At 39.3% G+C, this 115,343-nt stretch carries 97 protein-coding genes and 1 tRNA gene (1 of these 98 only partly in view); 62 read left to right on the forward strand and 36 right to left on the reverse strand.

Going from position 1 to position 115,343, the window contains the following annotated elements; translation table 11 throughout:
- The first annotated feature begins 197 nt into the window (after positions 1-197).
- Entirely contained in the window at positions 198-3,476 is a 3,279-nt protein-coding gene (locus A7967_RS01490; protein ID WP_064435296.1) for an ImpA family metalloprotease, read from the forward strand.
- A 349-nt stretch (positions 3,477-3,825) separates the two neighbouring features.
- Here A7967_RS01490 and A7967_RS01495 read toward each other — a convergent pair whose 3' ends face one another.
- Together A7967_RS01495 and A7967_RS01500 are read right to left on the reverse strand one after the other, a co-directional pair.
- Entirely contained in the window at positions 3,826-4,299 is a 474-nt protein-coding gene (locus tag A7967_RS01495; RefSeq protein WP_054203463.1) for a YqhA family protein, read from the reverse strand.
- Between the two features lie 154 nt (positions 4,300-4,453).
- Complete coding sequence (locus tag A7967_RS01500) at positions 4,454-5,602, reverse strand: PA0049 C-terminal domain-containing protein (RefSeq protein ID WP_054203462.1); 1,149 nt, start codon at positions 5,600-5,602, stop codon at positions 4,454-4,456.
- A gap of 680 nt (positions 5,603-6,282) precedes the next feature.
- On the opposite strand from A7967_RS01500, the gene A7967_RS01505 reads away from it, so the two are divergent.
- On the forward strand, positions 6,283-7,596 hold the full coding sequence (locus tag A7967_RS01505; RefSeq protein ID WP_054203461.1) for a hypothetical protein: 1,314 nt from the start codon (positions 6,283-6,285) through the stop codon (positions 7,594-7,596).
- 145 nt (positions 7,597-7,741) lie between these two features.
- On the opposite strand, the gene A7967_RS01510 is transcribed toward A7967_RS01505, so the two are convergent.
- Entirely contained in the window at positions 7,742-9,250 is a 1,509-nt protein-coding gene (locus A7967_RS01510; RefSeq protein ID WP_054203460.1) for an NYN domain-containing protein, read from the reverse strand.
- A gap of 300 nt (positions 9,251-9,550) precedes the next feature.
- On the opposite strand from A7967_RS01510, the gene A7967_RS01515 reads away from it, so the two are divergent.
- Together A7967_RS01515 and A7967_RS01520 are read left to right on the forward strand one after the other, a co-directional pair.
- Positions 9,551-9,799: a hypothetical protein gene (locus tag A7967_RS01515; protein ID WP_064435297.1), complete on the forward strand. Its 249-nt coding sequence runs from the start codon at positions 9,551-9,553 to the stop codon at positions 9,797-9,799.
- A 189-nt stretch (positions 9,800-9,988) separates the two neighbouring features.
- Positions 9,989-10,852 carry a delta-class carbonic anhydrase gene (locus A7967_RS01520; RefSeq protein ID WP_064435385.1) on the forward strand — a complete coding sequence of 288 codons (864 nt, stop codon included), beginning with the start codon at positions 9,989-9,991 and terminating at the stop codon, positions 10,850-10,852.
- A gap of 30 nt (positions 10,853-10,882) precedes the next feature.
- On the opposite strand, the gene A7967_RS01525 is transcribed toward A7967_RS01520, so the two are convergent.
- Together A7967_RS01525 and A7967_RS01530 are read right to left on the reverse strand one after the other, a co-directional pair.
- Positions 10,883-11,560, reverse strand: coding sequence for a response regulator transcription factor (locus tag A7967_RS01525; RefSeq protein ID WP_054203458.1), 678 nt, complete (start codon positions 11,558-11,560; stop codon positions 10,883-10,885).
- Positions 11,560-13,116 (reverse strand): HAMP domain-containing sensor histidine kinase, encoded by a 1,557-nt coding sequence (locus tag A7967_RS01530; RefSeq protein ID WP_054203457.1) that lies wholly within the window; start codon positions 13,114-13,116, stop codon positions 11,560-11,562. The genes A7967_RS01525 and A7967_RS01530 overlap by 1 nt, the downstream gene beginning before the upstream one ends.
- 303 nt (positions 13,117-13,419) lie before the next feature.
- On the opposite strand from A7967_RS01530, the gene A7967_RS01535 reads away from it, so the two are divergent.
- The gene (locus A7967_RS01535) at positions 13,420-13,755 is read left to right on the forward strand and encodes a zinc ribbon domain-containing protein YjdM (protein WP_054203488.1); all 336 of its coding nucleotides are present in this window, start codon (positions 13,420-13,422) and stop codon (positions 13,753-13,755) included.
- Between the two features lie 300 nt (positions 13,756-14,055).
- The gene (locus tag A7967_RS01540; protein WP_054203487.1) at positions 14,056-16,113 is read left to right on the forward strand and encodes a prolyl oligopeptidase family serine peptidase; all 2,058 of its coding nucleotides are present in this window, start codon (positions 14,056-14,058) and stop codon (positions 16,111-16,113) included.
- Between the two features lie 93 nt (positions 16,114-16,206).
- On the opposite strand, the gene A7967_RS01545 is transcribed toward A7967_RS01540, so the two are convergent.
- Positions 16,207-16,440 (reverse strand): hypothetical protein, encoded by a 234-nt coding sequence (locus A7967_RS01545; protein WP_064435298.1) that lies wholly within the window; start codon positions 16,438-16,440, stop codon positions 16,207-16,209.
- Between the two features lie 281 nt (positions 16,441-16,721).
- Entirely contained in the window at positions 16,722-18,452 is a 1,731-nt protein-coding gene (locus A7967_RS01550) for a SulP family inorganic anion transporter (protein ID WP_064435386.1), read from the reverse strand.
- A 205-nt stretch (positions 18,453-18,657) separates the two neighbouring features.
- On the opposite strand from A7967_RS01550, the gene A7967_RS01555 reads away from it, so the two are divergent.
- Positions 18,658-20,097: a DKNYY domain-containing protein gene (locus tag A7967_RS01555; RefSeq protein ID WP_064435299.1), complete on the forward strand. Its 1,440-nt coding sequence runs from the start codon at positions 18,658-18,660 to the stop codon at positions 20,095-20,097.
- A 49-nt stretch (positions 20,098-20,146) separates the two neighbouring features.
- Here A7967_RS01555 and dps read toward each other — a convergent pair whose 3' ends face one another.
- From dps to A7967_RS01590, 7 genes are all read right to left on the reverse strand, one after another.
- On the reverse strand, positions 20,147-20,662 hold the full coding sequence (gene dps / locus A7967_RS01560; RefSeq protein ID WP_064435300.1) for a DNA starvation/stationary phase protection protein Dps: 516 nt from the start codon (positions 20,660-20,662) through the stop codon (positions 20,147-20,149).
- A gap of 204 nt (positions 20,663-20,866) precedes the next feature.
- Positions 20,867-22,222, reverse strand: coding sequence for a sensor histidine kinase (locus A7967_RS01565; RefSeq protein ID WP_064435301.1), 1,356 nt, complete (start codon positions 22,220-22,222; stop codon positions 20,867-20,869).
- Entirely contained in the window at positions 22,209-23,597 is a 1,389-nt protein-coding gene (locus A7967_RS01570) for a sigma-54-dependent transcriptional regulator (protein WP_064435302.1), read from the reverse strand. Before A7967_RS01570 ends, A7967_RS01565 begins: the two co-directional genes overlap by 14 nt.
- Before the next feature lie 64 nt (positions 23,598-23,661).
- Positions 23,662-26,169 (reverse strand): FtsX-like permease family protein, encoded by a 2,508-nt coding sequence (locus A7967_RS01575; protein WP_231658956.1) that lies wholly within the window; start codon positions 26,167-26,169, stop codon positions 23,662-23,664.
- Positions 26,170-26,178: 9 nt separating this feature from the next.
- Positions 26,179-26,907, reverse strand: a complete 729-nt coding sequence (locus A7967_RS01580) for an ABC transporter ATP-binding protein (protein ID WP_064435303.1) — start codon at positions 26,905-26,907, stop codon at positions 26,179-26,181.
- Between the two features lie 8 nt (positions 26,908-26,915).
- The gene (locus tag A7967_RS01585) at positions 26,916-28,169 is read right to left on the reverse strand and encodes an HlyD family secretion protein (protein WP_054203449.1); all 1,254 of its coding nucleotides are present in this window, start codon (positions 28,167-28,169) and stop codon (positions 26,916-26,918) included.
- Between the two features lie 181 nt (positions 28,170-28,350).
- Complete coding sequence (locus A7967_RS01590) at positions 28,351-28,944, reverse strand: LysE family translocator (protein WP_064435304.1); 594 nt, start codon at positions 28,942-28,944, stop codon at positions 28,351-28,353.
- 103 nt (positions 28,945-29,047) lie between these two features.
- Between A7967_RS01590 and A7967_RS01595 the strand changes: the two genes are divergently transcribed.
- Complete coding sequence (locus tag A7967_RS01595) at positions 29,048-29,497, forward strand: Lrp/AsnC family transcriptional regulator (protein ID WP_054203447.1); 450 nt, start codon at positions 29,048-29,050, stop codon at positions 29,495-29,497.
- A gap of 117 nt (positions 29,498-29,614) precedes the next feature.
- Here the strand turns inward: A7967_RS01595 and A7967_RS01600 are convergent, their stop codons facing one another.
- The gene (locus A7967_RS01600) at positions 29,615-30,340 is read right to left on the reverse strand and encodes a HugZ family pyridoxamine 5'-phosphate oxidase (protein WP_064435305.1); all 726 of its coding nucleotides are present in this window, start codon (positions 30,338-30,340) and stop codon (positions 29,615-29,617) included.
- A 228-nt stretch (positions 30,341-30,568) separates the two neighbouring features.
- Here A7967_RS01600 and A7967_RS01605 point away from each other — a divergent pair, with 228 nt between their 5' ends.
- From A7967_RS01605 to A7967_RS01625, 5 genes are all read left to right on the forward strand, one after another.
- Positions 30,569-31,633, forward strand: a complete 1,065-nt coding sequence (locus tag A7967_RS01605; protein ID WP_244507083.1) for an efflux RND transporter periplasmic adaptor subunit — start codon at positions 30,569-30,571, stop codon at positions 31,631-31,633.
- On the forward strand, positions 31,633-34,728 hold the full coding sequence (locus tag A7967_RS01610) for an efflux RND transporter permease subunit (protein ID WP_054203445.1): 3,096 nt from the start codon (positions 31,633-31,635) through the stop codon (positions 34,726-34,728). Before A7967_RS01605 ends, A7967_RS01610 begins: the two co-directional genes overlap by 1 nt.
- A gap of 190 nt (positions 34,729-34,918) precedes the next feature.
- Positions 34,919-36,073 carry a saccharopine dehydrogenase family protein gene (locus A7967_RS01615; protein ID WP_064435306.1) on the forward strand — a complete coding sequence of 385 codons (1,155 nt, stop codon included), beginning with the start codon at positions 34,919-34,921 and terminating at the stop codon, positions 36,071-36,073.
- Between the two features lie 11 nt (positions 36,074-36,084).
- On the forward strand, positions 36,085-36,546 hold the full coding sequence (locus A7967_RS01620; RefSeq protein WP_235575736.1) for a DUF2269 family protein: 462 nt from the start codon (positions 36,085-36,087) through the stop codon (positions 36,544-36,546).
- 12 nt (positions 36,547-36,558) lie between these two features.
- The gene (locus A7967_RS01625; RefSeq protein ID WP_054203442.1) at positions 36,559-36,954 is read left to right on the forward strand and encodes a DoxX-like family protein; all 396 of its coding nucleotides are present in this window, start codon (positions 36,559-36,561) and stop codon (positions 36,952-36,954) included.
- A 32-nt stretch (positions 36,955-36,986) separates the two neighbouring features.
- Here the strand turns inward: A7967_RS01625 and A7967_RS01630 are convergent, their stop codons facing one another.
- Complete coding sequence (locus A7967_RS01630) at positions 36,987-37,766, reverse strand: DUF2189 domain-containing protein (RefSeq protein WP_054453771.1); 780 nt, start codon at positions 37,764-37,766, stop codon at positions 36,987-36,989.
- A gap of 483 nt (positions 37,767-38,249) precedes the next feature.
- Between A7967_RS01630 and A7967_RS01635 the strand changes: the two genes are divergently transcribed.
- The 6 genes from A7967_RS01635 (at position 38,250) to A7967_RS01660 (ending at position 45,676) form a co-directional block, all read left to right on the forward strand.
- A complete protein-coding gene (locus tag A7967_RS01635; protein ID WP_054203440.1) occupies positions 38,250-38,630 on the forward strand; it encodes a BlaI/MecI/CopY family transcriptional regulator in 381 nt (126 codons plus the stop codon).
- A gap of 26 nt (positions 38,631-38,656) precedes the next feature.
- Positions 38,657-40,201 (forward strand): M56 family metallopeptidase, encoded by a 1,545-nt coding sequence (locus A7967_RS01640; protein ID WP_064435307.1) that lies wholly within the window; start codon positions 38,657-38,659, stop codon positions 40,199-40,201.
- Between the two features lie 227 nt (positions 40,202-40,428).
- Entirely contained in the window at positions 40,429-41,841 is a 1,413-nt protein-coding gene (locus A7967_RS01645; protein ID WP_064435308.1) for an MBOAT family O-acyltransferase, read from the forward strand.
- Positions 41,816-43,036 (forward strand): hypothetical protein, encoded by a 1,221-nt coding sequence (locus A7967_RS01650; RefSeq protein ID WP_064435309.1) that lies wholly within the window; start codon positions 41,816-41,818, stop codon positions 43,034-43,036. The genes A7967_RS01645 and A7967_RS01650 overlap by 26 nt, the downstream gene beginning before the upstream one ends.
- Before the next feature lie 214 nt (positions 43,037-43,250).
- The gene (locus tag A7967_RS01655; RefSeq protein WP_054453778.1) at positions 43,251-44,156 is read left to right on the forward strand and encodes an ABC transporter ATP-binding protein; all 906 of its coding nucleotides are present in this window, start codon (positions 43,251-43,253) and stop codon (positions 44,154-44,156) included.
- Positions 44,156-45,676 (forward strand): hypothetical protein, encoded by a 1,521-nt coding sequence (locus A7967_RS01660; RefSeq protein WP_064435310.1) that lies wholly within the window; start codon positions 44,156-44,158, stop codon positions 45,674-45,676. The genes A7967_RS01655 and A7967_RS01660 overlap by 1 nt, the downstream gene beginning before the upstream one ends.
- Positions 45,677-45,745: 69 nt before the next feature.
- On the opposite strand, the gene gss is transcribed toward A7967_RS01660, so the two are convergent.
- On the reverse strand, positions 45,746-47,641 hold the full coding sequence (gene gss, locus A7967_RS01665) for a bifunctional glutathionylspermidine amidase/synthase (protein ID WP_064435311.1): 1,896 nt from the start codon (positions 47,639-47,641) through the stop codon (positions 45,746-45,748).
- 359 nt (positions 47,642-48,000) lie between these two features.
- On the opposite strand from gss, the gene A7967_RS01670 reads away from it, so the two are divergent.
- Both A7967_RS01670 and A7967_RS01675 read left to right on the forward strand, forming a co-directional pair.
- On the forward strand, positions 48,001-48,768 hold the full coding sequence (locus tag A7967_RS01670) for a substrate-binding periplasmic protein (RefSeq protein ID WP_244507084.1): 768 nt from the start codon (positions 48,001-48,003) through the stop codon (positions 48,766-48,768).
- A gap of 65 nt (positions 48,769-48,833) precedes the next feature.
- A complete protein-coding gene (locus A7967_RS01675) occupies positions 48,834-49,829 on the forward strand; it encodes a GGDEF domain-containing protein (protein ID WP_064435312.1) in 996 nt (331 codons plus the stop codon).
- 408 nt (positions 49,830-50,237) lie between these two features.
- Here the strand turns inward: A7967_RS01675 and A7967_RS01680 are convergent, their stop codons facing one another.
- Positions 50,238-51,359 carry a linear amide C-N hydrolase gene (locus A7967_RS01680; RefSeq protein WP_054453785.1) on the reverse strand — a complete coding sequence of 374 codons (1,122 nt, stop codon included), beginning with the start codon at positions 51,357-51,359 and terminating at the stop codon, positions 50,238-50,240.
- A gap of 87 nt (positions 51,360-51,446) precedes the next feature.
- Between A7967_RS01680 and A7967_RS01685 the strand changes: the two genes are divergently transcribed.
- On the forward strand, positions 51,447-52,442 hold the full coding sequence (locus tag A7967_RS01685) for a GGDEF domain-containing protein (RefSeq protein ID WP_054203430.1): 996 nt from the start codon (positions 51,447-51,449) through the stop codon (positions 52,440-52,442).
- Positions 52,443-52,511: 69 nt separating this feature from the next.
- On the opposite strand, the gene A7967_RS01690 is transcribed toward A7967_RS01685, so the two are convergent.
- Positions 52,512-53,534 carry a substrate-binding domain-containing protein gene (locus tag A7967_RS01690; RefSeq protein WP_064435314.1) on the reverse strand — a complete coding sequence of 341 codons (1,023 nt, stop codon included), beginning with the start codon at positions 53,532-53,534 and terminating at the stop codon, positions 52,512-52,514.
- 338 nt (positions 53,535-53,872) lie between these two features.
- Here A7967_RS01690 and A7967_RS01695 point away from each other — a divergent pair, with 338 nt between their 5' ends.
- The 6 genes from A7967_RS01695 to A7967_RS01720 all read left to right on the forward strand — a co-directional run bounded on the left by A7967_RS01695 (position 53,873) and on the right by A7967_RS01720 (position 61,249).
- Positions 53,873-54,397 carry a hypothetical protein gene (locus tag A7967_RS01695; RefSeq protein WP_054203428.1) on the forward strand — a complete coding sequence of 175 codons (525 nt, stop codon included), beginning with the start codon at positions 53,873-53,875 and terminating at the stop codon, positions 54,395-54,397.
- A gap of 745 nt (positions 54,398-55,142) precedes the next feature.
- Complete coding sequence (gene betI / locus A7967_RS01700; RefSeq protein ID WP_054203427.1) at positions 55,143-55,733, forward strand: transcriptional regulator BetI; 591 nt, start codon at positions 55,143-55,145, stop codon at positions 55,731-55,733.
- A gap of 1 nt (position 55,734) precedes the next feature.
- Positions 55,735-57,198 (forward strand): betaine-aldehyde dehydrogenase, encoded by a 1,464-nt coding sequence (gene betB / locus A7967_RS01705; protein WP_064435315.1) that lies wholly within the window; start codon positions 55,735-55,737, stop codon positions 57,196-57,198.
- Complete coding sequence (betA, locus tag A7967_RS01710; protein ID WP_054453791.1) at positions 57,198-58,868, forward strand: choline dehydrogenase; 1,671 nt, start codon at positions 57,198-57,200, stop codon at positions 58,866-58,868. The genes betB and betA overlap by 1 nt, the downstream gene beginning before the upstream one ends.
- 413 nt (positions 58,869-59,281) lie before the next feature.
- A complete protein-coding gene (locus tag A7967_RS01715) occupies positions 59,282-60,499 on the forward strand; it encodes a BCCT family transporter (RefSeq protein ID WP_064435316.1) in 1,218 nt (405 codons plus the stop codon).
- A 42-nt stretch (positions 60,500-60,541) separates the two neighbouring features.
- Positions 60,542-61,249, forward strand: coding sequence for a TorF family putative porin (locus A7967_RS01720; RefSeq protein WP_054203424.1), 708 nt, complete (start codon positions 60,542-60,544; stop codon positions 61,247-61,249).
- A gap of 87 nt (positions 61,250-61,336) precedes the next feature.
- Here A7967_RS01720 and A7967_RS01725 read toward each other — a convergent pair whose 3' ends face one another.
- A complete protein-coding gene (locus A7967_RS01725; protein WP_054203423.1) occupies positions 61,337-62,050 on the reverse strand; it encodes a LytR/AlgR family response regulator transcription factor in 714 nt (237 codons plus the stop codon).
- Positions 62,047-63,822, reverse strand: a complete 1,776-nt coding sequence (locus A7967_RS01730; RefSeq protein ID WP_064435317.1) for a histidine kinase — start codon at positions 63,820-63,822, stop codon at positions 62,047-62,049. The genes A7967_RS01725 and A7967_RS01730 overlap by 4 nt, the downstream gene beginning before the upstream one ends.
- A 152-nt stretch (positions 63,823-63,974) precedes the next feature.
- Between A7967_RS01730 and A7967_RS01735 the strand changes: the two genes are divergently transcribed.
- Positions 63,975-65,828 carry a serine hydrolase domain-containing protein gene (locus A7967_RS01735; protein WP_064435318.1) on the forward strand — a complete coding sequence of 618 codons (1,854 nt, stop codon included), beginning with the start codon at positions 63,975-63,977 and terminating at the stop codon, positions 65,826-65,828.
- A 100-nt stretch (positions 65,829-65,928) separates the two neighbouring features.
- On the opposite strand, the gene A7967_RS01740 is transcribed toward A7967_RS01735, so the two are convergent.
- The 3 genes from A7967_RS01740 to A7967_RS01750 are packed head-to-tail and all read right to left on the reverse strand — an operon-like array spanning position 65,929 to position 68,383.
- Positions 65,929-67,173, reverse strand: coding sequence for a hypothetical protein (locus A7967_RS01740; protein WP_064435319.1), 1,245 nt, complete (start codon positions 67,171-67,173; stop codon positions 65,929-65,931).
- Positions 67,170-68,006: an ABC transporter ATP-binding protein gene (locus A7967_RS01745; protein WP_054203419.1), complete on the reverse strand. Its 837-nt coding sequence runs from the start codon at positions 68,004-68,006 to the stop codon at positions 67,170-67,172. The genes A7967_RS01740 and A7967_RS01745 overlap by 4 nt, the downstream gene beginning before the upstream one ends.
- 2 nt (positions 68,007-68,008) lie before the next feature.
- Positions 68,009-68,383 (reverse strand): GntR family transcriptional regulator, encoded by a 375-nt coding sequence (locus A7967_RS01750; protein WP_008167164.1) that lies wholly within the window; start codon positions 68,381-68,383, stop codon positions 68,009-68,011.
- Between the two features lie 92 nt (positions 68,384-68,475).
- On the opposite strand from A7967_RS01750, the gene A7967_RS01755 reads away from it, so the two are divergent.
- From A7967_RS01755 to A7967_RS01765, 3 genes are read left to right on the forward strand one after another with little or no spacing between them, the layout of a single operon-like run.
- On the forward strand, positions 68,476-70,002 hold the full coding sequence (locus tag A7967_RS01755) for an alpha/beta fold hydrolase (protein ID WP_064435320.1): 1,527 nt from the start codon (positions 68,476-68,478) through the stop codon (positions 70,000-70,002).
- Between the two features lie 3 nt (positions 70,003-70,005).
- Positions 70,006-70,740, forward strand: a complete 735-nt coding sequence (locus tag A7967_RS01760) for an ABC transporter ATP-binding protein (RefSeq protein ID WP_054453805.1) — start codon at positions 70,006-70,008, stop codon at positions 70,738-70,740.
- Entirely contained in the window at positions 70,737-71,882 is a 1,146-nt protein-coding gene (locus tag A7967_RS01765) for an ABC transporter permease (RefSeq protein WP_054453808.1), read from the forward strand. The genes A7967_RS01760 and A7967_RS01765 overlap by 4 nt, the downstream gene beginning before the upstream one ends.
- Positions 71,883-71,944: 62 nt before the next feature.
- On the opposite strand, the gene A7967_RS01770 is transcribed toward A7967_RS01765, so the two are convergent.
- Positions 71,945-72,574 carry an SDR family oxidoreductase gene (locus A7967_RS01770; RefSeq protein WP_064435321.1) on the reverse strand — a complete coding sequence of 210 codons (630 nt, stop codon included), beginning with the start codon at positions 72,572-72,574 and terminating at the stop codon, positions 71,945-71,947.
- 321 nt (positions 72,575-72,895) lie between these two features.
- On the opposite strand from A7967_RS01770, the gene A7967_RS01775 reads away from it, so the two are divergent.
- From A7967_RS01775 to A7967_RS01790, 4 genes are all read left to right on the forward strand, one after another.
- Positions 72,896-73,318: a hypothetical protein gene (locus A7967_RS01775; RefSeq protein ID WP_054203414.1), complete on the forward strand. Its 423-nt coding sequence runs from the start codon at positions 72,896-72,898 to the stop codon at positions 73,316-73,318.
- Positions 73,319-73,731: 413 nt separating this feature from the next.
- Entirely contained in the window at positions 73,732-73,941 is a 210-nt protein-coding gene (locus A7967_RS01780) for a cold-shock protein (RefSeq protein WP_054203413.1), read from the forward strand.
- Between the two features lie 181 nt (positions 73,942-74,122).
- Positions 74,123-74,332: a cold-shock protein gene (locus A7967_RS01785; protein WP_016706518.1), complete on the forward strand. Its 210-nt coding sequence runs from the start codon at positions 74,123-74,125 to the stop codon at positions 74,330-74,332.
- A gap of 186 nt (positions 74,333-74,518) precedes the next feature.
- A complete protein-coding gene (locus A7967_RS01790; protein WP_054203412.1) occupies positions 74,519-74,728 on the forward strand; it encodes a cold-shock protein in 210 nt (69 codons plus the stop codon).
- 90 nt (positions 74,729-74,818) lie between these two features.
- Here the strand turns inward: A7967_RS01790 and A7967_RS01795 are convergent, their stop codons facing one another.
- Positions 74,819-75,214, reverse strand: a complete 396-nt coding sequence (locus A7967_RS01795; RefSeq protein ID WP_054203411.1) for a hypothetical protein — start codon at positions 75,212-75,214, stop codon at positions 74,819-74,821.
- Between the two features lie 104 nt (positions 75,215-75,318).
- Between A7967_RS01795 and A7967_RS01800 the strand changes: the two genes are divergently transcribed.
- The 7 genes from A7967_RS01800 to csrA all read left to right on the forward strand — a co-directional run bounded on the left by A7967_RS01800 (position 75,319) and on the right by csrA (position 82,439).
- Entirely contained in the window at positions 75,319-76,143 is an 825-nt protein-coding gene (locus A7967_RS01800; RefSeq protein WP_054453810.1) for a LysR family transcriptional regulator, read from the forward strand.
- A 215-nt stretch (positions 76,144-76,358) separates the two neighbouring features.
- On the forward strand, positions 76,359-76,982 hold the full coding sequence (locus A7967_RS01805) for a GTP cyclohydrolase II (RefSeq protein WP_054203409.1): 624 nt from the start codon (positions 76,359-76,361) through the stop codon (positions 76,980-76,982).
- Between the two features lie 78 nt (positions 76,983-77,060).
- Positions 77,061-77,849 (forward strand): BPSS1780 family membrane protein, encoded by a 789-nt coding sequence (locus A7967_RS01810; RefSeq protein WP_054203408.1) that lies wholly within the window; start codon positions 77,061-77,063, stop codon positions 77,847-77,849.
- 11 nt (positions 77,850-77,860) lie between these two features.
- Complete coding sequence (locus A7967_RS01815; RefSeq protein WP_054203484.1) at positions 77,861-78,313, forward strand: regulatory protein RecX; 453 nt, start codon at positions 77,861-77,863, stop codon at positions 78,311-78,313.
- 19 nt (positions 78,314-78,332) lie between these two features.
- Complete coding sequence (alaS, locus tag A7967_RS01820; protein WP_054203407.1) at positions 78,333-80,933, forward strand: alanine--tRNA ligase; 2,601 nt, start codon at positions 78,333-78,335, stop codon at positions 80,931-80,933.
- Positions 80,934-80,939: 6 nt separating this feature from the next.
- Positions 80,940-82,163, forward strand: coding sequence for an aspartate kinase (locus A7967_RS01825; RefSeq protein ID WP_054203406.1), 1,224 nt, complete (start codon positions 80,940-80,942; stop codon positions 82,161-82,163).
- Positions 82,164-82,247: 84 nt separating this feature from the next.
- A complete protein-coding gene (gene csrA / locus A7967_RS01830) occupies positions 82,248-82,439 on the forward strand; it encodes a carbon storage regulator CsrA (protein ID WP_054203405.1) in 192 nt (63 codons plus the stop codon).
- A gap of 34 nt (positions 82,440-82,473) precedes the next feature.
- On the opposite strand, the gene A7967_RS01835 is transcribed toward csrA, so the two are convergent.
- Positions 82,474-82,938: a YcxB family protein gene (locus A7967_RS01835; protein WP_054203404.1), complete on the reverse strand. Its 465-nt coding sequence runs from the start codon at positions 82,936-82,938 to the stop codon at positions 82,474-82,476.
- A gap of 107 nt (positions 82,939-83,045) precedes the next feature.
- On the opposite strand from A7967_RS01835, the gene A7967_RS01840 reads away from it, so the two are divergent.
- Positions 83,046-84,035 carry a hypothetical protein gene (locus tag A7967_RS01840; protein WP_064435322.1) on the forward strand — a complete coding sequence of 330 codons (990 nt, stop codon included), beginning with the start codon at positions 83,046-83,048 and terminating at the stop codon, positions 84,033-84,035.
- Between the two features lie 16 nt (positions 84,036-84,051).
- Here A7967_RS01840 and A7967_RS01845 read toward each other — a convergent pair whose 3' ends face one another.
- Together A7967_RS01845 and A7967_RS01850 are read right to left on the reverse strand one after the other, a co-directional pair.
- Positions 84,052-85,221 (reverse strand): ATP-binding protein, encoded by a 1,170-nt coding sequence (locus tag A7967_RS01845; RefSeq protein WP_054453812.1) that lies wholly within the window; start codon positions 85,219-85,221, stop codon positions 84,052-84,054.
- Positions 85,214-85,882, reverse strand: coding sequence for a response regulator transcription factor (locus tag A7967_RS01850; RefSeq protein WP_064435323.1), 669 nt, complete (start codon positions 85,880-85,882; stop codon positions 85,214-85,216). The genes A7967_RS01845 and A7967_RS01850 overlap by 8 nt, the downstream gene beginning before the upstream one ends.
- A 275-nt stretch (positions 85,883-86,157) precedes the next feature.
- Between A7967_RS01850 and A7967_RS01855 the strand changes: the two genes are divergently transcribed.
- Positions 86,158-87,879: an amidohydrolase gene (locus A7967_RS01855; RefSeq protein WP_054453816.1), complete on the forward strand. Its 1,722-nt coding sequence runs from the start codon at positions 86,158-86,160 to the stop codon at positions 87,877-87,879.
- 78 nt (positions 87,880-87,957) lie between these two features.
- Here A7967_RS01855 and barA read toward each other — a convergent pair whose 3' ends face one another.
- The gene (barA, locus tag A7967_RS01860; protein WP_054453818.1) at positions 87,958-90,723 is read right to left on the reverse strand and encodes a two-component sensor histidine kinase BarA; all 2,766 of its coding nucleotides are present in this window, start codon (positions 90,721-90,723) and stop codon (positions 87,958-87,960) included.
- A 98-nt stretch (positions 90,724-90,821) separates the two neighbouring features.
- Between barA and rlmD the strand changes: the two genes are divergently transcribed.
- The 5 genes from rlmD (at position 90,822) to eno (ending at position 98,351) form a co-directional block, all read left to right on the forward strand.
- Entirely contained in the window at positions 90,822-92,147 is a 1,326-nt protein-coding gene (gene rlmD, locus A7967_RS01865) for a 23S rRNA (uracil(1939)-C(5))-methyltransferase RlmD (protein ID WP_054203399.1), read from the forward strand.
- An 8-nt stretch (positions 92,148-92,155) separates the two neighbouring features.
- Positions 92,156-94,312, forward strand: a complete 2,157-nt coding sequence (gene relA / locus A7967_RS01870) for a GTP diphosphokinase (protein ID WP_054203398.1) — start codon at positions 92,156-92,158, stop codon at positions 94,310-94,312.
- Positions 94,313-94,332: 20 nt separating this feature from the next.
- Entirely contained in the window at positions 94,333-95,145 is an 813-nt protein-coding gene (mazG, locus tag A7967_RS01875; RefSeq protein WP_064435324.1) for a nucleoside triphosphate pyrophosphohydrolase, read from the forward strand.
- Positions 95,146-95,306: 161 nt separating this feature from the next.
- On the forward strand, positions 95,307-96,941 hold the full coding sequence (gene pyrG, locus A7967_RS01880; RefSeq protein ID WP_054203396.1) for a CTP synthase: 1,635 nt from the start codon (positions 95,307-95,309) through the stop codon (positions 96,939-96,941).
- 111 nt (positions 96,942-97,052) lie between these two features.
- Positions 97,053-98,351 (forward strand): phosphopyruvate hydratase, encoded by a 1,299-nt coding sequence (gene eno / locus A7967_RS01885; protein ID WP_054453824.1) that lies wholly within the window; start codon positions 97,053-97,055, stop codon positions 98,349-98,351.
- A 223-nt stretch (positions 98,352-98,574) separates the two neighbouring features.
- Here eno and mutH read toward each other — a convergent pair whose 3' ends face one another.
- Entirely contained in the window at positions 98,575-99,246 is a 672-nt protein-coding gene (gene mutH, locus A7967_RS01890) for a DNA mismatch repair endonuclease MutH (RefSeq protein WP_064435325.1), read from the reverse strand.
- 752 nt (positions 99,247-99,998) lie between these two features.
- On the opposite strand from mutH, the gene rppH reads away from it, so the two are divergent.
- The 10 genes from rppH (at position 99,999) to A7967_RS01940 (ending at position 109,176) form a co-directional block, all read left to right on the forward strand.
- Positions 99,999-100,517 (forward strand): RNA pyrophosphohydrolase, encoded by a 519-nt coding sequence (gene rppH / locus A7967_RS01895; RefSeq protein ID WP_054203393.1) that lies wholly within the window; start codon positions 99,999-100,001, stop codon positions 100,515-100,517.
- Positions 100,518-100,537: 20 nt separating this feature from the next.
- Positions 100,538-102,808, forward strand: a complete 2,271-nt coding sequence (gene ptsP / locus A7967_RS01900) for a phosphoenolpyruvate--protein phosphotransferase (RefSeq protein WP_054453828.1) — start codon at positions 100,538-100,540, stop codon at positions 102,806-102,808.
- An 83-nt stretch (positions 102,809-102,891) separates the two neighbouring features.
- On the forward strand, positions 102,892-103,701 hold the full coding sequence (locus A7967_RS01905; protein WP_054453831.1) for a sulfite exporter TauE/SafE family protein: 810 nt from the start codon (positions 102,892-102,894) through the stop codon (positions 103,699-103,701).
- Between the two features lie 12 nt (positions 103,702-103,713).
- Positions 103,714-104,517, forward strand: coding sequence for a prolipoprotein diacylglyceryl transferase (gene lgt, locus A7967_RS01910; protein ID WP_054203390.1), 804 nt, complete (start codon positions 103,714-103,716; stop codon positions 104,515-104,517).
- Between the two features lie 319 nt (positions 104,518-104,836).
- A complete protein-coding gene (locus tag A7967_RS01915; RefSeq protein ID WP_054203389.1) occupies positions 104,837-105,688 on the forward strand; it encodes a thymidylate synthase in 852 nt (283 codons plus the stop codon).
- Positions 105,689-106,359: 671 nt separating this feature from the next.
- Positions 106,360-106,947, forward strand: coding sequence for an SPOR domain-containing protein (locus tag A7967_RS01920; protein ID WP_064435326.1), 588 nt, complete (start codon positions 106,360-106,362; stop codon positions 106,945-106,947).
- Positions 106,948-107,021: 74 nt separating this feature from the next.
- On the forward strand, positions 107,022-107,615 hold the full coding sequence (locus A7967_RS01925; protein ID WP_054203387.1) for a FlgO family outer membrane protein: 594 nt from the start codon (positions 107,022-107,024) through the stop codon (positions 107,613-107,615).
- A 13-nt stretch (positions 107,616-107,628) separates the two neighbouring features.
- Entirely contained in the window at positions 107,629-108,306 is a 678-nt protein-coding gene (locus tag A7967_RS01930; RefSeq protein WP_064435327.1) for a FlgO family outer membrane protein, read from the forward strand.
- A 7-nt stretch (positions 108,307-108,313) separates the two neighbouring features.
- Complete coding sequence (locus A7967_RS01935; RefSeq protein WP_054203385.1) at positions 108,314-108,967, forward strand: FlgO family outer membrane protein; 654 nt, start codon at positions 108,314-108,316, stop codon at positions 108,965-108,967.
- Between the two features lie 134 nt (positions 108,968-109,101).
- Positions 109,102-109,176, forward strand: a tRNA-Arg gene (locus A7967_RS01940).
- 199 nt (positions 109,177-109,375) lie between these two features.
- Here A7967_RS01940 and A7967_RS01945 read toward each other — a convergent pair.
- The 3 genes from A7967_RS01945 to A7967_RS01955 all read right to left on the reverse strand — a co-directional run bounded on the left by A7967_RS01945 (position 109,376) and on the right by A7967_RS01955 (position 111,615).
- A complete protein-coding gene (locus tag A7967_RS01945) occupies positions 109,376-109,927 on the reverse strand; it encodes an ADP-ribosyltransferase (protein WP_064435328.1) in 552 nt (183 codons plus the stop codon).
- Positions 109,928-110,054: 127 nt separating this feature from the next.
- The gene (locus tag A7967_RS01950) at positions 110,055-110,861 is read right to left on the reverse strand and encodes a hypothetical protein (protein ID WP_064435329.1); all 807 of its coding nucleotides are present in this window, start codon (positions 110,859-110,861) and stop codon (positions 110,055-110,057) included.
- A 433-nt stretch (positions 110,862-111,294) separates the two neighbouring features.
- A complete protein-coding gene (locus A7967_RS01955; RefSeq protein WP_064435330.1) occupies positions 111,295-111,615 on the reverse strand; it encodes a hypothetical protein in 321 nt (106 codons plus the stop codon).
- A gap of 48 nt (positions 111,616-111,663) precedes the next feature.
- On the opposite strand from A7967_RS01955, the gene A7967_RS01960 reads away from it, so the two are divergent.
- Positions 111,664-112,668 carry a transposase gene (locus A7967_RS01960; protein ID WP_235575753.1) on the forward strand — a complete coding sequence of 335 codons (1,005 nt, stop codon included), beginning with the start codon at positions 111,664-111,666 and terminating at the stop codon, positions 112,666-112,668.
- A 437-nt stretch (positions 112,669-113,105) separates the two neighbouring features.
- The gene (locus A7967_RS01965; protein WP_064435331.1) at positions 113,106-113,570 is read left to right on the forward strand and encodes a hypothetical protein; all 465 of its coding nucleotides are present in this window, start codon (positions 113,106-113,108) and stop codon (positions 113,568-113,570) included.
- Positions 113,571-113,663: 93 nt separating this feature from the next.
- Here the strand turns inward: A7967_RS01965 and A7967_RS01970 are convergent, their stop codons facing one another.
- Positions 113,664-114,344, reverse strand: coding sequence for a Fe2+-dependent dioxygenase (locus tag A7967_RS01970; protein WP_064435332.1), 681 nt, complete (start codon positions 114,342-114,344; stop codon positions 113,664-113,666).
- Positions 114,345-114,405: 61 nt separating this feature from the next.
- Positions 114,406-115,343, reverse strand: the 3' end of a protein-coding gene (locus A7967_RS01975; protein ID WP_064435333.1) for a TonB-dependent receptor. The gene runs 1,315 nt beyond the window's last position; 938 of the gene's 2,253 nt are visible here — the last part of the coding sequence; its start codon lies beyond the right edge, outside the window; its stop codon occupies positions 114,406-114,408.

The following is a 115,343-nucleotide window of genomic DNA, read 5'->3' on the forward strand; positions in this document are numbered from 1 at the left end:
TTCAATATAAAGTGAGTGCTGGCTTGCCTTTACTGCGCTTTATTATTGGTGTTATTTAGCTTTATTGAATTTATCAGTGGCAAAAAGATCTGGTTTGATTGGGGTGAATATAAGTGTTTATTGCTAGTTATTAGTTTTGCATATGAGATTATAATACCAGTAATGATCGTCTGTAACTTTAGTTGATAATGATAAAAATGTGCCCCAACCTCAAGTCATCGCTTATAACTGCTTTTTTACTTTCCTTTTTGAGCGGATGTGGGGGGAGTGATGAGCATAAGTCTCCTATTATTGATCCGCCAATCACAGAAGTAATAAATCAAACGCCAATTTTATTGTCAGCGCCTTTGGATGCGCATGAAGGGCTGATGTATCGTTATTCATTAACTTTTAAAGATCCTGAAAACGACCTAGTTACTGTTACACCTAGTTTGCAGCCAGACTGGTTAGTATTTGATGCTACGACGCAAACATTCTCAGGAATACCTGCTTATAAAGATGTGGGTGAGCACATTATTACGTTTCAGTTTAGTGATAGTGAAAACCAGCAAACAAAACAGCAAGTTTTTAAAGTACAAGAACGAGCAAATACACCACCAATTTTAATAACGACAAAGGCTGCCGCCAGAGCGGGTGAAGCATTTTCATTAACTCTGCAAGTAAGTGATGTAAACTCAGATCCAGTTAGTGTATCTATTGCTGAACTGCCTAATTGGCTGTCTTTTAATAGCCGTTCTTTTGAGCTAACAGGGATAGCAACAGACGCTGATGTTGCTGAGTTAACGTTAAATGTGTCTTTATCAGATGCTCGCGTGACAACAGTTAAACAATTAATTATCACCATTTCACCTAGTTATGTTGAAACGGCTTTGGTTTCTGGTAATGCGTTAGATGTACCAAACAGTGAGCTATTATTAGACGCAGCGTTAGCTGAAGTTGATGCACATAGTTTGCGCTTTCAAACCATCAAACAAGCATTGTTTCAATATGATTCACAGAGCCCATTAACGGCACTAAGTTGGAACCCAACATGGGATGCAACCTTATTAAAAGCAAAGTATCCGTTTAATCAAACTGTGCTCTATACAAACAATAGTTGGCAACAAGGGTATGAAAGCAAAGAGCAGCCTTTGGCTATTGCAGGCAATAATAAAGATAACAGCGGACGTTATTTAGTTTTTGGTAGTAACCCATTTCGCACTGAAATTAACCAACAAATGCAGACGTTTTTGGGTAATAGCTCTACATGGTTAGCAGGGCGCAACATTAATTTGGCTGAGCCGCTTAAATTAGTTATGGCGCAACTTGATGAGAGTTATTACTTTAAAGATCAAAGTCAAACACGTTTATGGTTCGATACCCACTTTGCCGACAACGTGAGTTATAACGAAGCTGGCGCATGTGATAATACTGCGCTAACAGGCTGCTTAACTGACGACATTGATGTATTAATTATTTCGCAGCACCTGCGTACAGAACATAACACTGAGATAATAGCAGCAGCGGTAAAACAAGCTCTAGCGCGAGATATAGCGGTACTTTATATTCAACGAGATGGTAGTCAAACACCGTTAGGACAAGCCTTGTTTGAGCTTATGAATATAAATGTTATTGCAGATAATTACTGGCATCGACTAGAGCTGAAAGATTGGGATTCAAACGTACTTAACAATACTTTACCCGCAGCGGCTCAAGTAGTTAAAGATCTACTGTTACGATTTAAAAACGATAGCTTCACTGTCGACCTTTCGAGCTGTGATAGACGCAGTTGCCCAGATCAAAGCCAGTACCAACAACAGTTTGCTGATGCCGCAGAAATTATCAAAAATGACTTAAGAGAGTTTGATCTTAATAAGCGTATGATATTTGAAAGTGAGGGGCATCGTTTTCATAAGTTACTAGCGTTATTAGGCGATCACTATCGCCAAACAGTCACATTTCCGATGGATAAACTAAGTAGTGATACGAATGCTTTTTTTAAATCATTATTTGCTGATCATTCGGTTGTGAATCTACGAAAAGTGAACCCAAAGCAAACCGACATGGGAAATTTTAGCCGCAGCGATTTTAGCCATGTAACGCCTAAAGTGGTAACCGTGACTATGGTAAGCAAACCCAAATTTCGCTCTGCTGGGGTATATGCTTTACCTGGGCAAACGTTTTCTATTACTCGCACTGATAATCAAGCTGTATCTACCAAAATATTTGTTAATTCACTACGCGATGGTGCCACTCATTTTATGAGCGAAAATGGTTATAACCGACCGTCTAAATTACAATCGATTCATGTTCCAGTTGCTAGCAATGAAACGGTATATTTTACGTCACCTTATGGTGGGCCTATCCAAGTTGAGTTTGATAAAAATAATATATCGGTCAGTTTTAAGTTTGAAAGTGTAGGGCAGCATCCATATTGGCGAAGCCCAGTTGATGATGTGCTTTTTGCAGAGCAACTAGAAAAAGGCGATTTCGATTGGGCTGAAGTGGCAACGGATGGCTTTGAAATACATTCAAAACTTGAGAAAATGCGACAATCGATTAATGAAGGTTACTGGCCAGTCGCTTCTGACTTTGCTAATGCGGTTGTGCGTTATACGCATAATTACCCTCATGTGTTAGCGGGCTTTAAAGGTCCTGGTATTTCTGTGGTTAATGAGAACCATGACTTTGCCACTAGCCGTAATCTTGAAGTGCAAACAATTGATATTGTAAAGCACATGAATGCAGATCAACCTACATGCGGTTGGGGGTGTTCTGGTAATCCATATGATGCAGGTTGGAATTTTAACCCTGTTGGTCATGGTGATATTCATGAGCTTGGCCATGGGTTAGAAAAAGGGCGTTTTCGTATAGATGGGTTTGGCGGTCATTCAAATACAAACTTTTATTCTTATTACACTAAATCGCTTTTTGAAGATGAGACAGGTAATTCAGCAAACTGCCAAAGTTTACCGTTTGAAAGTTTATTTAACCATTTACAACATAGTAAAAAGCAGCCTGATCCATTTGCTTACATGCAAGGGTTGGCTATGTCCGAATGGTCACAAAGTCATGCCATTTACCTACAAATTATGATGGCGGCACAAGCATATAACAAACTTGAAAATGGTTGGCATTTATATCCACGACTACACATTATAGAACGTGCTTTTAGCCAAGCCGATAACAATGAGAGTAATTGGCAAGCGCAAAAAAATGCATTGGGCTTTAATTACTACACACTCGCAGAGGCAAAGTTGATAACTAATAATGATTGGTTACTGATTGCATTGTCAGAGGTGACGTCGCTTAATTTAAGCAATTATTTTACTCTGTGGGGAATGGCAACTTCGGCTAAAGCGCAGCAGCAAGTTAATAGTAAAAATTATCCCGTATTAGGCGATGTGTATTTTGCTGCGAGTGAAAAAGGTTATTGCAGTTCGTTAAATCACACTCAAGTTGAAGTGGATGGTGCGCAAATATGGCCAAACAATTAATAACCTGTCTATAAAAAGAGCAGGCCGAAAGTGTTGTTTCGACCTGTTTTATGTCGTTAATTTGATATTACATACCCAAGCCACCTCAAAATGCAGAATTCAGCGTTTCACAGTGGCTTAATATCAGCGTTACTTTGCAACAATGGCAATCCCTTTTAAGAAGTAACAATGATGAGAGTAAGTCCCAGTTAAACGCCCCGCGGGTTGATTTTAAAGCGATTTATACTAGGTTACTTTTATAAGGGATCGATTTTAACAATAGAACCATTATTACTAGCAATCAATGCCTTGCCTAAATCGCTTTAAATTCCAACGACGCTCGCACCTTTAGGTGGTTTGGGTATATGAGCTACTTCATTGAGCGCCATGCAAATGTAGAAGCGGCGATTACAACGGCGGTAGCAATACCTAAATAAAGAGTCTCTAAGGCGCCGCCAAATTCAACAGCATGCTCTAAAAATACGATAACCAGTACGACAGAAGTGACTTGCACGAGTGTTATTTTTAAGTCATGAAAGTCCTTAATGTGGAATGCGGCTAAAAATTGAATCTCATTTGACTTAGGGGGCGCTATAAATAGACGATACAAACTGATGGCGATAACTTGTAATGTGATCCCGATTAAGAGTAAATCGAGAATTTTAAGTAACTCTACTATAAGTTCTTTTCCACCTTTAGCCGAGTCAGGCAAATTGAATATAGTTATTTTTACTATATTAAACACAATATTAATGCATGACACGTAAACCAGCAGTGCTGATAATGCTGCGGTGATTACGGCTATGATGACTAAAAATCGACTATTTTGAAAAATCTTTTCCATGTTATCCAACTTATAACTTTGCTAATGCCTATACGAATTTTAGTTTAACAAAGTTTACTTAATAGGTATTTTTATTTATTCGTTTTGGGGGGCGTGGGGAATTTGATTGAACCACTACCAGCTTGGTAAAGCTAATAGTGGTTTATGATTCTCGTTATAATGCTTTTAAGCTTTTTTCTAACATTGCTTGAATTTGTTTAACTATCTTTGCTTCTGTTTCTGGTTCAAATTGTGCAATGCGTGGAGTATGGATATGCCCTGTGGGAATGCTTGAATTTAACTCGTTACGCAGGCGAATACTGCGATACGAAATTTCATTCGATAGGTAGCCACCACCACCGCCTTTTACTGCAATGGCATTTTTTAGTTTATTCAAACTGTTGGGTTCAAATGCTTTTTCAAGTGTAATGACTTTGTGGTTATCATTTATGGTAAATGGCCCTTTAGCTTGTTGTATTTGTGTAACGGGTAGGCTGAATTCTACAAATTCGTTACCCGGTAGCGGGCGCTCGTTTAAGCTTGGTATTTTAGGGGCTGTTGCTGTGCCACCATAAACAATATTGGCGTTGTCTGGAGCGGTGACGCTGCGGCGTTTGCCCGGAAAGCGCTCAAGGTCAAAGTCTTTACCCCCCATACTTACAGTTACTATCATATCGACATTATTTAGTGCGTAGTAAGGTGCAAGTAGTGCTTCAATAATGCCTTGATCAAAATCTTCGTAGCGCACAGGCACCATCACGGTATTTATTTCTGCGCTAATGCCTTTATAAGTGATCACTTGTCCGTCTAATAATAATGCGGCTACGCCAGATGGATTACTTTGGTTGATGTTTCGATCAAGTAAGAATGGGTCAAAACCAGTCAGTAAAATCTTTTTTGCGGTGCTTTTAGAGTAGGCAAGATCGGTGCGGCCACGACTGCCGTTTTCTAACATAGTTAACAGAGTACTCTGCTGTGCTGGAGTTAAGGGGAATTCGGTTTTTGTGGTACGAATTACTTTGCTCGAAAGTAAGCGAGCCCAGTATAGTTCGCGATCATCGTAACTTTTACTGGTTACAATACGGGTTTTAGCGTCTTGCCAAAGTTGGCTTGAGTAATCATGTATTAAGTCTGTTGCTTGCTTGAAGTTTTTTAGGCTTTTCCAGCTGTGTTCAAATTGCGTTAAATCATCAGAAAATGCAGCTAAAACCTGTGGCATTGCTGTTGCGGCTTTTTCAAGGCGTAACTCTTCAACTGTTAAGTTAGCGCTCAAGGTAGAAAAAGAAGATAGCATTAAGCTAGTGGCTAATAGTTGTTTGATCATGGAGGTCCTATGCGGTTAGCGCTATTTATTAGACTTACTATCTTATTAATGCGTTGCTGGTGCAAATAAAATCGCTGAGTGCCGGTTAATATACCCAAACCACCTCAAGATGCGAGCGTCGTTGGAATTAAAAACGATTTAGGCAAGGCATTGATTGCACATAATAGTGGTTCTATTGTTAAAATCAATAACGCTGTATAAATCGCTTTTAAGCCAACCCGTTGGGCGTTTCACCGGTGCTCACTCTCATCGTTGTTACTTCTTAAAAGGGACTGCCATTGTTGCAAAGTAACGCCTTGATATTAAACACCTGTGAAACGCTGAATTCTGCATCTTGAGGTGGCTTGGGTATAAATCAAGAAGGAATAGGTTGGTGTGTAAAAGGTAAAGTTTTAAGTAGCTAAAACTAAAAAGCTATTGGTGCTTAATGGTGGGGTTGGTGGGGTTAATCAAACGAGCTGCGATGAAAATAATATGCACAGATTGCTTTTTGACTGATCTAATAATTAAGTGAAGGCGTATTATGCTGCGTATAGGTTAAGGTCAGTAATGGGTAAGTTTCTGAGTAACTTTATTTTCGCTTTTGTTTACAATTTATTGCAATTCTTTAACTTTCAACCTGTTATAGCACGCTCTTAGCTGAGATAATAAAAATAGCATAAAAACTGAATGGATTAATAATGAATAAATATATACTTACGCCGCTTGTAGCTGCACTTTCAGTAGCATTAACAGCATGTGGTGGGTCATCATCTAATAGTGATAATACGACCCCTACAACACCTGGTTCTAATGGTGGGAATTCTAATCAAGCACAGACTATTTCACTACAAGCGCTTTCTTATCAATGCGAGATTGATACGCCTTACCAAGCTGACATCGTTTTTCATAATCAAGATGGTAACTCAATAGGTTCAGCAAAAACGGATGAACAAGGCCTATTTTCTGGTGAATTACCCACTGGCACTAAGCATCTTTCAGTATTAGGTGATGTGACGGATTATCAGCAAGAAGAATACACACAGATATTAACAGAGCTTGATATTGAAAATAGAAACAATCTAGGTAAGTTTTATTTCGAAAACTACAATCAAAATTGTGGTTGTGAGGAATATAGGGTGGATACAATAAACCTAGGTGATATTGCAGCTTACTATAAAGTATACAAAGCAGGGAATGAGCTTACAGATACAGTATATATTTGCCCAGGTGAAGAAAAACTCTATTTAACGGCAATTACTGAATCTGCTGTTGAAGCTAAAGCAGCCGTAATAGCAATACCTCAAGATTCCAAAGTTATCAAATTGACAGAAGCTGATTTTAGCCATGAAGGCGTAGAAGTGGCCGTACAGCAAACTCAAGAAAATGGCTATTCTAGCACAAGAGGTTATATCGAAGAGGCGAGTAAATATCAGTTTGTACAGTTCGTATCTTTTAGTGGTGATGATTCTTTATTCGTATTCCCAACAGTTACTGAGCATAACTTTTATGTTCAAGTTAACTCACAAAAAAGTAATGCGAATAATGTAGAAGTGAGCTTCAACAGCTACGCTCGAAGCAGTGTCAATGCTGATGGCAGTTATATACCTACAGATTTACCAGAGATATCATCGGGGTTGGGCTTCGATTTAATGCAGTTTGCAAACGATTCGCAGTTAAACTTTGATTTTAGTAATGTCGATGAGAGGTTTGCTAGAGCGCGCTGGGGCTATAGCTTTTTGGTGAGTGATGCAGCTGAAACTCGATTTGATTGGGATATCAGTGGCGGTGTTTCAGGGCAAATCCCTAACTTGTCTTTTGGCAGTGTTTTTCCTGAACCTGTAGACCAAGTGGTGTTGGAAGAGTTAACTTTATTGCTATATGGTTACGGTGGCAATGCGACTGATGCTCAAAGCTATGCCAAATTATTAGATACGATAGCTGAAGGTGGGCATATAACTAAGCCTGAGTTTAGTAATTATGTGTATTTATTTATGAGTGCACAGCTAGACTAATATAAATATAAATATAAATATAAAAATAACAAAGGCCGTTCTCGTGACCTTTGTTATTTTTGCAACTGAAATGAAAGATAGAACAGCCATATCGTTTTTTTGAAAATAAGTTCGTCTTTTTATACGCCTGTATTTACCTCTCTAATTACAGCTTATCCGCTATAAAAAAGCTTTTTACTTGTACTTGCTCTTTGATGGTGAGTGGAATATTTAAAGCTCGGCATTGTTCGCGTAAATATTTTAAAAACGCATTTGTGAGTGTTTTAGTACAGTCATTATCAGAAAAATAATGACCCGAATTCTGCAAGTGGGTAATGATATTTTCAATGTGTTTCGTTTTTACAGTATTACCTGACTTAACGACTTCCTCAGTGACAAAATTTGACAGTGCTTTTGGGCAATAAAGGCTTAACGCAATACCTTTAGACAAAACAGAAAAAATGCGCGTAAACACGTTATTATTAAATAAAGGAATTTCTAATCTATCAAGTACTTTTTGTAATTTATCGTTTAACGAAGTCACAGGTTGCTCATTTAAAGCTTGTGAATTTGATGTCTCATCATGAGGCAAATTAATAATCACACAGTTGGGGTGAGCACCCGTGATGAGATGTTTTTTTGGATGAAAAATATAACCGCTATGATAGCGTAATTCATCTAGTTTCAAGCTAGCAATAAGCAAAGATATTGTCTTAAAGCCATATTGTTTTCTTGCTGCAATAAACTCAGATAATGGGGTGTTATGTATGCAATTAGATACATGAATAGGCTTATTCGTTAGTGTAATCTGAGTGTTTAACCAATCAGCCATATTGGATTTATCAGTGTCACACAAGACTAGTTTGGTTGTATTATTTGATTTATTAGATGGTGTTAGCGCAATAATTTGCGCATCTGGATAGTTACCTTTTATAGCATGATAAGCAGGGTCATATAGATAGGAGGAATCAGATTTATAAGGGTGCAAATTAAGGTGTTTGAGCAACTGCGTAAAATTTTTAAACCCCCAGCGATGTTTTGGAATTTCGATATCCTCTAGTGCACCATTAGTTGTAATATTACCTATGTAAATCGGTTTTTTAATTGTTGCTAAGTAGGACACTAACTTACTTTCTAATTTATGCTTTACTGATTTGGGAAGCGGTGGAGTGTGTGTTAGCTCTAAATGTAGATCATTTTGTGTATAGCCAATAAGCTCATTGAGTTTATAAACGGAGTCTGCGACTGATAGGTAGCACTTACTAGCTTTTCCTGCAAAGCTGATCCCGGTTTGTTTACCAAGTGCACGGGCATTACGTAAAACCGGTGTGAAATCGGCATCGGCACTCATGATAAAGTATTCCTCTATATGGGGTTGCGTTATCAAGCACATAGTTGCATCGACCGCAATTTCTTGATCCGTTGCTGTTTTACCAAGTGTAGTGACGGGTGGGCAGTCGATTACTTTAAATCCATGCTCTAAAAATGGCTGTCGATATTGAGAGAATGAGATAGGGTTCATGTAGACTTGTTTAACATTAAAATGTCGGGTTTGACTGAGCTCTTTGAGCCATGAGGATATTTTATCAATAAACAAATGTCCGATCTCTTCATAGCTAGCGCAAATGAATATATTATCGAAATCAATGAACAGCGCACTATTTAGTTTAGACATGTTTTACCCTATTTATTTTGCTATTACCCTTCAAACATCCTCTAGTTGATTACGCTGATCAAGTTATTTTGTATTAATAATTTTCAGGTGAAATTTTGGACCTTTAATTGAAAATTATGACAGTTCTGCTAGTCGATATAGTATATGGGTAAATTTGTATAATTAATTTAAAAATTGATTATTCGGAAGTCTTTTTTGATTAATTAATGTTCTTCTTTGCAGGCGTTAAAGCTTGTTATTATTTATCCTCTTTCCCATAACTGTTATTCTATGTCCATTAATTAGTAATGAGCAATGAACATGATTAACGATAATGATGTGATAGATACACTTGAGGAACTTGAAGCCTTTTTATTTTTAATTGATAACGGCGGCTTGGGTTTAAAAAATGTAACAGGTGTGGCATTGGCCACTAATAATACAAATGGTCGCCCGTTTGTCGCTGTGCTTGATGATCAGCATAAGTTGTTATTAGGTCGCTGGGTAACACAGGATGTATTTGAAAATGGGAAAGATTTGGTTCGCCGAGGGCCTAAAAAATCACATTAATGGGCCGAACTGTTTTTTCAGGTAGCTTGAATATCAAGTCAGGTTACCATTTCATTTTCAATTATTAATCGCTGCGATTACCTTCTTAGTTTTAATCTAATTTTAATGTTCCCTATAAGTTTTTTTTAGATACTTTCAATAACATGAGTTTATGAACTTTAACAAAAGGCATAAATGAAAGTGAAAAAAATGAAAAAAACAATGATTGCAAAATGTGCATGTATTATTAGCTTGTCGGCATTTACTTTAACGAGTGCTATGGCTGGTGCAAAAACAGTGAGTGATAGTGTGATTGCAGAGCAGCGCGTAGCACTTGAAAAAAACACGAATGGCAAAGGCTTTGGGCCACAATCACCACGTGATATAGATCAAGGTTACGGAACTAATTTACGTAGCTTTGGTACTGCGCCTAGCCGTAGCGATCTTAATTTATGTAATATTCATTTTCATAAAAATGCAGAGCATAAAGGTGGCGAGTTCACCTCTTTTGCAGGCAACGGTGATGGGAAAGGTCATCACACCGGTTATATCTATGATGGTAAATTATCAGCAGCCCAGTTAAAACCCGTTAATAGTAATATTTGTTCTGCAAAGGGGGATTCATTAAACGTAGGTGATACGCTAGAAGTGCACTTTGTTTATTCATCTGCACAAGTTACACCAGGGCCAACATTAGGCGCGTGTTTAGCTGAAAGTACGATGAATCCGGGCTTGAGAGTTGAAGGGCAGGTGATTGTTTTAGCGAATGATAAAAATGCGCTTAACTTTTCACAACTTGCTGATATTGAAAAAGTAAATGGCTATTATCAAGCGCCTAATATACCAACTAATATGGGGGTGCCTGTTGAATACCTAGGATCGACTACTGGCCCATCATATAATGAAAAAGCGTCACCGTTACAGGTGAGCTGGAGCGTCCGACCTAATGTTGCAATGGTTGATATTAACAGTGTTGGTAAGTGGTGTAATGATAATGTATTTAAAGAAGATCATGCCCACGCTGTGCGAAACTTAGTGCAAAACCCTAAGTTGTTATCGCCTATTTCACTTTAATATAATTAAAGCGCGAGTGACCCGCTCGCGCTATTTTAGACTCATTCTATAACCATTTCCGCGCAATGTTTGGATAGTTAAATCAGGTTCGCTTTCTATTTTTTTTCTTAATTTACTAACATAAACATCAACAATATTAGTATTTGGCTCATTATAGGTTTGCCATACACGGCTCAATATTCGCTCTCGAGATAGTACTTTGTCTTGGTTTTCAACAAAATAAAGCAATAACTCAAACTCAATTTTTGTCAGCGGTAACTCTTCATCATTGAGTAACGCTATGCGTTGTTGGATCAGTAAAGCGAGTGAACCGATGTTTTGTGTTGTTTGATTATGCTGCTGCGGTGTATTCATGCGTCGTTTTAATGCGAGTACACGGGCTAATAGCTCATCAAAATCAAAAGGTTTACATAGGTAGTCATCAGCGCCCATTTCGAGTCCTTTAACGCGTTCAGATACTTCATCCAGTGCAGTTAACATCAAAATCATGGGGGGGGTTGGTAAGGCTTTTATAGCTTCGAGTATTGATAAACTATCTTGTGAACCAAATAGCCTATCGAGGATCACTAGTTGAGGGGAGTGCTTTTTAATAAACGGGAGCACTTCGTGTAGTTCATTTAGGTTTGTACATTCATAGCCTTCAGCCCGTAAACCTCGCGATAAAAAATTTAATAGAGGTAATTCATCGTCTGCGAGTAATATATTCATCATACATGTCCTAAAGGTAAAGAGATTGAAAATACAGATCCCTGTCCTTGGGTAGATATAACGCTAATGCTGCCATCGTGAGCTTCAATAATGGCTTTTGCGATTGGTAGCCCTAAACCTAAGCCTTCACTGTGTTTACTAAAGCGCACAAAACGTTCAAAAATATTATCAACTTCAGCAGCAGAGATCCCTTCTCCATGATCTTTTATGGTAATCGTAATAAGTGACTCTGTTTTATGTAGACTGATGTCGATGGGTTGATCTGATTTTGAGTATTTAATGGCGTTGTCGAATAAAATTGCTAGCACTTGCTGTATTCTTTGGGTGTCTATTGTTACGACTAAATCGTCTAGATCTGAGTGAGTTACGCATGCAATGCTGCGACTTAGGTTCAGTTTTTGCCATTTAGCAACTTCAGTTCTTATTAATGGCATTATTTGGGTTGGTAAAACCTCTAAGCCTATTTGGTTCATCTCTGCGCGCGTTAACAATAGTAGGTCGTCAACTAAACGGCTTAGACCCACGGCTTGTCCGAGTATTGAGGTTAGTGTTTGGTTAAAGTCATCAACCGATACAGACTGCATTCTCAGTGTTACTTGTGCTTCACCTCTGATTATCGTTAATGGTGTGCGTAATTCATGTGAAACATCGGCAATAAATTGACGACGCCTTGAGTCAATTTTAGTTAATAAAAGGTTGGCTTCAGTGAGTTCACTGGTACGTTGTTTTACTTCTTGTTCTAATTGTTTTCTAGATTGTATTGCATTGTTTTCATGATCTTGAAGGCGCAGAGCGAGTTGATTTATCGAGGTGGCAAGTTCTTCAAACTCATCATCTAGTTTTACAGATATAGGTTTTTGGTAATGGCCCAGCGCAATAGAATTTGTTGCGTTAGCAATTAGTATAAGAGGTTGATAAAGCTGGTTAAAAAGCCAATAGCAGCCATATAATATTAGTGGAATAGAAAGAGCGCCTAGGCCAATAGCAAACCATAATATAGTGGTGTTGAGCATATCCATTTTGGCATTAATTGCTGTAACAACACGGGTTTGGCGAGCCACGGCTGAATTGATAGCCTCTCTAAACTGATCATCAATGGTTACTTCTAATAAGCGTTTTAGTTGTGCCTGTTGATTTAACGGTGCTTTATTTCCGCTGCTCACAACCGCTCTAAATTCAATGGTGATTTCATCAATCATCCGTACAAGCTCATCTGTATCTTCGATGCTTCCTTTGGTAAAAGATATACCAAGTGCTTTTCGTTGTTCAATTTCGAGCTTTTTAATTTGATTGAGTGACTGCTGAATTAAATTTTGTTTTTTACGTACGTAAGCTTGGTTGGCATTTTGGCCAAAAATTATTTCATCGGTCAGTTGTTTAAAAAGTCGGTATGAAATACTTGATAGCTTTTCATGCTCTACAAGTAATGAGTGCGCTATATTACTTTGTAATAAATTTTCACGTGTTAAATGCGACGATATTGCGGTGCTAAGCAGGGCCAAAAATAAAAAGAAGGCGGTTGTTAGGCCAAAATAAAAAAGTTTACGCTTATACATAATAGTTACTTATTCTAAAAGTCAGGTAAGGGTACATGTAAGGCTTTTACGACGCAATAAAAGCTACTTAGGGTTGTATTGTAATTAACCAAAAATCTGGATAATAAACCTCTCTACAATGGCTATTTTCAACGCTAACAGCCTACTCAAAAGGTGAATATGCCATTTTTCCCAGGTAAAGAGCAAAGTAAGTGGTGAGTAAGCAAAAGTGTTTTCCAAGAGTTTTGCACGTAATGTCTACAAATAGACAAATTCAGTGTGAGTGATTATTATAATCGAAAATTTATTTACGCGTGCTTACTTATGTCTTTACCCCTTTGCCCAAAATGCCAATCTGAATATGTATACCAAGATCACACTTTATTGATTTGCCCTGAGTGTTCACATGAATGGGATCCTGTCAGTGATGCCTTAGAAGATGCAGTTAACGTTAAAGATGCCAATGGCACTTTATTAGCCGAGGGCGATAAAGTAACTGTGGTTAAAGATCTAAAAATTAAAGCCAGCTCGCTCGTTATTAAAATTGGCACCAAAGCGGTGATCCGTTGGATTAAAGATACGAAAGACCATCAGCTCGATTGTAAGGTCGATGGGGTAGGCGAAATGATGATAACGGCTAAGTTTGTGAAAAAAGCGTAGGGCCTGTTTATCTTTCGAGGTTGAGTTTGCAGCAGCATGTTAGGTTTTTAGACAAGGCAGAGCCTATGATATGTGATTATTAAAGTAATTATATTATCCCTTGCTGTGTAATTTTTACAGCTAAGCGATTTCGAAATAGTTGTTTTATGTTCCTAATGCCACCGATGTTCGCATTTTGAGGTGACTTGGGTGTATAGGCCAAAGTATGATATTTGGCATTCGCAATTGTGTTGATTGCAGGTACTGGTTGCTATAAAGTGGTTTTTTTAATCAGAAGGAAATGACGTGAAAAGAAAAAATATATTGCGTACTGCACTGATCGCTTCTTCGTTAATAATAACTAATACTTTTGCCACAGAAGACCCCTTTCTATGGCTTGAAGAGGTTGAAAGTAAACAAGCTCTTGACTGGGTTAAAAAACAAAACGATGAATCTTTAACGCACCTTAAATCCCAGAAAAGCTATCAAGCAACATTTGATAATACGTTAGCGATTTTAAATGACAAAGAGCGGATACCATATGCCGCAGAACGTGCGGGTTATTATTATAATTTTTGGCGTGATGAAACACATGTTCGTGGTGTTTATCGCCGTACTACATTTGCTGAATATCAAAAAGATTCACCAAAGTGGGAAACGGTTTTAAATCTAGATGAATTAGCTGAGCAAGAAAATGAAAACTGGGTATATAAAGGTATGAATTGCCATTACCCTCGCTATCAGCGCTGTTTATTATCATTATCTCGTGGCGGTGCGGATGCAACCGTTGTAAGAGAGTTTGATATTAGCACTAAGTCATTTGTTAAAGATGGTTTTAGTTTACCAGAAGCAAAATCATCTATTTCTTGGTATGACGAAAATACAGTATTTGTTGGTACTAATTTTGGCGAAGGTTCAATGACTGACTCTGGTTATCCAGGGGTAGTAAAGTTGTGGAAGCGAGGCACCAAATTAGAGTCCGCAAAAACAGTATTTACTGCGAGTAAAAGTTCTGTATCAGCAGGGGGGTATACGGCTTATGACGGCGATAAAACGCATCATTTGATTTATGATGGTACAAGTTTTTATACGCGTGACATGTATGTTTTAGCAAAAGATAAACTCGTTAAGCTTAATCTTCCTAATGATGCGTCTGTAGTCGGATTAAATAACGATAAAGTGTTTGTACAGCTAAAATCGCCATGGAAAAAATTTGTGCAAGCGGAGGTTATTTATACTGACGTCAACTCTTTAATTGCCGACAAAGCTGAGTTTATCAGTTTTATTAAACCTACTGAGCGCGTTTCAATTGAAAGCCTTCGTTTTACAAAGTCAGCTATTTTAGTCACTGTAATGGAAGATGTAAAAAACAAACTCTATCATTATACCCCAGCTAAAAATGATGAATGGAAAATAGAGCAAGTCGATTTTCCTACGACGGGAAGTATCTCGGTCTTCAATACAGATCCAGATAAAGATGATTTCTTCGTAAACTACACTGACTTTTTAACACCTTCAAGTTTGTATTTAGTTGATGGTAAAAGCCTCAGTCCGAAAGTAATAAAAAGTGCAAAGTCTCACTTTGATGCAAGTAAGTATGAATCGAAACAACATTTTGCAACGTCAAAAGATGGTACTAAAGTTCCTTACTTTATTGTTCATAGCAAAAATCTAAAGCTCGATGGTAAAAATCCTACCTTGTTATACGGCTATGGCGGTTTTGAGGTATCAATGCAGCCTTATTATTCAGCAAGTTTAGGAAAGAACTGGTTGGCTAATGATGGTGTATATGTATTGTCGAATATTCGCGGTGGCGGAGAGTATGGACCAAGCTGGCACCAAAGTGCACAAAAAGAGAATCGTCATAAAGCTTTTGAAGATTTTGAAGCTATTGCAGAGGATTTGATTGCTCGAAAAATAACGTCACCAAAACACTTAGGAATTCAAGGTGGTAGCAACGGTGGTTTATTAGTTGGGGCTGCATTTACACGTCGACCTGATTTATATAATGCGGTTATTTGCCAAGTCCCATTACTTGATATGAAACGTTTCAATAAGTTATTAGCTGGTGCTAGTTGGATGGGGGAGTACGGAAACCCTGATGTTGCAAGTGAATGGAATTATATTAAAACGTATTCGCCTTACCATAATTTGAAAAAGGAAACAGACTATCCAAAAGTGTTTTTTACTACTTCTACACGTGATGACCGTGTACACCCTGCACATGCACGTAAAATGGTAGCAAAAATGCAAGGCATGGGTCTTGAAGTTCTTTACTTTGAAAATATGGAAGGTGGTCATGCTGGCGCTGCTAATAATGAGCAAAGCGCGATGGTGAGTAGTTTAAGCTATGTTTATCTTATGGAAAGATTAAAGTAGAGCATACTTCCAAATAAATAAAAGGTCAGGCTAATATCTGACCTTTTATTTTATAATCAATATATTATCTTTTTTTGAATTCAAGAATTAAGTTTAGTTGTTATGCACTTGTGATACTAACCTATGATAACCCTCGCCTGTTGTTAAGTTTGCAGGGCATTGAACATGACCTGAAAAATATTTGGTTCTTGTATTTGGCTCGTGAGGGGCACCGGCAACTTTTTGATATTTACACGTTGTATATTTATTCGCGGCTTCACTATCAAAGCTAGTTGTAGTAACTAGTGTCACTGCAAAAGCGAGGTTCAATGTTATAAATCTCTTCATTATTATTTCCTATTGATTGTTTACCCTGTTGGGTAATAAAAACTTAGCACTGTGAGTTTGGCTTTAATATTGAATAGTTTTCATATCGTCGAATGAAAATCATACAATTTAAGGTGTTGACTTGATTGGTTTGTTTTACTCAATAAAGATAAAAGACCACCGTTGGCAAAAACTATTATTTAATGTTGATATAGCGCTATACCCACCACTCAAATAATTTTATTGTTGAGTTTAATGGGATGAGTATTTTTCATCCATTAAGCAGTGTGTTTTTATTATTACTAAGGCGCTATTTGATTTTCTTCAAATAAGTCGACTTGTTTAATAGGCTGACTGACGCTGTTTTTTCGCAGGGCAACATATAGGTCTGAGTGGATGTAGATCCCTTCTTTGCCAGTTGTCATGCCTGCGATTTCAAACCACGTAAGTAGCTGGCGCTTTCTGCCTGCAAGCTCTAAACGAATATCGCGTTTTTTAAAAATCATATCTAAATCGGCTAGCATTGCCATGACACTTAAATCTAAGTGCGTAAAACAGGGCACAGCATCAATAATCACGCATTGTGTCTGTGTGTCGTCTTTTTGTCGTGCGTATTGCTCAAGAAGCCTGCGTTTAAAATAGCCTGCATTAAAGTAGGTTAGAGGAGAATTAAACCGATAAATAAATACACCTTGTACGGCTTTTGCTTTATCTGTGGTGTCTAAACTTCTTACTACGCCTTTTACATCAACGCCGAGCACATTGTCTGTTGGGCGCATTACAGTTCGAATAAATTGAAATAAACCTAATAGTACAGCAAGTGTGATCCCCGGTATTACACCAATAAAGAGCACGGCGAACAAGGTTGCTAAGGCAAGGTAAAATGCGTGTTTGTCTTTGCGTTTTAATTGCCATACAGCTTTTAAATCTAATAAATGAATAGAGGCAATAATAAGCACCACACCTAAAGCTGCGCTGGGAATAAACTCAAGGGGGGCTGTTAAAAACAGTGCAATGATAGCGATTATGCCAGCTGCAATGATTGACACTAACTGTGTTTTACCGCCAGAGTCGTCGTTAACAGCAGTGCGTGAGTCTGCGCCACTTACAGCAAAGCCTTGTGATAAAGCTGAGCCAATATTAGCAATACCCAGTGCTCTAAATTCTTTATCAGCATCTATGTCGTAACCATTTTTTGCGGCAAAACTGCGCGCAGTAAGCATCATACTTACAAAGCTAACAATAGCTAAATTAAGTGCAGGCACCACCAGCTCACGAATAATCCCAAAATCATATACCGGGAGGTGAAATACCGGTAATCCACCTGTAACAGTACCAATAGTGTTTATATCAAACTGTTTTAAATTAAACAGCCATACGAGTATTGCGCCAAATGCTATGGCGAACATAGATGCAGGCCAGGTGGGCTTTAGGCGTTTCATTGTAAAATAAACAGCAATTGTAAAGAAGGTCATTAAAAGAGTTGGAATATGAGTATGGGATAAGTATGTTGGTATTGCGGCTAAACGCTCCAATAAATACTTTTCATCAAAAGTGAAGCCAAGTATTTTTGAAAATTGACCAACAATAATAGTAATCGCGACACCATTTAATAAACCCATAAGAATCGGCTTAGATAAAAAGTCAGCTAATACTCCCAACTTAAAGCGGCTTGCAATAAAGCACCAAAAGCCGGTCATTGCAGTCATGGTGACAACAAGTTGCCAATGCTTGAAACTATCACCAGCTGCCAGTGGTGTAACGACTGCTGCAATAACAGCGCAAGTTGCTGCGTCAGGTCCGACGATGAGCTGTCTTGAAGTGCCAAATAATGCGTAAAGGATCATCGGTAAAATACAAGAGTATAAACCTACCGCAGCGTTAACACCGGTGAGTTGTGCATAGGCAATCGCAACTGGTAATGCCACCGCTGCGACAGAGAGTGCAGCTCTTACATCATCAGCAAACCATTTTCGTTCATAGTGAAGTAACGTATTTAAGCCGGGCATAAAATTATATAAACGAGAGAGCAGCATAGCTTCCTTTTTACACTTTGGTAGTAAATTTAATCTAATCAGTATAGCGCAGAGTCTGTTTTTTTACTTAATAGCAATAACTTAGGTTATATAAAATAACCTATTTTTATGTAAGCAGAAAATGATTGATTGGCTAACGAAAGTTTAGCTTAAATATAATTTGAGTTAAGATGCTTACTCCCCTATGGATAGAGATATTAAAATGGATTTTTGGACCTGTATTTTTGTATTGTTTGCTTTTTTTGCCGTGCTACAACTTTTGAACTCACTATTTCCTACGCTTAAAAATAAGAGTACGTTGTTTAATTTTTTAGTAAGCCCTTCAATGGTTTTTTCAGGGCCTGTTGATAGTGAACGCTCGGATTCATATTATTACTCGGTCAATAAAAAGCAGATCCGTTTTTCTCCAATGGGAAACTGGTTTTCACTCGGTAATAGCTTAGTTGAAGGCGCTGATATTGATTCATTTGAAGTCATCGCGCGTAACTTTGCAAAAGATAAGTATCTGCTTTATTACGGTTGCCATGTTATTTCAGGTCAAGTGGATTACGATAGCTTTGAAATTATAGAGCACGATGTTATTCGCGATAAATACCATGTTTTTATTCATAAGCGCAGCGTGTCTTTTGCCATGGCGAGTCAATTAAGACCAGAACAACAGTTCATCATTCTAGATGGTGCAGATCCTGCCACATTTGTATTAATGAATGATTTTTGGGCAAAAGACTGCAACCACCATTATTATAACTTTGTACGCCAGAATATCGGTTACGACACGTTTTCACATTTAACTGAGTCTATAGTGAAAGATCAACATAGCGTGTTTATTAAATGCGATGATACGTTTAATAGAACGGCTGTCAGTGGCGTTGGAGTAAAAGCATTTGATGAGCGCTACATATACGACGATAACCACTTATATTGGCATCAAGGCAAATATGAGCAGGATATTGATGGTTCTTTTAATACAACAACATGGCTTGAATGCGTGCCATACAAAGATATTAATACACTAAAAGTGCTCGACGACGATTACTTTATTATTGATAGTAAAGTGTATTTAGGGGCTGAGGAATTACCCAATGCCAAAGCTAATGAGTTTGAGCTATTAAGTAACTTTGCATTTGGGTGTGACTCACAGCAGGTTTTTTACTTAGCTAAACCACTAGAAAAAGTAGTGCCTGAACATTTTGCATTATTATCTCCATCCGGAAATTACTCCAGCGATAAAAATCACCTATATTTTAAACAACAGCTTATTGGTCCTTATAGCGACGAGCGAGTAGAGCTAAGCAACAATGATTTTTTAAAAACGACTGATGCAGTTTACTATCAAGGCACGCAATTGGAATCTGTTGATGTACAGGAGTTCGCGCTATTAGAGCGGTTTGCTATGTATGGCTGTGACGGAAAAACAGTGTATTTTGGTCACCATAAAATACATGGGGTAGATCTTGATAGCATGGAAGTTGTTAATCGAGATAAGCTGCTAAAAGATGCTGATGCCGTGTATTGGCACGAGAAAAAAGTACTTGGAGCTGACCCTAAAACGTTTACTATAAGTCATCGAGACTATGATAAATATGACTGCGAAGACGATTATTATTTTTATAAAGAAGCTGAGCGCGTAGGTAAAAAATAGCGACAAAAAACCCTGCACTACGGGCAGGGTTGTCTGGGTATTATGGGGGTTATTTGGTTTTTAGTTCCCCAGTTGACGACTCTAAGTGCGCACGAACAAACCATTGAAACTGCTCAAGGTCAGCAAGTTGTGCGATGATCATGTCTTCAGACACAGGATCTAATTCAGATAATTTTTCAAGAGTTTTGCGGTGATCACCATTAATGCCGTTATATACTTTATCAAGTGCTACTAGGTGATCTTTTACCAAGCCTTTGCCAATTGAATAATCTTCCCATGAGCGGCGATCGACAATGGATTTAGGAGTACCGATTGGCACACCACCTAGCGTGGCAATTCGCTCAGCGATGGTGTCGGTCATTTCTCGAACTACCTCCACTTGCGGATCAAGCATTTCATGTACGCCAATAAAGTTAGGACCTACTACATTCCAATGAATATGCTTTAAAGTCAGTTGTAAATCAATCAGGGCCACCATGCGGTTATCGAGTAGATCAATGGTGCGTGTTGCAGATTCGCTAGTCATACCGGGAGCTGTAAATTCAGCAACTTTACTATTACTCATAATTTCTCCTGCTTAAATAAATTGATGCTTTAAATAATCTATAGGATATGAAGCAATGATCATGCCGAGGGTGAGTTTAAATTAAATCTCTTTAAATACAATTAGTTGGGTTTTTTACTTGTCACTGTGATTGTTTTTATATAATTTTTTTATGAAAAGTTTGCAGGCATTTGTAAAATCTGCAAACTTCACAAGATAATTATATTAACGTGCAGGTAGAACAATCGTGGCTTGTACGCCGCGCTGAGTATCACGATTTTCTATGTGTAGATCGCCATCATGGTTCATGGCTATTTGCCGACTGAGTACTAACCCTATACCACTACCTTGGGTTTTAGTGGTGTAAAATGGCACAAATAAGTTATCAATATTCGCTATTCCAACGCCTGAATCCAGTAGTTGTATTAATAGCTTTCCCTCACTAATTTTCCATTGCAACGTTAAGCTAATCGGTTCTTTATTGCTGGCTGATTGGTTTGTGTTTGAAGCTTCAATTGCATTAGTGATCAAGTTTACCAACGCTTGTTGTAATTGTTGGCAGTCAACAAAAAAGGAGATGTCTGGGCTTTTAGGTAACTGCCAGTTTATTTGCGGGTAAAGAGCCGTGGTGCTGTGGATAAAATCAGCGACAGACATAAGAGACTTTACTGGTGGTGGAAGGGTAGATAATTGCTGATAGCTTTTAATAAATGTATTGAGCGAATGCGCGCGCTCTGAAATAACGCATAAGCCTTGATGTAAATCTGCTTTATTGTCTGCTTGGGTTAAATCGGCCCTCGTGAGCTTTGCTAAAGACTCGCTTATTGAGGCTATCGGCGCTAATGAATTATTAATTTCATGGCTTAATACTCTCACTAAGCGTTGCCATGCAATTCGCTCTTCTTCGCGCAGCAGTTGCTGAATATCCGTGATAAATATCAAATTATGTGTTTGGGTATTAACTAAATACTTATCAACGTGCAGATACACTTTTTTACGGTGCTGCTTTAATTGAAATTCAACCACCTTTTGACCACCCACGTTTAACGCATCTTGCAAACCTAACTGATTAATTGGCCCACCGATAACGGCTTCAAAACGACAGGCAAAAAGCTTTTCAGCGCTGGGGTTCATTAAAACAATCGCGTTATTATGATCAGTGGTAATAATGGCAACATCGATTTGATTGATGATTTTTGTTAATAGTAGCTGTTGTTCTTTCAGCTCTTGTTTGTGTGTACTAATCGCCGACGATAAACCTGTAAGGGTGTGGTTAAACTCAGCAAGCGCACCTTGTTTGTATCGACTAACAGGGCGCGTCGTGCCATCGCCAAAAATAACGGATTCGATAATGTTTATAGATGTGCGTAATTGGTAAGTTATTTTTTGCCAGATACTGAAGCCGCTATAGCCGGTAACAATAACTACAAAAAGTATAATCAGTATTTTTAAGTAAATTGATATACCTGCTGATATGACAAAATAAAATAACAAAGCACTTGGTAAAGCAGTTGCTAGTAACACTAAACGTATAATATCGCCTTCGTAGCTCTTTACTATTTTGCGTTTAATTTTCGTCATATAGTAACTTATATTTATCTAAACGTCGGTAGTATGCGCTGCGACTTAAACCTAAAGATAGCGCTGTTTCGTGGGCTTTATTATCAAACAAAGCAAGGCGCTTTTTAATTACATGTGATTCGATATCGTCTAATGTTGCTTCATCAAACGCGAATGCTTCGGGCTTATCTTGTGTTGCTAGGCCTAAATCACTGACTTGTATCTCATCGTGCTGGGCTAAAAATAATGCGCGTTCAATAATATGGCTTAATTCTCTGATATTGCCGGGCCAATGATAGCTATGCAATGCTTTAATGGCACCTTTTGAAAACGGTTTGCACGATAAGCGGTATTTTTCACAAAACTGTGTTTGAAAATAATGGGCTAAAGGAAGTATATCAGCAGTGCGATCACGCAGTGCAGGAATGCGTATTTCGGCAGTATTGAGTCGGTATAGCAAATCTTGCCTAAATTGTCCTTGTTCAATCAAACTAGGTAAATCAGCGTTGGTTGCTGAGACTAGGCGAACATTAATTTTTTGGGTTTTAGAGCTCCCCACTTTTTCAAATTGTCGCTCTTCAAGCACCCTTAATAATTTTGCTTGCTGCGATAATGGAATGTTGGCTATTTCATCTAAGAAAATAGTGCCGTTATCAGCCATTTCAAAACGGCCAATACGGGTTTCTTTGGAGTCAGTAAAGGCGCCTTTTATATGACCAAACATTTCACTTTCAAATAAGTTTTCGCTAATAGCCCCCATATTGACGGACAAAAATGCTTGTTGGGCACGGGCAGAACATTGATGTAAATAATTAGCGAGCATACTTTTACCTGTACCATTTTCGCCAGTAAAAATAATATTCATATCACTGAGAGCTAAGCGTTCAAGCTGGTTGATGATCGACTGCATTGCAGAAGATTGGCTTATTATTTGGCTTTTTGGTAGTTGTGATTCTTGTTTAAGTAAGGCGTTTTCTTGGGTTAAACGTTGTCCTTGGCGGGTTAAAGTACTGAGTTTGATTTGTGCGTTAACCTTGGTAATTAGGTCGTTATTTTTCCACGGTTTCTGTATGAAATCGACAGCCCCTAATTGCATTGATGCAACGGCAATATCAATGCTACTAAACCCGGTCATAACGATGACTGGGACTTGTTCGTCAAGCTCTCTAATTGCAGTAAGTAGCTCAAATCCTTCGTGTCCGGATGTGGTATCGCGGTGATAATTTAAATCCATTAATACACAGGCAAAGTCTTTTCGTTTTAATAGCTGTAATACATCAAACGGCTTTTCAACGGTGGTTACTTCAAAACCTTCTGATTTAAGTAGCATTTTTAAAGCGATGAGTACGTTAGCATCGTCATCAGCGACGAGTATCGATGGGGTATTTGGTGTCATTAGTTTACCATTTTAACAGCGAACAACTTATTTAGAGCTGTTCGCATAAAAGAAATATTAAGCATTAATCGTGATGTAATGCGTCACTGGGCTCCATTTTGATCACTTTTTTAGCGGGTATAAAGGTAGCTAATAAGACCATTGCTGTTATTAATAATGGGACACAAATTAGACTTAATACATAACTGGTGTTACTTATCACTAATGTATTAGTCATGGTACTGACTAATAATAGCGACAGACAAACACCGATTGCAAGGCCGATAGCTAACTGCTTAATGGCTTGATTCATAAATAATCTAATAATGTCATTATCAGGTGAGCCTAGGGCTCTGCGAATACCAATTTCTTGAGTGCGCTGAGTAATGCTATTTGCAGCCATTGCGTAAATGCCACTGGCTGCCAAAAATGCAGCGATTACCCCGCACAGTAAAAATATTTTACTCACTGACAGCACCAGTAACATTGGTTGATTAATTAGATCGTCATAATTTTGTATATGATAAATACCAAGATCAGGGTCAACAGTATTTACAGCATCCATTAGGGCTTGCTTGATAGCTGCTTCATTGCCTTGATAATGTAATGCGACATATAGCCGCCATGGACCAATGTTATCCATTGAATGATAGGAGTTATAAGAGGCACTAGAGGATCGCATAGTTGAACCATGAAAGGTATCAGATACAACGCCAACAATTGTATACCAATCGTCAGATGCGCCCCTTGCATTAACACGCCTTACACGCTGGCCAATGGCATCATTTTCTGGAAAAAACTGCTTGGCGATGGTTTGATTAATCATAATGCTAAGCGCACCGTCTTCTCGGTCTCGGTAATCAAAAGCACGACCTTGAATTATTTCCATGCCAATGGCTCGCCATGAATCATGGGCAACGAGCTCATTATTACTGTAAGGGTTTTCATTCCAAACTTGTGCGGCGCGTCCTTCAATTTCAAAATAACTGGTGCCTTCCCCTCGACCAGGTAGTTGTGACATGAAAGAGACGGCTTCTATGCTTGGCATGGCTTCAAGTGTTTCCTTTAATTTATAGTACATATCAGAACGATTTATACGGTCTTGGTATTCAAACTCAGTATCGTATCTTACAGGGTATTTTTCAGGTGACAGTTGTACTTGTGCTGTAAGGCGCTTGTCGGTATCAACACCGTAATCAGCGGTGCCTGCAGAGTAACCTGTGACAAGTAAAATAGTGGCAATGACTAATACAACACAGGACAGTAAAATCTCAGAAATGACTAACACTCTGCCAGCTTTAGCTGCTTTTTTACTTAAAGCACCTCGTGTGCCATCTCGTATTACTGCATTAAAATCATTTGATAACGAGCGAATCGCAGGGAGCAGGCCAGTGATTGCAATCATTAACACCACTGAGACGATTAATAGCACTATAGCGCTTGGCTCAAGTGATAGATCCCACCAAAATGGCTTTTTATTTTCGACAGTAAAATTGGCGTTAAGTATTTCGTTACTGACTTCTAATCCGTAAGCGGCAAATAACAATGCAAACAGTCCACCAGTACAGCATATAAAGACGCTTTCCCACAGCATTTGTAAAATTAAACGTTTTCTAGGAATACCGAGAGCAACACGGATCGCGACCTCTTTTAGACGTTCGTTTACACGTGCAAGGAGTAAGTTACTTACATTGATGCAGGCAAGCGCTAATATAAGAAATACCACAACAAACAAAGCAACAAAAATAGTGTAATACTGCACAATACTGGCGTGTTTGTAGGGTTTTGCAATTAGGTATTCGCCGTTATCGCTGAGTCTCCAACGAAAATCCTTCATTAACTCAGGCTCAATTTGCGTATTGAAAGAGGCAACCCCGGCTTCGACTTGTGCGAATGTGGCATCTGGTTTTAGGCGAGCAATACCAAAAGCGCTGTTTCTGGTTGCTTCAATTGGGTTTAAGTAATCAGGACCCAAAGGTTGCCATATTTGTGCATATTGTGGAAATGAAAAGCCTTCAGGCATAACACCAATTACACGTGAGGGCATGGCATCAAGTGATACTGTTTGGCCAACTATTTTTGCGTCGCTATTAAAGTCTCGTTGCCATATTTCGTAACTGAGTACAAATACAGACTCCGCACCGTCATAAAAATCCTCAGGTGCGAACCCTCGCCCCAGTATGGGTTGTACACCGGCAATTTCAAAAATATTCCAACTGGTGTAAGTTGCATTATATTTTTTTGCTTGTTGGAGCTTACTATTGGTTGATTTTGCGCCTCCTGCAATAGTCGTTCCTTCATAATAATAGGCAACATCTGTAAATAACCCTAGTTGTTGGTCTAATTGCAGTAAATGAAAAGGATCTGCTTGCATTCGGTATTGATGGTTATAATTATATTTAGCTTCAATGGCGACAAGTGGCGTGTCGCCATTCATGGTCATGGGTTTAAACACCAAATTATTTAAAATTGAATAGGCGTAAAGTGTTAAACCAAGGCCAATTGAGACAATCAAGATGGTTAAAGCAGTAAACATTGGCTTTTTTAGTAACATTCGTGCGGTATATTTTAACTCGATAGCTAATGACATCATTTTGTCCTTTTATACCGTAATTGCAGCTGACTGCTGATTGTTTTCGTGATCGGCAACAATCTTGCCATCGAATATTTCAATTGTGCGTTTTGCACGACTCGCGCCACGCGGATCATGAGTAACCATGCAAATAGTCGCGCCTTCTTGGTGAAGTTGGTCGAGTAAGTTCATCACCGCTTGCGCATTTTTTGAATCAAGGTTACCAGTGGGCTCATCGGCTAAAATAATCGACGGGTTGCCTGCTATCGCTCTGGCTACGGCAACGCGTTGCTGCTGCCCACCTGATAACTGAGAAGGAAAGTGATTAACTCGGTGAGCCATGTCAACTTTGGCTAAAGCATCAGCAACCATGGTTTTACGTTGCTCTTTGCTAATGTCTTTACGATAGGTTAATGGCAGCTCAACATTTTCGGCAACGGTTAAATCACTAATTAAGTTAAAGGCCTGAAATATAAAACCAATTTTTTCATTGCGAATATGTGCGCGCTCATCACGATCAAGGTTTGACACGTCGTGATTAGCTAATAAATAATGTCCTTGCGAAAGGTTATCTAATAAACCCAATAAAGAAAGTAACGTAGATTTTCCACAGCCTGACGGGCCTGTTATTGCAATGTATTCACCTTGGTTAATCAACAGGTTTATGTCATTTAAGGCATGGGTTTCAATGTCATCAGCAACAAAAACTTTTTTCAGTTGTTTGAGTTCGACTAGTACAGGGTTTGAGTGCGTTTTCATAGTGCTTCCTAATTAATTTTTATTTGTTGATGACCATCCCACGCGGAGACATCTGAGACGACAATGTTGTTGCCTGTCGCTAATCCTTGTTTTATTTCAATATGGGTTGCTGACATTTGTCCAAATTCGACTGTTGTTGATTGGGCATATTCGTTGGCTGTATCTAATGCGTAAATGGTGCCTGTGCTGTTTGCTTTAGCAAACATGGGACGTTTTACAAATAACACATCATCGAGTTTTGCTATTTCAATAATGCCGTCAACAGACAGTTCAGGGCGTGCTTCTTTTGGAATGTCACCGACTAATTCAACATCGACTTGTACAGAGCCATTGATCACCGCAGGATCAATGCGTTTGACAATGCCTGTTGTGATATTTGCGCGGGTGTCGATGGTGACGTGTTGACCTAGAGCAACATGGCTGACTTGTTTTTCGGGAACGCGTAGTTCAGCTAAAAATTCGCCACTTTTGGCAAGGCGGGCTAGATTAGTGCCTGCATTTACACGTTGGCCAAGCTCCAGCGGCATTTCTTGTACAATACTATCAATCGTTGCTTTAACCGTTAAGCCGTCCACTTGGCTTTGCATTCTGCTGACTATATGCTGCATGCGTTTTGATCGCGCTGAAAATGCTTTTATTTGTGCTTGCATGTTTTCGCGGCTTTTTAGTAAACGCTTTTGTTCTAGTAGCCAACGCTGCTTAAATTGGTTTACATCAATTTTTACTTCTTCATGAGCTATTTTTGATACCGCGACGATATCTTGTGCAATTAAAGATTCTTGCGCATTAAGTGTTAGTAGGGCACGTTCATAATTTAATTGGCTATTGATCACTAAAGCTTCTTGATCAAATACTTGTGACTCAAGGGCAATTTTTTGAGCATGAAGTTGCGCCTTCATTTCTTCTAATTCCCACTGGCTTTCTTCAAGTTGTTGCTCAAGCTCCGGGTTACTTAAAACCATTAAGATATCGTCAACTTTTACGCTGGCACCGGCTTTAGCATAAATAGCTTCAACACGACCACTGATATTGGTGGCTACCCAGCGAATATCTTTGGGTACAAGCACTCCGATACCACGAACGGTCACCTCAAATTGCCCCCGTTTTACGGTATCGATTAACAAGGTGTCTTTAGTGGCAATTATATTACTGACATTTGAGCGTGATATTTGCCAAATCACCATCACTAATACTAAGCATATCCCAGCAATAATATAAGGTTTCTTGTTTGCTGCTTTTTGTTTTTTTCGGATTATATCCATTTAAAGTAACTTAAAAATGCTGATCATAACTAGATATAGCAGTTTCAATGCCAATAAAAATAACCTTTAATTATCAATTGACTAATTTTTATTTTGCACAGAGTAAAGTCACAGTGTGTCGATAATGGGACTGATAAAAAGGCGCGGTGTGTCGTTATTGGGATCGCTTTAATTAAAAAATTTAGAGCATACTAAAAAGTACAGAAGCGACGAGCAGTATCGCCATAAAAATATTGAACGCTTGTAGACGTTCAGGGCGGTTTAGGCATATTTGTAATTTTTGCCCAAGTAATGTCCACGCGCTGACACAAGGCAAATTTACCAAGCCAAAAATAACACCGACAATCACGACCGCCCCGATGCCTTTAGAAGGCGCATATACACTCACTGCGCTTAATGCCATGGTCCACGCTTTCGGGTTTACCCATTGAAATAAAGCCGCTTGGACAAAGGTAAAGGGTTTAGTATCGCCATTTTCAGCGCCAACAGGTGTTTTATTACTGGCAATTTTATAAGCAAGATAAAGTAAATAAGCAATACAAAGCACTTTTAATAGTTGATAACTTAACGGAAAAACATCAAATAATTGCATTACTCCTAAACCAACCAGCACGAGCATTATCACAAAGCCAATTGTTACGCCCAATAAGTGTGGCAAAGTGCGCCTAAAACCAAAGTTAGCGCCAGAGTTCATCAGCATTAAGTTATTAGGCCCAGGCGTGACAGAAGAAACAAGCGCAAATAGCGCCAATGCTGATAATAATTCAATATTCATATTTAATGCTCACTTAGTTGCTTGTATTTATGCAATTATATGTTTATTACCTCGCAATTTTTTCGCTTATTAATGCAACTAAAATTATTTTTGACAATTTAAAATGAAAAAAGATCGAATAAACGACAGAATATTGCAAGAGCTAAAGCTCAATGGCCGAATTGCAAATGCTGAGCTTGCAGAGCGAGTTGGTTTATCGCCATCAGCTTGTTTGCGCCGTGTGCAAGAATTAGAAAAAATAGGTGTGATCACGGGGTATCGTGCAGTGATAAATAATCATGCGTTTGGGCTGGGGTTTGTTGCATATGTTGGTGTGGGCTTAAATGAGCATTCTACTAAATCACAACGTACTTTTGAGCAAGCGCTGGAGTTTATTGATGAAGTAAAAGAATGTCACAATGTGACCGGTGCATTTGAGTATTTATTACGAATAGAAACCGCAGATATTAAATCTTATAAAGCGTTTCATGCGGATGTGCTAGGGTCAATACCACAAGTGCGTACAATAACCTCTCATGTTGTGATGGATTCACCTAAAGATGAGCGGGCGTAGAAGCTAATTTATCTGCGATTAATTTAGCCATTAAAGTACCTGCGTTAATTTTTGAACGAAGGTACTTTTTTGATAAAGCGACAGCTTAAGCGTTTATAAATCCGACTTTTGAGCTAACTACTCACTTTCTCCACGGGCAGCTTTTGTTAATTTAACTAATGCCTTACGCACAGCCATTGGGCTGTCACAAAGCACATTAAATGCAATGTAATAGTTACGTTGTTGGCTTTGCAGGTAAAACCCCTGTGGTAATAGGCCGCTCATAATGGGTGATGGGTCATTTACATTGCAGTGTTGTTTTAAAATTAAGCTCATGGCATCTAGATGATCGCCGTTCATATGCTCAATCATATGTTGTTCTTGTTCTTCATCCCACGGCTTAGAGGGTTGTAGCCACTCATCTTGTTCTAACCAAAATATTTTTCCAAAGCCCCCGATATAACGCACGCGTATTGCATCTAATTGCCAAAGATTAAAATCATGAGCGTTACGATAGCTTTGTGCTTCTGGGTAAAGGACTATGTATTTGTCGATTAACGATTCAGCTTTATCGGTGTCAACTAAACGGCCATCACCCACAATTGTTACACGGCCATGCTCATTTTGATCGCCTTGCTCGGCGGCATCAAATACCGTTAAACTCATGCGGCTATCATGTTGTAGGTTTTTGGTATGCTGGGCGATATTGCTAATAAAAAAGTAAATACGGCCTTGCTCGTCGCACATATAAGGGGCGACGGAGCCAAAAGGGTATCCTCTTAAGTTATGAGAAAGGGTCGACATAACCCCACTACTTTTTGTGAATACTAACGTTTTTGCATCGTGAAGGGCTTGCTGCCTCATAAAAATTCCTGGCGTTGAAAGTCGCAAAATCTAGATTTGTTTATTGTTACACGTAATTCTGCTGTTAAAATGACTATTTTGCAAATGATTCTTGTTTACGGTGGAGTGATTGCTTTATATTAGGCACATTCTTATCAAGTTGCTCATGCATGTTGTTACTTGTTGGCGTTAATCGAAATTTTATCCAAGCACTCATGCGGTGTTAATAGGATAGAAAAGGGAGTTATTTTGAATATTTATAAGTATTATTGGTATGTATGCTTGATGCTTTTTAGTGCATTTAGCTCTGCGGCTGAGACCGTTAATGTTGTTACCCAGCAAGTTGAGCAGCAGCAACTTGCTCCTAAAGTGACGCTTACGGGGTCATTAAAAGCGCAGCGTCATGCGCAACTTTCGGTACTTGCTGAAGGGGTAGTCACCGATATTTATGCTGAGGCAGGTCAATACCTAAAACAAGGCGAACCTTTACTCGCGTTAGATTCCGCATTAATTAAAGCACAATTACAAGCCAATAAAGCGGCTGTAGCTCGTGCGCAAGTAACCGTTGATGATGCTAAGCGTCGTTATACTGAAGCGCAATCTTTATCCAAACAAAAATTATTTGCAGAGACCGAACTTGCGCAGCGCTACGCAGCCGTTAAAGGTGCTCAAGCAAGTTTACTTGAAGCCCAAGCGAACGAAACTTACCAACAACAGCTTTTAGTGCGTCATCAGCTAGTTGCTCCTTTTAGTGGCATTATTGCTAAGCGTATGGTGAATGTAGGGGAGTGGGTTACCCGTGGTCAAAGCGCCTTTGAATTAGTGAACAATGACAAGCTGTGGCTTGATTTATATATGCCTCAAGAGCACTTTGCAGCAATAGATATTGAAACCATAGTTGAAGTGTATTTAGCTTCACGGCCAAATGAAGCATTTACAGCAACAGTCATTGCGAAAGTACCTGTGATAAATATCACTCATCGTAGTTTTTTATTGCGTTTACAACTTAATAATACGGGTGACTTACAAGTTGGTTTATCGGCAAGTGCAGCAGTGTCATTAAAGCCAACGGCTAAAGCCAGTGTTGTTATCGATAGAGATGCGCTGTTACGCCACCCTGATGGAGGCTTTAGTGTTTTTACTGTGCTTGAAGGAGTCGCTGTAAGGCAAAGTGTTCAAGTAGGCGCGCGTATGAATAGCCAAGTAGAAGTAATTGAAGGTCTAAAAGCTGGGCAATGGGTGGTAACTCAAGGCAATGAATTATTACAAGATGGTCAAGCAGTTAAGACGATATCGCCAACGGGGATTCAATAATGCTCGAAGGCGCAGTTAAACATGCAACATTGGTGACGGTTGCGGTACTTATTGCATGTATTTTAGGATTAGTAGCCGCGTTTAAAATTCCTGTTCAGATGATCCCTGATTTAGATGTTCGCACTATCACTGTGGTGACCCAATGGCCAGGTGCTACACCACAAGATGTTGAAAAAGAAATACTCATAGAGCAAGAACGCTATTTACGCTCGCTCCCAAATTTAAAGCGTATGTCGAGTTATGCAAATACCGGCGAAGCTGAGGTTGAACTCGAGTTCCCATTTGGCGTTGATGTTAATGAGGCGCTTATCAATGTTAGTAACGCATTAGCACAAGTGCCTGATTACCCAGAAAACGTCGATCAACCCGTGCTCTACAGTAGCTCATTTTCATCCAATGCTTTTATGTTTTTTTCATTAAAACCGCAGGCGGGTAATCCGCTTAATATCGATATCGACATGCTACGTGATTTTGCCCAAGATAACGTACGTCCAGAAATGGAACGTGTGGCTGGTGTATCACAGGTTAGCGTTCGAGGCGGGGCGTTGTATCAAATACAGATATTGATCGATCAGCAAAAGCTTGCAAGTCGAAATATTAGTTTGATAGCAGTGCGAAATGCGATACGTAGCCGCAATCAAGATGCTTCAGCGGGTGATATAGATAGCGGAAAACGCCGTTACTTACTGCGTATGGTTGGGCGCTTTCAATCGGCGCAAGAACTAGAAGAGTTAGTCATTGCTCAGCATGAAGACCGCACTGTACGTCTTAAAGATGTTGCGAAAATAAAATTAGACCATTATGAACTGAGAAACATTTCTTATAACGATGGCGAGCGTAATTTAATGCTATCGGTACGCCGCGAAAGTGGCTCAAATGTAATGGCAATTAAAGACGAAATGACGCAAGTTGTACAGCGTATTAACCGTGATTTATTAGCGCAAAATGGCCTGCAATTAACCCTACTCAGTGACGACGTGCGTTATGTAAAAGGCTCAGTTAAAAATGTATGGACTAACTTAGCTATTGGGGCGTTACTGGCAACTTTAGTGATGTTCTGGTTTTTAAAAAGCCCGCGTTCTACGTTGATTGGTGTAATGGGTGTACCAATTTGTACGATTGCCGCATTTTTAGGTTTATTACTCTTTGAGCGAACCATTAATGTTATTTCATTAGCGGGGGTTGCCTTTGCGATTGGCATGACGGTTGATAATACCATTGTGGTACTTGAAAATATTGAGCAAGCTAAACAACGTGGTCTGTCAAAATTAGCAGCCGCTATTGCTGGCGTGCAAGAAGTATGGCCTGCGGTTTTAGCTTCAACAATGACCACAGTATTGGTGTTTGCACCTATTTTATTTATTACACAAGAAGCTGGCCAGTTGTACTCAGATGTTGCGATTGCCATTTCTGGGGCCATTATAGCTTCTATGCTGGTCGCGTTATTAGTTGTACCCGCGGCTTCTGCACGGTTTGCTTGTGTAACAAAGTCTGATGGCACAATGACATCGAAAATGCGACTACCTCAGTTTATTCCTGCATTTTTAGCCTCTAAAGTTCAGCGTTCAGTGTGTGTTGTTGTGGCTGTAATCGGTTTAATTGGTGGCGCTTGGTTATTTATGCCGGAAGCCGAATACCTTCCTGAAGGTGAAGAACCAAAAGCGTTTTCAATGATGATAGCACCCCCAGGATATAACTTGAGCCATATGCAAAAAATTGGTGATGAGTTATTGACCTATTTTAATAATCATTTAAATGCACCAAGCAGTGACTTTGCGCAGGGGAAAACCGATTTACCATCATTAAAGTATTATTCGTTATCGGTTGGGGTGGGCAATATTTGGTTTTTAAGTGAGCCGAATAATCCAGAGCATATTGACGAAATGATGGCGGCGATAACCGCTAAATTTAAAAGTTACCCAGGAATGCGAGCATTTTCATCACGAGGCTCGATTATCTCTAGTAACGACGGTGGTACGCGCGCGGTAGCACTAGATATTAGTGGTACAGAGCAAGTGGACTTATACCGTGCTGCCGATGCTGTATACCGCCTTGCGAGTGAGGTGTTTGATAATCCACAAGTTGACTCTGAGCCGTCTTCACTAACGCTTGATCAGCCATTAATTGAAATTCAACCTCGTTGGCAGCGTCTTGCTGAGGTGGGCATGACCGCCGATGAGCTGGGCTATACCGTTGCAGCACTTAGCGACGGGGCCTATGTTGATGAATTAATTTTAGGTGATGATAAAGTGGATGTGTTTATATTCTCAGAGGCAGGTAACAAGCAAAGCTTAGAGGGGCTTGAGCAAGCACCCGTCGTAACATCGCAAGGTTTGTTGCCGTTAAACGCCTTGGCTAATTTAAGCGAAAAAGCCGACAGTGACAGCCTACGCCGAGTAGATGGGCGCCGTACAGTAACTGTTTATATTATTCCACCGAGAGATGTAGCTCTAGAGCGGGCCCAACAAATGGTCCGAGAAAAACTATTGCCACAGCTGCAAAAGCAGGGCGATTTATTACCTGGGGTAAATATAAGTATTGGTGGCGCTGCAGATCAGCTTGAAAAAACACGCAATGCATTAAGCAGTAACTTTATAGTGGCTTTAGCCTTGTGTTATTTGCTTTTAGTGGCAATTTTTAAACACTGGGGACAGCCTTTATTTATTATGGCAACGGTGCCTTTAGGCATGGCTGGTGGCCTACTTGGATTAAATGCAATTAACGCTGTAGGTTCTGTATTTGGTGGGTTTTATCAACCGTTTGATATGATCACTATGCTCGGCTTTTTGATTTTACTGGGCACAGTGGTGAATAACCCAATTTTAATTGTTGATCAAAGCCGTCGTAATTTAGCCGCAGGGCTTGAGGCTTATCAAGCTGTTATTGGTGCACTGGAAACGCGATTAAAACCAATCGTTATGTCAACAATGACGACCTTATGTGGCTTAGCGCCATTGGTATTTATACCCGGTGAAGGCTCTGAGTTATATCGTGGAGTCGGGATCATTGTCCTATGTGGCATTGCTGTTTCAACGGTTGTAAGTTTAACCGTATTACCAGCTTTGTTATTAATGGTTTATAAGCGCAAGGATTAACACCACGAAATTAAGCTCGGCGTTAGTCGAGCTTAATAGTTAAAGCTGTGGTGGTATAAATTGAAATTGCACAGCGTATGAGGTTAATGGCTTACGATTTGGCTTATTTATTTAGCTGATCGTATTTTAAAGCTTTGCTTAGCTTATTAATGCTGTCATATTTTAGCCCGTAGTTAGAAGGAGTAGCTAAATGAAGACGGTCGTTGTGTTAGGCGGATATGGTAACTTTGGTAAAAGAATTGTTGAAAATCTAGCAAAAACAGCAGGAATAACAATACTTATTGCAGGTAGGAATAACGATAAAGCAATTGCACTTGCTAAGCATTTACAACCGAAAGTAGCCGCTATTTTAGCGCCTTTAGTTATTGATATTTTTGCTGATGATTTTAAAGCTAGATTAACAAGCCTTGCGCCATTTTTGGTTATTCATACTAGTGGGCCTTTTCAAGGGCAAGATTATAGAGTACCCAATGCGTGCATTGAGTGTGGATCACATTATATTGATTTAGCTGATGATCGCAGGTTTGTTTGCGATATTAATCAGTTGGATAGCAAAGCTAAAGAAAAGGGCGTACTTATAGTTAGTGGTGCCAGCTCTGTGCCGGGTTTATCTTCTGCGGTTGTCGATCATTATCAAAATCAATTTAGTACTATTGAATCAATTAATTTAGCGATTGCGCCAGGCAATAAAGCGGAGCGAGGTGTGGCTACCGTTGCTGCAATATTATCTTATACCGGACATCCGCTAAGTGTGTTTAAAAGCGGTCATTGGCAAGATGTCTATGGTTGGATGGACTCAAGGGTAAATGATTTTGGCAGCTTTGTTGGTAAGCGTTGTTTAGCCAATGTGGATGTGCCCGATTTAGAGCTTTTCCCGAATCGCTATAACGTATCACAGCAAGTGAGTTTTCAAGCGGGTTTAGAGTTGGGCATATTGCATTGGACGATGGTGGGGATGGCTTACTTATCAAAAATTGGCATTGTGAAAAGTTGGGCGCCGTTAGCGAAAGCCATTGTGAGCACGAGTAATCTTTTTTTACCATTTGGCACACAAGATGGTGCAATGGAAGTACTCATTAGTGGGCAAGATCATAGTAATAAAACAAAACAAATTAAATGGACACTGTACGCACCAAAAGGTAATGGTCCATATATTCCAACGCTTTCAAGTATTGTATTAGCCAAAAAATTGTTCAGCAGTGAGGCGTTTATTGCAAAGCAGGGCGTGGGTGCAATACCATGCGCAGGGTTATTTGAGCTTGATGATTTTAGTCATTATTTTGATACGCTCGGTATCACATATCAACAAGAAATGTCGTTAGATAATCAAGTGCAGTACATATAATGGAATATTATTTGCTCTTAAAGTTACTTCATATTCTTGCTGCAGTTGTGGTAACGGGAACTGGCGGCGGTATTGCTTTTTTTATGTTTATGGCAAATCGTTCCAACAATCCACAGGTTATTTATATTACGGCTAAGCACGTTATTTTAGCAGACTGGATTTTTACAACCCCAGCAGTCATTATTCAAATTGTCACGGGCATAATGTTGATGGGCAAGTTAGGGTACTCGTTTTCAGCCCCTTGGTTTTATTGGGTTGTTGGGTTATTTACTTTTATAGGTGTGTGTTGGTTGCCTGTGTTGCGTATTCAATACAAATTACGTGAGCTTGCTAAATTATCGGTAGAGTTAAATCAAGTTACAGCAGAGTTTAAATCATTGATGAAAACGTGGACTTTATTAGGAATTCCCGCTTTTGCCGCTATTTTAGGGATATTTTGGTTAATGGTGTTTAAACCATTTTCGCTTGTGTGAGGTGGCTTGGGTATGTATAACTTTAAGCAAGCAACATTGCTGTATGCTACAAAATACGCATTGGCATTTTTGTGGATTTTTACCGGTTTAACCTCCGTATATTTTGCACCTGACGTTGGCTATGAAATTCTTGCGGGCGCCAATATTGTAGGTCTACCAGCTAAAGCAGCAATTTACGCTGGTGGTATGTTAGATATAGCACTTGGGCTTTGGCTCGTCACATCTTTTAAAACCCAAGTATGCTGTCTTGTTCAAGTGGCGGTAATCATTACTTATACTGCGCTGCTAACGTTGATAGATGCAAGCTTTTGGCTGCATCCGTTTGGGCCAATTACTAAGAATATTCCAATTGTTGTTTTGATCTGTTTTTTATTTAGTGAAAATAAAAGTCAAATTACAATTAAGTAACAAAGGGCTAGCGTTGACTCGCCTCTATTTATTTACTCATACCCTCTGGCCTTTTTAGTTTTGATTATCGCAATATAGCCATGCCAGCTGGCGTAACTAAGTAGCGGCATAATCACAATAAACCCTGTTGCTCCGGTTGCAAAACCCAGCGCCACAAGTACAAAAATACAGATAGACCACACCACCATTGCAGAGAAATTAGTTTTAACAGCGTGCATGGACGACATGACAGCGGTCATAATATCGACCCGTCTTTCCATCATTATTTGCGGCGTAAACGCTGAAATTGCAAATACAGTGACTAACAAAACCCCGCCAATAATGGAGCCTAAGGTTAAAAATGCTGATAATTCTTCAAAGGTAGGGTTAGCATGGCTTGGGTAAAGTGCATGTACTAAGGCTGCAAGGCGCATCCAAACAATCATAATAACCATCAACAAAATTGCAAAACCCCATTCCCCAACAGGATTCCTAAACATTGATTTTAACGAATGTGTAAGTGTGGGTTTATGCCCTTTTTCAAGCTCCCATGCTACATCATATAAGCCAACAGCAAATGCAGGCCCAATTAGAGCAAACGCGACGGTTGCAGGAATAATCACAATATAAGTTCCTGCAAATACGGCGGTGTAAACAATAGCTAATGGAATAATAGTAAAAATTAATCCGTAAATTAAGCTCAGTATTGGTGCTCGCGTCATATCTTTAAACGCAAGAGCAAGCCAATGAAATGCAGCGAATGTATTTACCTTATTGCATTGCAAACAGCGGGCAAACTCTGTGTTTTTATCAACCGTATTTGTTGTCGGCATAAAAGTGCTCCATTTGATAGGTACTCTTTAGGTTTAGAACATAGATGTATTATTTACAAATCATCAACTAATTATTTGTAGCTTGCTATTAGGGCGTGTTGACCTTTCGTGATTGATTTTGCAGCAGTATGTTTGGTATTTAGGCAAGGCAGCGCCTATGCAGTGTGGTTGTTCCCCATAAATAGGCGATAACGCAGTATAAATGCCAAACATGCGCTGCCCAAAGGGTTCTTCCTAGGGGCGATTGACTCTTTGTTGCTCGGTTTTGACTTAGCCCGCTAGGTTACAAACCTCGCGCCGCGATTAAATCGCCCCTAGATTGAACAAATTTCAATCCACAAAGGTCAACACGCCCTAGCATCTTCAATGGCTGTTAAGTGGTCGCTTGTTTAAAAACTAATTAATTAGTTGATAGATGGAATTATGCGCGCTATAGTATTTAAAACTAATTAATTAGTAGATTAAAAGAAAGGGTTAAATACGATGGCTAGAAATAAATCAAACCAGCTTACCGATGGTGAGCAAAGTATTATGGAAGTGCTTTGGAAAAATGGTGAAGCATCTGTGCGCGACATAACGGATGAACTATCAAAAGAGAAGCAAACGGCTTACACCACAACACAAACCCTGTGTAAGATCCTTGCTGAAAAAGGCTATGCTGATTTTAGAAAAGAGGGTAAAGCGTTTATTTATATCCCTAAAATCACTCAAAAAGAGGCCCGACAAAGTGCATTAACCTCAATGTTAAACAAGTTTTTTGGTGGCTCACCCAAGGTGTTGGCGCAACACTTAATGCAAGAGACCGACATAGACCTTGATGATCTAGAAGCGCTGCAACGTAAAGTCGACCAAAGTAAAGACTAACAAACCAAGATAAGGACGCCAAGGCTATGATGATTGAATATACTTTATTAACAACGTTGGCATTTCACCACCTAATTATTGGTTTTATCCTTTTATTGGGAATTGCGTTGATTAATAAGTGTGTACCATCGAGTGCGGAGCTGCGCAGTTGGTTATGGATGACGGCATTTATTGTCGCAACAGTCATCCCCTTCACTTTGATCACAATGGATGCAGATAAAACTTCAAGCGTTATAAATTCAGTTGCGCAATCGGTTGATTTAAAAATAGAAGATAGCTTTTCAGCAACTGATAATAAAGTCGCTATGAGTGATCAGGAGAGTAACTGGCATTTACCCAGTGAGATTGTATTTAACTTCTCTTTTTTACTCAGTATTGGTGTCCTACTTTGGTTTATAGGTAGTATATGGCGTGGATTTACGGTGTTATCGTCATATGTGCAAACACGAAACTTGCTTCGCTCTACGATAGAAAAAACGCCGCACTTATCGGCCCATATTAATACAGATGTTTATACTTCAAGCAAAGTATCCTCGCCTTTGGTTATTGGGTTTAAGCAACCTAAAATCATCCTTCCAAAAAGCATTACTGAACAACTCAAACATGAGCAATTACTGGCGATAGTGCTCCACGAAAACGCGCATATAAAACGTAAAGATAACTGGTTTGGCTTATTTCAGGAGATCATTGCTATCTTATTTTGGTGGAGCCCAGTGATCCGCCTGCTTAATAAGCAAATTCATGTAGAGCGTGAAATAGCGTGTGATTTACGCGCAGTGAACGAAATTAAAAATACGCAGCAATACGCGCAGTCACTGATTGATTGTGCAAAATTAATGGTGATGGAGCAGCGGAGCGTGTTGGCAATGGGACTATTTAGTAAGAAAAAAGAGCTGAATTACCGTATCGGCGCGGTTTTAGAAAACAAGCAATTTAAAAAGCCACGTATCACGATTATTATGCTGGTATGTGCAGGGCTAACAGTCACCACAATTCAAGCTACACAGGCCTTTTCACCTAAAGTCAGTATTAAACACACCGTCGTTGATGCTCGACATTACTCACTATTACCGCAATTTGAAAGTACCTTACTGATTGATGCCGTTACTCGTAATGACATTGGCGCAATTAAAGCACTGAAAAATGATGGGGTTGATATTAACGTGCCAGTTATTGGCGATGGCACTGCGTTGATGATTGCGGTGAAACAAAACAACAAAGCAATGACACAGGCATTGATTGACTTAGGCGCTGATGTAAATCAGTCATCAAGTGGTGATGGTAACCCGCTAATAGTCGCTGCGATGAGTAATAATATTGAACTGGCAACGCTATTGTTAGATAACGGCGCTGATATAAATGCAATTGTGCCGCGAGATGAAACACCGCTTATCAATGCAGCGTATTTTGGTTTTTACGACATGAGCCAATTACTAGTTGCACGCGGAGCTGATGTTAACTTAGCGGTTACGACAGGGGTTTCTGATGGTTATCAGCGACGCTCGCCCCTAAATCGTGCGCGTACTGAGTCAATTAAAGCGCTACTAATAGCTAATGGCGCACGCGAATGATCTATATCTTACTTCACTTACCACCTTAGCGTGCTTTAAGTCGATTGGCTTTATTTAGCCTGCATCACATTTATTTAAATTACTTCAATTAATTGTTGATTGATTTTTACCCTACTTTTAGTGGGTTAGCCAAACTCGTTCTAAATAAAGGAAATAGTATGTTTATACCCAAATATTCCTTATCAAAGAACACATATCACACAAGAAATAACAACGAAGGTGACACCATGATCTTTAATACCCCCATATTCTTTTGGTTTTTTGCCATTTTTATTTTGTTTTACGGGTTTGTGTTTTTAAAACAAAAACCCAAAGTGTACTTAATTTTAGTTGGTAGCTTAGTGTTTTACGGCGCGTGGAATTATAGTTTTATTCCATTGTTGGTAGGCAGTGGGGTAGCCGATTACTTTATTGCCCAAGCTATTTATAAAGCATCAACGCTGCAACGTAAAAAACAATGGGTGACTTTATCTGTGGTGCTTAATTTAGGTTTACTTGCAGTGTTTAAATATGCCGATTTTGCACTTAACTCTGTGTCTGAGTTGTTATCTTCGCTTGGTTACAATGCCTCTATTGAAACATTAGGTTGGGTGCTGCCCGTTGGTATTTCTTTTTATACTTTTCAAAGTTTAAGTTACACCATTGATGTTTATCGTGGCGACATGAAGCCACGTAAAGGTTTAGTTGAATTTGTTGCTGCGTTATCGTTTTTTCCTCAATTGGTTGCAGGGCCTATTCTTCGTGCAAGCCATATATTGCCACAAATGCACGCCATCGCATTACCTAAATATACTGCTGTAAAACATGGCTTTTTACTGATCACTGTTGGGCTTATCAAGAAAACGGGGGCTGATATATTAGCTATCCCAGCGCAACATGCTTTTGAAGCAAAAGGCCCTATTAGCACGCTTGAACTTTGGACTGGAGTACTGGCATTTGCAGGGCAAATCTATGGCGATTTTTCGGGCTATACCGATATAGCAATTGGTATTGCGCTGATACTTGGCTTTAGTATTCCATTGAACTTTAGAGTGCCTTATTTTGCGCTTTCTCCGGTTGATTTTTGGCGTCGTTGGCATATCTCCCTCTCTACATGGTTACGCGATTATTTATATATCTCATTAGGTGGAAACAGAAATAATAACCGTACCCGTAATGTGTTTTTAACTATGTTATTGGGTGGTTTATGGCATGGTGCGGCGTGGACCTTTGTTGCGTGGGGCGCATTTCATGGCGCTATTATTACTGTCACGCACTATTTAGCAGGGTTGAAAATATTTGCACGTTTTAATCAATCCAACGCGCTGCTTGTTACTTTTATTAAGTGGGCCATCACGTTTTATTTAGTCCTTATAGGTTGGGTATTTTTTGCAGCCAACGACTTAACTTCTGCCATAGATATTATTACTAATTTACATGTATTTAATTCAACAATAGCAGCAGGAAGCAACGCAATGACTATTTTTGTAATGACCAGTATATGGGTGCTACTTGTACATATTATGGATTTTTACGTAATAAAGGGCGCTGACAAGCTGGAAAATAAACCCTGGCTATTTTGGCTGTTAATGATGTTAGGGCAAGGCGTGTGTTTATTTATCGGGGAGCCAAGTAATGAGTTTATCTATTTCCAATTCTAATCATCAAGGTACAGCAACAATGACATCACAAAAATTATATGGAAAGTCGATTCTTGTTATTGGCTTATGTATGGCTTTCGCACTTATCAGTATTCATCTTATTTTGCATGGGATGGGGGCAAATTCACAAGGCGTATTAGGCAGGGTCACTGAGTCACGGGCGGCTTTGCCACAGATAGTGAAAGAACCAAACGATGTTGTGATGTTTTTTGGTTCATCAATGACGCGAGCTGGGTTTTCGCCGCGAAAATTTGATGCTGATTTAGCGCAGCGGGGTAAGCAGGTTAAATCGTTTAATTATGGCTTTGGTGGGCTAAACCCATATTTTCAAGATTTTTTGTCACGGCGTATTGCGGATGAATTTATCGAAGAAGATCGCAAAATAAAGCTAACCATGATTGAGTTTAATCCGTTTCAAACCACGCAAACACGCTGGGATAGATCTGCGCCAGTTTTAGACTCGTTTTTAACGTTGCTTGCCAATGACGAGGAGTTAATGGAAATTGCAAAAAATGATCTTACTCGTGGCGTACGGTTATTCAATATAAAGTATTTGCGCGGTAATATATCAGCTGAAATGATCACCAGCTTTTTTGGCAGAGGGATGTTTCCTCCTCAGTCACATCAAACGTTTAAAGATGATGATGAAACTATTGCGCAACGTCGTCGCTTAGGGCGATTGCTTGGTCAGAAGTTTGATGAAGAATACCCTGATCATAAGCCGGTAGAATGGAGCTATGAATGGCAAGGTGGCGGGACTATTCCACAAGAGCGTTCAGCAGAAACATTAGCCATATTTAACGACTATTACCGCGTTACGCAAACCGATAACGCAATGAGAAATGACCGCCTCAGTCGCATTAGTAGTGCCGATATAGAGCAGCTTCATTTTGAGCCATTATTAGTTGATCACTTTATTAACATTGTAAAAAACTTTCAACGTGTATCTGAGAACGTTGAAGTGATCATGCTGCCAAAAAACAGCAAGTGGATAAAAACAACACCAGAGGCTGAAAAACGTTTAGCTGCGGTAATTACGCAAATAGAACAAGCTACTGGTATTAAGCTGAAAAACCATCAAAATATACCGCAAATAACCCCGCAAATGTACCGTGATACCACGCATTTATCGCGTTATCGTGGCGATATTGCTTACACAGATTATCTAATAGATCAGTATCAAAGTTTGTTTTAGTTTTTACAGTGGTTAGGCTGAATAAGTTACATGCATCAGCGGGTGAGAAAGATCCTAACTTATCACGTTGATGCTTTTCGCCATTATTTGGTGAGAGTTGTTATTCAATATTGTTTATTTAAAAATTTTAAAATTTAAGTTGTTGATTATTAATTGCTATTTATATGGCTTAATATTTGCTGAATGAGTGTAACTTAATTAGGAATAGACACTCATGCTATTAGATATTCAATCATTACGTCATCAATATAATAAAAGCAAAGATGCAAAATGCGCAATTAATACATTATCGTTGCAAGTTGAACCTGGTATTTTAGCCTTGTTAGGCCCTAATGGAGCAGGAAAATCTAGTTTGATGAGAATTCTGGCTACCATTACTAAGCCAACACAAGGTGTCATTTTATGGCAAGGCCAAGATATTGTTAAATCACCACAATTGTTACGCAAAGAGCTGGGCTATTTACCTCAATATTTTGGCGTGTATGAACAGCTGTCGGGTATTGAGTTTTTGCAATACATGGCAGGGCTTAAAGGGCTTGAAAGTTCCCATGCCAAGAGTGTTATTGATGATTTACTGAATAAACTTAATTTAACTCACGCCGCGCATCAGCCGCTAAAAGGCTACTCTGGCGGTATGAAACAACGCATTGGAATTGCGCAGGCGTTATTAAATGATCCTAAATTATTGATCATTGACGAGCCGACAGTTGGTCTTGATCCGCATGAACGCGCCAACTTTAGACAGTTATTGACCGAGCTTGCGGCGGATCGTTGCATTATCTTCTCTACACATATTGTGTCAGATGTTGAATCGATTGCGGATCGCATTGTAATTATGCGCGGTGGCACGCTTATCCAATCAGCAACAGCAGATGTATTACAGCAAAAAGTGGCTGATAAATGCTGGACACTAACGGTTGAACCATCGGAGCTGAAACAGATCCAGCATGAGTATATTGTTAGCCACAGCATTCGAAAAGAAGGAAAGCTTGAATTAAACCTTGTTGCGGATCATTGCCCTGACTCTAAAGCTACGGAACGGGCGGCATCACTTGAGGATGCTTACTTGTATTTTACCAGCGAGCAATCAGCATCTCACAGCGCAGTGAGGATCCGTTAATGAAACAGATTTGGCAATGTATGGTAGCTGACTTTAAACAACGCACACGCCAACAAAGTTATATGGTGACCTTGTTGGCTATGTCTGTATTAACGTTATTGTATTTTCCATCCCCTGATGCGCAGTACCAAACTTTGGTTATTAATGGCTACCGCGGGATTTATAACAGCGCGTGGATTGGCGTATGTTTAGCGATGCTGAATGTCATGTTCTTACCCATTATTTGTTTTTACTTAGTTAAAAATGCACTTGAGTTAGATAGGCAATCAAAAACGTGTGAGCTTATTGCAGCAACGTCGATTAGCAAACAGGCTTTTTTATTCGCTAAGTGGGGAGTAAATGTACTGATTTTACTTTCAATTGTATTGGCGATGTTGCTCAGTAGTGTATTGATCCAACTTTATTATGGCGAAAGCTACCAGATTGATATGTGGGCACTTGTTTGGCCGCAATTAGTGTTTATTTTACCGCTGTTATTAGCAATTGCATCAATTGCTATTTTGTTTGAGTCGATAACGTGGCTCAAAGGTGGTTTTGGTAATGTGGCGTATTTTTTCTTGTGGATTGGCTCGATAACGCAAAGCATTGCAGGTGTATCAGGCATTGGTGCGGTGCTTGAAAGTTTAGATATGGAGGTTGCTGCGCGTTTTCCAGCAGAGCAAGGTGGCACCAATGTTGGCATAACAGCGAGTGAATCTGTAAGCACATTTGTTTGGCATGGGTTTGAGCCAAGTGTTGTGCACCTCTTAGGAATGCTGCCTTTGTTGATGATCAGCTTAATAGGTTTGAGTTTAGCATTTTTATTTTTTGATCGTTTCAGTAATGGCTCACTGAAAGAGGCTAAAAAGCCATGGCGAATAGTCAGCGTAATTGAAAAAGTCACAGGAATACTCGATAGATTATTTGCTGGCGCAACAAAGTCATTCGCTTTTACACGTTTATTACGATTAGAGTTTAAGTTAATGCTCAAAGGGCAAACAAATCTTTGGTTCATCGGGTTGGTCACTTTGAATGTATGCCAAGCTTTTGTTGATCAGGAGCTGTTATTGAGCCTTTTTTTACCTATCTCATTGCTGTGGTGTGTATTGGTTATATCACCATTAGGGCAGCTAGAGAGGCAAACAAATACCTTTGAAATTATGGCTTATAGTAAGCAATCCCCATTATTGCAAAATATGGCGAGTTTTAGTGCTGGCTGGGGACTGTTAGCATTAGCGTGTTTAGGTAGTATTGCGCGGTACGTAGTAATGGCGGAGTGGTTGCTGCTGGTACAATTGTTTGTGGCTATTTCGTTTATGGTTTCATTAGCCTATTTTTGCGGTGCATTTACGCAAACAAAGCGAATGTTTGAAGTCGTGTTTTTAGTTATTTGGTATATAGGGCCTCTGCAAGCTGGATTATATTTAGACTTTTTAGGCGTGAACAGTCAGTCGAGTTGGGATGCAGGAATGCCTTATTACTTTTTGGCTATTGCTAGTGGATTATTGCTATTAACAATGAGTATTAAACGAACCCGTTAATTAAAAGAGTATCAGGGGGACTTTACCTGATGCTCTTTTGTGTACTTGAGGGTTACGAACTTTAATTGTTTACGAGATATAAAGGCTATCATCACTAACACGTAGTGCCATACAATCGCTCTGGCCATTTATAATCATACTTTTATCAACGCGTACCCCAGCACCTGCGTATTTCCCTGCGGCGGTAAAACTACATATCTGTACAAAGTAGTCACCAACTTTAGGCAGTGCAAATAGTTGCTGGTATATTTGATCTTGTGCGGCAAAATGACCCACGGTTTTTTCTATGACTTGCTGTTGTTCATCAACGAGTTGAATATTAGCACCGCATCGGCCAACGATCGGTTTAACTACATAACCTGTTTGTAATAATTCATCATTTAGAGCAAATGCAGTATTGAGTAAAAATCGATGGTTTGGAAATAAGCTCCATAACACAGGTAAAATCGCTTTATTACTTGGGATCAAGGTCCAAAGTGGCTCAAACACCATGACGTTTTTACGCAGCAGTACATCAACTAAACGTGGCGTTTTACCCGCTTGCCACTGAGGTTCAAAATCATCCCCTTGGGATTGATCTGCTTCACACTCTTGCCTAATTTGATCTAATGCAGTTTCCCATGACCATGTTTTCCAGACAAAGTTGAGCTTTTCACCATCAGCATCAACTATATTGCCGGAATCATCCCAGCGTAAACTCTTTAAACCAATAATTACTTTGCATTCAAAACCAGCAGCTTCAATAGCTTCTTTCATAAATAACGCGTGATAATGCTCTTCTGGTTCGTCATCTTGTAAAATATGTATAAGGCCTTTTACTTCACTTTTTCGCCATGCTTTAACTAAATCTTTAAAGAGATCATGGCCTGCATCAACACCTGTTTTAACACCAAAATGTTTAGCCCATTTACCCTGTATTTTACCGCTTTCCATATAGCATGACGCGGAGTCACAGTTGTATTCATATACTTTTAATCCGGCAGGTGTGAGTGCAAAATCAAACCGGCTGGTGATCAGTTGGTTTAAGCGGTTATCCCATGATTGGCGAATTTTATTGAGTACGACATCGGGTAAATTAAACTTTTTTAATAATTCAGGGTGCTGTAACACATAGTCTGTTGCATGCATAAATAAGCCATGTAACTCATTGGTGGCATGTTCAATCGTTTGTTGTGCAGTATTTGATATAGCAAAGTAATGATGTTGATCAGCACTTACTGAAGTTAGTTTATGGCCTTGCATCATATCTACGTAGGCGGCTTCATCGTCATTAGCAATGTTAAGCCATGACTTTTTGGCCTGTCCAGAGTCAGTTGTATGTTGAGGTTTGATAGCAAATAGATCTGTACTTACTTCAGGCGTTGGCTCGCTAAATTCGCTCTGATCAGTTTGTGTCATCCAGCCTAAAATAGTGGCATCGCTGTAAGAACACTCAATCCAGTAGTCACCTTGCTGTGTGATTTTAGCTCTGAGCTCACGGCACCATTGCTGGCCCTGCGGCCATACTTGATGGCCAACATTTTGTTCTGCTAGGCGAATTTTATCTGTATGGACTTCAACTATAACAGCAACATGACCTGTTTCTTCAAACTCTCCGCCTTCTTCCCAAATGAGTAAACTTCCCACTGTTGGGTGGTGTTTTGCACCATTACGAAATGCATGCAAAGGAAGTCTAGTTTGGCTGTTTATATCACGCACCGAGCGTAGCTCAAAAATATCATAAGCCATTGCAATGTCATCAAATATATAGCCGTGATTGAGATACATCCAGCGGCGCGCAAATTCAACACATTGCCATTTATAGCCCATGTAAATGCCATCGAGATAACTTCTGTAGGCACTCCTATTTGGGTAGGCTGTTTCATCAGCACTGTCGTAGTCAGACGAATAAACAGCAACATTACCAAGTGCATAGCCTAATAGCTCTCCAAAAGGGCTAGCAGGTACGTGAGATTTTTTAGACAAAGTAGTTCAAAAATTAGGGAGTGATAATCTGCAGACTATAGAAGTGTATTGGTTTGATAGCAAGTTAAAAACAGAGCCTTCAAGTACTTTTTATTTAGTTAAAAGAGTTTAAAATTTAATGCTTTTTGTTAGGAATAATAAGCGGTAATTGGTTGTCTCTTATTATCCGAATTTTTAGGGATGATAAAAATTAATACGTGTTTTTTACAGCACTTAAATAGCACTTAAATAGCACTTAAAAAGTCGCTTTTTAGGCCAGTAAACATTTAAGCGATTATAAACTAGATAGCAAAGTATGTAGTGGCGATGCTGATTAAATAAACTAAACTTATCATATCGCTTCTTTGAGAGCATATTCTGTGAAGTATTTAATTATTGCTGTGTTGTCCTGTGCGATGTTTAGTAATGTAAGTTATTCAGCTGAGAACACGTGCCAGATTATTGTTCGCTTTGAAAATTATGCCGCACAATCGCATCAAAATGAAGACTTAACCTGGCATGGACTTGATGTTGATTTTGCAAAAGCATTGCTTGATGAGGCTGGCTGTGAGTATCGCTTTGTAAGTGTTCCTTGGGGGCGTTCATTAAAAATGCTCGAAAATGGCGAAGTGGACTTAATGCTTAGCGTATCTAAAACAGCACAACGTATGCGTTTTGCTTATTTCATAGGCCCTCAAAAGCAGGAGAATATTGTATTTGCTATGAATGCAGAGCGTTCTTACAGCATAAATACTGTAAGTAGTTTATTTGAACTTGATGCACCAATAGCAATTCAACGTGGTGCTTACTACGGTAGTAAATTTGAAAAACGTTTTATAGAAGAGCAAGATACCGATGAGCGATTTATTTACGTACCAGATAACCAATTAAAACTGGATTTGTTACGCCATGGGCGTATTTCTGGCTTTTTAGAAGAAAAATATAACATCGTTTATCAAGTGCAAAACAATCCAGATTTTATGAAAGTGACAATTAGCCCATTTGTAATTAATTCTGAGCCTGTTTATTTTGCATTTAGTAAAACATCGGTGTCAAAGTTACAAATAAAAAAATTTGAAAAGGCATTTTTAAATATTAAAAAGTCAGGGAAATTGGCAGTAATTCTAAAAAAATACAATTTAGAATAAGCATGAAGTTTATCTTCCTGAATTTAAGTTTTTGGGTACATATTTTTTATTAGGATATATCCCGGATGAAGAAAGTAAATCATACCTCTAAGCACCCTGAATTTCTCTTGAAGTCAGCCTTAAATGTGTCCCTCGTTAGTGTAATAGCAATAGCCCCTTTTACTGTGTATGATTTTTATGTGATTAAAAATGGCATGGGTTTTCTGGGGGTTATTGCTATTTTATTTTGCACTTTTAATGCCGTATTGTGTTTTAAAGGGACCTATAGCCTGCCATTAAACTTATTTGCGACGATGCCAATAATGGCAGGCTGTTCACTTGCTGCAATTAATGTATGGGGTGTCACAGCATCGTTTTGGGCATACCCAGCTGTTTTAACTTGTTATTTTGTTTTGCCGCTGCATTTAGCGCGATTAGCGAACATTCTTTATTTAGCCATAATTTTGCCATTCGGTTGGTATAATTTATCACCTGATGTATTTGCGCGTTTTTATGCTGTGTTAATTAGCATTAGTATTTTTGCTTATTTAACTCTTAAAGAAATCGCCCTACAGCATGCTCAGCTACATAGGTTATCTATAACAGATGTATTAACGGGTCTAAACAATCGCTTTTTACTTAGTGACTCTTTAGAAAATGCCATCTTTATAAATCAATGCGAGAAAGCCCCTATGTCAATTTTAATGTTGGATCTTGACCATTTTAAAAAGGTAAATGATCAATATGGACATGACGTAGGTGATGAAGTTTTAAAAGGCTTTGCAGCTATAATGAAAGCAAACTCGAACAGCAACGATATATTATTTCGCTTAGGAGGCGAAGAGTTTCTAATTTTATTGCACAGTGCGGATGAAAACCAAGCAATACAAGCGGCAGAACAGATACGCAGCCATGTGCAAAAGAGTAAATTACTTCCTGAGGGCGAATTAACGGTCAGTATTGGTGTATGCGAACTTGTTTGTAATAAACACAGGAAAGATTGGTTAAAACAGTGCGATGCGAATTTATATTTAGCTAAAAATAGAGGGCGTAATAAGGTTGTTGCCTGTAGCCAGCGCTAAGCATGAACGAAATAACGTTGGAGTTAACTCTTTGTTATATATGGCGTATTTAATGCTGGGTGACCTTTGTAGATTGAAATTTGTTCAAGCTAGGGGGGATTTAATCGCGGCGCGAGGTTTGCAATCGAGTGGGCTCGATAACTGCTCCTGCGTTATTCTACTGGCTCACATCCATGTGAGAATAAGTAAAAACCGAGCAAAGCTTGTGCGCCCTTCTTACGCCCCTTTCCTACATCCGTGTAGTAACAAAGAGTTAATTGACCCTAGGAAGAGCCCTTTGGGTAACGCATGTTTGGCATTTATACTGCGTTTCGCCTATTTATGGGGAACAACCACACACCATAGGCTCTGCCTTGCCTAACTACCAAATAGACTGCTGCAAAATTAATTACGAAAGGTCAACACGCCCTAGGCTTTTTTAGCCCTTGCGTATGGATCGTTTGTTACTGTGCATTTGTCGTTTAAGTTGCCAAAAATAGGCGGCTGCTCAATAAGCTCTTCACCTTCAAGCGTCATTACTTGGACTCGCTGACATGTTGTAATTTCAGTGGAAAAATCTAGCCAAACTTGTGCCATGTTACACATATTTAAGAAATAATAGGTGCCACTTGCTTGATCACTAACGTTTGACCAAATAGTGCTTGAGCTAATACTTGCACTTCTTGGATTAAATCCATGTGGTACAGCGCAGGCTGCAACCATTGAGCGTGTTTGTGATACGGCTTTTATTGTTGAATTAACGGGTTCGCTAAGTGATATGTAAAAAGAAGCTCGCTCAAAGTTTTGGGTTGAAGAAACGCCACCAGGCACGGTGTAAAGAGGTCGAGAGTTGGGCGTCTCAGCCTTGCCCCACATGTACTGCCAATACTGATTTATTTCTAGTTGGGTTTTGTAATTAGGTTCATTAGTGGCAACTCTAAATTTTTCGCTTTCATACACAACGAATGCGTTATTATTGACTTCAATTATGGCGGAGTTTCCGGTTTTGTCTGATAAACAAAGGTGAAGTGTTGCGGGGGTTGATTTCCCTAAACCATCAGGAACATTCTCTTCTACAATTTGAATTTTTTGTTTTCTGAAGTACTTTGCAGCAGCTTTGACACATCCGAATTTATCGAGTGTGAACTGCGCCCAACTGAGCACACTTAAGACTTTTTTACTTTCTTCAAGAGGGGAGTGCTCAGTTTGGCGTTTATTCAGCAAAGGCGAACTATTGTCTGCGCGTATAGGTATGTAATCTGCTCCTGTATCGTATAAAGCATTGACCACGAGGCCTGCCGAATTAATGCCATCAGCTGTGCCCATTCGTTTATCACCCATTACAGTTGCAATACTTGAGTAATGAGATTTCCACTTGAGTATTTGCCTTTGGGGTACTTTAAATTGATCCGTATCTTCAGGTATGAAGCCGATACGTTTTAATCCGACCGGAAAAGTGTATAAAAAAGCATTTACGCCTGCAAACCAATCCATATTTCTAGCTGTTACTGGAAAATCTGGGTTTAGACTGTTAAAAATACGCGTACACATGTAAGTTATCCTATTATTTTCTGGATTGTTTTGTCCCTATGTTATCTAATTACTTTATTAATACAATGACTATAAAGAATGTTAAAAATGGCTGTTATGGATACGTTTGATCTTGATTACACGTTAAGGCTCAGACTTAAAGTAATAAGGGGTATGACAAGTGTCACTTTATTGCTCGCTTTGGGTTTGGGGCTCCTTAATATCTTTATCGGCCAACATTTTATCTATGGGGGTATGCAATGTCTTTATGCCTTTTTTTCACTTGGTTTATATTTAAACGCGAGTAAAACAGACAGCTTGCACTGGTCAAAGCAGCTGTATGTGTATTCACTCGTTGGGCTTATTGCAAGTGGCGCACATATGGCACCACTAATGTCATACCTTTTAATGTGGGCGCTCGCTCTGCCGATTGTGTTTTATCTTTTATTAGGTAAGCGTTTTGGGATTGTTTTAAGTGGTTTTTACTTTGTTGCTCAAATCACTATTATCTATTTTAAAACAGAGACGTTTTACACATCACCGTTATTGAACTTTGCTTTTAGTTACCTTCTTGTTTGGGGGATTTCTCATACATATGAGACATCACGCGCAAACTCAGAGAAAGCGCTGCGTACACTAGCATTAAAAGACCCGTTAACAGGGGCTTTTAATCGACTTAGTTTAACCAAAACGTATTCCCAATTAAATAAAAGCCAACCAGTTAGTTTAGCGCTTTTGGATATTGATTATTTTAAAAATGTTAATGACTCATACGGTCACCCATTTGGTGATGAAGTGTTGAAGAAAATAGCGCAGGGCTTGACCTCAGCTACAAATCGAAATAGTGTATTTAGAATTGGAGGAGAAGAATTTTGTATTTTAATGGAAAATGTAACACCTGAACTTGCTGTTATTAAAGCTGAGGAAATTAGATCGAAAGTAGCGGCCGAATACGTTACCCATGGCAAAGATAACATCCATGTTACAGTGAGTATTGGTGTTTCGACATCAACTGATTCTAGTCTTTCTGAACTTTTAAAAGCGGCAGATGTAAATCTTTATTTAGCAAAAGAAAAAGGCCGTAATTGTGTGGTTTATAAATAATAATTTGCAATCTAGATGCTGTTTTTACGTAAAAATACGTTTCATTTTAAAAGTCTTCTGTTTGAGTGTTTAATAATTTTTAGTGCAAGTATCTACATTTCTCTTAGTGCAATAGTGAAAATCTAAGTAGTAGAAAGGCTTTTCAGGTTTCTTATCATTCACAATAAAGTTGTACATTAACTCTGCGCTTAAGCGACCCATTTCAAATGGATTTTGACCAATATTAGATTGCGATAGACCTTGCTTTAAAGCTCGTAACTGCACCTCTTCAGTATCTGCTGAAATAATGACGACATTACCAGATTCTATCCTGCTTTTATGCGATTGTACTGATTTAATGTAATCAGAGTTGAACTGAGCAAACCCTGCAACAGCCAAGAAAAGAGGGGGGTGCTTCATTTTTAATACGTTTTTTAACTGCTCCAAGGAAGTCCCCCTTTTTCCTAAACTGTATAAAGGGCAGCGGCTAAATTCATCCCAACCATTTTCACCTGATAGTCGTTTCTCACTTTTGCCTGAAAGTGCAAATCTTACACCAGCGATCCGCTCATTGAGATTAGGTGTTGTTTGATGGCCAGATTGAATACACACGGTATTTAGGGGAGAATCTTTCGCAAATAATTTAATTTGATTACCAAGTGCAACACCAAACTCAAAATTGTTTGTACCAACATACGCAAGCCTATATTGATGATCTTTAGGCAGTAGATCTGAGTCAAAAGTGATCACGGGGATATTTTGTCTATCAAGATCCTTTAATACCCTGCTTACTAAGTAATCCGAATCCGTCGTTGCTAAGAGTAAACCGTCGATCTCATCCTTTACTAAGTCCTGAATAATGAGTGATTGCGTTCGAATATCTTGATAATCGTCAGGGCCATCATATACGCAGGTAACATCAGGCATTGATTCTGCAAACTTTAGACAACCCTTAAATGATTGTATATAAAAGCTGTCATTTTTTGTTTTCCCGACGATACCAATCACAATTTGTGCCTTGGCATGTAGAGTAAATGTGACACACACCGAGCTAATTAAAAACAACAATGCAATTTTTATGTGTTTAAAACGCACAGATGAACGCAGTGACATAAGTAAATACTCTCTCTTTAAAAATTATCTTAAGCTATAAGTGCTATTAACTAAGTTTGAATGTAGCATTTATTTAACACAATAATCACCTGTTTTAGCATTTTATTAAAGTCGTAAGGTAACAATAGAAAGCGGCCTGCTAGTCACTGCTTTGAATAATACCTATGCGATTGATACACAATGAATTGGCTGATGCGATTTTAGCAAAGTATTACAAATCACAACGTTGATTGAAGGATAATGAATCTTTTATTGTTGCTTTAGCGTATATGTATAAAAATTATCATTTAAACGCCTTAAAATTACAGGTTGAATAATAAACAAAAAGAGACGTGCATATGTTTAGATTATTAATTATTACTTTTGTATTCATGGTATTGACTGGCTGCTCAAGTCAATACCCAAACCAAGACGTGAGTGGTCAACAGTTCCCAATTGTAAGCGGTGAAAATTTAGAGAAGAAGCGGATAACGATCCCCACTGATTTTAACGAACAACTTAGTTTACTATTGATAGGCTATAAACAAGATAGTCAGTTTGATATTGACCGCTGGTTAATAGGTCTTGATATGACTGGTGTAACAATACCTACTTATGAGTTACCAACAATTCAAGGTATGGCGCCGCGCATGTTTAGCACACTGATAGATAACGGTATGAGAAAGGGTATCCCAAAAGAATTGTGGGGTGGAGTTATCACAATTTATAAAGATGGAGATGCAGTACAAGCTTTCACGGGTAACGAAAACCCAAATAATACTCGAGTAGTGCTACTGGATAGCGATGGAACAATTATTTACTTTTATGACCGTGGGTTTTCAGTTTCAGCACTTAATAAGCTAAAAGCTGTTATTAATAACTAATACAAAGAGTGGGCTATGGATTGTGAAGCTGTAAAAATAGTGGTTGCGGCCGTCATCAAGCGAGGTAACTGTGTTTTGCTCGGTTTTTACTTATTCTCACATGGGTGTGAGCCAGTAGAATAACGCAGGAGCAGCTATCGAGCCCACTCGATTGCAAACCTCGCGCCGCGATTAAATCGCCCCTAGATTGAACAAATTTCAATCCACAAAGGTCAACACGCTCTAATAACATTTTTGCATAAGGGCACAAACATCATATTGCTCTGTTTATGCTGGCGATATGTGAAAGTGTCCGCGAACCACAGATGTTAGAACCTAACAAATACCTACAATGGAAATGATATTAAATAAACTCAAGGAAAATTCATTTAAAGCACAACGCGAGTGATCTTTTCGTACACTCTATCTCCACTACAATTCACCACTACAATAGAAATACGATGAAAATCATTATAAATTTATCACAAGCAGACGTTATCAAACTCCTGGTGTGAATTTATTTAACCAGAACTCGGGTTACTTGCACTATGAGCATTATTGCTGCATTTCGCGACATATTAATAAAAATAGCAATTATTTTTGACTTTTTTAAACCTTTTTTCTAAGTCGATTTATAAATGCTAATACAGTGACTTAGCTTAACTTTCCTATACCACCCTTTGTTCATTCACAGCTTGTCAACCTTGAATTATCAGTTCTATTACTTTAACCTTTATTTTTATTGAACGTTCAATTAATAAAAAATATGCCTAAAGTTGGAATGGAACCTGTTCGTCGTCAACAGTTAATAGACGCCACAATAGAGTCTGTTGCTGAGCGTGGATTACAAGCAACGACGATTAATAGCATAAGCCAAAAAGCCGGTTTGTCGTCGGGTATTATTAGCCATTACTTTGGTGGTAAACAGGGCCTGATTGAAGCAACTGTGCGCTACTTGTTAACTAACTTAAAGCAGGTATTAATTGAACGGTTAACATCTACAACGACGCCCGAACAAAGGCTGATGCTTATCATCGAAGCCAACTTTGCGCGCTTACAGCAGCAAAGCGACACCACCAAAACGTGGTTAAGTTTTTGGGCGCAATCAATGCACGATGTTGAATTACATCGTTTACAGAATGTAAATAGCCGACGACTTTTTAGTAATTTAACCAGCTCATTTAAACAGTTAATGAGTATTGACGACGCCAAATTAGCAGCTGAACTAAGTGCTGCCATGATTGATGGCTTATGGTTACGAGCTGTACTAAGTAAGTCTGATCAAGATCAATTTGAACATTGTGAGCACTTAGCTAAAAACTTTGTACGTTCACTAATCAAGCAGTATGGAGCTTAATGTGACAACGCCAGTTTACCAAAATTTTATTAACGGTGATTTCTTAAAAAACCAAAGCGGTGAAACATTCGCGGTTAAAAACCCTGCAACTGATGAAGTAATTTATCATGTAGAAGTCGCTGATAGTTTTGTACAAAACGCCGCGATTGAAAGCGCTAAGCAAGGGTTTGCTGTTTGGTCAGCCATAGCACCCATTGAACGTAGTCGCATTTTATTAAAAGCAGTTGCTTTACTACGTGAGCGCAATGATTTACTTGCAAAAATTGAAGTGCTGGATACGGGTAAACCTTGGCAAGAGGCTGAATGTGTTGATGTGCAAACAGGTGCCGATGTCATTGAATATTTTGCAGGGCTAGCACCCGCACAAGTCGGTCAGCAACAAATGGTGGGCGAGGACTTTTATTACACCCGTAAAGAGCCATTAGGTATTTGCGCAGGTATTGGTGCGTGGAATTACCCGCTTCAAATTGCATGTTGGAAGTCAGGGCCGGCACTTGCTGCTGGTAACGCACTTATTTTTAAGCCATCTGAAGAAACACCACTTGGCGCGATTAAATTGGCTGAAATATTTACAGAAGCAGGCGTACCCGCAGGCGTATTTAATGTTGTGCAAGGTGCAGCAGAAGTTGGTCAATGGTTAACGCACAGCCCTGATATTGAAAAAGTCTCGTTTACTGGCGAAGTGGGCACAGGTAAAAAGGTTGTAGCTAGTGCAGCAGGTACACTTAAAGATGTAACCATGGAGCTTGGTGGTAAGTCGCCATTATTAGTATTTGAAGATGCTGATATATCACAAGCAGTGAGCGCTGCTATGCTAGGCAATTTTTATACGCAAGGTGAAATTTGTACTAACTGTACGCGTATTTATGTGCACAAGAGTGTTTATCAACAATTTATTGATGAGCTAAAAACCCGTACTGAGCAAAACATTGTTGCCGGTGATCCACTCGATCCTAGCGTTAATTTTGGTGCGCTTATTTCAAAAAATCATCACAACTTAGTGATGGGTTATATTGAGAAAGGCATCAATGAAGGTGCAACGCTATTAACTGGCGGCAAGGCACTTAGGCCTGAGTCTGCGCCAAATGGTTACTTTGTTGCGCCGACAGTCTTTACCGATTGCACCGACGATATGACAATTGTTAAAGAAGAGATTTTTGGCCCCGTAATGAGTGTGCTTGTCTTTGAAGATGAAGACGACGTTATTCGCCGCGCTAACGACACGCACTTAGGCTTAGCAGCTGGCGTGTTTACCAAAGATATTAAACGCGCACACCGTGTTATTCATCAAATGCAAGCGGGTATTTGTTGGATTAACAGCTACGGTAACTCACCGGCAGAAATGCCTGTTGGTGGCTATAAGCAATCAGGTATTGGCCGCGAGAATGGTATTGAAACACTTGATCACTATACGCAAACTAAATCTATTTACGTAGGTATGACTGATATAGAGAGCCCGTTTTAATGACTGCACAAACATATGATTACATCATAGTGGGTGCAGGTTCTGCAGGCTGTGTGCTGGCTAATCGTTTATCTGAAGATAAATCTAAACGCGTTTTACTGCTTGAAACTGGCGGCAGCGATAAGAGTATTTTTATTAAAATGCCTACAGCACTTTCTATCCCTATGAACTCAGATAAATACGCGTGGCAGTTTCATACCGACGCAGAACCATTTTTAGATAACCGCACAATGCATTGCCCTCGCGGTAAAGTATTAGGCGGCTCGTCGTCTATAAATGGCATGGTGTATGTACGTGGTCACGCTAAAGACTTTGACGAATGGCAGCAACATGGCGCGCAAGGCTGGGATTATCAGTCGTGTTTACCGTATTTTCAAAAAGCAGAGTCCTTTTATTTAGGAAAAAATGGTTACCGTGGTGATAACGGCCCGCTGGGTGTTAATAACGGTAACGAAATGGCTAACCCGCTTTATAAAGCGTTTATAAAAGCAGGCCAGCAAGCTGGTTACGCCAAAACGGACGATTATAACGCCTCGCAGCAAGAGGGTTTTGGCCCTATGCACATGACGGTAAAAGATGGCGTGCGCAGCTCTGCAAGTCGAGAGTATTTAGATCCGGTTAAATCACGTAAAAACTTAGTGGTGATAACGGGTGCATTAGCGGAAAAAGTATTGCTTGATGGTAAAAAAGCCACAGGCGTTCAATACAGTGTTAATGGTCATAAAGTTAAAGCCAAAGCGAGTAAAGAGGTCATCTTAAGTGCGGGGCCAATAGGGTCACCCCATATATTACAGCTTTCAGGTATTGGTGATAGTGAAACACTTAAAGCCGCGGGTGTTGAGGTTAAGCATCACTTGCCGGGCGTGGGTCAAAACCTACAAGATCATTTAGAGTTTTATTTTCAATATAAGTGTAAACAGCCAATCACTTTAAATGGCAAGTTAGGTTTAATTTCAAAAGGCTTGATTGGTGCGCGTTGGTTATTAAATCGCAGTGGTCTTGGCGCGACTAATCATTTTGAATCATGTGCATTTATTCGCTCAAAAGCGGGTGTTGAATGGCCTGACATTCAGTATCACTTTTTACCTGCTGCAATTCGCTACGATGGGCAAAGTGCCTTTGCTGGGCATGGTTTTCAAGTACACGTAGGTCATAACAAGCCTAAAAGCCGTGGTGAAGTGACGATTAAGTCAGCCGATCCCACTGTCGCACCAAAAATTCAATTTAACTATCTACAGCACCAAGATGATATTGAAGGGTTTAGAGCGTGTGTTCGCCTAACGCGAGAAATCATCGAACAAAATGCATTTGATGACTACCGAGATGATGAAATTCAACCCGGTAAAGATATTCAAACAGATGAGCAAATAGATGCGTTTGTGCGTCAAGCTGTTGAGAGTGCTTATCATCCTTCATGTTCATGCAAAATGGGCGAAGATGAGCTGGCAGTTGTTAACTCAAATACCCAAGTACACGGTATCAAAGGGTTACGAGTGGTGGATTCGTCAATCTTCCCAACCGTCCCAAATGGTAATTTAAATGCGCCAACTATTATGGTGGCAGAAAAAGCGGCAGACCTAATTTTAGGTAAGCCACCCCTTAGTAAATCGCATGCAAAAGTTGTTATTGAATCACAATGGCAAACTGTGCAGCGTAGCTCGGAGATTTAATAAATACCCAAACTACCTCAAGAAGCTGAATTCAGCGTTTCACAGGGGCTTAATATCAAGGCGTTACTTTGCAACAATGGCAGTCCCTTTTAAGAAGTAACAACGATGAAAGTAAGTGCCTGTGAAACGCCCTACGGGTTGGTTTAAAAGCGATTTATACTGGGTTACTTTTATAAGGGATTGATTTTAATAATAGAACCACTATTACTTGCAATCAATGCCTTGCCTAAATCGCTTTTAACTCCAACGATGCTCGCTGCTTGAGGTGGTTTGGGTATCAATGTCACCTTGAGTGCATGTTGCACTTTGGGGCTTGCAGTGGCGCGCACCATAAGTTGTTTGTGGTGCGTTAATGCGAGGCTAAAAACACGGAGTAAGAATGACCTATTATCATTTATTTTGGGGAGGAAATTATGACCTTATGGCTTAGTGCTGGCATTATTTTCACTCTATTAGCAATTGTTGCAATTTTAGTTAAATGGGGAAATGTACAGTGTGTTGGGGTTACCCCCGTAAGAACCTTTACCTTTATCGCCATTTTATTTACATCAGGCTTAGACGTTGGCTTGATTATGTTTCCACTTACTGAGTTTGCAGGTTATGCAGACATAAAAGCAAGCCCAGAGTATGCGTTTGCCAATCCATTGGCCATTGAGTTTGGTTATTGGGGCTTTCTGATCTGGGGATTTTACTTTCTTACGTGCTTTTATTTCTGTGTAATAGAACCTAAGGTTAAATTTTTCGAAATTTCTTGGGTGAAATTAATCAATAATGTTGTCATTATTGGTACTTGTGCGTTTACAGCCTTTTTATTGCTCTCTAACCTACCATGGTATTTACCTGCGCTGGGGGATGGCGAATCCATTATTCCAACCTTCTACTTAATTGTATTTGCCGCTATTTGCTTTGCGGTGTATTCAAGCACCGATATTAAGTATGTACGTTTTTTAAGTATTGCAACGTCTTGGTTATTTATCGCCTTAATTGCCTTTATGTGGGTTGGCGCGTTTATGGGCAGTGATGTTCAAACAGCTGCGTTTACAGATAACCTTGTATTAATTGGTAGCTACTTTAGCAATATTCACGAGTTTGTATTACCACTGAACGATTACCATGAGTTTTACTTATTTTGGTGGTTTGCATGGAGCATTATGATTGGTCAATTTACTTCGCGCTTTGTCGGTGGATTAAAAACGTACCAAGTACTCGGCGCTATGCTTATTTTCCCTTCAATTCCGATTGCGGTGTGGTTTAGTGTTCTGTATCAGTACCACGAAGCAGGCATTCCAACAGCAGGATTGAAAAACTTTGCTATGGCGTTTGTAGGTGTTGTGTTTGTGATCAATTCGCTTGATTCATTAATACGTTTATACACAGACAATATGAACTTGACCGTGAAACGTTTAGGTAAATTTAAATATATAGCATTCAACGTTGTGGCTTTATCGTTGTTAACCCTGTTATTCAAGCTAAACTTTTTACAAATTCAGTGGGTTGGCGCATTAGTGATTGGTTTGTTCTTTGGTTGTGCTGCGTTTATTGCGTACAGCAAAGTTAAGACTGTGAGTAATATAGACAGCTCGCCGAAAGACAACAAAATTGATTATACAAAAATTGAAACCGCTGACTAATATTAACTAAGCAGCCGTTTAAAAATATGCGAAGGAATTAACATGACAACACAAAAAATAGTACTAGCAGTGGCACTACCATTTGCCCTTTTTTCAACATCAGTATTAGCTGATTGGTCAGCGACTGTAACAGGTGCATCTGATTATACGTTTAACGGCGTAAGCCAAACGAAAAATGATCCTGCACTTCAAGGTAGCCTTGATTATTCATTTGGTGATACGGGCATGTATGCGGGTACTTGGGCATCAAATGTTGATTTTGGTGACGATACAAACATTGAATGGGATGCGTACTTTGGCCGATATGCGCAGTTAAATGATGCGCTGAGCGTTGACTACGGTATAGCCTATTATAGCTACCACGGACAAAGTAGCTCAAGCGAAGGTAATTACTTTGAAGCCTACACTAAATTTGGTTATGCAAGCGACTTAGGCCAAACAGAGCTTAATTTTTGGTATAGCTGGGATTACTTTGGCACAGGTGCTGGACATGTAATATCTATGGTTGCGCATACGATTGAACTTGCGCCTAATCATGCATTACGTGCGAGCTTTGATATTTCAAACTCACTCGATGGTGATAAGTTTGCTTGGGATACGGATGGTAAATCTTACAACCATTATCGTCTTGCTTATCAAACCAGCTTTGAAGGTTTTGATATTGAAGTAGCTGCTGAAAACACCAGCTTAGATATCGATACTGCTGATGAGCGTATTGTATTGTCTATAGGCCGTACTTTCTCGCTATAAAACAGTATTTTAGAATCATAAGAAAGCGCATTAAACTGCTTTTAGAGCAGTTTTATGTGCTTTCTTGTAAGCTTGGTTTCTGTTTTGTTATTCACCATTTATTTTAGCCTTTAAGGTACTAAGTCTGGTACGGCCTATAGGGAGCTGTTCACCGGTATGAAGTTGCACGTTATATTTGCTGCCTTCTTCACTGAGTAATGCCTTAATGTTAGATATTGGCAATACATACGAGCGGTGTATCCGGATAAAGTCTGGGCTCAATAATGTGAGTAATTTATCTAAATTCTTATCGTGTAAAATTTGTTTAGTGCCTCTGTTTTGCTGGGCTTTAGTTACAATCACACTGTAATGGCCGTCAGCTTTGATATAGAGAATATCTTCTATTGGAAGTAATTCGATTTTTCCTAAATATTTATAGGTTAAGTATTTGCTAGCCCCATTATGCTGCTGTTGTAACCGGTTTATTGCCTTTTTAATACGCTCTTGAGTAAATGGCTTCGCTACAAAATCGAGTACGCCAATATCAAACGCGTCAATCGCTCGATCGCTATTAGCAGAAACAATAATTGTGTGGAAGCTCTCACAGAGGGTGTGCTTTAATAACTCAAAACCATCTTTACCTTGCAGGTTTAAATCTAAAAATAAAACATCAATAGGGTGATCGGCTAAGTAATCGTAGGCGTCGTCAAGATTAGTACAAATATGCAATTCGATTTTTTGTTCATCAAAGGCGTTCTCAATAAAGCGCTTTAATCTTTTTGCTACCATAAATTCATCTTCAACCATTAATACTTTTTTCATAGGGGATCCTTGAGGTTGCTATTATTAGCACGGTGATCGTCATAATCTATTAACGGCGTTGAAATTTTTGTAACCCATTGTTGTTTTTCAATATCCTGCAATAAAGACCATTGATTAGAAAAGCTTTCATTTAACCTTGCTGCTATGTATTTATTACCAATACCAGCGCCTATTTTATTCTGTGTACGTTCTTGTGTAGCATTTTTGTTTGAATTATGAGTAATCGCATTTATAGGGACGATAAACGTTAAATACTGCGTGTTATTCATTATTTTTTGCTCAAAAAAGAAGGTAATATGGCCTTGTTGATAATGGTTATGCGAAATTGCGTTTTCTATTAATGTTAAAATAATACCCGGTGGAATGCAGTTATTCGGGTGAGATATATCCACTCTTAGGGAGTAATTTATATTTGAGCGATATGTCATAACTTTTAAATGGGAACGGCATAAGTCGATTTCATCTTGGAGATTGATTATTTTTTTTGCAGACAGTTGCGCCATAAATCTAAACTCATCCGCTAAGGCGTGGATAAATTTTACCGCTGTTGCAGGTGAGTCTTCAATCCACTCTTCAACAGCTGTTAATGTGTTTAAGATAAAATGAGGTTGTAGATTACGTTTGACTAATTCAAGCTCAAGGCGACTTGCATTAATTTTACTTTGTTCAAGTTGTTTGGTATTAGCACTCATGGTTTGTGCAAGGGTATAGAGCATTAAAAAGATTAACCCAGCAAAAGAGAGAAAAAAGTACTGATCCATGTATGAATAACTATTTATAAAAATAGGTGCAATGAATAGAGCTAAACCCAAAACCATTAATTTTGCATTGGCTTGTTGCGTAATGATAGCTTTGATACAAATGCACACAGCACTAAAAACGCCCACTAAAAATACATATAAGCTTCTATTATCATAACCATCAATCGTGATTAACAACACAGTTTGCAAGCAAATAACAAGTGCTAGCCATGTTGTACGATTTGTTTTTGATAATTTAAAAAACCATGCAAAAAAACAGGTGAAAAGCAGTGAAATTAAGCACGACAATGCTAAAACTATTTGTAAGCGAGGGATTTGCCAATCGTAAGGGTAAGGCATAAGACCACGCCATGATTCTACAAAAATTAGAACCAAAATACTTAAGCATAATATGCTAAATATTAAGTAGCTGGATTGGCGGTAACTAGTAATAAATACAATCAATGAGTACAAAGCAATTAAGAGTAAGGCGCTGGTCATTATCAACGGTAAACTGGCTTTTTTATAAGGCAGCTGTATTAAATAGTCATATTCTGTTATCGCACTTGTAAACGATACATAATCTACCTCAGAAGAAACGCGCTGATTAGAAATACGTAAACTTAAAGTATGTGTGCCTTTATCAGTTGCAGTATTAGGCAACAGCATTATTTTATCGATCAGGCCCGCAACTTCAGTGTGTTGAGAATCACCTACAAGGCCATTTTTACCTATTAAAACACCATCCCAATAAGCCTCAAACGATCCCAAAATACTAATAAACAAACCTAGCGAAGACGAGGGCTTTTTTTCAAAATTAAAGTCCATTTGCACCCATCGAATATTTTTTGAATTTTTAATACCGTGAAATGTATTTTTTTGCCACACAGAGCGGTTTACGATAGGTAATGAATAAGCAATATCGTCATCATCAATTAAATAATAGTGCTCGGCAAAGATAGCATCAGGCTCTTGCGCATAGGTAGCGAAGCTTGTAAAAAATAAAACGAATATGAGCTGATACTTAAGCATTGTGTTCCCTCTTTTATATTCCCCATCTTAGCAATAAAAAAGGAAAACATTCGAGGTGTTGAGGAATTATACGAGCCGTTCATGCATAAGTTGCTTATTTAAGGCGGCTAATGCGCCACACTGAGGTTTAATTTACAGAACGAGATGCTCCTATGGCTATTAAAAAAACTATCATGACTTTGAGTAAATGTTGCGCAGCGCTAAGTTTAATTGTGGCTAGTGTGTGTGTCGCTAACACTCAAAAAACGCAACTATCTATAACTGGTAATACACATCAATTAACTACTTTTACGTCACCGGTAGGTGAAGAATATAGTTATCAGCAGTTTATTGATAACTACAAAATACCTGGGCTAAGTTTTGCTGTTATTGATGATTATAAAGTGATTTATACTAATTTTGCAGGCGTTAAAGATACTAAAAGTAAGCAGAAAATTGATCAATTTACTGCTTTCTCAACGGCATCTATTGCAAAACCTGTCACTGCAACAATTGCAGCAATGCTCGCAGAGCAAGGTAAATTAGATTTAGATACACCTGTGAGTAACTATTTAAAACGCTGGGCGTTACCTTCATCAGTGTTTGAGTCATCAAAAAACCTTTCTATTCGGCAGTTGTTGTCGCATACCGCAGGGATGAGCCAAGGCGGATATGCTGACTTTCATTTAGGGGATGATATTCCAACCCTTATAGATGTGCTTGAAGGTAAAAAGTTACCACGATATAAACGTCCGATTTCGATGCTATTTGCCCCTGACACTGATTGGCAATACAGTGGCGGAGGGTATGTAATAGTACAAGTTGCGATTGAAGATATAACCGGTAAACCATTGCAAGCATTAGCTCAAAAGATGCTATTTGATCCATTAGGTATGAAAAATACAACGATGTATCAAAATGGAGATAAACAATTTTTAACTAATGTTGCGAAGGTTCATGATCGTCAGCAGCAGGTTATAAGAGATGGCATACCAATTTGTCCGCAAATAGCACCATCTGGGCTGTGGAGTACGCCACAAGACATGGCCAAATTCACAATTGAATATCAAAAGGCGTTAGCAGGTAAAGTAACGTCGGTTATTTCAACATTCGTAGCACGTACCACTACAGATATTCACACGCTTAAAAAAATAGGTGGGTGGTCACCGGGTTGGATGAGATTTGAGGCCAAAGGTAATTTAGAGTGGTTCTCGCATGGAGGCTCAAACACTGGTACTGGCGGGCATATTATGTCAACAATGCAAGGTGGTAAAGGCATTATGGTTTTTATGAATGCGACAACAGAGCACAGAAACCCTGCAATAGATGCGTTTATTGACAGTACGATAAAAAAAATGAAATGGGCACGTGTAATTTCAGCAACAGCAAAACCCCCCAAGCATCAAATAGAGAAAATGCTCGGCAGGTATTTATCTCAGTTTGATCAAATAGTGACGATTACATTATCAAAATCCGGTAACGACTTGATATATGAAGATCCCCTTCAAAACAAAAAAGGCGTTAAAATGCATTATCAAGGAGGTGGGATGTTTACTGTAGATAATAACCCTAATCAGATAAGTGTTGTAATGAACCCTTTATCTAATAAATATTTTTTAGTACTAAATAATGTTGGGAGTGGTTTAACTGAGCGTGCGATGCGCAAACTTGAAAAAGATGAACAACTTCCTTTTGAAGTAGCAAAACACGCTGATTTTATAAGCACATTAAAGGCATATAAAGCATGGAAAAAAAACTATCCTGATTCAAAATTGCTTTCAGCTAATGCAATTAATAATGCCGGATATAATGCGTTAGGTAACAAGGACTACCAAGTAGCTATAACGCTTTTTAGGGTTTATAGCCATCTATATCCTGATGATGCAAATGCATTTGATAGTTTAGCAGAAGCGTACATGCTCTTTGGAGATACTGTTAATGCGATAGCAAACTATGAGCAATCCTTGCAATTGAACCCACAAAATTCAAATGCACAAAAGATGATACATACCCTTAAAAAGCAATAAGTAGTTATAGATTTAGAATGTGGAATAGCGGGTGTTAAATCTTTTTGATAAACACCCGCTAAACTAAGCATCGCTAAAGGCAAAGGGTTTTTGAAGTAGTTTATAAGTATTTTATTGTAAAGCGGTTCAAAACAGCCAAAACACTGGCATAAAGTGAAATAAGTAAAAGCTTCAATATGCTATCGCCATGTTCAATCATTACATTGACAGTTCCCATACTCACGCCACACGATAAACATAATAAAACACTCAGTACGTTTATATTTTTAAATACATTGCCAAGAACAAAGCTTGTCAGTGTAGCTGCTATACAGGCTATCGCATAACTTGCAACATTTAGAAGTTGCCATTGTTGATGGGTCAGTAGCAATATAGATGCACTAACGAAGCACAGAACGCCAATTAACAATGAAAATTTAAGTGCACTGTTACTAAGGGCAACTTTAACTGCGTGACTCCCATTATAAATTGGTAAAGTGGTGAGTAATTCCCACGATTGTGAACGTTGTGCTTTTGCCCATTGGCATAACGTAACCGCAGCTAACAGCATTAATGTTAAAGCGAATAATACATGCTCTGCAATGTTATAAAAAAAGTTTATCACTATTGCTATGATAGAAAAGAGCACTAATAAAATAATGTATTGCGATAAACTTGAGCCAACAAAATAACTCAATGGGAATAGTTGTTTATTTATGGCTGTGCCGTAATTTGATAAAAATCCACTTGGTACGGGCGACCAACCTGACTGAAGGCCTTGGCGGTAATTTATAAGTGCACCGGCTTGCCATATATAGGGCATACCTAATTTGTTTTTACATAGTAAAATTAGACTTAAAACCAGCAAAGAGCATGGTATTAACCACAAAGGTAAGTGTTCAGAAAAGGTGGGTATAATAATTGCGAATGTGAATGCTAAATAACAACATGTTGTAAATAAGTGGCTTGTAACGCGGCAAATAAACCAAATACTCAAGCCCAAGGTGTTTGCTAGTAACAGCATGTTAATGTTATTTAAGCTAGGCGATAGGGCAATACTACACAGCAGAGTGAGGTTTATTAAGGCAATAAAAACTTTACCTTGAAACATTACATGTTTGCAGTAATCAGCGACTAAGCATTGCCATTCAGTTGCTTGCATTCGGATACTTTGCCATGCAAGCGCACAATAAGCACACACAACAGCAAATATCATCATCATAGTTGATAACGATTCCACACGAATAAAAATGATACATGCGGCTGTGGCTAAAATAGCCTGAATTAAGTAGCTGGCGCAGCCCAAATCTTTAAACCAAAAATTGAGACTACCCTGATACCAAGGTCGTTTTACTGCATTCATCATCCATGCAGCTCCACAAATAGTTGCTCTAGTGATAAATGGTTGATGGCAAGTGCGCCCGGAATAGGCTCTCCTTGGTAGCCATAAATAATGGCTGAGTTTGCTTGCAAATTAAGCACGCGGTAGGCACTTAGATCGATGTTTTGCTCTGTAAAATTGACTCTTCTAATGGTATCGCGTACGACATCTAATTCGTCAATCAAGATAAGTTCGGCGTCTTTTATTAGGGCTATATGACTGGCTACACGTTCTATATCGGATGTGATATGTGAGGAAAATAAAATACCAGAGCCTGAGTCTAATGCTAAGTCGAACAAGTCGCCCATAAACTCGCGTCGTGCTATTGGATCCAAACTGGCTACTGGTTCATCTAAAATAAGTAATTTGGGATGATAAGCCATAGCCATGATCAGCGCTAAAGTTTGACGTTGGCCGATAGATAAGTCGTTAATTGCAGCATCAGTCGCCAGCTCAAACCGTTTGAGCCATTTAGCTTCTAATTGCAGATCCCATGTAGGGTAAAAGCTGCGGTGTAGTGCCAAAGCATCAGCGACCTTAAAGCCTTCATAACCAAATGTTTGTTGTGGCACATAACCTATTTGGGCTTTACTTTGTGCGCTGAGCTTATCACTGGGTTCACCAAAAACACGTATCTCACCTTGATCAGGTGCTATCAACCCAAGCGCACTGCGTAATAATGTCGTTTTACCTGCACCATTTTTACCCAGTAAACCAATGACCATACCAGGCTCTAAAGCAAGCGAAACATTGTTTAATACACTGCGTTGGTCATAGCTTTTATAAATATTATTGTAGCTAAGAAGGGGCTGTTCCATGTTTATAATTTCCATCGTTTTTTTATAAGCTCGACGAGCGCTTCTTGCGATACATCAAGCTGTTTTGTTTGTTGAACGAGTTGATCGATAGCCTTAAAAAGCAAGGTGTCTTGTTGATCAGGTTGTTGCGATGTTTTTTGTGCCACACGGGTGGCTTGACCGCGACGACGCTCTAACCAGCCTTGATCGACCAATTGACCTATTGCACGTGATACCGTCATCGGGTTTACAGCAAAGTGATCTGCTATTTTACGCACTGATGGCAGCTCTTCACCGGTTAATAATTGCCCGCCCACAATCAAGCGCACAATTTGCTCATGCAATTGTTTATAGATTGGATCGCCATTATTAGGGTTGACATTAATAAATTCTAGCATTACTCTTTCTCTACTGTATTAATACATTAATACACCGATACACTAAGGTTAAGTTATCATATTGAGTGTAAAATGCAACAAGGGAAAGATTAATGAAAATCATGTTTAATTTACGTAAAAGCCTGATAAAGCTTACAATATTACCAATATTATTGGCCGGCTCAACAGCTGTATTAGCTGATAATAATAAAAAAAACCAACCATTACTCACACCTTGCTACATGGAAGGGCTTGCTGATAGGTTGATGTGTGGCAGTATTAGCCAGTCTTTATCGCAAAATCCGGCGGATGGTAATATTGATATCCACTTTGCTGTAATTCCAGCTATTAAACCAAGTTACCCTGACGAAGCCATTCTTGGTTTTGCCGGAGGTCCAGGGCAAGGCGCAATTGATCTCGCAGCTATCTTTAATAGAAACTTACAATTTGCCCGTGAAACACGCGATATAGTATTGATTGATCAGCGTGGCACGGGTTATTCAAATAAGTTGCAGTGTGACAGTGATGACTTGCAAACGCAGTTTGCATTTAATGAAGCCTTTGCTGATTTACCTGCTCTGGGCGCGCAAGACACGCAAAAGTGTAAAGATAAGCTCAATATTGATTTAAGTCATTTCACTACACCCGTTGCCGCTAAAGATTTTGAAGCGGTACGAAAAGCGCTTGGCTACAAAGGGTTTCATCTATATGGGGTGTCCTACGGCACGCGAATAGCGCAGGAATATACGCGTCAATTTCCAAGTTCAGTGATCACCAGCACGCTTGATGGTGTTGTACCTATGCAACAAAGTTTAGCTGCCATTGGTGAGGCTATTGATAGCTCGCTTGCAGCCCTATTTAGTCGTTGTGAAGCCAACGCACAGTGTGCTCAGCAATACCCTGATTTGAAAACTGAGTTTACAGCTTTATTGGCTAAACTCGATGCTCAACCAGTCGAGGTGCAGGTTTTACATCCGCGTACACATGAGACTATTACACTCGCTGTTACAAAAACAAAGTTTTTCGGGGCAATACGTATGGCTTTGTACAGTCATTCACGTCGTGCGATTGTGCCACTGGTTATTACACAAACTGCACAAGGAAATTATGCAGCATTGGCGGGCTTAATGGCTGGGGCTGATATGTCAGAAATGCTCGCCATGGGTATGCATAACGCCATCGTTTGTGGCGAAGACTGGCCACGATTAAATACACAAACCCGTCAGCAATATAATAAAACGTATGTGGGCAGCTTGATGATAGATGGGCTCGATATTATGTGCCCAATATTAAATGTAACAGCCGTAGATAAATCATTTTATCAACCCCTTAACAGCTCAACACCTACGTTACTGTTATCTGGTGAGCGTGACCCAGCAACACCGCCAAGTTGGGCTGAACTTGCTATGGTAAGCATGAGTGAAGCAACGCATTTGGTATCACCCACGGCAACTCATGGGATCGGCTCGCAAACGTGTGCGCCTAAAATAATCGCCCAATTTATTGATCAAAAAAATATGCAAGATATTGATACCGACTGTATCAAAGATAAAAACGATAAACAGTTCTTTATGAATATCAATGGTGTTGCACCAATGCATACTCAGACCGCAACTTTAAACGCACAAGACAAGGAGTAAACCATGATTAAAGTAACTAACTTAACAAAGAAAATTGGTGATGTTAATGCGTTAAACGATCTTAGCTTTAGCGCACAAAATGGTAAAATAACGGGTTTACTTGGCCCCAATGGTGCGGGCAAAACAACGTGTTTAAGAACGGTGTTTGGTTTGCTAAAAGCAGATAAAGGTATAGCTGAGATTGATGGTATTGATGTTGCAAAAAATCCAATGGCAGCTAAACAAAATTTGGGATTGTTTCCTGATCCTTGTGGATTGTATGAGAGATTAACGCCCAGAGAATATATAACCTTTTTTGCGCAGTTGAGCGGCATGTCAGAGGTTGCGGCAAAAGAAGCGACAGCAAAAGTGCTCGAAAAATTAAGCATGGATGATATTGCAGATCGTCGTTGCCAAGGGTTTTCACAGGGGCAGCGTATGAAAACAGCACTGGCTCAAGCTGTTGTGCATAACCCATCAAACATTATTTTAGATGAACCAACACGTGGTTTGGATGTTATGAGTACACGTATTTTAAGAGAGTTATTATTGCTACTTAAAGCGCAAGGGCACTGCGTACTGTTTTCATCGCATGTTATGCAAGAAGTGGCTGCATTGTGCGACCACGTGGTGATTATGGCCAATGGTAAAGTGGTTGCAGAGGGCTCAGTAGAGTCGTTATGTGAGCGAACAGGTAAAGACAGTTTAGAAGAAGCATTCATAGACTTGATAGGCAGTGACGAAGGAATTGCAGCATGATTAATTTATTAAAAGTGTTATATAAAAAAGAAGTCATGGATGCCAGTCGTGACAAACGTTCAGTAATGGCAGGACTTTATTATGCAATTGGTGCCCCGCTTGGCATATGCATACTTTTTACATTGCTATTACAACAGCTTGCATCGCCTGATGCATTAAAAATAACGATTGAAAATAGTCTTTCAGCACCTAACTTAGTGGCTCATTTAAAAAACAATGATATCGCAATGGGAACGGATAATACGGATAGCAAATTAAAGCCAATTATATTGCAAATAAGTGATGATTATCAGAAGAATATGCGCGAAGGTCGCCCAGCGACTGTAACGCTCATTGCAGATAAATCAGATGATAAGCTACGTAAACATATTCAACGCGTGGAAAAAACGCTTGCTTTGTATAATTCTGAAGTGGCTAGCTTAAGGTTAATTACACGGGGTGTCGACCCTCAACTAATGAGAGTGCTTGCGGTTGAGGTCAATGATCAAGCAACACCTGATTCTAAAGGTGGTATGTTCTTGGGGATTGCAACTCTATCAATGATTTTAACTGTATTTTATGCTGCAATGAACCTAGCAATAGATACCAGTGCCGGGGAGCGTGAACGTAATTCTTTATCATTATTGTTAAGTCACCCATTAAGTAGCTTACACATTGTATTAGCAAAATCGGCGGCGATAGCGACATTCTCTATGCTGGGATTAGCGATCATTCTAGTGGTGTCGAAGTTTTCTTACGGTATGGTGCCGTGGCAGCAGCTAGGGTTTAGCGTAACCATTACACCGTCATTTATGCTTTTTTGTGCCGTAGTTTGTTTGCCAATTGCATTTATGTCAGCCAGTTTACAGGTGTTTGTTTCGTTTACGGCAAAATCATTTAAAGAGGCGCAATCATACGTGACGATGGTGTTATTTATTCCGATGGCATTAAGCATGGTAACGACTTACGGTATTGCGACAGATATTGTGCAATGGTTACCTATTGCTGCGCAGCAATTTGCACTCATGGAGTTTATTAAAGGCAACCCAATACCGGTGCCACAATTAGTGCTATCAACATTGATTACAATTATATTGTTTGGCGTATTTAGTTATTTAAGTAGCCGTATGCTTAAAAGCGAAAAAGTAGTATTTGGTTTGTAAGTTTAAAAACCTTAAAAACATATTAAAAGCGGCCGTTGAGCCGCTTTTAATATGGAATGCGATTAAAGTGAAGTGATTGGCTTATCGCCATCGAATAACTCAAAGATGCTATTTTCGTTTGTTGAATGGTTGGCTATTAGTAATAGCGCATTCGCAACGTTTTCTCGACTGATTTTAGCCTCATTTCGCTCACTGGGTTGTTGTGTGGTAATTTTTAGTGAAGCATCTTCGTCGGTGAGTGAGCCTGGGCGTACGATTGTATAATTTAAGCCACTATTTATTAAATGCTCATCAGCCATGTGTTTTGCCACTAAATAAGGTTTTAAATCGCTTTGGATTGCATCCGGGTTATCTGCACCAATTGAACTGACCATGATAAAGCGCTTAATGCCATATTGTTTTGCATAATTTACGGCTTTAGTTGCCGCCCATAAATCAATTAATAACGTTTTATCATCACCCGTACTACCACCTGAACCTGCGGCAAAGATTACTTGCTCACAGCCATCAAACGCTTGGCTAAAGTCACTTTCAAGATCCTGCTCGATAATATCCAAGTAGCTACTACTTAAATCGCTTAACTTATTTTTATCGCGAACAAGCGCGATAACATGCTGCTGATCATTAAGTAGTAATTGTGTCGTCATTTTACCTATTTGGCCACTTGCACCTATGATTAATGTTTTGCCCATTGTTAACTCCTTTCGTTATAAATGAATCGCTAAATTACTCGCGTAACAATAGAGCTTGGGGGAGATATTTATTTTTAAAGGGGTATATAACAAGTAAGCACTAAACATGCTTTTACTAAGACAGGGTCATCTTTATCTTAAAGTTGCATGAAACGTGCAATAAAAAGTGGAGTAAATGAAATAAGCGTAGTTGCTGTGTTATCATTTTATTTCTTAATTTAATGCTTGCTCGGTCTTTTTTTTATTTTTCGAGGCACTATTTTTAGTACACAATAATATGATTAAGTATGGGTTTTATTTTTACAAAAAAGGCAATGAACAATGATGAATACTAAGCTTTATAAAATAGTTTTAAATTTAGCTGGCGAGCTTGTAGATGCAGCACAAAGAAAAAACCAAACTAGGTTTGATGCTCTTTACGCTGAGCTAAAAGCATTGTGTATTGAAAACGAAAGCACCGATAAAGATCATCCCGTTCAGTGGGAAACGTTAGCAGATTTTACTGACGAGTTTGAAGATGCAGTATTATTGTATGAAAAGGCATTAGCAAAAGCGGTAGAAATTAACGCGAAGGATTACATGTCATCAATCGCTTACTCAATAGCGACTATGCAAATAGAGCTAGGCCAAATTGAGGCTGCAATTACAAGTCTTGAAAACGCTAAAGTAAGCGCGAATAAAATCGCAGATAAAGAGCTAAAAACTGAAATTGACGAATTATTAGAAAAACTTTCAGCTAAATAATAGTGAACGCATTATTTAAATAGAAATAATTGGACGCGTTTAGCTTAAAAATAAACATTGCACTTATTAATAATTATTAAAGTTGTCAACATCGTTAATAATTATTAATAAAGTGGGATCTTGCTGCAGGACAATGTTAACAAGGGGAAGAGCTTTTGAAAGTATCAATAACACGACCGTTTGATAGTTTTCTTCGTGTTAATATATAAATAAAATTAAATAAAACTTGTTCTATGGTCGGATTTACTGTTATCCTTCTTCGCATCGGGTTGATAGAAAGCCCTGTTTATTTGTAAGTACCACGTTGTTATTAGTAATAATCCTTCGCGTTATCCTCAGTTAAATATTCGTTTTCTTCCTTGTTAAATTGCCTATTTTAAAGGCGCACTTTTATTAATTCTTAGGATACTATTATGTCTACTACAACTACTGGTTCAGTAAAATGGTTTAACGAAGCTAAAGGTTTTGGTTTTATTGAACAAGAGTCAGGCCCTGATGTTTTTGCTCATTTCAGCGCAATCACAAGTGATGGCTTTAAAACTCTAGCTGAAGGCCAACGTGTACAGTTTACTGTTACTCAAGGTCAAAAAGGCCCGCAAGCTGAAAATATCGTTTGCATCTAAATTGTTTAAATTGATGGGTTATTACTAACCCGTCAATATATAAGTTTGAAAAAAAATTGTTTATTTGTACGTACCACGTTGTTATTAGTAATAATTATACGCGCTGTCCTCAGTTAAATATTTTTTCCGGCTCAATCGTCTGAATTACAGACACACATTTACTATATTTAGGATATCTATTATGTCTACTACAACAACTGGTACAGTTAAATTCTTTAATGAAGCAAAAGGTTTCGGTTTTATCGAACAAGAGTCAGGTCCTGACGTTTTTGCTCATTTCAGTGCTATCTCTGGCGATGGTTTTAAAACCCTTGCTGAAGGCCAACGTGTACAGTTTACTGTTACTCAAGGTCAAAAAGGCCCGCAAGCTGAAAACATCGTTTGCATCTAATTGCCTTATTTAATGGGTTAGCAATAACCCATTAATGTTTAGAAGTTTGAAAGAAAGATTGTTTATTTGTACGTACCACGTTGTTATTAGTAATAATTCTACGCGTTATCCTCAGTTAAATATTTGTTTTTTCCAGCTCAACCGCCTCTTTATGGCACACTTTTATTAATTTTTAGGATATCTATTATGTCTAACACTACAACTGGTACAGTTAAATTTTTCAACGAAGCAAAAGGTTTCGGTTTTATCGAACAAGAGTCAGGTCCTGACGTTTTTGCTCATTTCAGTGCAATCTCAGGCGACGGTTTCAAAACTCTTGCTGAAGGCCAACGTGTACAGTTTACTGTTACTCAAGGTCAAAAAGGTCCACAAGCTGAAAACATCGTTTGCATCTAATTGCATACAATTTAATGGGTTAGCAATAACCCATTAATATTATTATTTAAAATAACTTCTGCATTTTTAATACATTTCACATTCTTTTATTCAGTATCTTATCGTACTCACAGTTTCGCGAAAATAATCCACTTTACCTGCCAACTCATGAGAAATAATATAAGTACGGCTGCTAACGTCTTTTTTTGCTTCACCATACCAAAATGATTGATCAAAGGTTGTTATATGCCAGCCATCCCCTAAAGCTTGAGATCCCATGCTTGTAATAAGGGTTCCTTTAGGAAAAATATCAGTACTTAGACGAGTTAATAAAGTTATAAAGCCAGCTTTGTCATTGCATTGTTGCCAACTGGTTTGCGCATCATCTTTGTAATGCTCTATACGCAGATCAATATCGTCAGCAATTAAATCTAGTAATGCCATATTTCCTTTTTCGAATAAATTTAAAACTTTATGAATTGCAATATCACTATAGCGTTCAATCATTTTTTAGTCCTTTTGGTTAATTGTATTGTTTTCTCAGTTGAAATTAGCAAATTCATAGCTATAGGTATAATATTGTTTATATTATCAATCTATAGGTAAATTATGTGATAGAGGTTAGGCCATTAACTTACTTCATCTCAGCATATGAGGAAGGATCAATCACTGCAGCGGCATCGCGATGTTTCATTGCTCAGCCTTCAGTTACTCATGCTATTAAAACTCTGGAAATAAGTTTAGGTGTTAAGTTATTTGAACGCAGTAAACGAGGTATAAAACCCACCGCTGATGGCCATAAGCTTTACAAACTTGCGAGTGATTTACTGTTACAAAACCAGCAGTTAGAGGCCGCTTTTATACCTAGCAATGTGCACGAGTTAAATCTATATGTGCAGCCGGATATAAATATCGAGCGCTACGCTAATATTCTAGAACTGATAAAAAATACACCTATAAATGTTAACTTATTCATCGTTGATGTTATTGAACAAGCGCAAATAGCGCTGATTGATGAGCAATTATTACCACCACAGTTTAAATTTAAAGGGCTAAACCAAGAAGGCTATAAGCTGATCGTACATAAAGATCACCCCTTAGCGAAAAATAAAACAGTGGGTTTGAATGAGTTGCAAGGGTTAGCCTTTATTGAAAGGCCTTACTGCACTAATCGAAAAGCATTTGAAAGACTTATTAGTGATGAAAATATATCAATCACTTATCAAGGCAAAGCTATCCATGACTTTCAGCTTCAAGGCCTTGTAAAGTTAGGTTTCGGAGTTGCTGTTATACCTGAATCATACATTCAAAAAGAATGTGATTTAAAGTATATTCCGATTGTCTTAAATAACCCTATAATGCGCTCGATTGTATTAGCTTATCGAAAGTTACCAAAGAGTGTAGTTGCAGTTATCGAAGGTACCTCACTGATTTAAAGTTTTTATTTTATATCTCAGCCGTAAGGTATTATAGGTAAGTTAAATTGGCGATTTAGCCTATGCGCTATCTGAGGTATAATGCTTGAATTGTTGGTAATTGCCTCAATATAGTGATTACTTATTGCGATGTTGCATTATTTTAAATACAAGTACACCTCGTGATAATATCACACTTTATAACATCGCATTTATTCTTAAAATTTGGATTTGTCGTGGCGCAAGTAAGAGCTAGAGTCCAGCTTAATGTTGGCAAAAACAGTGATATTCCCGCAGAAATAATCTCATTCAGCGGTTTAAAAGATGGTCAAGAGCATGTTGCATTGGTATTTAACCGTGCAGATACAGAGCAATCTGTACCACTTATCCGTATGCATTCTGAGTGTTTAACAGGCGATGTATTTCATTCATCTCGCTGTGATTGTGGCGAACAACTCAATGAATGTATTGAGATGATGAACCAACAGGGTGGTATTTTGCTCTATTTACGCCAAGAAGGGCGCGGCATTGGTTTATATAACAAAATCGATGCTTATGTATTGCAATCACAAGGTATGAATACCTATGAAGCAAATAACCATTTAGGGTTTGCTGATGATTTACGTGACTTCTCAGACGCCGTTTTGATGCTTGAAGCGATGGGGTTAAATCATGTTAAATTAATGACAAATAACCCAAATAAATTAAATGCACTGCGAGATGCTGGGATTGAGGTTGATTCAGTTGTAGGCACTCACGCTCATATTAAAGCGGGTGTCGTAGGGAATCGTGCTTATTTAGAAACTAAAATTAAGCACGGCGCGCACATGTTAGATATAAAGAAGATTAAAAAACCATAGTTTTGAGCTTTCAACTCTGTGATCCCACCTTGCGCCGAGTTATACTCGGCGTGTTTTGTTGCTAATTTAAGAGCTAGTATGTCAATTGAATTACGAGTATTTAAAGCCGATGCTGGGCTGAAATGGTTTAAAGCTGGGTGGCATATTTTTAAAACACAGCCATTTACCTTTATTTTTATGCACTTATTTATAGGTATTGTCGGCTTACTGTCGCTATTTTTGCCTTTTTTGCAAATATTAGCCGCGCTTGCAACGCCATTTTTAACGGCTGGTTTTTACCAAGCGGTAATTACTAAGCAGCAAGGCGGAAAAATTATGCTGGCCGATATTCTTAAGCCTTTCACGGCTAAAGGTAATCGAATGGGGCTATTACGTTTGGCATTGTACCAAATGGCAGCGGGTATACTGATGGCACTATTAGCCAGTGGTTTATTTGGTGAAGCGGTTGAAATTATGAGTAATCCAAATGTAGATCCAAATATCGCATTGCAGCAAGTCATTAACAGTATTTCGATGGCGAATGTGGCTTTGTTTTTAATTGCTTTGTCGGTTTATTTAACCGCGTTTGCGTACGCTGTACCACTGGTTTATTTTAATAAACAAAAACATATATTTGAAGTGCTAAAAAGCTCATTTATGGTGTTTTATCACAACATGGCTCCACTGAGTATATACGGCGCAATTGCAGCGGGTTTGATGATGTTTTCAATGTTCTTATCATTCTTGCCTCTGTTGGTTTTAATGCCGATTTGTTACATTAGTTTTTTTGTTTCTTATCAAGCTATTTTTATGCCGATTGTACCGCCAGCAGATGAAAAGCCTGTGGCGCAGCAGCATAATGATGACAGCGGTCGTTTTGACGCGTAATGGCTGATGAAATGGATGAAGCTTTACAAAAAAAGCTAAAGAATTATGTACTTTGGTTACTCGGACGCCAAGAATATTCGCGTCGAGAGTTAACCCAAAAATTACAGCAAAAAGAGGCAACGCCTGAATTTATCGAGGCTTTATTAGATTGGTGCGAAGAGCACAATTTTATTAATGAGCAGCGTTATATTGAAGGGTTTGTTCGTCGTCATATTGCTAAAAAACATGGTTTAAAGCGTATACAAAGCGAAGCCATGGGAAAAAGGATTGACCGAACACTTTTAGAAAGTGTTATTGAATCATTTGAAATAGATTGGTTTGAGTTAGCGCAGGATGCGTATTTAAAGAAATATTCAAATTCACAGGACGACTTCGATCACAAAGAAAAAGCTAAGCGCGTGCGCTACTTAATGTATCGAGGGTTCAGTTACGAACAAATAGATTTTGCAATGCAAGCACAGTAAAAATGGGTGAGACGTTCACATGCAGCACATGACTACCGCACAGATCAGGCAACAGTTTTTAGACTTTTTTGCCAGTAAACAACATCAAATTGTTCCATCAAGCTCGCTTATTCCGGGTAACGATGCGACATTATTATTTAATAATGCCGGCATGGTACAATTTAAAGACGTATTTTTAGGCGCAGAAAGTCGCCCTTATAACCGCGCAACAAGCTCACAACGTTGTGTGCGTGCCGGTGGTAAGCATAACGATTTAGAAAATGTAGGCTACACAGCCCGTCACCATACATTCTTTGAAATGTTAGGTAACTTTAGTTTTGGTGATTACTTTAAGCAAGACGCGATTAAGTTTGCTTGGGAATTTTTAACCGACGTAGTAAAACTACCTAAAGAAAAACTGCTTGTTACTATTTATCATGACGATGAAGAAGCATTTGGTTATTGGGCTAACGAAATTGGTTTGCCTGAAGAGCGTATTATTCGTATTGCTACCTCAGATAACTTTTGGTCAATGGGTGACACTGGTCCATGTGGCCCATGTTCTGAAATTTTTTATGATCATGGCGAACATATTTGGGGCGGCCCTCCAGGCTCGCCTGAAGAGGATGGCGACCGTTTCATTGAAATTTGGAACTTGGTATTCATGCAGTATAACCGTCAAAGCGACGGTGCGATGGAGCCGCTTCCTAAGCAGTCTGTTGATACGGGCATGGGTCTTGAGCGTATTGCCGCTATTTTACAAGGCGTACATTCAAATTACGAAATAGATTTATTCCAAGGCTTGATTAAAGCAGCTGCAGAAGTGACCAATGCACAAGATATGGATGATAAATCACTGCGCGTAGTCGCGGATCATATTCGTTCATGTGCATTTTTGATCTCAGATGGTGTAATGCCATCAAATGAAGGTCGTGGTTATGTACTGCGCCGCATTATTCGCCGCGCGGTTCGCCACGGCAACAAACTAGGCGCACAAGGTTCTTTCTTTTATAAATTAGTAGCGGCGTTAATCGAGCAAATGGGTCAAGCGTACCCTGAGCTTGCAAAACAACAAGAAATTATTGAAAAAGTACTGCGTATCGAAGAAGAGCAGTTTGGTAAAACACTTGAGCGTGGTTTAGCTATTTTAGAAGATAGCTTAACGAGTTTAACCGGTGATGTGATCCCTGGTGAATTAGTCTTTAAACTTTATGATACATACGGTTTCCCTGCTGATTTAACCGCTGACGTTGCCCGTGAGCGCTTTATGAGTATTGATGAGCAAGGCTTCCAAGAGTGCATGGCTGTGCAGCGTAAGACTGCCCAGCAAGCGGGTAAATTTGGTGCAGATTACAACCAACAATTAAAATCAGATAAACACACAGACTTTAAAGGCTACACTGCAACACATTATAGCGGTACTGTAATCGAAATGTTCGCACAAGGTGAAACGGTATCAGTACTTGAGGATGGCCAACAAGGTATTGTAGTGCTGGACCGTACACCATTCTACGCTGAATCAGGTGGCCAAGTTGGCGACACAGGCACGCTAACAGTTGCCGGTGGTGAATTTACTGTTACTAATACAACCAAGCTTGGTAATGCTTTTGCACATCACGGAACAGTGATGGGTCGTATTGGTGTGAACGACAAAGTAGATGCAAACATTAATGATGCGCGTCGCGATCGCGTTAAAAAGAACCATACTGCTACGCATATTCTACACGAAGCACTGCGTCAGTTATTAGGCGACCACGTATCGCAAAAAGGCTCATTAGTAGACCCTGAACGTTTACGTTTTGATTTCTCGCATTTTGAAGCGGTTACTAAAGCTGAGCTACGTGAAATTGAGCGTGTAGTAAACGACGAAATTCGTCGTAACTTTGCCCTTAACACTGAGTTGATGGCAATCGATGAGGCCAAAGAAAAAGGCGCAATGGCGTTATTTGGTGAAAAATACGATGACGAAGTTCGCGTAGTCACCATTGGCGATTACTCGATTGAGCTGTGTGGTGGTACTCACGTAAATCGTGCCGGTGATATCGGTTTATTCAAAATCGTATCTGAAAGTGGTATTGCTGCTGGTGTACGTCGTATTGAAGCGGTAACAGGCGCTGATGCCATAGCTTACGTGAGCACGCAAGAGCAGCATTTAAACGATGTAGCGGCACTGGTAAAAGGCGATAGCGCCTCAGTGCTTGAAAAAGTAACCGCTTTGCTTGAAAAATCAAAAGGCCTTGAGAAACAAATTGCACAGTTAAGCGATAAGTTAGCAAGCGCAGCGGGTGCATCTTTACTTGATTCAATCGTTGAAATTAATGGCATTAAGCTACTTGTGGCAAACGTTGAAGGCACTGAATCAAAAGCGTTACGCGGCATGGTTGATGATCTTAAAAATAAGATTGGCTCAGGTGTTATTGCTTTAGGCGTTGCTGATGGCGACAAAGTAAGCCTGATTGCTGGTGTTACGAAAGACTTAATCGGTAAAGTTAAAGCGGGTGAGCTTGTGAACCACATGGCGTCTCAAGTTGGCGGTAAGGGCGGCGGTCGCCCTGATATGGCACAAGCCGGTGGTTCGCAGCCACAACATTTAAGCGCAGCACTTGATAGTGTTACAGCTTGGTTAACTGAGCGTACTTAAGCTTAAGTGGCGCTTATTGTTCAAAAGTTCGGTGGCACTTCGGTAGGCTCTATTGAGCGTATAGAAGCTGTTGCCGACCTTGTTGTGAAAACTAAGCAACAAGGACATCAAGTGGTGGTGGTGCTCTCTGCAATGTCTGGAGAGACTAACCGCCTCATCAATCTTGCCAAACAAATCGATGCTCGTCCGAGCAGCCGTGAACTCGATGTACTTCTAACAACGGGTGAACAAGTTTCTGTAGCACTACTTGCTATGGCTATTATAAAGCGTGGCCATTCTGCGGTGAGCTTATTAGCAGATCAAGTGAATATTCGTACTGATAATATGTTTGGTAAAGCGCGTATTGAAGACGTAGCAGCAACAAGGCTAAAACATGAACTTGAGCATAATCGCATTGCAATTATAGCTGGATTTCAGGGGCGTGATGTTGAAGGTAATATTACAACGCTTGGTCGTGGCGGTACAGATACCTCTGCAGTTGAGATTGCAGGTGCAATAGGTGCCGATGAATGTCAAATCTACACAGATGTTGACGGAGTCTATACAACCGATCCTCGTATTGAGCCTAAAGCGCGGCGTATGAGTCATGTCACTTTTGAAGAAATGTTAGAAATGGCTAGCCTCGGTGCAAAGGTATTGCATATTCGCTGTGTAGAAGCCGCTGGTAAATATAATTTACCGATAAGGGTGTTGTCGAGTTTTAACCCAGATCAAGGCACACTAATTAGCTTTGAGGAAACCGATATGAAAAGTAATGTGGTCTCTGGTATTGCTTTTAATCGTGACGAAAGTCTTATTAACGTTAATGGTGTGCCTAGTGGCACTGAGTATTTAGCGTCAATATTGAAACTTTTTTCAGAAAATGGCATCGAAATAGATATGATTAATCAAGTTAATCATAACTTTGAAAAAATAGACTATGCTTTTACAGTACACACTAATGATTTTGATCAATCGCTTGAAGTATTACGTAATAATCCCCACTGTATTAACAGTGATGATGTTTCAGGTTGTAGCTCAGTAGCTAAAGTATCAGCCGTTGGTGTAGGTATGAAATCACACTCAGGTGTGGCAAGTTTATTTTTTGATGCATTAGCAAAAGAGAATATTCAAGTGTTATTAGTATCAACATCTGAGATTAAAATCTCAGTTTTAATAGATGAAAAATACTTAGAATTGGCAGTACGTGCATTACATAAGGTTTTTTTAACGGAAAATGAATCGATTTAGAGTTTTTACTTACTTTTAAGGCTTATTTTCTTTAAGATACGAACGCGGAATCTTTTAATTTATTGGAATAATGGGAGCAAGAGAATGCTAATACTAACTCGTCGAGTAGGTGAAACCCTAATGATTGGTGACGAAGTAACAGTCACTGTACTAGGTGTTAAAGGAAATCAAGTACGTATTGGTGTTAATGCACCTAAAGACGTATCGGTACACCGTGAAGAAATTTACATGCGTATCCAAGCTGAAAAGTCTAACCCGAATCCGGGCAACGATTAATTAGCCAATTGAATTGATATGAAAGAGCCGCTTATTAAGTGGCTCTTTTTTTTATGTATTGAATAACGTCATCAGTGAGTACGCTGTTTGAAATATATTGCATACCTTTACTACTTTTTAAAACAATGCCTTGATTAGTAAAGATCACTTCATCAATGTTTTGCCATTCAAGTTGATAGCTTTTATACGGATTAACGCTTTTAAACCCTTCTTTATCAATCGTTAGGGTCGCTTCTGAACCTGATGCACGACTGAGCATTTGACGCGTTACCCACCAAGGTCTACGGTAGTAAAAAGCAACACACTCCAATACAGCAGCCATGATCATAAAGTTGCCTAAATAGTGCTTATCCATTACATATATTGCAATCAGCCCAAGGCTTACCAGCAATGCTAAAAAAGCATATTTAGGTTTTGCTTGTCCACTATAGGGCAATGATTCATCAAAACATTCATAAAAATAAGGTTTATCAAGGGTGTAGCTTGTAGTGAATAACATAGTTTTACTATTGATTCTAACAGTTGCGCTATTTTAGCAAGCTTAATTAAAAAAAGCCGTTTCTTTTGGCTTTCATTATGAGATGTTAAACAAAATAATGACGCTTTATGATGGGTAATATGTTTGGTTTAATGAGTTCGATCATTGTGTTGGTAAGTGCAAGCTCACTCAGTGCTAGCCCAATAGAAGCAAAACCGGTGACAGATTTTTTGGTTATGGCAGACATGCCTTATACAATTATTGATCATAAAAACTTAGCCCCCACAGGTCTTTTAGGCAAAAAAATAGCGCAAACTCCTCATGGTTTTTTAATGCACTTAGGTGATATGAAAGCGGGCGCAGAGCCATGCACTGATAAGTTACTTACAACACATAAGCAACTGCTTAGCACTTTAACAGAGCAGCCATTTGTATTTACACCAGGGGATAATGATTGGACCGACTGCGACCGTGAAAACTTAACCCCTCGTTATGATGAGCTAGAGCGTTTGGCTTTTATAAAAGAATTGATGTTTGATAAGGCTTACCTTGAAAAATTGACTACACTGACGGGCTTTAAACGCCAAACGAGTATGACAGAAAATGCGCGTTGGCAGTTCGCTGACGTTGAATTTATGACGCTGCATATAGCGGGGACTCATAATGGTCGTCGGCAAGTATTAAAAAGTGATAAGCAAATGGCTTATCACCACGCAGACTTAAGAGATAGCAATAACCTAAGCTGGTTAGCGCAAGCAGACCCAAAAGCCAAAGCCTATGTTATAGCTTTTCAGGCAGATATTTATACTCATAAAACGGAGCAAGCTGCATGCAGTGAGTTGGTTACTGCCAATTGTGATGGCTTTAAAATCTATCGTGATGCACTAGCGCAGTTCGCCCAATCGGTGGAAAAACCTGTACTTGTCATTCATGGCGACACCGGTGAGTTTTGCCAACAAAAGTTAGCTGCTAATTTAACTCGTTTAAATGCACCCGGCGACTATATGTTTAGCGATATTGCCCAAGTTAGCATTACTGAAAGTAAAGATAGCAACGGGATAAACTGGCAAATTACGAGCCTTAAAACCAACAAACCATTAGTAAGAATCTGTAACTGAGCAATCTATGTTTAAGTTAATAATTGAATGTTAAGCGCACAGTAAACATATCTGCTTGCTGGGTAACATTATAGTGCCAGTTTAGTTGTTTACAGGCTTGGTTGATGATCATAAAGCCAAGTCCATTGCCTTTTTGGGTAATGTCTTTATTCGTAGTATTAGTAAATGTAATGCCAGTTTCACAAAGAGTTACCTGTAAATCGCCATTTGCATAATGTTGATAATTTCTACTGATTTGTTCTAACATTAAATTCAGTAATGGCTTGTAAGTTTTGATTTTTAAAGTTTTTATACTCATTTTAAGAACAATGCACACACCTTTGTTCGCTAAATTAGTTTGCCAATTTTTAAGGTAGGTAGTTAAGTTTACCTCGTGTAAGTGGCATTCTTCTAATTGCCATAATGCTAAAATAGCATCACTACTTGTGGTGAGGTTTTTGTGTGCATGAGACAGTTGATCTATTATAGGTAGAGCCGCAAGTGGTAAATCATCTTGCTGGGCGAATAAAGACAAACAATGGTTTATTTGGCTCAATGGTGTTCGCACTTCATGGCTTAAAAAAGCGGACAGTAAACGCTCTTTTTGTTGTGCATCTTGCTCTTTCGCTCTAATTGACCTCAACTGAATTGCAACAGTATCAAATTCATCAAAATAAAAAGTACGAATTTTCTTATCATGGACAGTGGCATGTAGCTTTAAAGTTTCAGTGATGATTTTTTTCGCACTATTTATGTTGATAACAATAATAACGACAGTGAGTATCCCAGCTATAAGCGCTAACCAAGGGAGTAAAGAGAGGGACTCTGCTTGGGCAAAATAATGAACTACAAATATTGGAGTGGTGTTTGTGCTGTATGGCAAAATATAAACATCATCACGATTGTGTTGTAATAGCGATACCTCGTTAAGCTCTAGTTGCTGTTGCTGCCATAAGTCAATGATCCAAGCTGGTAAGTCGTTTATGTTTTTAGTAACAATTTTAAAATCATCAATGTAAGGCTGCGCCAAATGGTTTTCAGCTAATTGCTCCGCATCATAAAACAGGTAATGTGCGGCGGTATCATCTAATGCATAGTGATAGCTATTTAATACGATAGCTATCCAAATCACTATAATCGTGAGTAGTGTAATGGCTGTACGTAATACTAAAAATTGGCTGATTGAATGTTGTTTTACTTTAGTCATTTGCCAACCTAAGCGCTACGCCTTGTTTTTTTAACGTATGCAGTAGCTCCACCTCGTCATCTTTAGTGAGGTTCGTTCTTAGTCGCGTAAGTAGTGACTTATACATGTTGTTATTTACATCTTGATCTGGCCAAACTGTATTTATTATCATCTCTTTACTCACTGGAGCAGGGCTATGCCTTAGTAATAAAGCGACTAAAGTCCATTGTTGAGGTGATAAAATAATAGTGCGCTGCGCTCGTTTTATAATTTTAGCTTCTAGATCGATACTCAGGGTATCAAGATTAAAGTGTGTGGCTTCACAGCTATGTTTTTTTGCAAGTAATTTTATTCTTATAACTAATTCTTCAAGTGCAAATGGCTTGGTTAAATAATCAAGTGCCCCTGCTGCAAATGCGGCGAGTTTATCTTCAAGCGCACTGCGTGCAGTGAGGAATAAAATAGGCGCGGTGTTAGTATCACGCCATTGTTGTGCTAATGATAAACCAGTGCCATCGGGTAAGTTGATATCAAGGATAATGGCATCATAATGTTGCCCAACACAGATCCCTTTTGCTTGCGCTAAAGAGCGGGCATAGTCCACCTCAATACCTTCATTTTCTAAAAAGGTAATAGCTTGTTGTGCAAGAATTGCGTCGTCCTCAACTAATAATATAATCATGGTGTTCTAGGGCCTGCTTATTTTTAGAGAGTAAATTTACAGTAATGAGTTTATTTTCAGTCATGTAGAGCCTGTGGTGTGTGGTTACTCCCCATAAATAGGCGATAACGTAGCATAAATGCTAAACATGCGCTGCCCTTTGTACTCTGACGCGGGGTGATAAAACAGCCCCTTTATTGAACGTATTTTAATCATAAAAAGTCAACTGCTTCTATACTGTTACCTTTAAGTTACCATTACTTTGTTAGTGTAGCGCTAAATATTTGGAGACAACAATGGGTACTATTAAAATGAATTTAGCAACGAGTGTTTTTGCTCTCAGTTGTATGCTGTCTGGCTGCGGTGATACGCCACCACAAGCATCTGAAAAACAAACCGATAACAATAATTCTAACGCGCATGTGGCGACTAAAGTTCTTTATAATGCGGATGTGTATACGGTTAACGGTCAACAACCGTGGGCACAGGCAGTCGCTTTGCAGGATAACAAAATAGTATTTGTTGGCTCTAACGATGACGTTCAAGATTTTATTGGGGCAACTACAAGCGTACTTAATTTAGAAGGTAAAATGGTACTGCCAGGGTTTCACGATGTGCATATGCATCCTTTAGAGTCAGCATCGACTGCAACTCAGTTTAGTATCCCAAGTGACGCTACAACTAATGACTATATTGATGCTATTTATAGTGCCTCGGTACAAAATCCAGATGCGACATGGCTAATAGGTTATGGGCATGAAATAGCGACTTTACTCGCTATGCGTGACTCGCCACTTTCTGTAATAAATGAAGCCGTTAAAGATAGACCTGTGATCATCATGGAACAAACATCGCACTCTATGTGGGTCAATAGTAAAGCACTTGAACTGGCAGGAATTACGAGCCAAAGTAAAGATCCAATTGGTGGGGTGATTGGTCGCGATGAAGAAGGCTACCTTGACGGTATTTTATATGATAACGCAGGTAATCAGGTGATGGAGCTTGCTATGCAGTCTTTACCAGATGCACAGCAACAAGATTACTTAGGGTTAATTGAATACACTATGCCCGAACTGAACAAGGCAGGCATAACGTCAATCAGCGATGCGCGTACGTATTGGCAGCGCGGGCACATAGAAACGTGGCAACGGGTTGCTGACGAAGATAAATTAAGTTTACGAGTTAATTTAGGGTTGTGGGCATATCCGCAAATGAATGACGAAAAACAAATTGCTAAGCTAAAAAGCTTGTACCAGTCAGACCAAAATAGCTTGTTAAAAGTAAACCAAGTAAAGTTTTATATGGATGGTATTTTAGTTAATACGACCGCCGCAATGCATGAACCTTATGCCATTAATTGGCTCGATTTATATGGTAATAAAGGGCTTAATTACTTTTCTCAAGCGCGTATTGAAAAGTATCTGACAGCACTGGAAAACCAAGGGTTTGATTTTAATATCCATGCCATTGGTGATAGAGGGATCAGCGAAGCGCTCAATGCGATAGGTAATGCGTCTATGGGTAAATCTCGTCACCGAATTACCCATTTAGAAGTCATAGATCCTGATGACTATAAACGCTTTGCACAGCTTAATGTAATTGCTGATGCGCAAGTTGCGGGAGAGTTTACTAACCCGGCGCATTGGCCTGAAGTCGCTGAGTTTATTGGCACCGAGCGAGCGCAAGATTTAGTACCAATAAAAAGCCTGGTAACGGCAGGAGCAAGGCTAACACTTAGTAGTGATTGGAATGTCAGTACGTTTGATCCTTTAGTAGGGTTAATGCATGCAGTTACCCGCGCACCACAGGCAATTACTTTAGAGCAAGCCATTGCAGCGTACACTATTAATAGTGCGTATGCGATGCGACAAGATGATTTAGTAGGCAGTATTGAAGTGGGTAAACACGCTGATCTCGTCGTACTTGATAAAAACCTATTCAACATTAAACCAGACGAAATTACATCGGTGAAGGTGATGATGACATTGCTAGACGGCGAGCAAGTCTATAAACGTTAATAATTTAATCATTGAAAGTAGCCGTTTTAAATTCGAGTGAATAGCAGTGGCATTCACTCGAGTTTAAAGTTATTACAGTTAGTCACCTCTTAAACCGGCATCTTTCATAAGGTTTTCAAGCTCATCTTGTAATTCAAACAGTTCAGGTTCTATTTGCTCTAGTTCACAGTCATTTTTAAGCGAAGTTTCAATAGTTTCTGAAAGAGCCTTTAACTTTGGCACTCCCGTATAACAACACGCACCATGAAATTTATGAATAATACTTAAAACATGCTCACAATCTTGGCTAGTGGTGGCCTCATCAAGTAGGCGCAATGTTTCTGGCACACTCAGTAGTAACATGTTGAGCATTTCAAGGGCGAGCTCATTTTTACTTCCGGCACGTTGCAATGCCAATGGCCAATCTAGCGATGTGCTAACAAAAGGAGGCTCTATGTATGCTTGGATATTCCGATTTTTGTCACGTTTAAGAGGCGATTGTGGACTATGATCACTAATAATTTGTTTTAGCATATCCTCATCAATTGGCTTGGTTAAATAGCCTTTAAAACCGTCTTTAATGAGTTGTTCTTTTTCACCAGCAAGCGCATGGGCGGTGACAGCAATAATAGGCGTGTCTTCATTTAATGAGGATTCTAAAATTAATTTGCAGGCAGTAATACCATCCATTATGGGCATTTGAATGTCCATAAAAATAATATCGTATTTATTGCTCTTACAAATGCTATAAGCTTGGGATCCGTTATGAGCGGTATCTATGTGCTCTATTTGCTCTTCAAGTAATGTGCAAATGAGTTTTAAATTAGCATCGTTGTCATCAACCACAAGGACTTTAAGCGGCAGTAGCTTTTCGGTGTTTTCTTCAATGTTATGAACAGGGTGATCAAGGCGATACGGTGCTGCAAGTACTTCACATAATTTGCGATGGTTGAGTGGTTTACTAAGGCATGCATCTGCACCGCAGCCTATATAGGCTTCTCGCATATTATGAGAGACGGTATTGAGCATTAAATATAAGTAATCGGTAGAGTCTCTAGCGGCTTTAATATAGCCTTTTAAACGCTGCATTTCATCGACTGCAGCAACATGGCCGATAATACAAATGTCGTAATTAAACTCTTTGTTTATCTCTGCTAAAAAGCTTTCTTCTGTAAAGCAGCCCGTCACTTGAGTTTGCCATTCATTTAATAATGACAATACAGCATGGTGAGTATGCTCATGCGGCTCAAGATATAAAATGCGTTTGTTAGCAAGTGATTTACTCGGCAAATCACTATTGTAACTATGATTAGGGATTCTAAATACACCATTAAAGGTAAAGCACGTACCTTGGCCCGGCGCTGAATTGAGGGTTATTCGACCGCCCATCGCTTCAACGATATGCTTAGTAATAATCAAACCTAAACCAGTACCCCCAAACTTACGTGTAATGCTTGAGTCCGCTTGGCCAAAAGGGGTAAACAATGCATCTTGCTTATCCATTGGAATGCCAACGCCCGTATCAGTAACTGAGACTAAAACAGAGGCGCGCTCTTCATCAAGCAGTCGATGGCCTATATCAATTTTGATTGCGCCTTTTTCAGTAAACTTAATGGCGTTGCTGATCAAATTGATTAACACTTGCTTAAAGCGAGTTGGGTCACCGGTAATGTTATCAGGTACTTGTGAATTAATATAAATCGATAGTTCGAGCTGTTTTTCATCAGCACTTGGGGCTAGTAAAGTGAGCACTTCGTTAACGTTATCGCGTAGCTGGAATTGAATTGATTCAAGTTCCATTGCACCAGCTTCTAATTTAGAAAAATCTAAAATATCACTAATGATAGTCATTAAACTATTGGCTGATAACTCAATGGTATCGAGGTAATCTTTTTGATGTTTATTAAGCGGTGTTTTATGTAACTGCCGAGTAAAACCAATTACACCGTTAAGAGGCGTTCGTAATTCATGACTCATTTTTGCTAAAAAGTCAGATTTAACACGGTTAGCGTCTTGCGCATCTGTTTTGGCAATGCTGAGTTGAATATTTTGTGTTTCATAAAGCTCTAATGATTCACGTAAATCGCTGGTGGCTTGGTCAATGTGTTTTTGCATCTCATCTTTTTGACCCACCATGGTATCTGAAATTGTATTTAGGCCTTGGCGTAATAATTCAAATTCGCCAACCATAGGCTGCACTAAACCAGTGTCTCTTTTACCTTCTATTAGTTTATCTGTTGCTAAAACAAGTCTGTTTAAAGGCGTCATAAACATATGACTTAAACGAATCGCCAATATCGCAGCAAGTACTAAAGCCAGAATAATAATAATACCGGTAACTAATAACGCGCGTTGTTGGCCAATAATGGCCTGACTTTTATTTAGTTGTACCACAACCGTGCCAAGCGATGCTTGAAATGCTGCGCTGTCCCATTGTGAATCGGGTGTTGAATGATTAATGATGGGAGTAAAAAAGGTAATAAGGTGATTATTGTCTAAAACTTTTGTTGTTTTGGTATTTTTTAAATTTTCGTCATGCATAAGATCATCAAAGTCACGATGATAGTTACTTGTTAGCACGAGTTCATTGCGTTCATCAAAAATGGCAATGGTCTTAATTGAAGGGGAGTGTTTATTATGAGCATGACTGATCAAACGGTTTAGCAGTTGTTTGTTTTTTGCCAATAGGGGTTGTTCAATTGCAATTGAAAGAGGCTCAGAAATAGTGCTGCCTTGCTGATATAAAATTTCATCAAGCTCAATGTAACGATTTATTGTAAAATAGCCGCCAAGTAACAACCCAATAAGCACTGTGGGAATAAGTGTTAGCGTTAAAACTGAGTCGCGCAAACCAAGTTTAGTCATAAGTGAACGTTGTTATCATTATTAGTTAGTTAAAGAGTATATACTTATAAGCTAGTAATCAATCACTCACGTAGAATCAATATTTAAGGTGTTGCCCGATGGCGCAGTTTTTCCAAGCAAAAAAGAAAACCCTCACGCAAGAGTCATTAACATTGGCTATCACAGGCATGGATCATCAGGGGCGAGGGGTCGCAAAGCACCATAACAAAGTGTGTTTTGTAAATGGAGCACTGCCGGGCGAAACCGTTAAAGTTAAACTAACAGAAGATAAAGCCCGCTACAGCGCGGCAAATACGATCAAAGTCATTAGCGCCAGTGAATCACGAGAAAAACCTTTTTGTGAGCATTACCAACAGTGTGGCGGGTGTCAGTTGCAACACTTACGCCTTGATCAACAATTAGTTGAAAAGCAAGTTGCTGTGAGCCAGTTGTTTACAAAGTTTGCCAAGTTAGATGGCATGAATTGGCAAGTGCCTTTACTTAGCGCGCCAACGCATTACCGTCGCAGTGCACGCTTAGCTGTTATGTACGACAAAACAGCGAAGAAAATGCGCGTTGGTTACCGTGCTCAAGGCTCAAAGCAAATCGTGTCGGTTAAACAATGTGAAGTGTTAAGCGATGTGTACCGCGATATTTTTAGTGTTTTTGATACAGTACTAAATCAAAATGGCGAGCTTAGAAGTGTGAGTCATATTCAATTATGCCAAGCTGACAAACATAATTTTGTTGTACTTCGCCATACAAAAAACATTAGTGAGGCGTTAAAAAATACAATTATAGAACTTGGTTTGGTGCATAAGTGGCGTGTTATTTTTCAAGGTGAAAGCCAACATATTGAGCATAGCCATTTACCTATGCCATTTTATCATTTACCTGAATTAGACTTAAAATTTGAGTTTGGCCTTGATAACTTTATTCAGGTTAACGCGCAAGTAAATCAGGCTATGCTATTGCAAGCCGTAAAATGGCTTGATTTAAAAGGCACAGAGCAGGTTTTAGATTTGTTTTGCGGCATTGGAAATTTCTCATTGGCGATTGCAAACTACGCAAAAAGTGTGATTGGTGTAGAAGGTGTTTCATCGGCGGTTGCAATAGCGGCGCAAAATGCGCAAACTAACCAAATTACAAATGCTCAATTTCATTGTTTTGATTTAACTCAGGCAATGCAACAAGCGCCGTGGTTTAGTAAAGACTTAGATATATTGGTGCTTGACCCTTCTCGTACCGGTGCTATGGCTATTTTAGAGCAACTGCCACTTAAGCAGTTTAAAACAATTTTATATGTGTCTTGCGATCCTGTTACTTTAGCCCGTGACAGCGCGATTATTACGCAAGCGGCATTTTCACTCGAAAAAATAGGGCTAATGAATATGTTCCCGCACACAGGGCATATTGAAACAATGGCGTTATTTCAAAGGAGGTAGAGCGCATTATGGTAGCTACTCGGCAATCACACCAACACGATACACAGGGTGATTTTAATACACGACTTGATTTACTTAATTTAACGCAAGAAAAACGCGACCAGTTAAATAAAGCAAATACCCTTTGTGCAGAGCTTCAAAATCATCACCAGCAAAATATGGCCATGGAAATGGTTGAAATTTTAGTGGAGATGAACCTCGATTCAGACACGCTAGTAACGGCCTATATTACACCGTGTTTTTTAGCTAACCTCATTGAAATAGACACCATTAGTGAAGTAATGGGCAGTCATGTAGCTTCACTGCTAACGGGGGTTTCGCAAATGGCGACCATTAGCACTTTGGCGCATCAAGGAACTGGGACAGTACAAGTTGATAAAATACGGCGTATGTTATTGGCGATGGTTGAAGACGTACGTGCCGTTGTAATTAAGCTTGCTGAGCAGGTGTGCTATTTGCGCGAAGTTAAAAACGCCACTGAAGAAGAGCGTGTTATTGCCGCAAAAGCCACGGCTGATATTTTTGCGCCGCTAGCGAACAGGTTAGGAATAGGTCAACTTAAGTGGGAGCTTGAAGATCTTTCATTTCGCTACCTACACCCAGATTTATACAAGAGCATTGCCAAGCAATTAGACGATAAGCGCCTTGGCCGTGAAGCGTATATGGCTGATATGGTCGAGCAGGTAAAAACAAAGCTAGAGCAAGTGGGTATCAAGGCTGAAGTGTATGGTCGGCCAAAACATATTTACAGCATCTACAAAAAAATGGCGCAAAAGAACTACGAGTTTGACCAGCTGTTTGATATTCGCGCAATGCGGATTGTTGTGGATGAATTACAAGATTGTTACGGTGCACTTGGTATTGTGCACACTAATTGGCGTCATCTTAATAAAGAGTTTGATGACTACGTAGCAACACCAAAACAAAATGGTTACCAGTCAATTCATACAGTGGTGTTTGGCCCTGAAGGTAAAACGGTTGAAATTCAAATTCGTACCCATGCCATGCATCAAGATGCTGAGCTAGGAGTTGCCGCTCACTGGATGTATAAAGAAGGTGCATTGCCTGGGCGTGGCTCTGGCTATGAGCAAAAAATTAGCTGGTTACGTAAATTATTGCAATGGCAAGAAGAAGTCGTTGATGGCAGTGACCTAGCGGATGAGCTAAAAAATCAAGTGGTCGAAGATCGCGTGTATATATTTACACCGCGTGGCGATATTTTTGATTTACCACTGGGCGCGACCCCTTTAGATTTTGCATATTACATTCATTCAAATGTGGGGCATCGTTGTATTGGTGCAAAAGTATTTGGCAAAATAGTGCCATTCACTCATCAATTACACACCGGTGATCAGGTTGAAATATTAACTCAAAAACAACCTAACCCCAGCCGAGACTGGTTAAACCCATCGTTAGGTTATATTAAATCATCGCGTGCAAGAGCAAAAATACACCATTGGTTTAAGCAGCTCGATCGCGATAAAAACCTCAGTGCAGGTAAAGAAATTCTCGATAATGAATTGCAAAAGCTTGATTTAAACTACAAACATCTTGAACCGGCAATTAAGCGCTTTAATTTTAAAGAGTTAGATGACTTAATGGTCGCGATTGGCGCAGGCGATGTGCGTTTAAATCAATTACTTAATTTTATAACCGACAGAACCGATGATGAACCCGTTATTCGGTTTAAAACGCCTAGCAAAGTTAGCGGTGACAAAAATGGGATCGTGGTTGACGGTGTCGGCAGCTTAATGAGTCATATGGCCAAATGTTGCCGCCCAGTTCCTGGTGATCAAATTATTGGTTATATAACACAAGGGCGTGGCATTGGTGTTCATCGTGATGACTGTGATTCGTTCACCAATTTAAAAACACAGCATCCAGAGCGCGTCATAGCTGTAAGTTGGTCAGATGAAATTCATGGCTCTTACGCATTAGCAATTAAGATAGAAGCCAGCGATAGAGCAGGGCTTATTCGTGATATTAGCTCTGTGTTAGCGAATGAAAAAGTTAACGTGTTGAGTATGAACATGGAAATGGTCGATGCGCGTCAACTAGCGCTCTTTACCATGCAAGTGGAAGTGCATGATCTGTCCAGTACTAACAGGCTTTTATCAAAGTTAGATCAAATCGAAGGTGTGCATGAAACCAAGCGCAGTCACTAATATCACAACTAGGAAATTAAATGAGCCAAACAACTAGTACCTCAACAAATGCTTTAACTGAGCTATTAGCTATTATGGCCAAATTACGTGATCCTAAAACAGGCTGTCCGTGGGATATAAAGCAAGACTTTAAATCAATTGTGCCACATACCTTAGAAGAGGCTTATGAAGTGGCTGATTGCATCGAAAAAGGTGATTTAGGTGAGCTTAAAAGTGAACTCGGCGATTTACTTTTCCAAGTGGTTTTTTATGCGCAATTAGCACAAGAGCAAGGTCTGTTTGATTTTAGTGATGTAATGGCTGGATTAAATGACAAGTTGGTTCGTCGTCACCCTCATGTATTTACTGAGCAACAAGCATTAACCGATGAACAACTCAGTGAGCAGTGGCAAGTAATTAAAGCCCAAGAGCGCGCCATAAAAACAACCCCACAAAGCGCATCAATTTGGCAAGATATTCCGGCAAATTTACCGAGTTTAAGCAAAGCCAAAAAGATTCAAGAGCGTGTTTCAGGGTTAGGCTTCGATTGGCCAAATTATCATGGTGCGTTAGATAAGGTAATCGAAGAAGTGGATGAAGTAAAAGAAGCATTAGCGGTTGATCCACTTTCTGCGCACAGTGCTGAAGAAGTTGGCGACTTACTTTTTGCCACCGTCAATGTTGCGCGGCATATCAAGCGTGATCCCGAGCAGTTGTTACGCAGCGCGAATGATAAATTTTCAGCGCGATTTGAAAAAGTGCAAACTTATTTGCACCAACGTGGGCAGTCGCTTGATACAGCAAGCCTTGTTGAAATGGACGCCGCGTGGGATGCAATAAAAAAGCAGAAGTAAATAATACGAAACTCCGAGTGCGTTTTTTGTGCAGGGAAATACTAACTTTCACTGGATTGATGGCAGTGCCTTTGCTATAATTTCGCCCCGTCTTGATCATATTCCAAAATCACTTGTTTGGGTATTATATTCCTTTTAATTCCTGATATTCTAGGGTTCGCATGAGTACAAAATTTATCTTCGTTACTGGCGGAGTTGTTTCTTCGTTGGGTAAAGGTATTGCAGCAGCATCGTTGGCAGCTATTTTAGAAGCCCGTGGTTTAAATGTAACCATTTTAAAGCTGGATCCTTACATCAACGTTGACCCAGGCACAATGAGCCCAATTCAACATGGTGAAGTATTTGTCACCGAAGACGGTGCTGAAACTGACCTTGATTTAGGTCACTATGAGCGTTTTATCCGTACCAAAATGACAAGCCGTAACAACTTCACACAAGGCCGTGTATATGAAGATGTACTACGTCGTGAACGTCGTGGCGAGTACCTTGGTGCAACAATTCAGGTTATTCCACATATAACTAACGACATTAAGCAACGTGTATATGACGGTGCTGTAGGCCATGATGTGGCTATCGTTGAAATTGGTGGAACCGTAGGTGATATTGAATCACAACCATTTTTAGAAGCAATTCGTCAGCTTGGCACAGAGATTGGCCGTGAGCGCGCATTGTTTATTCACTTAACGTTAGTGCCATTCTTAGGCCCTGCGGGAGAAGTGAAAACAAAACCAACACAGCACTCAGTTAAAGAGTTACGCTCAATTGGTATTCAACCAGATATTCTTATCTGTCGTTCAGATCGTAAATTACCAAACAATGAACGTGCAAAGATTGCTCTTTTCACTAACGTTGAAGAAAAAGCGGTTATTTCATTACCAGATGTAGACAGCATTTATAAAATTCCTGCGCTATTAAAGTCGCAAGAGCTTGATAACTTTGTATGTCGTCGCTTCCACCTTGATTGCCCTGAAGCTGATTTAGTTGAATGGGAACAAGTGTTATACCAAGAGTCTAACCCAACAGGTGAAGTGACTATTGGCATGGTTGGTAAATATATTGAACTCCCTGATGCATACAAATCAGTTAACGAAGCACTTAAACATGCTGGCCTTAAAAACCGCTTAACTGTAAATATTCAATACGTTGATTCACAGGATGTTGAAAGCAAAGGAACAGAGTTACTTGCTAACCTTGATGCAATCTTAGTCCCTGGTGGCTTTGGTAGTCGTGGTGTTGAAGGTAAAATTTTAGCGGCAAAATATGCCCGTGAAAATAAAGTACCTTACCTTGGTATCTGTTTAGGTATGCAAGTTGCGCTTATCGAGTACGCACGTAATGTAGCAGGCCTTGAAGACGCAAACTCAACAGAGTTTAATGCTAATTCAGCAAGCCCTGTTGTAGGTTTAATCACTGAGTGGTTAGATGCAGAAGGTAACGTTGAAACACGTAGCGAAAAATCTGATTTAGGTGGCACTATGCGTTTAGGCGCACAAAAATGTCATTTAACACCTGGCTCTAAAGTACATGAAGTGTATGGCAGTGATGAAATTGTAGAACGTCATCGTCACCGTTATGAAGTTAACAACAACTTTGTTGAAAAACTTGAGCAAGCAGGTTTGAGCTTTACTGGCTTATCAGAAGATAAGAAATTAGTAGAGATCATCGAAAATAAAGATCACCCGTGGTTTATTGCAGCTCAATTCCATCCGGAATTTACTTCAACACCTCGCGATGGTCATCCGCTATTTGAAGGGTTTGTGGCCGCAGCACACGCCTATCAAAAAGCGTCGTCGTAATAATTATTAAGCCGTGCTAGTTGCACGGCTTTTTTGTTTTAAAACCGACTGCGTTAAGGAAAATTAATAAAGTCGGAATATGCTCACCATTTTGGGAAAAGAGGAATCAAGATGTCAAATATCGTAAAAGTGATCGGTCGCGAAATTATGGATTCGCGTGGTAACCCAACTGTAGAAGCGGATGTACATCTAGCTGACGGTTCATGGGGTCGCGCAGCTGCACCATCAGGTGCATCAACAGGTACACGCGAAGCATTGGAATTACGTGATGGTGATAAAGCACGTTATTTAGGTAAAGGCGTATTAAAGGCTGTTGGTTTTATTAATAATGAAATCGCAGGCGCATTAGCAGGGCAAAACGCATTAGAGCAAAGCACTGTTGACCAAGTAATGCTAGATTTAGATGGCACTGAAAATAAAGAAAAATTAGGTGCCAATGCAATCTTAGCTGTGTCATTAGCAACTGCAAAAGCGGCTGCACAATCTAAAAAAGTAGAGCTTTATGAGCACATTGCTGATCTAAACGGCACGCCTGGTGTGTACTCTATGCCATTACCAATGATGAATATCATCAACGGTGGTGAGCACGCTGATAACTCGGTAGATATTCAAGAGTTCATGGTTCAACCTGTTGGCGCTACTAACTTCCGCGAAGCACTACGTATGGGCGCTGAAATATTCCATAGCCTTGCAAAAGTACTTAAAGCTGATGGTCACTCTACAGCTGTGGGTGATGAAGGTGGTTTTGCACCTAACCTTGCTTCAAACGAAGCTGCACTTGCGGCAATTAAAGTTGCAGTTGCAAATGCAGGTTATGAGTTAGGTAAAGACGTAACACTTGCGCTAGATTGTGCTGCATCTGAGTTTTATGACAAAGAAGCAAACATTTACGACCTTAAAGGTGAAGGTAAAAAATTCACGTCTGAAGAATTTAACTTCTTCCTAAAAGACCTTACAGAGCAATATCCAATCGTATCTATTGAAGATGGTCTTGATGAATCTGATTGGGACGGCTTTGCGCATCAAACTAAACTAATGGGTGATAAAATCCAATTAGTGGGCGACGATTTATTTGTTACAAACACGAAAATCTTAAAGCGTGGTATTGATAACGGTATTGCTAACTCAATCTTAATCAAATTTAACCAAATTGGTTCACTAACTGAAACGTTAGCGGCAATCAAAATGGCTAAAGATGCTGGTTTTACAGTTGTTATATCACACCGCTCTGGTGAAACAGAAGATTCTACAATTGCAGATCTAGCTGTTGGTACTGCTGCAGGCCAAATTAAAACGGGTTCATTAAGCCGTTCTGATCGTGTTGCTAAGTACAACCAACTTCTTCGTATTGAAGAGCAGTTAGGCGCTAAAGCACCGTACAACGGTCTTAAAGAGGTTAAAGGTCAGTAATTCTTTTATTAGAATCTGGTTTTTACTCTTAGGAAATCCTCGCTTCGGTGAGGATTTTTTTGTTAAATCTTAATTTTCGCAGCATAAAGCCCCACCGATATAAATTATTCTGACACCCGTAGGAACCCGCTTTAGCCGTGATTATTAACCGAGTTTTAAATAGAAAAATTATTAAACATGCGTAGAAGGCGCAAGTTTACCTCGCGCATTATTTAAAGGTATTTTAAAGCTGAAACTGCTGTTTTAAAATCTCACCGGTAAAACTGGTTTTCAAGTAAAAACCACGAGGTAGGGTTTTTATAATTTGCCCATTTGGCCCGATGGCATCTGTAACAATGCGACTATTCGCCGCTTTTGGGCGAATTTGCATAGCATCCCCTAAGTGCCCCGATATTTCATCAACGCGTCCTAATGCGATGAGCTCCATTTGTTCTTCCCAATCGCGTTGTAGTTGCGCGTCTTGAATAGCACTTGGTTGCCATAAAAAGCCACTGCCGATGGTTCTATCAAATGGAGTTATTTCTCGCTCACCTAAAATGGGTAGCCATAGCACATGAGCCAGTTTTTTACGTACATTGCTTTGTTGCCACGTCATGCCAGTGACATTTAAAAGAGGGGTAACCGAAACAAAAGTGGTTTCAAGTGGCTTACCTTTAAATGAAATAGGTAATGTTTTGAGTTCTATTCCAAGATCCTCAAAATCAGGCACTGGTTTTGAGCCCGCAGTAGCCCCTAATACATACTCAATTAACTGCCCAGCCCAGCCTTTTTCGCGTAATAAGTCTTCGGGGGTTTTAAATTGATATTGTTGTGCTAACTGGCCTAACGTCATACCAGCAATATTATTAACACGTCGCATTAATTCATTGATTGAATGTGGCTTTATTACTCGCATAACCGCTTTATTCTATTGTATAAACTCATCGGTCATGATAGCAAAAGTGACTAACCGTGGATATCTTTGGTTTTGTGTGTTTTTTGTACTGTCGTGGTTTGGCGTGTTTTTGAACGTTTTTTATTGCGGGTTTTAAAGTTTAATATACTGAATTTTATAGCTTTTATACTAATTTCCTATAGGTGGCACGTTGTGTTCTGAATAGTTGCGGGGATAAATACAGAACTATAAACAATGTTATCCACAGAATCTGTGGAAAAGGCTGTATTTTAGATCGTTCATTGTGGACTTGTTTGCTAAATGAGCTGTATAAACTAAAGTTATGCACAAGCTGTGGGTAAGGTGCGTAAAAGGTGTATACCTCGCTTTCTCAAAATAGGAGGTTTGAGGTAACGGGTTGATTGTAGTCATAGTGTACCTACACCCAAGCCACCTCAAGATACAGTTTCAGTTGGAATTAAAAGTGATTTAGACAAGGCATTGATTGCAAATAATGGTTGCTCCCTTGTTAAAATCAATAACGCAGTATAAATCGCTTTTAAACCAACCCGTAAGACGTTTCACTGAAACTAACTCCCTATGTTGTTATTTTTTAAAAGAGAATACCCTTATTGTAAAGTAACACCTTGATACTCAGTCCCTATGGAATGCTCAATTCTACGTATTGAAGTGACTTGGGTATAATAGTGTTTGCCGTATTGCAGCTAATGTGGAACAATCATTAAAAATCGACTTACAAATGAGGCACTAAGGTGATTGATGCCGAAGGTTTTCGTGCCAATGTCGGAATTGTAATTTGCAATAATCAAGGACAAGTCTTTTGGGCTCGACGTTATGGTCAACATTCTTGGCAATTTCCGCAAGGAGGTGTCGACAGTGGTGAAACGCCAGAGCAGACCATGTTCCGTGAATTACACGAAGAAGTCGGCTTGCGTCCGGAAGATGTAGAAATTGTCGCAAGTTCAAAACATTGGTTACGTTATAAATTACCCAAGCGTTTGATACGCCGCGACTCAAGTCCGGTGTGTATTGGGCAAAAACAAAAATGGTTCTTACTGAAACTTCGCTGTAAAGACGAAGATGTAGACTTACTTAAAACACATCACCCTGAGTTTGATGATTGGCGCTGGGTGAGTTATTGGTACCCAGTTAGGCAAGTGGTGTCTTTTAAACGGGATGTTTATAGGCGAGTAATGAAAGAGTTTGCTCCATTTGCAATGCCATTTAACAAGCGTGAACAAACCAAAGACACGTGGCGTCATAAAAGGTAAAAATATAAAGGAGCAGTATTATGCTGGCTACACTCAGAGCTATTGCCGAATCTGTCTCGCATCAAGCGAGTTTAGAGAGTGCATTAGCATGTTTTGTCGAAATGGTGAAAGATGCCATGAATACCCAGTGCTGCTCCATTTATTTTGCTGATTACAGTCAAGATAACTTTGTACTAATGGCTACTCGTGGGCTCAATCCCAAAGCTGTTGGTAAGTTTAGAATTGGCTTCACAGAAGGTTTAGTTGGCCTAGTTGCGCAACGTGAAGAGCCTATTAATATTGCATTTGCTAAATCGCATCCTCGCTTTAAGCTCTCCCCAGAAGTAAACGAAGAAGGTTATAACGCATTTTTATCAGTGCCTGTTGTACACCAAAAAAAAGTGTTGGGCGTTATCGTGGTGCAGCAAAAAAGTGCGCGGTTATTTAGCCAAGATGAAGAATCGTTTTTAATAACTTTATCAGCTCAGCTAGCATCACAATTAGCGCATGCTGAAATTAAAGAAGTACTGCGACAAGATGAATTTTCTCACCAAACGTCGGTATTGAAAGGGGTCTCAGGCGCACCTGGGATTGCTATAGGGCATGCATTTGTTACTTTACCAAAGCTAGACTTTAAATCGATAGAAGTAAAAAAAGACGATAACAGCACAGAGCAACGTCGTTTATTTACCCAAGCGGTTGCGGCAACACGAAAAGAGTTTAATACGCTATCAATGACTTTAAGTGATTCAATTCCTAAAGAAGCACTGGCGGTATTTGATGTTTACCAGCAGTTACTTGATGCAAAAAGCTTAGGGCAAAATGTTGAAGCACAACTGCAAGAAGGTTGGTGTGCTAAAAGTGCGTTAAAAATCGTAATAGAACGACTAATAGCTCAATTTAATGCCATGCAAGACCCTTATATAAAAGAGCGAGCAGTTGACGTTAAAGATATTGGTTTACGGGTTTTACATCATTTAGTTAATACTGAGCATGCAGTAAAAAATTACCCTAAAAATACGGTGTTGATCGCAAACACACTTACGCCAGCAATGCTTGCTGAAGTTCCTAAAGGGCATTTAGCTGGGGTTGTCAGTGTTAATGGCGCAGCCAATAGCCATGCGTCAATTTTAACACGCGCAATGGGGATCCCAGCAATTTGGGGGATTGAAGATTTACCGCTGTTGCAGTTTGACGGCAAGTTGATGATTCTAGATGCTTACGCTGGGCGTTTATATATTTCTCCTTCGCAAATGCTGCAAGATGAATATCGCCAATTAAAGCACCAAGAAAATTTATTAAATGATAAGTTTGTAGCGGAACAAGAATGTGACGCGATCACTTTAGACGGCGAGCACATCAGTCTATTGCTTAATGCAGGGCTTGATCTTAATACCGAAAAAGCAAATACCAAAGTATGTGATGGTGTCGGGTTATATCGAACCGAGGCATGGTTTATGCAAAAAGGCCAGTTTCCATCACAAACGGAACAAGAAAACTGGTATAGAGAAGTGCTCGCCAGTTATCACCCTGAGCCAGTGGTCATGCGTACGCTTGATATAGGCGGTGACAAAGTACTCGATTACTTTGATATCATAGAAGAAAACCCATTTTTAGGCTGGCGGGGAATACGCGTAACGCTCGATCACCCAGAGCTATTTTTAGATCAACTCAAAGCGATGATCAAAGCCAATATAGGCTTAGGTAATTTAAAGATCATGCTGCCAATGATAAGCGGTATTGAAGAGGTAGATGAGTCTTTTGCATTGCTTGAGCAAGCTTACTTTGAGCTGGAAGAGCAGTTTCCAGAACACGTTATTGAACGCCCAGAAATAGGCCTAATGCTAGAAGTTCCCTCCAGTGTTTTTATGTTGCCCGAGTGGTCTAAAAAAGTAGATTTTTGTTCAGTAGGCAGTAATGATTTAACGCAATATTTACTCGCAGTCGATCGTTCTAATGCACGTGTGGCAGAGCTATTTAATCCTTATCACCCCGCCGTTTTAAGAGTGCTACAAAAAGTGGCGACAGAATGCCAACAATACGAACTCCCATTTAGTTTGTGTGGTGAATTAGGTGGTGAACCTGAGGGGGCAATCCTACTGATTGCAATGGGTTATCGTCGTTTAAGTATGAATAGCTCCTCATTGAGTAAAGTGAAGTGGGTTTTAAGGCGTTTAAAGGTAAGTGATATGGAAATATTACTTGCTGAATGTTTAGCGCAGTCAACAGCTAAACAGGTACTAAGGCTAACACGCAGCTTTATGATTGAGCATAATCTGGGGGAATTGTTTTATACCCCTAAAAACCGCTAATATCCCGTGTCATTTTTTGCTGTGAACATGCAATATAATCTATTAGTATATGTATATAACAAATTTATATTTAAGAGTGTACTATGCAGGATTTAGCCATACTGATTATCAGCTGTGCAATATTAGGTAGCATTGTAGGGTTTTTAGCTGGGTTGCTCGGAATTGGTGGCGGGTTAATCATTGTGCCTGTTTTAAGCCTTTTACTTGTTAAATTTAATGTGGCATCGGTTGATCATGTGTTAGTAATCGCAATCGCGACATCCTTAGCCTCTATTTTATTTACTTCGACATCTTCCGCATTAGCGCATCATAAAAATAATAATGTTCCGTGGAATATTGCACCTTGGGTTATGTCAGGTGTAGGGCTAGGCGCATTGATCAGTGGTTTTGCCGCAAGCTATATCCCAGAGCAACTACTGCGCTTAGTGTTTGCAACCAGCGTGGTATTTATAGCAGCGCGTATGGTGCTATCTACTCGTAGTAAAACACAGAGTGAAAAGCCCATGCCAAGCGGTCCTGTTATTGGCTCGTTAAGTGCCATAATGGGCGGACTATCAGGATTAATAGGGATTGGCGGAGGAGCACTTATTGTTCCGTTACTTAATTATTTTTCAGTTGATATTAAAAAAGCAATTGGCTGCGCCGCCGCGTGTGGTATCGTCATAGCCCTATTTGGCTCAGTTGGGTATGTGTCTGCTGGGTGGCAAGTAACCGATTTAGAACATGGTTTTGCAGGTTTTGTTTATTTACCCGCATTATTAGGTATAGTTATTACGTCGTGGTTTATGGCACCAATTGGTGCAAAAGCGACACATTATTTACCCGTTGCAACGATTAAAAAAGCGTTCGCAGTATTATTAGTCATCATCGCACTTCAAATGGTTTTTAGTTAAGGTTTAATTTTTATGGCTCTTGAGTTTCCACAAATCGATCCGATCATTTTCACAGTCGGCCCGTTAAGCGTACGTTGGTACGGTTTAATGTATTTAATAGGTTTTGCTTTTGCAATGTGGTGGGCAAATCGCCAAGCTGCAAAACCAAACTCAGGTTGGACAAAAGAGGAGGTCGGCGACCTACTTTTTTATGGCATGTTAGGGGTTATTCTTGGTGGTCGGATCGGGTATGTACTGTTTTACCAGTTTAGTTACTTTTTAGAAAACCCACTGTATTTATTTAGAATAGATCAGGGTGGCATGTCTTTTCATGGCGGTACATTAGGTGTGATCACCGCGATTTGTATTTTTGCTTGGAGCCGTAAAAAGCAGTTGCTAGAAGTGGGTGACTTTGTAGCGCCCTTAGTTCCTGTAGGCTTATTAGCTGGGCGCATAGGTAACTTTATTAATGGCGAACTCTGGGGACGAACAACCGATGTGCCATGGGCTATGGTGTTCCCAACGGGCGGGCCGCTTGCTCGTCATCCATCGCAGCTTTATGAAGCATTTTTTGAAGGCTTAGTACTGTTTATTATCCTTTACCTATTTACTAAAAAGTCGCGCCCTGCGGGCAGTGTAGGAGGCTTATTTTTATTAGGTTACGGCGTATTCCGCTTTGGTATTGAATACTTTAGAGAGCCTGATGCGCACTTAGGTTTATTTGGTGGGTTTATCTCAATGGGGCAAATATTGTCATTGCCAATGGTCATCGGTGGCCTAGGTTTGATAATATGGGCGTATAAAAAGCCACAGCCAACTGTTGCTAGCAAAGCTTAGGGTCTTTGTGGATTAAAATTTGTTCAAGTTCGGGGCGGTTTAATCGCGACGCGAGGTTTGGAATCGAGTGAGCTAAGTTAAAACCGAGCAAAGCTTGTGCGTCCTGCCCACGCCCCTTACCTACATCTATGTAGGCAACAAAGAGTAAATCGGCCCGAGGCAGAACCCAAAGGGCAGCGCCTGTTTGCATTGATGCTGCGTTATTACCTATTTATGGGGAATAACCACACGACATAGGCGCTGCCTTGCTTAAATACCAAACAGGCTGCTGAAAATTCAACCTTGAAAGGTCAACAGACCCTAATAAAAGAAGCGAAGAATGAAACAATATTTAGAGTTATGTCAGCGTATTGTTGACGAAGGTGTGTGGGTTGAAAATAAGCGCACAGGTACACGCTGTTTAACTGTGATTAATGCTGAACTTGAATACGACGTTGCGAATAATAAATTTCCAATGATCACAACGCGTAAAAGCTACTATAAAGCAGCAATAGCAGAGCTTTTAGGTTATTTACGCGGATACAGCAGTGCCGCTCAGTTTCGTGATATTGGGTGTATGACATGGGATGCCAATGCCAATGACAACCAAGCATGGCTAAACAATCCAAATCGCAAAGGTGATGACGACATGGGCCGCGTTTATGGCGTACAGGCCCGAGATTGGAAACGCCCTGACGGTACGCCACTGGATCAGCTTAAAAAAGTGATTGATAACCTTAAAAATGGCATTGATGATAGAGGTGAGATCGTTACCTTTTTCAACCCTGGTGAGTTTGATTTAGGCTGCCTTCGCCCATGTATGCACACGCATACATTCTCGTTGCTGGGTGATACCTTGTATTTAACCTCGTATCAGCGTAGCTGCGATGTACCACTTGGCCTAAACTTTAATCAAATACAATGTTTTGTATTACTCGCTTTAGTTGCACAAATTACTGGCCACAAAGCAGGTAAGGCCTATCATAAAATTGTTAATGCACACATTTATGAAAATCAACTCGAGTTGATGCGTGATGTGCAGCTTAAACGTGAACCGTTTGAATCACCCACATTAACTATTAACCCTGATATTAAATCACTTGAAGACATAGAAACATGGGTTACCCGTGATGACTTTGAAGTGCATGGCTACCAATGCCATGACGCAATTAAATACCCGTTTTCGGTTTAAACGACAAGCGAGTAGTTATTTATAAAAAGTGTCATTGGCACTTTTTATAAATCATCAGTTACATTATAAGCATCCTTTCCTTAACTAAAAATAACCTAATACCAATCGTGTTAAGTTACTGGCCATTTATGGCGCAGTTAGCGCTTGATTTAACTCGCTAGAATGGTTAAATATTTAAATCGATTGGTATAAATTATAAGTAATAAGCCTATTGTCGGTTTGAGATTATAAAGCACTTTTGTACTCTTAAATTAATGTGATAAAAAGTTGCCAAGTCATTATTTCTATTGAATATTGCTCATGTTAACGAGCTGGGTAGTGTAACAGCGGTGTTTAAAATTCATTATCAAGCGCTAAATTGAGTTACTAACTTAATCATATTTCTGGCTGACTATGCCAATTCCCCTCTATTGTTACGTTTTAAGCTTGTTTTTGCTGATAAATGGATGCGTCATAGCAACTTTATTATTATGTTCTTTTTTATCTGATAGTGATAATTGCTGTTTTTGCACCTCACGTATGGTTATTAACATTTCACTAATGTAAATTAGTGAAAAGGTATTGAAATACCTGTAATTAAAATTTTTAGCTGTTAAAAGGAGTAAACGCTTAGCAAAAAACCATGCAATTGAATGTCATGGAAATTGTATGTTCAACATACAGGAACTTTTATGCACAATACAACTCGTTGCTTTTCTTTTATCGGCCTTTTATGGGTTGGTTTATCAATATCAAGCTGTCATTATCAGCCCAAAAAAAACACTGATAACACTCAACCAAAAATAAGTGCACCAACGAAGGTAACTCCAAAATTTAGTCGCAGTTATGCATCTTTTACTGAAATGAGTAATTTATCTTATTTATATATTCCAACAGATAGCGCTGAATATATACATAAAAATAAGGTCTTGGATGCTTTAATAGGGCCAGCGGCCTTAATGCTAGAAAAAAAAGAGCTTTTTGTACAAAAGCCAATCCAATGGCGATTTTCACTGCAAATCGCATCGGTTAATAAAAAATCTAACTTAATGACCACTTTAGCGTCGTTAAAAAGTAAAGCGCCAAACTTGTTTCAAGGCAGTGTAATTGCCAATGTTGAAACCGCGCTGGTTAAAAATACGAATGTCTATAGGCTTAAGTTTGGAGCCTACAAATACTATAAAAATGCACTCGCGGATTGCCAAACTTTTAAGCACTATCAAGTTGATTGCCTAGTTAGTAGCTATACAAATAAACCCTTTGATTATCAGAGTAAATAATAAACGGTCTAGCCTTTATATAAATAGGCATAATAATTGCTTTGTATTTGTTATGTTTATAGAGGATGGCAATTATGCGCCTTTTATTATGTTTTTTATTGCTGAGCTTAACGGCCTGCAGCTTAACGCCAGAGAAGCCGCCAGCTCGTAGTACAGTAGCACCCAAGTCAGCAATGGCGCCGTTTACTGTTCATCAATATGTTGGTGATTTGAGCGCACAGCTAAGCCATATCAAAGGGCCTTTTAAAAGCTCTGCACGTATAGCGGTGACTAGCTTTTACTTTGCCGATGGGCTTGATTCAGAGCTTGCGCAAGGGCAGGGGGATGGCCTTAGCCAGCAAATACAAGAAAGCCTACTAACGCAATTTACGCAACTAGGCTACAACATCATTGAGTATCGCCTTGAGAATAACCTTAACTTATCGCCCATAGCAGATGGTATGTTAAGTCGCGATATAACCAAACTACGCAAACGTCAGAATATTGACTTTGTGATCACCGGCACGCTAACACGGCAACAACATGCCTATATTGTTAATGCCCGCATGGTCAATACACATGACAGCGCCGTTGTATCAGCAGCAAGTACCGAGATCCCTATTAACGTAATGTGGGGAGATGAAAAAATTCAGCAGCGCGATGGGTTTATCTATCGCAGCGAATACTAATTAGGAGCCCATCATGAAACGCTTAATATTAACTTTATGCTTGCCGCTGGGTTTTGGTTGTTCGCACATAATGAATGACAACGACACCACTGCAAAAAAAGGCCCCCCTCAATTAGCTAATCAAGAGCGCGGCGTTGCAGCGCCCGGCGATAGCAGTGCCTTGTATCAAAACACAGCAGTTATGAACGACAACAGCCATATCAATGTACCAACACGTAAGAACATTAATCATTACGTGCGCGGTATAATGCAAGACATGGCTGAAAACCTACAATACGTGAACACCAAAACACCGTTGGCAGTATCCAGCTTTATATTTTTAGATGACGATTACAACGACGGCACATTACTAGGCAATCAGATTGCCGAAAGCTTTATGCACGAACTGCATAACTTTGGCGTGCCAGTTATTGACTTTAAAACCACCGACTATATGCGTGTTACTCCCAATGGCGACTTTGTATTTAGCCGTGATTACTTAGAGCTAAGCCAAGATCAAAACTTTAATTATGTATTAGCTGGCACCATGGTAAATCACCAAGGTGGAGTATTAATTAATGCGCGGATTATTGGTTTAACAAGCAAAGCAGTTGTAGGCTCAGCCCAAGGATTTATTCCGCAATCAGTCGTGGACGCACTCGATAGTAGCTACCGCACAGATGGTGTCATGCTAAAACAAGTGAATAAGTGAGGTTATAATGACAACACTCATCAAACGTATAGCGTTTATTAGCTCAAGTGTAGCAATACTATTACTTGCAGGTTGTAACCTGTTTGACGGCTCAGCCAAAGCGCAGCCGACACAAAACGACCACTTAGATCAACGGATCAGTCAAGCTGAGGAGAAAGAGGGCGAAGCGTACCAAGACTCAACGCAATTCACACCTCTTAAACACCATAAAACCTTGGTAAACTATGTAGAACAAATAGCCCTTGATTTGGTTGATACCATGCTCACTGATGAAGATATTTCAATCGGGGTCGCGTCGTTTGTAGATTTAGATGCACATTTAAACAACAGCAGCCAATTAGGCAACCAGTTGTCAGAGAGCTTTATTCACCAATTACAAAAATTTGGTTACGGTGTGGTGGACTTTAAAACCACTGACCATGTTTTAGTAAACAAACGTGGCGATTTTGTTTTTTCACGCGATATTGAAAAGCTAGCCCGCAGACACCTTGCCAGCCATGTACTGTCAGGAACATTAATCTACCGTGGTAACGGCGTTGAAGTAAACACCCGCATAATCGACGTAAACAGCAAGCGCGTGGTTGCCAGCAGCCAAAAAATTCTACCTTATTTTGTATTAAATAACGCAGATATAAACCTGCAACGAGCAAGTGTTAACTAACTTAATTAAAGAATCAATTTAACTGCTTGATTGTAAATGGGATAAACCGTTATAATTTCTTATCAGCTATCAGCTATCAGCTATCAGCTATCAGCTATCAGCTATCAGCTATCAGCTGCGCAAAGCTAGAATGTGGCCTCTTAGTTAAATGGATATAACGGCCCCCTCCTAAGGGGCAGTTGCAGGTTCGATTCCTGCAGGGGCTACCAATTAAATCAATGAGTTAACGAGTTTCCGCCTTCTTTTTTAATTTCTGTGTAGCACATGTGTAGCAGAGTAAATTGAAGTTTAAGAATTTAGCGCTGTCCTTTTTTATTAAAGTACCCAAATTACATTCAGGCTGTTTTGTGCCATGAGCAGACATTGAAGATTTTTAATGTATGAAGTCAAAATTTGACCCCATTAGCTTTATGTAACTTGCCTAATAATATAGTCAATTTCATCACATCGAGTCAAAGTGTTGATAAAGCTTGAACCTCTTGGCAATATAACCTCTTGAATATCTATAGAATAATCATCAGAGTATAAAGCTATATCACGGCCATTCAAATGTTCAATTTTAAACAAAATGCACTCAGGATCTGCCATTGTAATCTCATTAGGAAATTTCAATGTACTTAAATAAGCTTTTTCAAATACTTCTTCATAACTATCTAATTTTTCCTTTTCTTCAAGCAGAGGTAAAGTCCATCTAAAAACATATTTCCCTCGGTAAATTGGGAGATTTTTAATTCCTGAATCTATTAATTTAATTATAAAATTATTCGTATCACCATCCCGTAGAGCCTTATTTATCTCCTTGTATAATGGTGGGTGACAAAGCGTATATGCGTAGAGTGCAATGGCCTCATCTTTTATTAATTTAACTTCTTGATTTACCTTACTATGGTTTAATTGCACCATATTCCAGAACTGATCATAAGTGGCTACTTTGAGTAGCCTTTTTAAACTAGATTGCATTACTTGTTAAATATTCTCTAAAAGCATCTATTGAGCTTGGACGATGTTAATTACCTAACATTGGGTTTATGTTTAATTGAAAACTAGAAACAATTACAGTTATGTTTATTTAGTAAAGACAATATATTTAGAACAAACCTGCTATTTTTCCAACAAGGCCTGAAACTATAGCTATGATAACAACAACAGACCATAACCAATGATCTCTCACGTACTCAATGAGCGCTTTAGGGTGAATCCCATACTGATCTTGCCAAGAAGCATTGGTGATTAAAGAACCATCAATAGTTCTTTCAAATATATTCGACATACAATCAATTTTCCGTAACGTCGAACGATGTAATTGAACATATTCCCCAGCCTCAAAAGCATCCGCCTCTTCCTTTCCGGTCAAAGCATCTTTATCAGTTATTTTGTTTAATTCGACAATAGCTAGAAATCGACCTGCTTTACTGTGACCCACGTACTGGCGACCAAATAGTGATATAAGTGCTCGAGCCAAGTCAGTTTTTTTGTCGTCTTGTATTTTGTACGGGTCGCCACCTAGAGCTTGAAATCTATGTTCAATTGCTGAAAAACCATATGCGCCATCACGCATATTCCAATGAACAAAGTGAAAAGTCTGCCTGTATTTTATGAATTCAAAAAACTCTTCAAGCATTTTTTTTTCAAGTTCATCGTATCGAGCAGGTATATCATTTATTGAGATATCACTTCGTTCTGCAATTTTATGAACAGAGAAACTTTCTGTTTGAGCTGTTTTTAAATTTCTAACAGCAATAGATGTAACTCTTGGAGTTCTTCCATCTTTAATGTCATAAAACGACTCACAAGAATAGTGTATCAGTAGAACCTGATCCGATTTTTCGTATAAGGAAATCATTTCTTGCCGTGTTTCTTTCCTTTTTTTTATTCTTAGCAGCTCAGAGGCCATCTAAATTCCCTTATATTTTTAATTACTTATTCTATGTCATTTTAGCAGTACACGAGACTGTAGAACGACGGTGTCGCATACTTAAATAATTTCACCAACAATTACCAATGTAAACAATATATTAAAATATATCAAAGAATACGGTATGTTATTCGTTAGCAAAACGACGATTAATAATATTATCGAACAGAATTAGGCTTCTACTCATCAACAGAGCTCAAAGCTGAATATGAAAGCGAGAGTGATTATTATTTTATTCAGTACAGTTATTTACAGAACTCCAAGTAAGATCTTTTTTGCCATTCTGGCAAACAGTGAACTAAAGGTTATTCTTGGCTTTCTGATGAAATACGATGTGAGCTAAAGCTCTGTAGATAGCTTTAGCTATTTGAAATGTTTTATTTAACTGCAATTTTATTTAAAAGTGATAGCTTTAGCTAACTCGTTTCAGTTTTAGGTTATGCTTTTTCCACCTTCCATGAATTATGCCTTGTGCGAATACTCTGTAAAAAAAAACGGCTTTACCAGCGAACCACAAACCTTTTACTTTGAGTATGAGTTCACCATCGTAATAGCTTTGCAAACACTCGCCAGTTTCCTCAACGATATTTAAATTGGTGTGTAATTTGATAGGTCTATCTTTTAGCTTTGTGTGTAAACCGCCCATAGCGAGTATGTAGCCTTTCCAATCACTGTTATCAGCAGCAACGAAAGAATAAAATAGGACAGGCACAATTTTTTTTGCAAAAACCATAGTATCAACTACTGTTATTACATACAGTGTCGCTAAGGTTGATATTTTATGACTCGCGCAAGAAAAAAGCTGATTGATTTAGCATCGACATCTTATTATCACTTAATCTCACGATGCGTGAGACGTGCATTCTTGTGTGGTGATGATAAATACACAGGTAAAAACTTTGATCACCGTAGGGCGTGGTTGGTAGAGCGAATTAAGTTATTAAGTAGCGTGTTCGCTATTGAGATTGCCGCCTACGCGATTATGAGCAATCACTACCACCTTGTTGTGAACGTCAATAGACGTCAAGCACTTGATTGGTCAGATGATGAAGTAATTGAACGCTGGTATCAACTTTATAACGGCCATGTTTTAGTCGACCGCCATTTAAATGGTGAGCAGTTAGATAAGCCGAGTTTGCTCTTTTTCAATGAGATCATCGCTAAATGGCGCGCAAGGCTTTATGACATCAGCTGGTATATGAAAAACCTCAATGAGTACATTGCCCGCGAAGCCAATAAAGAAGATAACTGCACGGGCAAGTACTGGGAAGGGCGCTATAAGTCACAGGCATTATTAGATGAAACCGCAGTACTCAGTTGCATGGCCTACGTTGATTTGAATCCTATCAGAGCAAACATAGCCGATACGCTTGAAGACAGTGATTTTACCTCAATTCAAGAGCGTATAGCACATTTCAAAGCCTTTACCACAGACACGGTCAAATCAAATAACCCCCTCAAACAAAAAGATACTGTTCAACATGAAAGTCAACCAGCGCAGTTAAAGCCATTTGGTGGTAATCATATTAAAGGCACGATCCCCTTTGCCTTACTGGATTACATTGAATTAGTCGACTGGAGTGGCCGCCAGATAGATCCAAAGAAAAAAGGGCATATCAACAAAAGCATTCCAAAAGTGCTCCTAACGTTGAATATAGAAGAACCGCAATGGCTTGAATCCATTCAACGTTTCAGGCAGCAGTACTCAAATTTTGCAGGCAGCAAACAACGGTTAAAGCAGCAAGCCGCCAGCAACGATGTAAAATGGTACAAAGGCGCAGGCTGAACAGTTGCATCTTTATTGGTTTGTTTAAAAAACACCTTATTAAACAAAGTGATGATCTAGCTTTGCCTTTATTTACCCAAAATTCCTTCAAATCAACTCAATTCTAAGTTCTGTAACTAATAGTGTGGAAAAAAGAATGATTCGGTTACCCTCGACAGGAGAGCTGCTAAATTTTGTCCTTTTTACTTACTACTTCTTTCTTGGCCACTATCAACATGGAAAGCTAGACCGCAAGATATATTACGAAAAAGTGGTATGAGTGGGTAACTTATAACAAACGCATCAAACCTGACTCCGAGCAAGAATCATAAACAACGTTGACACCCATCGTAAAGTTATTGAACCAAAATAGGAACTCAGCTATGGTTGAAACATTAATAAAAATATATTAAATACGAGTTATTCTACAGGCTTGTTAGGCATACAAGGAGAGTTCAGTGAAAAAATTAACTTTAGTATTTATATCCCTTATTTTATCTTTTTCAAGTTTTGCAAATGACAAGTTCACGGCAGATCAATTAATCGAGAAAGCAAAGGCATTTGTATCAGCCAAAAATGCTCGCCAACAACCAAATACAACCACTAAAGAAATAGATCATTATATATCGCTATTATCTGATAACTTCATCGATGAACATGTTAAATTCAAGTTTATGTATACTGATAAATCGAAACTCCGTTCAGATATGATTGGTAAACTAAAAGATGAAGTGATAAACAGTAATATTGAGATAAACGAAATTATGGTAGGGGCTAATGTTGTTTTTATAAAAATGACTGAAAGGGGTAAAGTTAAGCCTGCGCATTTAGAAAAAACCATTGAATATAGTAAAACTAATATTGTTTCATTAGAGTTTAACGAATCAGGTTTAGTAAAGCATATCCGCCGACACCACGGTTAATGTGTGCCTAAAAAGAAACAACGTTGATGACGAACCGATTATTATTGTTGCCTCAACGCTGCAAAGTAGGGGGGAGGTTTAGCTAAAACAAACTTATGTTTCACCCCATTGTCGTAATAAATTGTGGTACACGCCGGTTAGCCTTACAAGCTCTTCCTGTTGTGGGTTTTGCTGTGTGAGTGCCTGTATGCTTAAATCAAGATCGTATAAAATACGTCGTTGATCATCAGATCGAATTAAGCTTTGCAGCCAGAAAAAAGAGGCTAGGCGCTGGCCTTTTGTTACTGGTGTGACGTGATGCATACTGGTGGAGGGGTAAATGACTAAATCTCCGGCGGCAAATTTAACACGTTGTTGGCCGTATGTATCTTGGATGACTAATTCGCCACCTTCGTAACTGCTGGGATCGTTTAGAAATAAAGTACAGGATACGTCTGTTCTTACTTTTATACCTGTACCACTGATATTGCGAATTGCATTGTCAATATGATCGCCAAATGTGCCGCCATTTTGGTAGCAATTAAACATGGGTGGGTAAATTTTATTAGGTAATGTTGCGGCCATAAATGTTTGGTTTTGGCTTAGCTGGTTTAAAATGAATGCCCCTATGTCTGCCGCTATTGGGTTATCTTGCGCCAGTTGAACGTTATTTTTAGCCTGTTTTGCTTGGTGCCCTGCGGTGGTGTTGCCATCGATCCATTGAGTATTATGTAGTAGCTCTTGGCATTCGCTGATTTGTTGTTGATTTAAAATGTTAGGAATATGAACAAGCATGTTTAACCTTGATATGTTGGCAGCATTAAAGTAATGCTGCCATTTATTTTCAGCTTAGAGATTAAAACTGATAGTTAACCGACAGTTTTACATTACGCGGGTTAGCGGGGCGAAAATGTCCGCGTGCGCTGTAATCTGTAACGTATGATTTGTCTGTTAAGTTATCAATATTTAGCTGTACTGTCATCTTGTCAGTTACATCATAAGCGGCCATTAAGTTTACTGTCGTAATACTTCCTGAGTCGTAATAAGCCATATTACGACGCCAGTAAATGTTGCCTGATGAATACTGTGCGCCACCACCTAACGTTAGCTTACCTAGTGTGTAGTCAAGCCAAATGCTCGCGGTGTCTTTTGGTGCGGCAGTAAGGCCATCACCTTGAGTTAGTGGGTTTGTGTCTTTTGTTACTTCGGTTTTTTGGTGTGTATAACTGGCCAAAATGCTTAAGTCAGTGGTGATTTGCCCTGTTGCGCTAAACTCTACACCTTTGGCTTCTTGTTCGCCCCCCATAAAGTAGCTGCCGTCTTCATCGCGATCAGTGACTGTTTTTTCTGTTAAGAATAAAGCGGCTGCTAGTTGTAAGTCTGCGTCGAATAAATCCCATTTTGCGCCTAACTCGTAGTTAGTTGATTCTTGAGGGTCCATTGCTAGGTTTTCTTGTAAGCCTTCAAGTCCTCGTCCGCTAAAGGCTAAGTCACCCGCTGATGGATCTTGTGAGTTGGCAATACCAAAGTAATAGTTACTATCTTGATTTGGCTTGTAGGCAATTGAGGCATTGTAGCTAAAGAAGTCGCCGTCTGTTTTTAAACCAGTCACTAATTCTCTAAACCATTCACCGTTTACACGCGCCCATGTGTAGGTAGATCCGTCAGCTTGATAGTCTTCGTAGCGAGCACCTAATGTGGCTACCCAATTATCAGAAATAGTCAGTGTATCTAGTGCATAAAGTGCAAACCCTTTGCCATTAACCTCAGTGGGTGCACCATCTCGGAAAATGC

Origin of the sequence: Pseudoalteromonas neustonica (assembly GCF_001653135.1) — a bacterium.
GTDB classification, from domain to species: domain Bacteria; phylum Pseudomonadota; class Gammaproteobacteria; order Enterobacterales; family Alteromonadaceae; genus Pseudoalteromonas; species Pseudoalteromonas neustonica.

Excerpts from the sequence above, each read along its gene's own strand:
- A7967_RS01970 (WP_064435332.1), bottom strand. The coding sequence starts at position 114,344 with ATGCTTGTTCATATTCCTAACATTTTAAATCAACAACAAATCAGCGAA.
- mutH (WP_064435325.1), bottom strand. The coding sequence starts at position 99,246 with ATGCGAGTAATAAAGCCACATTCAATCAATGAATTAATGCGACGTGTT.
- A7967_RS01525 (WP_054203458.1), bottom strand. The coding sequence starts at position 11,560 with ATGAATATATTACTCGCAGACGATGAATTACCTCTATTAAATTTTTTA.
- pyrG (WP_054203396.1), top strand. The coding sequence starts at position 95,307 with ATGAGTACAAAATTTATCTTCGTTACTGGCGGAGTTGTTTCTTCGTTG.
- csrA (WP_054203405.1), top strand. The coding sequence starts at position 82,248 with ATGCTAATACTAACTCGTCGAGTAGGTGAAACCCTAATGATTGGTGAC.
- A7967_RS01835 (WP_054203404.1), bottom strand. The coding sequence starts at position 82,938 with ATGTTATTCACTACAAGCTACACCCTTGATAAACCTTATTTTTATGAA.
- A7967_RS01935 (WP_054203385.1), top strand. The coding sequence starts at position 108,314 with ATGACAACACTCATCAAACGTATAGCGTTTATTAGCTCAAGTGTAGCA.
- A7967_RS01850 (WP_064435323.1), bottom strand. The coding sequence starts at position 85,882 with ATGATTATATTATTAGTTGAGGACGACGCAATTCTTGCACAACAAGCT.
- A7967_RS01515 (WP_064435297.1), top strand. The coding sequence starts at position 9,551 with ATGATTAACGATAATGATGTGATAGATACACTTGAGGAACTTGAAGCC.
- eno (WP_054453824.1), top strand. The coding sequence starts at position 97,053 with ATGTCAAATATCGTAAAAGTGATCGGTCGCGAAATTATGGATTCGCGT.
- A7967_RS01905 (WP_054453831.1), top strand. The coding sequence starts at position 102,892 with ATGCAGGATTTAGCCATACTGATTATCAGCTGTGCAATATTAGGTAGC.
- A7967_RS01520 (WP_064435385.1), top strand. The coding sequence starts at position 9,989 with ATGAAAAAAACAATGATTGCAAAATGTGCATGTATTATTAGCTTGTCG.
- A7967_RS01855 (WP_054453816.1), top strand. The coding sequence starts at position 86,158 with ATGGGTACTATTAAAATGAATTTAGCAACGAGTGTTTTTGCTCTCAGT.
- A7967_RS01775 (WP_054203414.1), top strand. The coding sequence starts at position 72,896 with ATGATGAATACTAAGCTTTATAAAATAGTTTTAAATTTAGCTGGCGAG.
- barA (WP_054453818.1), bottom strand. The coding sequence starts at position 90,723 with ATGACTAAACTTGGTTTGCGCGACTCAGTTTTAACGCTAACACTTATT.
- betA (WP_054453791.1), top strand. The coding sequence starts at position 57,198 with ATGACTGCACAAACATATGATTACATCATAGTGGGTGCAGGTTCTGCA.
- A7967_RS01745 (WP_054203419.1), bottom strand. The coding sequence starts at position 68,006 with ATGGAACAGCCCCTTCTTAGCTACAATAATATTTATAAAAGCTATGAC.
- A7967_RS01655 (WP_054453778.1), top strand. The coding sequence starts at position 43,251 with ATGCTATTAGATATTCAATCATTACGTCATCAATATAATAAAAGCAAA.
- A7967_RS01725 (WP_054203423.1), bottom strand. The coding sequence starts at position 62,050 with ATGAAAAAAGTATTAATGGTTGAAGATGAATTTATGGTAGCAAAAAGA.
- A7967_RS01960 (WP_235575753.1), top strand. The coding sequence starts at position 111,664 with ATGACTCGCGCAAGAAAAAAGCTGATTGATTTAGCATCGACATCTTAT.
- A7967_RS01650 (WP_064435309.1), top strand. The coding sequence starts at position 41,816 with ATGAGTTTATCTATTTCCAATTCTAATCATCAAGGTACAGCAACAATG.
- A7967_RS01500 (WP_054203462.1), bottom strand. The coding sequence starts at position 5,602 with ATGATCAAACAACTATTAGCCACTAGCTTAATGCTATCTTCTTTTTCT.
- A7967_RS01615 (WP_064435306.1), top strand. The coding sequence starts at position 34,919 with ATGAAGACGGTCGTTGTGTTAGGCGGATATGGTAACTTTGGTAAAAGA.
- relA (WP_054203398.1), top strand. The coding sequence starts at position 92,156 with ATGGTAGCTACTCGGCAATCACACCAACACGATACACAGGGTGATTTT.
- A7967_RS01510 (WP_054203460.1), bottom strand. The coding sequence starts at position 9,250 with ATGTCTAAACTAAATAGTGCGCTGTTCATTGATTTCGATAATATATTC.
- A7967_RS01925 (WP_054203387.1), top strand. The coding sequence starts at position 107,022 with ATGCGCCTTTTATTATGTTTTTTATTGCTGAGCTTAACGGCCTGCAGC.
- A7967_RS01545 (WP_064435298.1), bottom strand. The coding sequence starts at position 16,440 with ATGAAGAGATTTATAACATTGAACCTCGCTTTTGCAGTGACACTAGTT.
- A7967_RS01640 (WP_064435307.1), top strand. The coding sequence starts at position 38,657 with ATGATGATTGAATATACTTTATTAACAACGTTGGCATTTCACCACCTA.
- A7967_RS01610 (WP_054203445.1), top strand. The coding sequence starts at position 31,633 with ATGCTCGAAGGCGCAGTTAAACATGCAACATTGGTGACGGTTGCGGTA.
- A7967_RS01740 (WP_064435319.1), bottom strand. The coding sequence starts at position 67,173 with ATGATGAATGCAGTAAAACGACCTTGGTATCAGGGTAGTCTCAATTTT.
- A7967_RS01815 (WP_054203484.1), top strand. The coding sequence starts at position 77,861 with ATGGATGAAGCTTTACAAAAAAAGCTAAAGAATTATGTACTTTGGTTA.
- A7967_RS01530 (WP_054203457.1), bottom strand. The coding sequence starts at position 13,116 with ATGTATAAGCGTAAACTTTTTTATTTTGGCCTAACAACCGCCTTCTTT.
- A7967_RS01555 (WP_064435299.1), top strand. The coding sequence starts at position 18,658 with ATGGATTTTTGGACCTGTATTTTTGTATTGTTTGCTTTTTTTGCCGTG.
- A7967_RS01635 (WP_054203440.1), top strand. The coding sequence starts at position 38,250 with ATGGCTAGAAATAAATCAAACCAGCTTACCGATGGTGAGCAAAGTATT.
- dps (WP_064435300.1), bottom strand. The coding sequence starts at position 20,662 with ATGAGTAATAGTAAAGTTGCTGAATTTACAGCTCCCGGTATGACTAGC.
- A7967_RS01790 (WP_054203412.1), top strand. The coding sequence starts at position 74,519 with ATGTCTAACACTACAACTGGTACAGTTAAATTTTTCAACGAAGCAAAA.
- A7967_RS01840 (WP_064435322.1), top strand. The coding sequence starts at position 83,046 with ATGATGGGTAATATGTTTGGTTTAATGAGTTCGATCATTGTGTTGGTA.
- A7967_RS01780 (WP_054203413.1), top strand. The coding sequence starts at position 73,732 with ATGTCTACTACAACTACTGGTTCAGTAAAATGGTTTAACGAAGCTAAA.
- A7967_RS01950 (WP_064435329.1), bottom strand. The coding sequence starts at position 110,861 with ATGGCCTCTGAGCTGCTAAGAATAAAAAAAAGGAAAGAAACACGGCAA.
- A7967_RS01695 (WP_054203428.1), top strand. The coding sequence starts at position 53,873 with ATGTTTAGATTATTAATTATTACTTTTGTATTCATGGTATTGACTGGC.
- A7967_RS01675 (WP_064435312.1), top strand. The coding sequence starts at position 48,834 with ATGAAGAAAGTAAATCATACCTCTAAGCACCCTGAATTTCTCTTGAAG.
- A7967_RS01715 (WP_064435316.1), top strand. The coding sequence starts at position 59,282 with ATGACCTTATGGCTTAGTGCTGGCATTATTTTCACTCTATTAGCAATT.
- A7967_RS01720 (WP_054203424.1), top strand. The coding sequence starts at position 60,542 with ATGACAACACAAAAAATAGTACTAGCAGTGGCACTACCATTTGCCCTT.
- A7967_RS01945 (WP_064435328.1), bottom strand. The coding sequence starts at position 109,927 with ATGCAATCTAGTTTAAAAAGGCTACTCAAAGTAGCCACTTATGATCAG.
- A7967_RS01680 (WP_054453785.1), bottom strand. The coding sequence starts at position 51,359 with ATGTGTACGCGTATTTTTAACAGTCTAAACCCAGATTTTCCAGTAACA.
- A7967_RS01755 (WP_064435320.1), top strand. The coding sequence starts at position 68,476 with ATGAAAATCATGTTTAATTTACGTAAAAGCCTGATAAAGCTTACAATA.
- A7967_RS01690 (WP_064435314.1), bottom strand. The coding sequence starts at position 53,534 with ATGTCACTGCGTTCATCTGTGCGTTTTAAACACATAAAAATTGCATTG.
- lgt (WP_054203390.1), top strand. The coding sequence starts at position 103,714 with ATGGCTCTTGAGTTTCCACAAATCGATCCGATCATTTTCACAGTCGGC.
- A7967_RS01580 (WP_064435303.1), bottom strand. The coding sequence starts at position 26,907 with ATGAAAACGCACTCAAACCCTGTACTAGTCGAACTCAAACAACTGAAA.
- A7967_RS01795 (WP_054203411.1), bottom strand. The coding sequence starts at position 75,214 with ATGATTGAACGCTATAGTGATATTGCAATTCATAAAGTTTTAAATTTA.
- A7967_RS01630 (WP_054453771.1), bottom strand. The coding sequence starts at position 37,766 with ATGCCGACAACAAATACGGTTGATAAAAACACAGAGTTTGCCCGCTGT.
- A7967_RS01785 (WP_016706518.1), top strand. The coding sequence starts at position 74,123 with ATGTCTACTACAACAACTGGTACAGTTAAATTCTTTAATGAAGCAAAA.
- A7967_RS01625 (WP_054203442.1), top strand. The coding sequence starts at position 36,559 with ATGTATAACTTTAAGCAAGCAACATTGCTGTATGCTACAAAATACGCA.
- A7967_RS01600 (WP_064435305.1), bottom strand. The coding sequence starts at position 30,340 with ATGAGGCAGCAAGCCCTTCACGATGCAAAAACGTTAGTATTCACAAAA.
- A7967_RS01685 (WP_054203430.1), top strand. The coding sequence starts at position 51,447 with ATGGCTGTTATGGATACGTTTGATCTTGATTACACGTTAAGGCTCAGA.
- A7967_RS01535 (WP_054203488.1), top strand. The coding sequence starts at position 13,420 with ATGTCTTTACCCCTTTGCCCAAAATGCCAATCTGAATATGTATACCAA.
- A7967_RS01735 (WP_064435318.1), top strand. The coding sequence starts at position 63,975 with ATGGCTATTAAAAAAACTATCATGACTTTGAGTAAATGTTGCGCAGCG.
- A7967_RS01810 (WP_054203408.1), top strand. The coding sequence starts at position 77,061 with ATGTCAATTGAATTACGAGTATTTAAAGCCGATGCTGGGCTGAAATGG.
- A7967_RS01575 (WP_231658956.1), bottom strand. The coding sequence starts at position 26,169 with ATGATGTCATTAGCTATCGAGTTAAAATATACCGCACGAATGTTACTA.
- A7967_RS01770 (WP_064435321.1), bottom strand. The coding sequence starts at position 72,574 with ATGGGCAAAACATTAATCATAGGTGCAAGTGGCCAAATAGGTAAAATG.
- ptsP (WP_054453828.1), top strand. The coding sequence starts at position 100,538 with ATGCTGGCTACACTCAGAGCTATTGCCGAATCTGTCTCGCATCAAGCG.
- betI (WP_054203427.1), top strand. The coding sequence starts at position 55,143 with ATGCCTAAAGTTGGAATGGAACCTGTTCGTCGTCAACAGTTAATAGAC.
- alaS (WP_054203407.1), top strand. The coding sequence starts at position 78,333 with ATGCAGCACATGACTACCGCACAGATCAGGCAACAGTTTTTAGACTTT.
- A7967_RS01915 (WP_054203389.1), top strand. The coding sequence starts at position 104,837 with ATGAAACAATATTTAGAGTTATGTCAGCGTATTGTTGACGAAGGTGTG.
- A7967_RS01505 (WP_054203461.1), top strand. The coding sequence starts at position 6,283 with ATGAATAAATATATACTTACGCCGCTTGTAGCTGCACTTTCAGTAGCA.
- A7967_RS01730 (WP_064435317.1), bottom strand. The coding sequence starts at position 63,822 with ATGCTTAAGTATCAGCTCATATTCGTTTTATTTTTTACAAGCTTCGCT.
- A7967_RS01570 (WP_064435302.1), bottom strand. The coding sequence starts at position 23,597 with ATGACACCAAATACCCCATCGATACTCGTCGCTGATGACGATGCTAAC.
- A7967_RS01760 (WP_054453805.1), top strand. The coding sequence starts at position 70,006 with ATGATTAAAGTAACTAACTTAACAAAGAAAATTGGTGATGTTAATGCG.
- A7967_RS01595 (WP_054203447.1), top strand. The coding sequence starts at position 29,048 with ATGAAAAAAGATCGAATAAACGACAGAATATTGCAAGAGCTAAAGCTC.
- A7967_RS01765 (WP_054453808.1), top strand. The coding sequence starts at position 70,737 with ATGATTAATTTATTAAAAGTGTTATATAAAAAAGAAGTCATGGATGCC.
- A7967_RS01585 (WP_054203449.1), bottom strand. The coding sequence starts at position 28,169 with ATGGATATAATCCGAAAAAAACAAAAAGCAGCAAACAAGAAACCTTAT.
- A7967_RS01845 (WP_054453812.1), bottom strand. The coding sequence starts at position 85,221 with ATGACTAAAGTAAAACAACATTCAATCAGCCAATTTTTAGTATTACGT.
- A7967_RS01930 (WP_064435327.1), top strand. The coding sequence starts at position 107,629 with ATGAAACGCTTAATATTAACTTTATGCTTGCCGCTGGGTTTTGGTTGT.
- A7967_RS01645 (WP_064435308.1), top strand. The coding sequence starts at position 40,429 with ATGATCTTTAATACCCCCATATTCTTTTGGTTTTTTGCCATTTTTATT.
- A7967_RS01750 (WP_008167164.1), bottom strand. The coding sequence starts at position 68,383 with ATGCTAGAATTTATTAATGTCAACCCTAATAATGGCGATCCAATCTAT.
- rlmD (WP_054203399.1), top strand. The coding sequence starts at position 90,822 with ATGGCGCAGTTTTTCCAAGCAAAAAAGAAAACCCTCACGCAAGAGTCA.
- A7967_RS01495 (WP_054203463.1), bottom strand. The coding sequence starts at position 4,299 with ATGGAAAAGATTTTTCAAAATAGTCGATTTTTAGTCATCATAGCCGTA.
- A7967_RS01590 (WP_064435304.1), bottom strand. The coding sequence starts at position 28,944 with ATGAATATTGAATTATTATCAGCATTGGCGCTATTTGCGCTTGTTTCT.
- A7967_RS01565 (WP_064435301.1), bottom strand. The coding sequence starts at position 22,222 with ATGACGAAAATTAAACGCAAAATAGTAAAGAGCTACGAAGGCGATATT.
- A7967_RS01660 (WP_064435310.1), top strand. The coding sequence starts at position 44,156 with ATGAAACAGATTTGGCAATGTATGGTAGCTGACTTTAAACAACGCACA.
- A7967_RS01490 (WP_064435296.1), top strand. The coding sequence starts at position 198 with ATGTGCCCCAACCTCAAGTCATCGCTTATAACTGCTTTTTTACTTTCC.
- A7967_RS01955 (WP_064435330.1), bottom strand. The coding sequence starts at position 111,615 with ATGGTTTTTGCAAAAAAAATTGTGCCTGTCCTATTTTATTCTTTCGTT.
- mazG (WP_064435324.1), top strand. The coding sequence starts at position 94,333 with ATGAGCCAAACAACTAGTACCTCAACAAATGCTTTAACTGAGCTATTA.
- A7967_RS01920 (WP_064435326.1), top strand. The coding sequence starts at position 106,360 with ATGCACAATACAACTCGTTGCTTTTCTTTTATCGGCCTTTTATGGGTT.